Origin of the sequence: Janthinobacterium algoris (assembly GCF_051380935.1) — a bacterium.
Classification (GTDB): domain Bacteria; phylum Pseudomonadota; class Gammaproteobacteria; order Burkholderiales; family Burkholderiaceae_D; genus Janthinobacterium.
In genome coordinates, this window is the sequence record NZ_JBNYXZ010000003.1 from 225862 (window position 1) to 340016 (window position 114155).

Sequence of the window (114155 nt, forward strand, 5' to 3'; positions counted from 1 at the left end):
GGTGAGGGCGAACTGCACGCCGTTGCGCGCGCCCCACAGCAAGCCGGCCACCATGGCCACCAGGCCCGCCACACCCCACACCACGGCCCAGATGCGCTGCAGCGGAATGCCGACCGCCAGCGCCGCCTGGTGGTCGTCGGCGACGGCGCGCAGGGCGCGGCCCACCTTGGTTTTCGAAAACAGCAGGGCCAGGCAGATCACCAGCAGCGCGCAGATGCCGGCCGCCATCAGGTCGAACTGCGAGATGTTGATGTCGAAGCGGTCCATCAGGAACTGCATCGGCACGTCTTCGATGGGCAGGTCCAGCTTGTGCACTTGCGAGCCCCACATCAGCTGCGCCAGGCCCTCGATGAAAAAGGTCAGGCCGATGGTGGCCATGAACAGCGTGATTTCAGGTTGGTTGACGAGGGGGCGCAAGACCACCCTTTCAATCGCCATGCCCAGTACGATCATGGTGAGCATCGTCAGCGGGATGGCCAGCCATAGCGACAGGCCGAACTTGTCCATGATGCCGACGCAGGTGAGGGCGGCAAAGAATACCATCGCTCCCTGCGCAAAATTGAACACGCCCGAAGCCTTGTAGATCAGGACAAAACCGATCGCCACCAGCGCGTACATGACGCCCGACAGCAGGCCGCCGATCAGCACTTCAAAGAAAAAATTGATATTCATTGCTATTCCTTGTCTAGTGCGCCACGCCGAGATAGGCGTTGATGACATCCTGGTTGCTGCGCACCTCGTCGGGCGTGCCGTCGCCGATCTTCTTGCCGTAGTCGAGTACCACCACGCGGTCGGAGATATCCATCACCACGCCCATGTCGTGCTCGATCAGCACGATCGTCGTGCCCAGCTGGTCGTTGACGTCGAGGATGAAGCGGCACATGTCCTGCTTTTCTTCGACGTTCATGCCGGCCATCGGTTCATCCAGCAGCAAAATTTCCGGTTCGGCCACCAGCGCGCGACCCAGTTCCACGCGCTTTTGCAAGCCGTAGGGCAGGCGCCCCACAGGCGTCTTGCGAATGGCCTGGATTTCCAGGAAGTCGATGATCTCTTCGGCCTTCTTGCGGTGTTCGATTTCCTCGCGCCGCGCCGGTCCCCAGTACAGGGCTTGCAAGAGAAAATTCGACTTCATCTTCAGGTTGCGTCCTGTCATGATGTTATCTAACACCGTCATGCCTTTAAAAAGGGCGATGTTCTGGAAGGTGCGCGCGATGCCGGACTTGGCAGCCTGGTAGCAGTCCATGCCGCGTCGGTGCTCGCCCCGATAAATGATTTCGCCCTGCTGCGGACGGTACACGCCATTGATCACGTTCAACATCGAGCTTTTGCCGGCGCCGTTCGGGCCGATGATGGCGCGGATTTCATGCTGCTTGACGTCAAACGAGATGTCGGTCAGCGCTTTCACGCCGCCGAACGATAGCGAGATGTTTTTCAGGTCGAGGATCACGGGACCGGTCTTGCGGGCCGTGCCGAAATGGGCGTCGGGTTCGTTCATTTGCATCGTGCTGTGCTCCATCATGCGGCCAGGCCTTGGGGCCGATACGTTTTGCTGTCCCAGATCTGCAGGTCGGCGCTGGTCGAACCGGTGCGGCCATCCTCGAATTTCACCTGGGTCTCGATGTATTGCGTTGCCTTGCCTTCATACAGGGCGGAAATGAGCACCGCGTACTTTTCGGCGATGAATTTGCGGCGCACCTTGCGCGTGCGCGTCAGCTCGTCGTCGTCCGGGTCCAGCTCCTTGTGCAGCACCAGGAAGCGGTGGATCTGCGTGCGCTCCATCAGCGGATCGGTCGCCAGTTCCGCATTCACCTGCTCGATGCAGTCGCGGATCAAGCCGTAGGTTTCGGTGCGCGCCGCCAGGTCGGTGTAGCCGGCATACGCGATGCCGCGCCGCTCCGACCAGTTGCCCACCGCTTCAATATCGATATTGATGAAGGCGCATACCTGGTCGCGCGCATGGCCGAAGGCCACCACTTCCTTGATGAAAGGGAAGAACTTGAGCTTGTTTTCGATGTAGTTGGGCGCGAAGATGGCGCCGCACGAAAGCTTGCCGACATCGGCCGCGCGGTCGATGATTTTCAGGTGGCCTTCGCTATCGAACACGCCCGCGTCGCCGGTATGAAAGTAGCCGTCGGCGTCGATCACTTCGGCCGTGGCATCGGGACGCTTGAAGTAGCCGCTCATGGTGGCCGGCGACTTCACCAGCACTTCACCATTTTGCGCCAGCTTGACTTCCACGCCGGGCGCGGGCAAGCCCACGCTATCGAACTTGATATTGCCGTCCGGCTGCAGACACACATAGGCGCAGGTTTCAGTAGAGCCGTACAACTGCTTGAGGTTGACACCGATGGAACGGTAGAAGCGGAACAGGTCGGGGCCAATGGCGGCGCCGGCCGTATAGGCGACGCGCACGCGCGACAGCCCCAACACGTTTTTCAGGGGGCCGTAGACCAGCAGCTCGCCCAGCTTGTAGCTGAGGCGATCCGCCAGCGACACGGGCTTGCCGTCCAAAATCTGCGCGCCGCAGCGCTTGGCCACGTCCATGAAATGGCTGAACATGTGGCGCTTGATGCTGCTGGCGTCTTCCATGCGTATCATCACGCTGGTGAGCATGTTTTCGAACACGCGCGGCGGGGCGAAGTAGCAGGTGGGGCCGATTTCGCGCATGTCGATCATCACCGTGTCGCCCGATTCGGGGCAATTGACGGTGAAGCCGGCCACCATGGCCTGCGCCAGCGAAAACAGGCAGTCGCCTACCCACGCCATGGGCAGGTAGGACAGGATGTCTTCGTCGTCGGTGAGTTTGTCGAAGGCCACGCCGCCTTCGCCGGCCGCCAGTAGCGCCGTGTGGCTCTGGCACACGCCCTTCGGCTTGCCCGTGGTGCCCGAGGTGTACAGGATCACGGCGGAGTCACTGCCCCGTCCCGCTTCCACCGCAGCGTCGAAGAAGCCGGGATGTTCGCGGTCGTAGGCCCTGCCCAGCACCTGCAGGGCGGCAAAGGACATCAGTTCCGGCTGGCGGTAATGGCGCATGCCCCGTTCATCGTCATAGGCGATGTGGGCGATGTGCGGATACAGGGCCTTGAGTTCGAGCAGTTTGTCGACCTGCTCCTGGTCTTCGACGATGGCGTAGCGGATTTCCGCATCCTGCAGCACATAGGCCATGTCGGCGGCCGGCGCATCTTGGTAGAGTGGCACGGGCACACCGCCCAGGCTTTGCGCGGCCAGCATGGCCCAGTACAGGCGGGGACGGTTGTCGCCAATGATGGCCAAGTTCATGCCGCGCTGGAAGCCGATGGCAGCCAGGCCGCAGGCCAGCGCGCGCACCTCCTCGTTGACCTCAAACCAGGTCCAGGTTTGCCAGATGCCCAGGTGTTTTTCGCGGAATGCGGGCTTGTCGGATCGTACTGTCCCGTGTTGCAATAAGCGCCGCGGAAAAGTCGGCATCGTTGCTGTGGTAGTCGTTTGCACCAGTGTCTCCCTGTTGCTTGTCTCAGGCGCCACCTCGTTGGATGGCGCTCTGTGTTTTTATGTGTAAGGCGTTTGTGCAATGATAGTAGCTTGCGTTAGTTTGCCGAGTTGTCTTTTCGGGGACATTTACCCACTTTTCGATGGTGCATCGCACAATGACCTACCCTGATATCAGTCTGAAGGATGCCGTGCGCGCGGCCAACTGGGCGCAGCTGCTCGATCCCGTGCAAATGGCCCGGATCGAGGCGGATGTGTTTGAAACCTTTGTGCCGAAAGGCGGTTTTGTCTGCCGCAAGGGCGAGCCGGTGGATAACTGGATAGGCGTCATCAGCGGCATGGTCAAGATGAATAATTTTTCCGCTGCGGGCAAGGCCATGACCTTCATCGGCGTGCCGCCCGGCAGCTGGTTCGGCGAAGGTTCATTGCTGAAGAATGAAATCCGCAAATACGACACAATGGCGCTGCGCGACACGCGCGTGGCGCGCCTGCCCGGCGCCACCTTTCACTGGCTGCTGGAAACGAGCCTGCCATTTACGCGCTTTTTGCTGATGCAGCTCAATGAGCGCCTGGGACAGTTCATCGGCATGGTGGAAAACGAGCGCCTGCTGGATCTGAACACGCGCGTGGCGCGCTGCCTGGCCTCGATGTTCAATTCGCACCTGTACCCTGGCGTGGATACCTTGGTGCAGCTGTCGCAGGAGGAAATCGGCCTGCTGTCCGGCTCTTCGCGCCAGCGCGCCAACCAGGCCTTGCAAGTGCTGGAAAAGAAAGGCTTGCTGCGCCTCGATTATGGCGGCATTCGCGTGCTGGACCTGGAAGGCTTGCGCGGCTATGAGGCCGATGATGCCATCTGAGACCACTCGCGCCGCAGCCCTGCGCGTGCGCCTCGATGGCGGCTTTGTCGAGCATGCGCGTTTCACGGGGCCGCCGGTCGATTTCAAAGGCTGGACGCCCGAAGAACTGGGCGCCGTCTGGGGTGCGTTGCACCGCGCGGCGCGCTTCGACCATGACGATCCTGCGCGGCGCGAACTGGCGATGGCGCTATCGGCACAAGCGACCAGCATGAACCTGGCACCGGCGCTGGCAGGCGACATGTTTCTCGATGCGCTGGACGCGGCCGGCGTGCATGACTGGGACTATGCAATCGGCTGCCTGGCTTGCTTGCACGGCGAGGTGCCGGAAGGCAGCGCACGCCTGGCCCAGCGCATCCTTGACGAACCTGCGCGCTGGGGCGAGCAGCATTTTGCTGTCTGGCTGCTGGCGCGCCTTGCTGGCGGCGACGCCCCTGCGCAATTTGCGCAGGTAATGGAGGAGCGTCACGTCCATTATCTAATGCCATTGACCTTGCAGGAATTGGAACTACTTCCGCAACTGGCGCAAGCGTCCCTGCTGGCGCTGGCCGGTTCGCGCTACAGCGGCCACTGGAACCGCGACAGCATCGGCGAGGCGGACCCCGCCGAAGTGCTGGCCGACGATGCGGCGTATGTCGATTTTGCGCGCACGATACTGGAACAGGCGGCGCGCCATATCGCCGCCATCCATGACGGCAGCGTGCCGTATGCGGCCGATGCCGCCTTTGCCACGGCAGACTCTCCGGTGCTGGCGCGCGCCGCGCGGGTCGCCGCCTATCGCGATGATGAATGGTTCAGGCCCGTGATCACCGTCTTGCTGCCTTTGGTATGCGTCGCGCCCGGCGCGGCCAAGAGCGCGCCGTCGCAGTCGTTGGCGATGGCGCTGGGTCATGCGGTGGAAACCATCCCCACGCCGGAAGGCTTGCTGGCCCTGCGCACGGCGCTGGCGCAGGTACGCCATGCGGGCATCCGCAAGAAGCTGGAACGCAATCTGAAACCGGCCGAACGGATGCTGGCCGAACGGTCCGATATCGCCTGGAGGATCGGCATGCCGGGCCCTATGGGCAAGCGGCGCCAGGCCACGCTGGCGCGCCGCCTGGAAGCGGGCTACGCCAGCGAGGTGTGGTTTAGCCTGGACCAATGGCGTGTCCTGCGCGACGATGCCGATATTGACGCGGTGGCGCGCGCGCTGGTCTGGCGCACGGGCGATGGGTTGGCCTTTATGCTCGACGGGAAGGGCGCCATCGATGCGCAGGGGAAGCCAGTGGAATTGCCTGAGCAAGGCGAAATCGGCCTGTGGCACCCCTTGCACGGCAGCGGCGAGCAGCGCGCCGCCTGGCAGGCGCTGGTGACACAGCGGCGCGTGCGCCAGCCGCTGCGCCAGGTGTATCGTGAAATCTATGCACCGCCCGGCGACGGCAGTGCCCCATTTTCCGGTTACCAGTTGTCGCTGCGTACCTTGCTGGGACTGGCCCGCCGCGAAGGCTGGCGGCTGGACGACGCTGAAGGCTTGTCGCGCCAGTTCGGCGCCTGGCGCGTATTGCTGCGCATCGAGGGACGTGTGTATCCAGGTGCGGGCGGTGCTTGCACGTCAAACGGGCTGGCGCCCGCGCAGATGATGCCGATGGCGCCGGTGGCATATTCGGAAGCGTGCCGCGCGGTGGATCTGCTGGTCAGCGCCAGTGCGTTGGCGCTGGTGGAAGAAGAGCAAAGCGTGCAGCGCGAAGAGCGCTTGTTTTACCTGGCCAACTTGGCACCGGGACCGATGACGGGCATGCGACGCACCGTGCTGGAACAGGTATTCTCGGAGCAGATCGAGGACGGCCGAATGGCGCTCGAAGCGCGCCACCTGATGGTGGGCCGGCATGCGATCCACCTGACCACCGGCAGGGTCACGAAGGATGGCGCCGAGGTGGCGATCGAGGTGGTAGCGAAGGGGAACAAGCTGGGTGCCGTGCCGTGGTTGCCGCATGATGAGGCGCTGCTGGAAAAAATCGCTGCTACCGCCGGGGTGCTGCTGGCGTTGCACCGAGTGCAGCCCGGCTGCTAATCGCGGTATCATAGGTGCTTCCCAGCATCGCGCCATTTTCGCTCCCATGCAGACACCAGACCACGCCGCCACTCCTGTCCATTCCACCGCTGCCCCCGCTGAGCGCATGGCGCAACTGCGCAGCGCCATGCGCGCCCAGCACATCGATGCCTGCATCGTGCCCTCGGCCGACCCGCATTTGTCCGAGTACCTGCCGGCGCGCTGGCAGGGCCGGGAGTGGCTGTCCGGCTTTACGGGGTCGGTCGGCACCCTGGTCGTGACGCAGGATTTCGCCGGCGTGTGGACCGATGGCCGCTACTGGGAGCAGGCGGAAACGGAACTGGCCGGCAGCGGCATCGTCCTGAAAAAAATCCCTTCCGGTGCCAGCGTGTTGTATATCGACTGGCTGGGCGAGACCATGCAGTCGGGGCAGACGGTGGCCGTCGATGGCGCCGTGCTGGGCCTGGCCAATGCGCGCCTGCTGCAGCAGGCGCTGGGCGCGCAGGTAACCCTGCGCACCGATACTGACCTGCTGCAAGCCGTCTGGCCGCAGCGTCCTGCCATGCCCGCCGCGCCCGTGGTGGAACATGCGGCGGCGTATCCGGCCCTGTCGCGTATTGAAAAACTGGCGGCCCTGCGCGCCAGCATGGCGGTGCACGGCGCCAGCCACCATGTGATTTCCACCCTCGACGATATCGCCTGGCTGTTCAACCTGCGCGGCGCCGACGTGAGCTACAACCCCGTCTTCCTCGCGCATGCGCTGGTGGGTCCGGAGCGCGCCACCCTGTTTGTCGCCGATGGCAAGCTGCCCGCCGCCCTGCGCGCCACGCTGGAGAGCCAAGGCGTGGACGTGGCTGCGTATGACCGTGCCGGCGCCATGCTGGCGGCCCTGCCTGATAGCACCACCTTGCTGCTGGACCCGCGCCGCATGACCTTCGGCACGCGCCAGGCCGTGCCTGAATCGGTGCGGGTGGTGGAAGCGATCAATCCGACCACCCTGGCCAAATCGCGCAAGACGGATAGCGAAGCGGCGCACGTGCGCGCCGCCATGGAGCAGGATGGCGCCGCCCTGTGTGAATTTTTCAGCTGGCTCGACAGTACCCTGGCCGACCCGCAGCGCGCGCCCTTGACGGAAATCGGCGTCGACGAACACCTGACGGCATGCCGTGCGCGCCGTGCGCATTTTGTGAGTCCCAGTTTCGGCACCATCGCCGGCTTCAACGCGCACGGCGCGATCATGCATTACCATGCCCACGCGGGCAGCGAGGCGACCATCGAAGGCGACGGCTTGCTGCTGATCGACTCGGGCGGCCAGTACCTGGGCGGCACCACGGATATCACGCGCGTGGTCCCCGTCGGCGCGATCACGGCCGAGCACAGGCGCGATTTCACCCTGGTCTTGCGCAGCATGATCGCTCTGTCGCGCGCGCAGTTCCCGCGCGGCGTGAAGTCGCCCATGTTAGATGCCATCGCCCGCGCACCGCTGTGGGCCGAGGGCATCGACTTTGGCCACGGTACGGGCCACGGCGTGGGCTTTTTCCTGAACGTCCATGAAGGCCCGCAATCGATTTCGCAGTCCGCCATGCCGGAGCCGCAAACAGCCATGGAGATAGGCATGATCACCTCCATCGAACCGGGTATCTACCGTCCCGGCCAGTGGGGCATCCGCATCGAGAACCTGGTGCTGAATGTACCAGCGGTCCCTGCGGGGACGACGCAGTTTGGTGAATTCCTGCGCTTTGAGACCCTGACCCTGTGCCCGATCGACACCCGCTGCGTCGAGCGGTCGCTGTTGCGCGACGACGAGGCTGCCTGGCTCAACGACTATCACGCCACCGTGCGCGCGCGCCTGGCGCCGCACCTGGCCGCGCTGGCCGATGCGCCTGCGCTGGCGTGGCTGGAACAGCGCACGGGAGCCATCTGATGCGTTCGACCCGCGCCACCTCCGCCATCGAGCGGCTCAAGGAACGCACCGGCCATCGCCTCTACACGATGGCGCGCACGGGCGATGAACTGTTTTTCCTGACCGAAGGTCCCGGTTTGCCTCCCCTGTGCCCGCCGCTGGAACTGGATGCCTTTGTCGCCTTCGTGAATGGCCTGGGACCGCAAAAGGCGCGCCGCGTCAGCAAGCTCGATGTGGCGTTTGAAAAGCAGCTGATGAAAAAGCCCCAGAATTAAATGCCGACGATCGACTTCCTGCGCGCCTACTGGTCGCCGGCCGAGCTGGCGACGAATGGCGTGATCCTGCTGAATTTGCTAGGCGCGTTGCTGCTGGGCTTGCTGGTGGGCTATGAGCGCTCATATCACGGGCGCGCTGCCGGCATGCGCACGTATGGCCTGGTCTGCATGGCTTCGGCCGCGCTGACGGTGCTGGGCGGCTATCCGGAGTTCTGGTTTGGCGGCCATGGCACCGTCATCGGCAGCGACCCCACGCGTATCATCCAGGGTATCGTCACGGGCGTGGGTTTCCTCGGCGCCGGCGTCATCATGCGCGAAGGCTTCAATATCAGCGGCTTGACGACGGCTGCTTCTATCTGGGCCTCGTCCGTGATTGGCATCATGGTGGGCATCGGCTTTTATCTGTCGGCTATGGGCTTGGCGTTCATGTGCGCGATGGCGATGATTTTTCTGTCAAAATTGGAGAATTGGTTACCGTCGCGCCACGCAGTGGCCATCACCATGCGCTTCAAGCAAGGGTTTGTTCCGCGCGAAGATGCGCTGCGGCGCATGGCTGCCAAGCGCGGCTACGACATCGCCGGCGGCTCGCTGACCATCGGCAGCACCGACGGCATGCAGGAATGGCGCTTTGTCGCCATCGCGCATGGCAAGAACACGGGCATCAGCCTGTCGGCCATGTCGGCCGAACTGGCCGCCTTCGAAGGCATCGCCGGCTTCCAGCTGTCGCATGCCCGTAATTAATACGAAATACGAATGCTGAAAAGGATGGACATGGACGCACAGGCCCAAGATGTACTCGATTTCTGGTTCCTGCCGCCGGATAACCCTGACTATGGCCAATCGCGCGTGGCATGGTTCCGCAAGGATGACGGCTTCGACGCGCAGATACGCGCGCGTTTCGGCGCGCTGATCGATGCCGCCATCGAGGGCGGCTTGCGCGCGTGGGACGCGACGCCGCACGGCGCGCTGGCGCGCCTTATCGTGCTCGATCAATTGACGCGCAATGTGTACCGCGGCACGCCGCGCGCCTTTGCCGGCGACGCTCTGGCGCTGGCGCTGGCCGTGTCGATGACTGAACAGCGTCTTGACCAGCAGCTGGCGCCGATGCTGCGTGCCTTCGCGTACCTGCCGTTCGAACACGCGGAAGACCTGGCCATGCAGGCGCGCGCGGTCGAGCTGTTCCAACTGCTGTCGCAGGCGCAGCCCGGTTTTGACGGCATGCTCGATTATGCGCAGCGTCACCAGGAAGTGATCGCCCGCTTTGGCCGCTTTCCCCACCGTAACGCCATTCTCGCTCGGCCCTCTACGCCGGAAGAAGTGGAATTCCTGCGCCAGCCCGGTTCCAGCTTCTAGGCAGCCATGGACGTTACCCTGAATATCATCGGCGCCGGACATGTAGGCCGCGTGCTGGGCCGCCTGTTCGCCGGCGTGGATGGTACGCATGGCGGAAAAATCCTGGTGCAGGACGTGCTGACGCGCTCGATGGCGTCGGCGCAGGCGGCTGTGGATTTCATCGGCGCCGGCACCCCCGTCGCCAGCTATGCGGCCTTGCGCCGGGCCGACGTCACCATGCTGGCCGTGGCGGACGACCAGATCGGCCCGGCCTGCGCGGCGCTGGTGGCCGAAGGACGGCAGGCGGGCGCCATCGTGTTTCACTGCAGCGGCGCGCTGGCGTCCAACGTGCTGCTGACCGCTACGCAGGCCGGCGCATCGGTGGCCAGCGCACACCCGATTCGCAGCTTTGCCGATCCGCAGCAGGTGGCAGCCACCTTTGACGGCACGTTTTGCGGCGTCGAAGGCGATCCACTGGCGCTGGCCTTCCTCACGCCGGCCTTGCATGCCATTGGCGCGCATCCCGTGCCCATCGACCCGGCCGCCAAGACCCTGTATCACGCCGCTGCCGTGTTTGCCAGCAATTATCTGGTGACGGTGCTCGATGCCGCGCTGCGCGCCTACCAGGCGGCCGGCATTCCCGAGCCGGTGGCGCGCGAGCTGGCTCAGCCCCTGGTGACGGAAGCGGTGGCCAATGTGTTCCGTCTGGGGGCCGCGCCCGCGCTCTCCGGACCCATCGCACGCGGCGATGCGGCCACTGTGCAACGCCAGCAGCAGGCGGTGCAAAGCTGGGATGCCGCCACGGGCGAGTTGTACCGGGCGCTGGTGGCGCCCACGCAAGATCTGGCCAGGCGCAAGCGCGGGGGATGAGTCAGGCGGCGTGCACGCCGTTGCGTCCCTGCTGTTTCGCCTGATACAGGGCGCTGTCGGTGCGCGAAAAGAAGGCTGACTCGCTTTCGTCGGGCCGATATTCGGCCACGCCCAGGCTGATCGTCACGGGTTCCTGTGGCGCGGGCAGGCTGAAATCGTGCCGCTCGACGGCTGCGCGCAGGTTTTCCGCCACTTCCTCTGCTTGGGCCAGGCTGCAGTTATTCAGCAGCACCAGGTATTCCTCGCCGCCCCAGCGCGTGATGACATCGCTTTCGCGCACGGTGGCGCGCGCCACGTCGGCCACGCCACGGATGACCTTGTCGCCCCACAGGTGGCCATGGGTATCGTTGACGCGCTTGAAGAAATCGATGTCGAACAGGATGGCCGACATCGGTTGCGCCGTGCGCTTGGACAAAAGCATGGCGCGCTGGAACAGCAGTTCCAGCGATTGGCGGTTCAATAGCCCGGTCAGCGCATCCGTCGAGGCGATGCGTTCTATGCGGCGCTGGTAGCGGTTCACCGTCAGCAAGGTCAGCACCAGTACCAGCAGGGTCACGCCAAAGCTGATGGCCAGATTCAGGATGAACACGCGCTGCAGCGACTTGACTTCGTCGCTGACATTCTGCTCGACCACCAGGTACCAGCCCAGCTCGGGAATGAAACGCGAGTTGACGAGGATTTGCGCACGGCCCAGCTGGTACGACAGATGCGTCGGCGTACTCTGGTGGTTGATGATCTGGTCGGCAATAGCGCTCACGCCGGGCAGGCTGCGGATGTTGCCGTGCCCGTTGCGCATGGTCTTGCCCGCCAGTACCAGGGTGCCGGCGCCGTCGACAAAATAGATGTTGCGGTGGAAGCGCGCCTGGTAGCGGTCGAGGATGTTGCTCATGGTGGCCAGGGTCAGGCCGATGCCGGTGGCACCGATGAACTGGCCTTCATAGTCGTAGACGCGGTGGTTGATGAAGATGGTCATGCTGTCGCGGTTTGCCATGTCCACGTCGACATTGGTTTCATAATCGCTGCTGTTCATGGCGCGCACGCGGTAATACCAGATGTCGCGCTTCGCTTGCGGGCTGACGGATTTCAGGGTGCCTTCGGCAAAATAATATTTGCTGCTCTTGTCCGAAACGAGAAAGCTGGTGATGGCGCCGTATTTCTTCTTGACTTCGGCCAGGTAGCGCACGATCTGTTCCGGCTTGTTTTCGCCGGCGAGTATCCAGTCGCGCACGAAGGTGTCGTGCGCCATCAGCGACGAGATGAAGACGGGGCGCAGCATGTCTTTCTGGATTTCGGAATAAATATTGTCGCCTGTTAAAGGCAAGGTCTGGTCGGCGATGCCATGCTCGATGGCCTGGCGCGACGCCAGATAGCTGGCCAGGCTGGTGGCCATGAAGCCCGCCCCCAGGATCAGGGTCAGGAGGATAAGCAGGCGGTACTTGATCGACAGAAGGCGCATGGGTACGAGGGTAGGCAGGCCAGGGCACGCGGATATTGGCTCAGGCCGCGAGGCCGGGGGCAATCTTTACGCAAGCCAAAAGTATGCAGCAGGCCGAGTATTGACGCAATGATAACTGGCTTTATTGATAATTTACGCTGGTGTACGCGACAAGATAACCACGACTTACCAAATAAAAGTACCGATTTGTCGACAAAGATGCAAATTAGCAATAAGATTTGACGAGGGGGATCATTGCGCACCACCCCTGTCTTGCCGCACGTTTTCGGCGCAGGACACCACGCGTAGGGAGTGTTGTATGTTATTTTTAAAGAGTACGTCTGTCAGCAAGGCCCCCGGCATTTATGAAGTCGATATCGCCGCCAAACCACCGGGCAAGACCTTTGGCATTTTTCTTGCCACCGACCCCGATCATCCACCACATGCCTTGTTGGGGCAATTGAAGGCGCTCGGCTACGAGAATACCTATAGTTCGCCCTACCTGCACAAGGATCAGGGCAAGGTGCTGGACCTGCATTTCCAGAAGGATGGCACGGATATCTTCAAGGGCTGGAAAACCGAGGAGTGCACGCACAACTTGGCGGCCATCACGGCCCTGTTCGAGGAACACGGCATCACCATCGCGCCACGTGTCATGTCGATGGCCGAAGCTTACGCTTAAGCGCCTGTCAGAACCTACTGCGCGTCGTGTTTGCAGTTTGCGATGCTCACTGCCTCGGCGGCCCCGTACTTTGTACCGTTGCGCTTCTCGATCCAACGGGGGCGCCGAGCCTCGCTTCCGCTCGCTACGGTTTTGTTTGGCGTTGTAATCTGCTTCAAGCTGTCTCTACGCCGATGTGATACAGCGCCCACGGGCAGTTGGCGAAACGTTCGGCCAGGGGCAGTGCCGCCACGGCCGCGATGCGGTCGGCATCATGGATCGCCCACAGCGGCCCCAGGCCGCCCAGCGCCATCGCCTGTCCGTCCAGATGGGTGGCGACAATAAAACGCTGCGCGCGCGCCTGCGCCACGGTCAGCGCCGCCGCATAGCCGTCCACCGCGCGCAGTAGCAGGCGTACCTCATTTTCCTCTGGGGTGCCGGCCGCCTTCAAGACATCGACCAGCAGCGGTCCGCGCAGGGCGTGCGCCTTGCCATCGTATTCCAGGGTGGGGTAGATGGTGCGCGCAGGCAAGTTCGTCAGCGCCGCAAAGTCGAATGCCCGCGCCCGCTCAAAACTGATTTTCTGCTTGTGCATCATCTGGTCGCGCACCGCGTCGAACGGGCCCCGGTTAGGCTTGGCTATGCTGCCAGTGATGGTCAGCAGGGCCGGTCCGCGCAGACTGGCGGGCGCCGCCCGACCCAGGGTGGGCAGCGCAGTGGCCGCCATGGCGGCGGCGAGAAACTGGCGTTTTTGCATGGACCTCTCCTCTTGATTTGAAAATCGCTAATGCTCTTAAGTCTATCTTAAGTTCGCTTAACAGGGCGCATTTTGACGTTATTGTCAGTTTGCAATGTCAGCTTACATCTTGTCACAGTTCTTACGGAATGCAGAAAGACGTAGTTTTTTTCGGCTGTTATTGTGTAGTCATCGCACTTCGCTGAACTGCGAATCCAGGCATGAATCTAGGCACACTAACTAATTGAGAGAAAGAACATGATGAAGAAGAAAATCCTGTTTGCAATGATCGCTTCCGTTACCGCACTGACCGGCATGAGCGCCGCACACGCTGAAGGCGCCTATGTGGGTGCCGGCATCACAGGCAACCGCTACAATTTTGATATTCCTGGCGCCACCAGCGCCGATAATCACAGCGGCTACAAGGCAGGCGCCAAGGTCTTCGCCGGTTACGATTTCGACAAAACCTGGGCGGTCGAGGGCGGCTACGCCGATTTCGGCAGCAAGGATTACAGCTATGTCACGGGCGCCGGCAACGGTTCCGTGAAAAGCGATTCGCACGGCTACTACCTGGCCGGCAAGGCCAGCATGCCGGTGAGTGATAAAGTGGGCGTGTTCGGCAAGCTCGGTGTGGCCAAGGTCAAGAATAGTTTGAGCGGCACGGGCCTGTCGACCGGCATCAGCGGCAACGACAAGACGGGCGTATACGCTTCCGTCGGTGCCCAGTACGCGATCAACGAGAAAGTCTCGCTGACGGCGGAAGTGGAACATTTCGGCAAGAGTGCCGACCAGGGCCGCAAGGCTACCGGCCTGGCGTTAGGCGCACGCTACAACTTCTAATGGTTTAGAAGTGGTTTAGAAGTTTGCTGAAAAAAAGGCAGTCACCGTGAGGTAACTGCCTTTTTGCATGGCCAGACGTCAATTACGTTGTCAGAGGTTTGTAGCGAATACGTTTTGGTTTCGCACCTTCTTCGCCCAGGCGTTTTTTCTTGTCCGCTTCGTACTCTTGATAGTTGCCGTCAAAGAAACTCACTTGCGAGTTGCCTTCGAAGGCCAGGATGTGCGTGGCGATACGGTCGAGGAACCAGCGATCATGCGAAATGACCATCACGCTACCAGCAAATTCCAGCAGGGCGTCTTCCAGCGCGCGCAGGGTTTCCACGTCCAGATCGTTCGACGGCTCATCGAGCAGCAGGACGTTGCCGCCCGCCAGCAAGGTTTTTGCCAGGTGCAAACGTCCACGTTCACCGCCGGACAGGTTGCCGACGATTTTTTGCTGGTCGCCACCCTTGAAGTTGAAACGGCCCAGATAGGCGCGCGACGGCATTTCGAAGCGGCCCACGGTGAGCATGTCGGCACCGCCGCACACATCCTGGAAGACGGTCTTGCTGTCCGACAGCGAGTCGCCGCGATTCTGGTCGACGATGGAGACGCGCGCCGTCTGGCCGATGGCTACTTCGCCGCTGTCCGGTTGTTCCTGGCCCGTGATCATCTTGAACAGGGTCGACTTGCCGGCGCCGTTGGGGCCGATGATGCCGACGATGGCGCCGGCCGGGATCGTGAAGCTCAGGTCGTCGATCAGCAGGCGGTCGCCGAACGCTTTCGATACATTTTTGAACTCGATGACCTCATTGCCCAGGCGTTCGGCCACGGGAATGAAGATTTCCTGCGTTTCGTTGCGCTTCTGGTATTCGTGCTCGGACAGCTCGTTGAAGCGGGCCAGGCGGGCCTTCGACTTGGCCTGGCGCGCTTTCGGGTTCTGGCGCGACCATTCCAATTCCTTCTGCAGCGCCTTCTGGCGCGCCGATTCCGTCGATTCTTCCTGCTTCAGGCGGGCTTGCTTCTGCTCCAGCCAGGTCGAGTAATTGCCTTTCCATGGAATGCCGCTGCCGCGGTCCAGCTCCAGGATCCACTCGGCTGCATTGTCGAGGAAATAGCGGTCATGGGTGATGGCCACCACGGTGCCGGGGAAGCGCAGCAGGAATTGTTCCAGCCAGTCGACCGATTCTGCATCCAGATGGTTGGTTGGCTCGTCGAGCAGCAGCATGTCGGGCTTGGACAGCAGCAGCTTGCACAGCGCCACGCGGCGCTTTTCACCGCCGGACAGCACGCCGATGGTGGCATCCCATGGCGGCAGGCGCAGCGCGTCGGCGGCCATTTCCAGCTGCAAATTCAAATTGCCGCCATCGGAAGTCGAGATGATCGCTTCCAGGCGCGCCTGTTCCGTGGCCAGGGCGTCGAAATCGGCGTCTTCCTCGGCATATGCGGCGTACACGGCTTCCAGCTTGGCTTGTGCTTCAAATACTTCGCCCAGGCCCGACTCGACTTCCTGGCGCACGGTTTTTTCCGGGTCCAGCTGTGGTTCCTGCGGCAGATAGCCGATGTTCAGGCCCGGCATCGGCACGGCTTCGCCCTGGATGTCGGTGTCGATGCCGGCCATGATTTTCAGCAGGGTCGATTTGCCGGAGCCGTTCAGGCCCAGCACGCCGATCTTCGCGCCTGGGAAGAAGGAGAGGGAAATATCTTTCAGAATCTGGCGCTTGGGCGGGACGATTTTGCCCACGCGATTCATGGTGTAGACGTAATTTGCCATTAGAAATCTCGGGTGATATACAAAGACGGACAGGATACGGTAAACGCCCGCTTCCGGCCAGCGTTGCGCGCTGCGGAACGGGCGCCAGGGGGGTACTTAGGCGGCGCGCGCCTTGCGGGCCATCCACAGCCCCTCGGCCGCGTACAGGGCCAGCGCCGTCCAGATGACGAGGAATCCCAGCATGCGCTCGCGCGTGAACGATTCGTGGAAGACCCACACGCCGATGAGTAACTGGCCCGTGGGGGCAATATATTGCAGCAAACCCAGTACGGCCAGCGGCAGGCGGCGCGCGCCGGCAGCAAACAGCAGCAGGGGAATGGCCGTGATGGGGCCGGACGCCAGCAGCAGCGCGCGCGTGGCGGAAGAGTCAGTATTGACGAAGCCGCTCTGGCCATGCCAGCCCAGCCACAGCATGTAGGCCAGTGCCAGGGGGAATAAAATCAATGTTTCAAACGACAGGCCTTCCAGCGCACCCAGCGCGGCCGTCTTGCGCAGCAAGCCATAGCCGCCGAACGTGGCTGCCAGTAGCAGGGCGATCCAGGGCACCTGCCCGCCTTGCCATGTGAGCCAGGCCACGCCGCAGGCGGCCAGGCCGATGGCCAGCCACTGCAGGCGGCGCAGGCGCTCGTGCAGCAGCAAAAAACCCAGCATGACGTTGACCAGCGGCGTGATGAAGTAGCCGAGGCTGGCGTCGACCACATGGCCGTTGTTGACGGCCCAGATATAGATGAACCAGTTGGCGGAGAGTAAAAATGCACTGGCGACGAAGCTGGCCACGACCCTGGGCTGCGCTTTCAGGCTGCCCAGCCAGCTCCACTGGCGGCGCACGGTCAGTACGATGCCTAGAAACAACAGCGACCAGACCATGCGGTGCGCCAGGATTTCCTGCGGTGCGATCTCATCGATGGCATGGAAATACAGGGGGAACAGGCCCCAGCACAGGAAGGCGAGGGAAGCGTAGAGCATGCCTGGATTCATAATGAGGTACGCTGGAGAGTAGACAGTCTGTCATTATGGCTGAAAACACCGCGAGCTGCCCGGCGCCGCCGGTGAAGCGTAGAATGGCAACAAATCTATGACCGCGAGCCCGCGCAGCAAGGCGGAGCGGCACAAAACCACGACCTTGGGGCAGCTGCGGAACCATGCGAAAATACTCTTGCTATTTGCTAATACCTATCATATTGTGCGATGCAACAAAACAAAAACGGGTGCAATCTTGACGTCGGAACATAAAAAAAGCAGCCTGGTCGGCCTGACACTGGCTGCCGTCGGCATTGTCTATGGCGATATCGGCACCAGTCCGCTGTACACCCTGAAGACGGTGTTTGACCCTGCGCACGGCCTGGCGGTCACGCATAACAATCTGCTGGGCATCGTCTCGCTGATTTTCTGGGGCCTGACCCTGATCGTCTCGCTCAAGTACGTGACCCTGGTGTTGCGTGCCGACAACCGGGGCGAGGGCGGCATCATGGCCCTGATGGCGCTGGTGCTGTCATCTGTCAGTAAGTCGTCGCGCTGGCATGTGCCGCTGATGGTGATCGGCGTCTTTGGCGCCACCCTGTTCTATGGCGACAGCGTGATCACGCCGGCCATTTCGGTGCTATCGGCCATTGAAGGTCTGGAAGTGGCCACGCCTGCCTTCAGCCCGTATGTGGTGTGGCTGACGATCGCCGTGCTGGTGGCGTTGTATTCGGTGCAGTCGCACGGTACGGCCGGCATCGGCCGTTTCTTCGCTCCCATCATGGTGATATGGTTTGTCGCGCTGGCCTGCATGGGCGTGGTCAACATCATCAAGTCGCCAGCCATCCTGGCCGCCGTCAATCCCCTGCACGCGGTGGCTTTCCTCTTGGACAATGGCCGCATCGCCTTTCTGTCGCTGGGCGCCGTGGTGCTGGCACTGACGGGCGCCGAGGCCTTGTACGCCGACATGGGCCATTTCGGCAAGAAGCCGATCCGCATGGCCTGGTTCCTGATCGCCTTCCCCGCGCTGGCGCTGAATTACCTGGGCCAGGGCGGGCTGCTGCTGGCGCACCCGGAAGCCATTTCCAATCCGTTCTACCAGCAGCTGGGCGCCTGGAGCGTGTATCCGCTGGTGATTTTGTCGACCATGGCCACCGTGATCGCCTCGCAGGCGACCATTTCCGGCACCTTCTCGATGACCAAGCAAGCCATTGCGCTGGGCTTCCTGCCGCGCATGCGCGTGCGCCACACGTCGGAAAGCGAAATCGGCCAGATTTACATTCCTGCCGTGAACTGGCTGCAGCTGGCCGTCGTGCTGATGGCCGTGGTCGGTTTTGGCTCGTCGGAAAAGCTGGCCGCCGCCTACGGCATCGCCGTCACGGCCACCATGCTGGCGACCACCATCCTGACCTTCTTCGTCATCCGCTACCGCTGGAAGATGAATTTACTGCTGTGCTGGGCTGCCACCGGTTTCTTCCTGATCATCGATGTCAACCTGTTCGCGGCCAGTTCCCTGAAACTGTTCCACGGCGGCTGGTTCCCGCTGCTGCTGGGCGCCGTCCTGTTCATCATCATGCTGACCTGGAAACGGGGCCGCCAGCTGGTCTTCCTGAATCTGGAAAAACATGCGATCCCGCTCAACGAATTCCTCTCGTCGCTGTTCATCGCGCCGCCGCTGCGCGTGCCCGGCACGGCCGTCTTCCTGCGCGGCGAAACGGATGGCGTGCCGCATGCGCTGTTGCATAACTTGCTGCACAACAAGGTGCTGCATGAGCGGGTGATTTTCCTCACTGTCTTCATGCATGAAGAACCGTGGGTGACGCCATCCGAGCGCGTGCGCGTGGTGGAGCTGGGCCACCAGTGCTACCAGGTTAATGTGTATTACGGCTTCAAGGATGAACCGGATATTCCGGCTGCGCTGGCGCAATGCGCCGAGCAGGGAATGGATTTCGAGATGATGGAAACGTCGTTCTTCATTGCGCGCCAGACCATCATCTCGACGCCGGGGGCCGGCATGATGCCATGGCGCGAGCACCTGTTCGTCACCATGTCGCGCAATGCGCGCACGGCGGCCGACTACTATCAGATCCCGAGCAACCGGGTGATCGAACTGGGCACGCAGGTGGAAATCTAGATATTGTGGCAACGTTGTATCGTTGCACCACTTAGCGCCGTGCTTACGTCTGCTTACAAATGGGGCCGGCGACACCTGTTAAACTGCAGCCCGTACCGGTCCGCACCGTACGGGCCTCAGTCACACACCAATATTTGAAGGGAAACCATGAAATCGGTATTTCAATTGATCGCCACACTCGCTTGCGCCGTGGCCCTGACCGCTTGCGGCGCTGCTGCCAACACCGAGAAGCCGGTCGTGCTCGACCCGAATACGCAGGTGAAGGAATTCACCTTCCCCGACGTGGTGGTTGGCACCGGCACGACGGCGGCAGCGGGCGATACCCTGGACGTGCTTTACACGGGCTGGCTGTATGACGCAAGCAAGCCGGGCAACAAGGGTACGCAGTTCGATGCGAACCAGCCGGGCGCCGCCTTCCCTTTCCCTCTGGGTATCGGTCAGGTCATCCTGGGCTGGGACCGCGGCCTGGTCGGCATGAAGGTTGGCGGCACCCGCATCCTGTCCATTCCGTATGACCTGGGCTATGGCAAGGCGGGTAAGCCGCCGTCGATTCCCGGCTACGCGGGCTTGCTGTTTGAAGTCAAGCTGGTCGGCGTGACAAAAAAATAGGCACGCGCAGGGCACAGGGACAAAGGGCGATTCCACGGAATCGCCCTTTTTGCTTTGGCGGCCCCTTTATACCTCAGGCGGGGCTAGTTCCTGGAAGTAATAGGTGGCGCCGCCCAGATCGGCCGGCGCGTCATAGTGCAGCACCTGCTTGCGGCGCAGTGCCACCGGTGCGCTGAAGGCGGGACCATCGTAGACGAAGGTGTGGAATTCGCCGTTTTCGCCGCAGGCGTCGACGCCGGGCGGCAGGTCGGCCAAAAAGGCGGCGTCGAACTCGCGCCCGCAAAATTCGCGTGGCAGGTGCTGGCCATTGATGCACACGACGATGGCCTTGAAGCCGGCGGCGAGAAATTCATCGACCAGCGCGCGCCGCGCTTCGCCCCACAGGGGCAGGTGGGCCGTCAGGCCGGCCGCGGCGCAGACTTTTTCTTCCCAGTCGCGGTGCGGCTGCAAGTCGATGTCGCCAAACAGGGCGTGGGCTATGCCATCGTCTTTCGCCGCGCGCAGCATGGCGATGAATTGTTCCTCGTAGCTGGCCCAGCTGGCGTGATAGCGCTGCAGGCGCGCCCCCAGGCTGGCCGCCTGCGCTTCGAGCAGCTCGGGCGGCACGCCGTGCGAGCGCGATTTGCGGCCGTCTTCATCCATGGCCGTGATCAGCAGCGGCACGCGCATGCCGGCGTTGCGCGCGCGCCACAGGGCCAGGCAGGAATCCTTGCCGCCGCTCCAGGAAATGAGGGCCGTCGTCATCCTGCCGTCTGCGCCGCGCGCAGCATGTCGACGTGCTGTATGCCGTCTTCGTCGTAGGGCGCGCTGACGGTGACAAAGCCGAACGACTGGTAGAAGCGTTCCAGGTATTGCTGCGCGCCGATGCGGATGGCGTGACCAGGGTGAAGGCGTTCGGCGCGCGCGATGCCTTCCGCCAGCAGCCGCTTGCCGGCGCCCGTGGTGCGCGCTTCAGGCGCCGTCAGCACGCGGCCCAGCGACATTTCCACGTATTTGGCGCCGGGCGCCAGCACGCGCAGATACGCGCCCAGCAGACGCTGGCCATCGACCGTTTGCCAGCCCAGCAAATGCATGGCTTGCTGGTCATGGCCATCGAGGTCCGGGTAAATACACTGCTGTTCGATGACGAACACGCGCTGGCGCAAGGCCAGCACCTGGTACAAATCGTGGGGGCCGAGTTCGTCGAACGTGTTCCATTGCCAGGCGATCATGCGTACTCCGGAAAAATCAGGAAAAGAGCGCCATTCTAAAGGTACACGTGAAAAAAAACCGCACTGCCTTCATGGCAGTGCAGTTTTGATGGCAAAGCGCGACACGTAGCAACTTATGCCAGGTGTGCTCAGACGATCGTCAGGGTGACGTCGATGTTGCCACGCGTGGCGTTCGAGTACGGGCACACGATGTGGGCGGCGGCGACCAGCGCTTCGGCGGCGGCGCGCTCCATGCCTGGCAGCGAAATTGTCAGTTCCACTTCGATGCCAAAGCCCGTCTCGATGGCGCCGATGCCGACCTTACCTTCGATCGACAGGTCCGCAGGCAGGGCGATCTTGTCGCGGCCGCCGACGAATTTCATGGCGCCGATGAAGCAGGCCGAGTAGCCGGCAGCGAACAGTTGTTCCGGATTGGTGCCGACGGCGCCATTGCCGCCCAGTTCTTTTGGCGTGGTCAGCTTGACATCGAGCACATTGTCGGACGACACGGCACGGCCTTCGCGGCCTCCGGTGGCGGTAGCTACAGCACGGTACAGGACTTGTTTGATCGACATGATGGTTTCCTTGGTATAGATGAATAGGTAACTACTAAATAGTGTGCTACTTGTTTCGTGGACTGATGCCCAGGATGCCCGTCTGAAGAAGCGAGTGCGGCGTCCATGTGCTCAATATATATCGTGCGCTATTTAATTGCAAGCGATTTTATTTCGTGGCGGCGCACATTTGTGCTTTATTTTCTTGCCTTTGTCGCCAGTATTGCCCTTCCATCGCATAATGGCCACCGCCGCTGGCGCCGATTGCTATTCTTGGCCCACTTCTACGTTCCAGGGAAAAATCATGACTAGCCTCTTCTTTATCCTGCGCATCACTTTGGCCACGATGCTCACGTACATCATTGCCACCGTCCTCCTGGTCGAGAACTTCCTGCGTTTTATTTTCGGGCATACAGAAGGCTTCTTTGTCATCGTCGGTGCGCTGCTGGCCAGCGCCGTCATCACGAATGCGTTTTCGCACGTGCGGCGCGTGCGTCTGATCGCCGGCGTCGTCAATGCCAGCACCCTGTCGAGCCGCCAGCGGCGCCAGATCGAGATCCCGTTCGAGGCGGGCGAGGTGTTCGACATGATCGATGCGGCCATCCGCGAATTGCCGGGCAGCGAAGTGGTCGAAAGCGCGCGCGACAGCCTGCAGGTGCAGGCTAGAGTGCGCCGTGCGGCGCCCTACACGCACACGGGCTTGCCCCGTATGCGCCTGCTGGGTTTCCTCGAGCCGCGGCCGAACCAGATCCTCGCCACCGTCACGCCGAATGGCGAGGCGGGCAGCGTGACCCTGATCTGCGAGCCTGCACGCAATGCCTGGACCGACTGGTTCCTCGTCGACCATGGCAGCAACCTGGAAAACGCGGAAGCGGTGACGCGAGCGATGACGCGCCGGGTGGCGCAGCGCCGGCGCGGCGAGCAGGCCGAGGCGCGCCAGACGGTGACGGAAAAGGAACTCACGGTGGCCAAGCTGAGCCTGCTGCACGCGCAGGTGGAACCGCACTTTCTGTACAACACGCTGGCCAGCGCGCAGCTGCTCACGCGCAGCGACCCGGTACGCGCCGACGAGATGCTGGGCAACCTGATTTTGTATCTGCGCCATTCGCTGCCGCGCACGGAGCAAGCCATGTCGACCCTGGGCACGGAGTTGGAACGTGCGCGCGCCTATCTCGATATCCTGAGAATCCGCATGGGTAACCGCCTGAACTTGCAGATTGAGGTACCGCACTACCTGCGCCAGGTAGAGCTGCCGCCGATGATGCTGCAAACCTTGGTGGAAAACGCCATCAAGCACGGCCTGGAGCCGAAGAGCGGCGGCGGCACCATCTGGATCATGGCGCGCAGCGGCGATGGCACGGTGATCGTCACGGTGGCTGACGACGGCAAGGGCTTCAGTGACGACGGTGCAGGCACGGGCATCGGCCTGCGCAATGTGCGCGAACGCCTGCGCCTGACCTACGGCAATGCCGCCGCGTTTTCCATCCTGGCCAATTTCCCCGATGGCGTGACGGCCACCATCACGCTGCCAGACAGCACGGCGCAAGGAGCCTCGTATGCATCAGCCTGAAATGACCTGCGTCATCGCCGAAGACGAAACCTTGCTACGCGATGCGCTGGTGGCCTTGCTGGCCGAAGAATGGCCGGCGCTGCGCATCGTCGCCGCCTGTGACGACGGCGGCACGGCGCTCGACGCCATCGCCACACGCAAGCCCGATATCGCCTTCCTCGATATCCGCATGCCGGGCCTGACAGGGCTGGAAGTGGCGGCCGGCGCGCTGGAAGCCAGTCCCGGCACCCAGGTGGTGTTCGTCACGGCCTACGACCAGTACGCGATCGATGCCTTCGACAACGGCGCCGTCGATTACTTATTGAAACCCATCGCCCGCGAGCGCTTGCAAGCGACCTTGCAGCGCCTGCAGGCGCGCGCCGGCAAGGCCCGGGCCGGCGACGGCGCGCTGGCCGGCCTGCTGCAGCAATTGAGCAGCGCCTTGCCGGCGGCGGCCAAGTCGCCGCCGCTGGTGTGGCTGACGGCCAGCAGCGGCAAGGATACGCGTTTGATCATGGTGGAAGACATCGCCTATTTTCAGTCCGATACCAAGTACACGGCCGTCATGACGGCGGACGGCGAGGCGCTGCTGCGCAAGCCGATACGCGAATTGCTCGATGTGCTAGACCCGGCCATTTTCAAACAGATCCACCGCTCCACCATCGTCAACATGAAGATGGTGGCATCCGTCACGCGCGACGAGGTGGGACGCGGCGTCTTGCGTCTGAAAACGCGGCCGGAAACCCTGGCCGTAAGCCAGCCGTTCATGGCCTTGTTCCGTAATATGTAGCGTTGTAAGACGCTTAATCAGCCGTCTCGAAGCCTTCGAGCACATTCACCACATTGATGCCCAGCTCCTTCACCGCATAGCCGCCTTCGAGGATGAAGGCGGTGGGCAAATTCAGATGCGCCAGGCGCTCGCCCACGCGCAGGTAGTCGCCGCTTTGCAGGGCGAAGTGCGACAGCGGGTCGCCAACGAAGGTGTCGACGCCCAGCGACACCACCAGCGCGTCGGGCGCGTACATATTGATGCGCAGGCAGGCCGTTTCCAGCGCGGCGAACCAGCTGGCCGTGGAGCTGCCGGGGGGGAGTGGCAGGTTGACGTTGTAGCCCGTGCCGACGCCGCTGCCCGTTTCATCGGCGTGCCCCAGGTAAAACGGATATTCGCTGCGCGGGTCTGCGTGGATGGAGGCGAACAGCACGTCGTCGCGCGCATAGAAAATGCTTTGCGTGCCGTTGCCGTGGTGGTAATCGATATCGAGGATGGCGACCCTGCGCGCGCCGTCGTCGAGCAAATGCTGCGCGGCCAGGGCTGCGTTGTTGAGGAAGCAGTAGCCGCCAAAGAAATCGCTGCCCGCATGGTGGCCCGGTGGGCGCGTCAGGGCAAACGTGGCGCGTTCGCCCAGGCGCAGCGCATGGGCCGCGTTGACGGCGCAGTCGGCGCCCGTCTTGGCCGCCGTCCAGGTGCCGGCCGTCAGCGGCGTGCCGTTGTCCATCGAGTACAGTCCCAGCTTGGCCGTGAAGTCGTCCGGTTCGATATCGCTGCGCAAGGTGCGCACGGGCCACACGGACGGCAGCGCGTCCTTGCCCGCGTTGTCCGGGTCGAGCGCCAGCCATTCGTGCCAGGCGTGGCGCAAAAAATGCAGGTAGCGGGGCGTGTGGATGCGCTCCAGCGACGTCAGGGGAACGCCGTGCGGCGTGACGATGCGCCCCAGGTTGCGCCGGCCCAGTTCGGCCACCACCATGTCGGCCCGTTCGGGTGTCTCGAAGCAGGGCACCATGGTGCCGCGAAACATTTCGAAGCGGCCCCGGTGCTGGCTGTGCAATTCATTGAAGAAGGTCAGCATCGGGGTGTTTTGCGCAAGGTCAGGTGTGCGAACACAGGGTGCTGGCGCGGTAGGCGGCGACGAAATCGTCGAAGCTGCCGGCGGGCGCCGCTTCCATGGCGCGCTGCTCGGCCAGCGAGCTGGCGGCCAGCTGGTCGAAATATGCGCTTTGTTCCGGCGTTGGCGGTTGCGCGCGGAAGTAGGCGGCGTGGCGCTCGCTCTGGCGCAGGCCGAAGGCGGCAAACGAGCCGCCATGGTCGCGCAGCTCTGCCAATACCTTTGCCGATGGCGTCGCGTCCGGGTCGGCCAGCTTGGCCGCCTGCGCCGCCAGGCTGTCCGCATGCGACGTGCCGCCTTGGCGCGCATCGAGCAGGGTCGCCACGGGGGCGATGCGCGCCAGCAGTTCCTCGCCCCACGCCCGCAGGGTGATTTCTTCGCCGTCCCGGCGCAAGGTCAGGCCCGGTGTGCGGCCTTCCTTGACGGTGCGCGCGAAATTGTGCGTGTAGCAGGCGCTTTGCTCGGCCGAGATGGGCGCGCTGTCGTCGAGCGCGCAGAACAGCAAAAAGGCGTCGAGGAAGCGGCCCGTTTCCAGGCTGATGCCGACCGGTTCGAACGGATCGACATCCATGCAGCGCACTTCGATGTATTGCACGCCGCGCAGGCACAGGGCCTGGATCGGGCGCTCGCCAGTGCGGATCACGCGCTTCGGGCGGATGGTCGAATAGTATTCATTTTCGATCTGCAGCACGTTGGTGGACAATTGAATCCACTCGCCATCTTTTTTTGTACCCAGCGCCGCATACGGCGGATACGGGTCGTTGACGGCGTGCGTCAGGGCGTTGACGTAATCATCGAGGCTGTTTTCGTGCGGGCGCAGGCCGGACTGGGCATCGTTCTGGTAACCGAGGTCGCTCATGCGCAGGCTGGTGGCGTAGGGCAGGAACAGGGTGTCGTCGGATAAGGTGTCGAGCTTGTGCGCGCGGCCGCGCAAGAAGCCGGCGGACAGGGCCGGCGAGGCGCCGAACAGATACATCAGGAGCCAGCTGTAGCGGCGGAAATTACGGATCGTCGCCAGGTAGCTTTCCGACTGCACGTCTTTTGGCGTGGCCGCCGCGTGGTGCGCGCTGGCGCTGGTGTCCGGATGGCTGGCCAGCACTTGCCACAGCTGCTCGTCGAGCGAATAGTTGTAATGGATGCCGGCGATGCATTGCATGGCCTTGCCGTAGCGCAATGCCAAGCCGCGCCGGTAGACGTGCTTGAGCATGCCCATGTTCGAGGTGCCGTAGTTGGCGATCGCTATGTCCGCTTCGGGCGGCAGCTGGCAGGGCATCGACTGGCTCCACAGCAATTCGTCGCCAAGGCGGCTGTAGGCATGGCGGTGCACGGTGTCGAGCTTGCCGAGCGTGACGGCGATGTCTTGTTCCGCCGGAGTGATGAATTCGAGCAGCGCTTCGGCGTAGTCGGTGGTGATTTCAGGGTGCGTCAGCGCCGAGCCCAGGACGGCGGGGTGGGGCGTAGAAGCCAGATGGCCGGCATGGTCGACGCGCAGGGTTTCACGCTCGATGCCGCGCAAGCCGCCCAGCAGCGCGCGGTTGGCATCTTCGGTCAGCAATGCCAGGCGGCGAGTCAACAGGTTGGGCAATTTGAGCTTCCTTTCTTGTGCAGCAGATAAATAATTTGTGCTGAGATTAACCGAATTTTGGCAAATGCGTCGGCGCCGGCCCAAAAAACGCCGCGTCGCCAGCGTCCGCCCCGGTGAATGGGGGCGGCGCTTCGGTCAGGAATTCGCTTGATATTTTAACAAACTGCGGAGCATCTGGCGCGTTGCTGGATCAAGCCCTGCGCACGTGGACAGGGTCAGCCCAGGCGGGCGCCGCTGACGCGCTCGATGCCGGCCAGGTCGCGCCAGCTTTGCACTTTGCTGTAGCCGGCATCGGCCAGCAAGCCGCGCACGGACGGCGCCTGGTCATAGCCGTGTTCCATCAGCAGCCAGGCGCCTGACGCCAGGTGGCGCGCGGCGCCGGAGACGATGGTGCGCAGGGCCGACAGGCCATCGGCGTGGTCGGTCAACGCACCGGCCGGCTCGAAGCGCAAATCGCCTTCGGCCAGGTGGCGGTCGCCGCTGGCGATGTAGGGGGGATTCGAGACGATCAGGTCGAATTTTTCCGTGCCCAGCGCTTCGAACCAGTCGCTGGCCATGAAGGTGATGTTGACGCCGTTGGCGCTGGCGTTGCGGCGTGCCACGGCCAGGGCCGCGCTGCTCACATCCAGGGCCGTGACGACGGCGTCCGGCCGCGTGTACGCCAGCGCGACGGCGATGGCGCCGCTGCCCGTGCCCATGTCGAGCACGCGTCCGCCGGGCGGCAGGCGCTCAAGCGCCAGTTCCACCAGCACTTCCGTGTCGGGGCGGGGAATCAGCACGGCGTCATTCACTTCGAATGGCAGGCCGAAGAATTCGCGTTGGCCGACGAGATAGGCGATTGGCTCACCTTGCAGGCGGCGCGCCAGCAAGGCCGATAAGCGCTCGGATTCTTCGGTAGTGAGCACACGCTCCGATTGCGTGATCAGCGAGACGCGCGACAGGCCCAGCGCGTGGCCCAGCAGGATGCGGTTGTCGAGCGGGTCGAGCAACGGACGGATTTGCAGGGTGCCGACAGTGCTGCCGGCGGGGATCAGTGTTTCTGGCATGGTGCTTTCAATTATTTCTGACGGCGCAACAAGGTCCACAGCAGGCCGACGCTAAAAATGGCAAACCAGATGAACGCCCATTGCGGAATCGACAGGCCGAAAAACGGCTCGCCGGCGTTTTCGCAGGCGCCATACGATTCAAACATGAAGGGCATGACTTGCGCCGTGAAAATCTTGTTCAGCGCCGTTTCCACCGGATCGATGCCGCACGAGAAGCCGGGATGCGCCAGTACGTATAAATGCTTGGCGCCCACGCCCAGGCCGCCCAGGGCGGCCAACAAGCCGACGCTCGCGCCGATTTTCGGCCGGTTGGCCGCCGCGCCAGCCAGGCAGGCGATGCCGATGGCGAGGAACAGGTAGCGCTGGATCACGCACAGCGGGCACGGCGCCATGTTCATGGCATGCTGCAAATACATGGCCACGCCCAGCATCAGGAAACACAGGGCGGCGATCGACAGGAGGACGGTGCGTGAATTTTTCATGGGCGACACGGTGAGGTGGATGGAAGCGAGCTGGTCATTTTCGCACAAGGCCGGTTTTTTATTGCTTAGCCCCTACTTAAACCCTTGATCTGGCTGGATGCTTTCAAAAGTGTTCAGGGCAAGGCGCAGCGCCGCAGGCAGTACGAACGTACGGCCAGGCGATGCAACGCCGCCATGGACGCTTTTTAATCGCCCAGGGCAGCCAACAGCTCGGCTTGGTGTTCCGCCGCCAGCGCATTCGTCAAGTCCGTCAAATCCCCGTCCATGATGAAGTCCAGCTTATACAAGGTCAGGTTAATGCGATGGTCCGTCAGGCGGCCCTGCGGGAAATTATAAGTGCGGATGCGCTCGCTGCGGTCGCCCGAGCCGATCAGGCTCTTGCGCGTGGCCGCTTCTTTTGACTGCTGCTCGCGCAGCTGCACGTCCTTGATGCGCGCGGCCAGCACTTTCATCGCTTGCGCCTTGTTCTTGTGCTGGCTGCGGTCATCCTGGCATTCGACGACGATGCCGGTGGGCAAGTGGGTAATGCGCACGGCCGAATCCGTCTTGTTGATGTGCTGTCCGCCCGCGCCCGAGGCGCGGTAGGTGTCGATGCGCAGGTCGGCCGGGTTGATGTTGACGTCTTCCACTTCGTCCGCTTCCGGCATCACGGCCACCGTGCAGGCGGACGTGTGGATGCGGCCCTGGGTTTCCGTGGCCGGCACGCGCTGCACGCGGTGGCCGCCCGATTCGAATTTCAGTTTTGAATACGCTCCGTTTCCGACCACGCGCACGATCACTTCGCGGTAGCCGCCCAGGTCGGAGTCGGACGACGATACCAGCTCCACCTGCCAGCGGTTGCGCTCGGCAAAGCGCGAGTACATGCGCAGCAGGTCGCCGGCGAACAAGGCGGATTCATCGCCGCCCGTGCCGGCGCGAATTTCCAGGAAGATATTGCGCTCGTCATTGACATCCTTCGGCAGCAGCATGGTTTGCAATTCGCGTTCCAGGCGCGCCATGGTGGCTTTCGCCGCCTCGATCTCTTCCTGTGCGAATTCCTTCATGTCCGGGTCGCCCAGCATCTCTTGCGCCGTGGCGATATCGTTGCCCGCTTCCTGGTAGGAATGGTACAGCGCCACCAGCGGGCCCAGTTCGGCATGCTCGCGCGTCATCTTGCGGTAGCTGTCCATGTTCGACGTGGCGTCCGGGTGCATCAACAGTTCGTCAAGTTCGACCAGGCGGTTCGCCAGTTGATCGAGTTTGCCCAGCATGGATGGTTTCATAGCGATTCGCGGTAAAAGAGTGTAGGGATGCTGCGGGTCCGGCAAGCCCGGCAGGCGGGCAGGCGGGCAGGGGGCGGCCGCGCGGGCGGCCAGCGGGGCTGCGCTAACGGCGGGGGCGGAACAGTTTCGGCAGCAGGGTGACCAGCTGCTTGCGCTCGTCGCCCTGCGCATGGTGCAGCGCCTGCTGCGGACCGTGCAGGAACTTGGCCGTCAAGCCTTTCGACAGTGCTTCCAGCACGGCATCGATGTCGGCGCCCTTGGCCAGCATCTTGCGCGCCCGTTCCACTTCCATCAGGCGCAGCGCTTCGCTGTTTTCATGCAAATGCTGGATGACGGGCACCATGGCGCGGTCGTCGACCCAGCTCATGAACGACTGCACGCGCGTCTCGATGATGACCTCGGCTTGCGCCACGGCCGCTTGGCGGCTTTCCATGCCCGTCTGCACGACCTTGCCCAGGTCGTCGACCGTGTACAGGAAGACATCGTTCAGGCGGCCCACTTCCGATTCGATGTCGCGCGGCACAGCCAGGTCGACCATGAACATGGGCTTGTGGCGGCGTGCCTTGATGGCGCGCTCGACCAGACCCAGGCCCAGCAGCGGCAAGGACGACGCCGTGCACGAGATGACGATGTCGAACTGGTGCAGCATTTCTGGCAGGTCGGCCAGGCGGATGGCCTTGCCATTGAAGCGGTGCGCCAATTCCTCGCCCCGTTCCATGGTGCGGTTGGCAATGGTGATGCTTTTAGGATTTTGCGCGGCAAAGTGCGTGGCGCACAATTCAATCATTTCGCCGGCGCCGATGAACAGCACGTTCTGCTCGGCAATCTTGTCGAAGATGCGCTGCGACAGGCGTACGGCCGCAGCCGCCATGGAAACGCTGTGGGCGCCGATTTCCGTGCTGCTGCGCACTTCCTTGGCGACGGAAAAACTGCGCTGGAACAATTGGTGCAGATACGTGCCCAGGCCGCCGACCTCGTCTGCCGTGCGGATGGCATCCTTGATCTGCCCCAGGATCTGCGTTTCGCCCAGCACCATCGAGTCCAGCCCGGAGGCGACGCGGAAGGTGTGGCGCACGGCATCGTGCTGCGGCAGCATATATAAGTGCGGGCGCAGCTCGCTGTAGTTGAGCTTGTGATAATCGGCCAGGAAATGCGCACCCGCGTCGAGCGGATTGGGTACGTGGCTGGCCGCATACAGCTCGGTGCGGTTGCACGTCGAGAGGATGGCCGCTTCGTCGTTGTCGCGCAGGTCGATGCGCTGGAACCAGGTACGCGCCGCCATCACCGCCTGACCCAGATGCTCAGGCGCAAACGCCAGCTGTTCGCGGAGCGACACTGGGGCGGTGGTATGGTTGAGGCCGACGGCGAGCAGTTGCATTTCAGGGCTGTTGGGAATTCTTATGCCGACATTATAGCGCCTTGTGCCCGCTCTTTGAGCAGTTCGTCTGTTTTCGTCCGGATGCGTGGGCGTCACCCGCCCAGTTTTTCCAGGCGATAACCATAACTGTAGACGGGCACCAGGCGGTAGCCGTGTTCCGGTTTCAGTTGCAGCTTGTTGCGCACGCGCGAGACGTGGGTATCCATGGTGCGCGAGGGCAGGGCCGTATCGCGCTGCCACACGGCTTCATGGATGTAGGCGCGCGACAGGGGACGGCCCAGGTTGCGGAAAAACAGCAGCGCCAGGGCAAATTCCTTGTGCGTCACGTCCAGCACTTCGCCATCGCGCAGCAGGCGACCGGGGCGGGTTTCAAACGTATACTGACCGAATTGCAAGTACTCGGCGCCATTCTGCGCCGGGTAGGCCACGCGCAGCAGCGCCTGGGTGCGCAAGGTCAGTTCGCTGCGCCGCAAGGGCTTGATCATGTAGTCGTCGGCGCCCGCCGTCATGCCGGCCACCACGTCATCTTCGCCTGAGCTGTTGGTCATAAACAACACGGGCGCCTTCGGCGCCAGTTTTTCCCTGGCCCGGCGTAATACTTCCGCGCCATCCAGATCGCTCACATGCCAGTCGAGGATGAGCATGTCGCAACTGTCCTTGCGCAATTGCCCCAGCATTTCCTTGCCACTCTGAAACTCGTGGCAAGCGTGGCCGGCGGCGGTGAGCACCTGGCAGATCAGTTCTGCCTGACTATGATCGCTATCGAGTACGGCAATTCGCATAATGGGCTGGAATGTGTAGCAACAAACAGACGGTCCGCTCTGCTTATCGTAATGTTAAGGAATGCTCAAGTGAAATATAACAGAGATTGCCATTGTGTCCAGTGAAATCAACGGCCACATTCTTTACGTTACACTTGTTCATCTACCCCCTTATTAGTGGAGAAACGCGCATGGCAGACAAGAGCAGCACCGATTGGACCCTGATACCGGCCAGTCGTGCCGAAATCGAGCAAGTGCGCGAGCGTTGCCGGCGCCTGGTGCAGCGGCGTGCATTGATGTCGGCGGGCGCCTCGGCCATCCCCATTCCCGGCATCGACCTGATGTCGGATGTCGGGTTGTTTTCCATGCTGATCAACGATATCAATCACGAATTCGGCCTCACGCCCGAACAGATCGAGCGTCTCAACCCGCAGTTCAAGATGATGGCCTACCGCGCGGCGGTGGGCATGGGTGGCATGTTGGTGGGAAAACTGGTGTCGCGCGAACTGATCCTCCAGCTGCTCAAGCGCAGTGGCGTCAAGATTGCCACCAAGCAGGTGGCGCGCTTCGTGCCGTTTGCCGGCCAAGTGGTGGCGGCAGCCATCGGCTACGCCGTGTTCCGCCAGATCGGCAACCAGCACGTGAATGCCTGCGCCGCGGTGGCGCAGGAATTGCTCACGGTCAGGCCGGATTAGGCGCTACGCGTCCGGCAGCACCACGTTGACGTCGAGCACCTCCAGGTTGCCCTGGCGGTCCAGCGAAATCTTGATGTCGTCGGCATTCACCTTGGTGTACTTGGAAATGACGGCGATCAATTCCTTGTGCAGGGCGGGCAGGAAGTCCGGACCACCGCGTCCGCTGCGTTCGCGGGCGATGATGATCTGCAGGCGTTCCTTGGCTGCGGTCGCCGTCTTCGGCTTGGGGGGAAACAGGAAAGAAAGCAAGGCCATATCACTTCGCCCCAAAAATGCGCTGGAGTAATCCAGGCTTTTCATAGTTGGTAAAGCGCAGCTCGACATCTTCGCCGAGGAAACGCGAGACCACGTCTTCATAGGCTTGCGCCACGTCCGTCCCCTTGAAATGGATGGCGGGATTGCCCTGATTCGAGGCGGCCAGCACTTGTTCCGATTCTGGAATGATGCCCACCAGCGGGATGCGCAGGATTTCCTGCACGTCCTGGTAGGACAGCATTTCATCCGATTCCACGCGTTTCGGCGAGTAGCGGGTAATCAGCAAATGTTCCTTGACCGGCTCGCCGCCCGTCTGCGCGCGGCGCGACTTGGCTTGCAGGATGCCCAGGATGCGGTCCGAATCGCGCACCGATGACACTTCCGGGTTGGTGACGATGATGGCTTCATCGGCAAACGTCAGCGCCATCAGCGCGCCATGCTCGATACCGGCCGGCGAATCGCAGATGATGAATTCGAAGCCCATGTTGATCAGGTCGTTCAACACGCGTTCCACGCCTTCTTCCGACAGGGCGTCCTTGTCGCGCGTTTGCGAGGCGGGCAGGATGAACAGGTTGTCGCAGTGCTTATCCTTGATCAAGGCCTGGTTCAGGCTGGCCTCTTTATTGATCACATTGATCAAGTCATACACGACGCGGCGCTCGCAACCCATGATCAGGTCGAGGTTGCGCAGGCCCACATCGAAGTCGAGCACGGCTGTCTTGTGGCCGCGCATGGCCAGACCAGTGGCAAAACTGGCGCTAGAGGTCGTCTTGCCGACACCGCCCTTGCCGGACGTCACAACAATAATTCTTGCCACAAATAATCCTTTTCAGATATCTCTTGAATTGTGCAGCTTAAGAGCGGTTCACGGGAGTGACCGGATTGACAGAGTGTATATCGATTCTGTCTCCAGCCAAACGAATTTGCGCGGGTCCGCGCGCCATTTCTGCGGGGAAACCATCCTCGAACGTGCGGTATACGCCGGCGATCGAGACCAGTTCCGGTTCCATGGCCAGCGCGAAGATGCGCGCCTGGGCATTGCCCGAGGCGCCGGCCAGCGCGCGGCCATACAGCGAGGAATACACATGGATGCTGCCGTCGGCGATGATTTCGGCGCCATTGTTGACGACAGCCGTGATGATCAGGTCGCAGCCGCGCGCGTAAATGCGCTGGCCCGCCCGCACGGGCGTGTCGATCACCATCACCTGCGCCTCGGCACCCGCTTGGGCGGCCGCCGTGGCGCTATCCTTCGGGCCATCCTTGGGCGGCGCATCGTCGCGCGTCTTGCCGCTGTCCAGACTCAAGCCTTGCGCCAGGATGGCGTCATGCATGTCGGCCGGCGCATTGCGCACGGCCACGGCATTCAAGCGGTATTTTTTCAGCAGGGCCACGAGGGCGGCCCAGTCGATGGGCACGCTGCCGGGCGGTAAGGCAGCCACGTCCAGCACGGCCAGGTCGTCCTCGAAAAAGTCCGCCACGCCCCCCGTCATGTCGCGCAAGGCGGCATCGAGTGCCTGCGTATCGGCGCTATGCATAATGGCGGAGACAGCAACGACGGTGGAAATCTTGATTTCGATAGGCTTCTGCGACGGGCTTTTGGACATAAACATTTATCAAAGTGAAACTGCGGCAGGCCAACTGTTCCGTACGGCAACAATGGGAGCAGTAAATTTCTTGCATTCTACTGCAAAAAAATCAGCGTCAGGGACCTGGAGTGTGCTATTCCGCAGGGCAACAGTGACTTCTTGTCAAAAAACAAGGGCGGCGCCCCGGAAAACCGCTGCGCCGCCCCGCAAGCAGCTGAGAATGCGCCCTGACGGCGCTAGCCTGCGTCAAGCCGCGCGCATCTGCTGTGCCGCCGCGACCATATTGCGCAACGCCGCTTCCGTTTCCGCCCAGCCCCGCGTCTTCAAGCCGCAGTCCGGGTTCACCCATAAGTTGGCCGGCGCAATCGCGGCGCTGGCTTTTTGCAGCAACTTCACCATGTCGGGCGTCGAGGGGATGCGCGGCGAGTGGACGTCGTACACGCCGGGGCCGATGTCGTTCGGATACTGGAACTGGCCAAAGCCCGTCAGTAGTTCCATGTCCGAGCGGCTCGTTTCTATCGTGATCACGTCGGCGTCCATGGCGGCGATCTGCGGCAGGATGTCGTTGAACTCCGCATAGCACATGTGCGTGTGGATCTGCGTCGTGTCCTTGACCACGGAAGCGGCGATGCGGAAGGCGCGCGTGGCCCAGTCCAGGTAGGCGTCCCACTGGCCGCGGCGCAGTGGCAAGCCTTCGCGGATGGCCGGCTCGTCGATCTGGATGATGCCGATGCCGGCCGTTTCCAGGTCTTGCACCTCGTCGCGGATGGCCAGGGCCAGTTGCAGCGCCGTGCTGGCGCGCGGCTGGTCGTCGCGCACGAACGACCATTGCAAGATCGTGACGGGGCCCGTCAGCATGCCCTTCATGGGTTTTTGCGTCAGGCTTTGCGCGTGCATCGTCCAGGCTACTGTCATGGCGGCCGGGCGCTGCACGTCGCCGTAGATGATGGGCGGCTTGACGCAGCGCGAGCCGTACGATTGCACCCAGCCCAGGCGCGTGAAGATGAACCCGTCCAATTGTTCGCCGAAGTATTCGACCATGTCGTTGCGTTCCGCCTCGCCATGCACCAGCACGTCCAGACCCAGCGCTTCCTGGCGCCCTACGACGTGGGCGATTTCCGCGCGCAGCTGGTTGTCATACTCGGCGCTTGCCAGTTCGCCCCGCTTGAAACTCGCGCGGGCGGCGCGGATGGCCGTCGTCTGCGGGAAGGAGCCGATGGTCGTTGTCGGGAAGTCTGGCAAGCGCAGGCGTGCGCGTTGCACGCCCTGGCGCTGCGGGAAGCTGGAATCGCGGCGGTCGACGCTGGGCGTGAGCGTTTGCAGGCGTTGCGTGACCGATGCACGGTGGACGCGGGGGCTGGCGCGCCGCCCTGCAATGGCCAGACGAGACTTTGCCAGCGCGGCCAGCGCGTCGTCGTCGGGAGGGCCTTCCAGCGCCCCCTTGAGCAGGGACAGTTCCACTAACTTCTCCGTGGCAAACGCCAGCCACGTGCGGATTTCACCGTCGAGGTCCGTTTCGGCTTCCAGGCTGAACGGTACGTGCAGCAGCGAGCATGAGGGCGCCAGCCACAGGTGGCCGTTGCGCTTGGCTGCCAGCGGCTGCAGCATGGCCAGGGCCGCGTCGAGGTCGGTGCGCCAGATGTTGCGCCCGTCGACGATGCCGATGGACAAGACTTTATGCGCGGGCAGCCAGTCCGTGACGCTGATCAGCTCGTGCGGCGCGCGGATGCCGTCCACGTGCAGGCCGGCCACAGGCAGGCGGCAGGTCAGGCTGAGGTTTTCTTCCAGCGGCGAGAAATACGTGGCCAGCAGGATATTCACGCCCACCTGGTTCAGCTGCCAGTAGGCGCTCTCGAAGGCGCTGCGCCAGGCGTTGGGCAAGTCCAGTCCCAGGATCGGTTCATCGAGCTGCACCCACGTCACGCCTTGCTGCTTGAGGCGGTCGAGCAGGGCGCCGTAGACGGGCAGCAATTGTTCCAGCAGGGCCAGACGGTCGAAGCCGGACTCGCCGGGCGTCTTTTCCTTGCCCAGCCAGAGGAAGGTGAGGGGGCCGATCAGGGCCGCCTTGACCTGGTGACCGAGCACCTGCGCCTCGGCCACTTCCGCCAGCAGGCGCTCGCAGGCCAGCGAAAACCGGGTCTGCGGCGACAATTCGGGCACCAGGTAATGGTAATTGGTGTCAAACCACTTGCTCATTTCCAGCGCGTGATTGCCGGCGGCGTGCTCATGGTGCGCTTGACTGTGCGTGCAGCCGGCGTGGTCCGCCTGGTTGTCGTTGCCGCGCGCCATCGTGAAATAGCGCGACAGCGGCGATTGTGCTGCGTCAAAGCGGAAACGCGCCGGTTCGCAGCCCAGCAGCTGGATATGGCTGGCCACCTGGTCGTACAAGGCGAAGTCGCCCACGGTGACATAGTCCAGCCCGGCGTCGCGTTGCAGTGCCCAGTGGCGCGTGCGCAGTTGCTGGCCCGTGGCTTCCAGGGCGGCCTCGGACACCTCGCCACGCCAGTGGCTTTCCAGCGCCAATTTCAGTTCCCGCGCGGCGCCGATACGGGGAAAGCCAAGGATGTGGGTATGAATGGTCATGATGTCATCGAGATTTAATGTGAATGCGCTAGAGTGTGCGGCAACTTAATCTATAATCAAAACGAAACCTTTTTACGAATAACATGAAAATATTTCACGTACATCACCCATTTTCCCAATGCTAGAAATCCGTCACCTGCGCACCCTGAGTGCCTTGCGTTCCTCCGGCAGCCTGGTGCGCGCTGCGCAGTTGCTCAATTTGACGCAGTCGGCCCTGTCGCACCAGATCCGTTTGCTGGAAGAGCGCTACAAGGCGCCCTTGTTCGAGCGCAAGTCGATGCCGATCGCCTTTACGGCCACGGGCAGCCGGCTGCTGGAGCTGGCCGACAAGCTGTTGCCCGAGATCGAGCTGGCCGAGCGCGACGTGGTGCGCCTGTCGCAGGGCGACAAGGGGCAGCTGCGCGTGGCGCTCGAATGCCATACCTGCTTCGACTGGCTGATGCCGGTGATGGACGCGTTCCGCCAGCGCTGGCCTGAGGTGGAAATCGATCTGGTGTCGGGCTTTCACAGCGAACCGGCGGAGCTGCTGCGCTCGGGCGAGGCGGACCTCGTGATCGGCTCGCCGTATGGCCCCGATTTCACCGTGTTTCCCCTGTTTCGCTTTGAAATGCTGGTGGTGATGGCGCAGAAGCACCGGCTGCAGGCGCAGCGCCGGCTGGTGGCGGCCGACTTTACAGGCGAGACCCTGATCACCTATCCCGTGCCGGAAGAGCGTATTGATCTGATCCGCGAAGTGCTGCGGCCGGCCGGCATCCAGTTTGAACGCCGCACGGCCGAGCTGACGGTGGCCGTGCTGCAACTGGTGGCGAGTCGGCGCGGCATCGCCGCCTTGCCGAACTGGGCCATCAAAAATTACGTCGATTACGATTATGTGGTGGCGCGTCCGGTGGGGGAGCACGGCTTGTGGAGCGACCTGTATGTCTCCGTGCCGGAGCAGTTGCAGGACAAGGCGTATGTGCGCGATTTCGTCAGCGTGATACGCGAACAGTGCGCGGCTTCGCTCGATGGCATCAAGTTGTTGTCCTGATCAACGTTGAGTTGGAAACAAACCAACAGGAAAGCTTGATAAATATCAAGGTTTAGCAATGAACCACCGCTTACAGTTGAGCACTGTGCGGCGCAACATGGCGCCGCCTACTCTTTGGGGAGGAACGATATGTTTTCATTTTCGGAACAATGGGCACTCGCCGGCAAGGCCGTGGTGGAAGCACAGTTGAGCAGTGCGCAAGCGTATCTCCAGGCTGCGCTCGACAGCGGTGCCAGCGTGCTCGATTGGCAGATCGATGCGGGCCGCGCGGCGCTGGCGGCCGCTACGGTGGCGGGCAATCAGCTGCTGTCCGTGAAGGATACGCAAGCGCTGCTGCAACTGTCGCGCACGCAGTCGCAACTGGCCATCGAACGCATCGGTGCATATGGCCGCCAGGCAAAGGATGTTGCTCAAGAAACCCATGAGAAATTCGACACTGTGACAAAGGGTGAGTTTGCTGCATCGCGTCAAAAATTTGGTGAGCTGTTGCAGGTAGTAAAGCAAACGCCCGTACCCCTGATTATTCCCTTTAATAATTTTCTAAAAACCACTTTCGGCGGCGCCGATGAAGGGTATGATAAAAATAAAAACACGCGTCCCGCTCGTCAAACGTAGGCGCGTTGCGGCCCGGCAGCGGCTATCCGCCGCGCCAGGCCGCCCGCCGCCACCGCAGGGCGGGCTGCCATCGCTGTCGTCTGCCATGCGGTGCTGGAACTGTGGCGCATGCCACGCTAGAATGAAACACAGCTATGAAACACAGCTTGCTGTGTCTTCCAGAATTCGGATTCATTGGATTCTATTAACACCTTGACCTTGGCCTTCTTGGCCTGCATATCGGAGAAATAAATGGATGATGTCGTAATCGTGGCCGCCGGCCGTACCGCAGTCGGTAAATTCGGTGGCAGTCTGGCCAAGATTCCTGCGTCCGAACTGGGCGCGCATGTAATCAAGGGCTTGCTGGCACAAACCGGCATCGACCCGAACCTGATCGGCGAAGCGATCCTGGGCCAGGTGCTGACGGCTGCCGTCGGCCAGAACGCCGCGCGCCAGGCTGTCATCAAGGCAGGTTTGCCCAGCTCCATCCCGGCATTCACCATCAACAAGGTATGCGGCAGCGGCCTGAAGGCCACGCACCTGGCGGCGCAAGCGATCAAGTGCGGCGACGCCAACATCATCATCGCCGGCGGCCAGGAAAACATGAGCGCATCGCCGCACGCCATGAACGGCTCGCGCGACGGTTTCCGCATGGGCGACTTCAAGATGATCGACACCATGATCGTCGACGGCCTGTGGGACGTGTACAACCAGTACCACATGGGCATCACGGCGGAAAACGTCGCCAAGAAATATGAAGTGACGCGCGCCGAGCAAGATGAATTCGCGCTGCAATCGCAATTGAAGGCGGAAGCGGCGCAAAAAGCGGGCAAGTTCAAGGATGAAATCCTGCCGCTGGAAATCGCCAACAAAAAAGGCACCGTTGTCTTCGACAGCGACGAATACATCAAGCCCGGATCGACCCTGGAATCGCTGACCGGCCTGCGCCCCGCGTTCGCCAAGGACGGTACTGTCACGGCCGGCAACGCCTCGGGCCTGAACGATGGCGCCGCCGCCGTCATCATGATGTCCGCCTCGCAAGCGAAGGAACTGGGTCTCAAGCCGCTGGCGCGCATCAAGGCTTACGCCTCGTCGGGTCTGGACCCGGCCGTCATGGGCATGGGCCCTGTCTCCGCCTCGCGTTTGTGCCTGAAAAAAGCCGGCTGGACGCATGAAGAGCTGGACTTGATGGAAATCAACGAAGCGTTTGCCGCGCAAGCGATTGCCGTCAACAAGGAAATGGGCTGGGATACCAGCAAGATCAACGTGAACGGCGGCGCGATTGCCATCGGCCACCCGATCGGCGCCTCCGGCGCGCGCATCCTGGTCACCCTGATCCATGAAATGATACGCCGCGACGCCAAGAAAGGCTTGGCAGCCCTGTGCATCGGCGGCGGCATGGGTGTTGCTTTAGCCATCGAACGCGACTAATAGCTGCCAACCGAAGCCAAGCCGTTACGCGCAGTGCGTGGCGGCCTGGTACGGTGCGGTACGCCGCCGTCACGCGGCGGGTGTGGATGGTTTTAAGCAAATGATTAACTTTTTAGCAACAGAACGACACTGAGGGGATGAAAATGGCAAGAGTTGCATTGGTAACTGGTGGCATGGGTGGTCTGGGCGAAGCAGTCTGTTTCAAGCTGGCGGCGCTCGGCTATCGCGTGGTCACGACCTATTCTCCAGGCAATCCGAAGGTCGCGGAATGGCTGGCGACGACCAAGGACATGGGCTATGACTTCAAGGCGTATCCGTGCGACGTGGCTGACTACGATTCGGCGGCTGCCTGTGTGGCTGCCGTGGAAGCGGAAATCGGTCCTGTCGACGTGCTGGTGAATAACGCCGGCATTACGCGCGACATGACATTCAAAAAGATGGACAAGCCGAACTGGGATGCCGTGATGGGCACCAACCTGGACTCCGTCTTCAACATGACCAAGCCCGTCTGCGACGGTATGGTGGAACGCGGCTGGGGCCGCATCATCAATATCTCGTCCGTGAATGGTCAGAAGGGCGCTTTCGGCCAGACCAACTATTCGGCCGCGAAAGCCGGCATGCACGGTTTCACCAAGTCGCTGGCGCTGGAAGTGGCGCGCAAGAACGTCACCGTCAACACCATTTCGCCAGGCTACATCGGCACCAAGATGGTCATGGCGATTCCGCAGGAAGTGCTCGACAGTAAAATCATCCCGCAAATTCCGATGGCGCGCCTGGGCAAGCCGGAAGAAGTGGCCGGCCTCGTCGCCTACCTGGCTTCCGATGAGGCAGCGTTCGTCACGGGCGCGAATATCTCGATCAACGGCGGCCAGCACATGTCGTAATCGTTGTTGAGGTAAAACAGAAAGACAGCTGCGGCTGTCTTTTTTTATGCTGGCAAGCAAAACAGGCCGGGCGCGTGCTTTGCCTTAGAATCAGCATTTCCCCACCGCATCATCCCCATGACTCTTGTTCCTGCCTTGCGCCGCGCCAGCGTGCTTGCCTTCCTTCTCCTGGGCATTTCCGCTGTCCAGGCCAGCGTCGCGTTCCACGTCACGGTGACTACCGAGCGCGTCAACAAGCCCGGCGTGAACACCAGCCTGCCCGCGCGCGATACGCAGGACAGCGACGTCGTGCTGGGCGAACACTTCATCAGCGTCCGCGATGGCCACACCTTGTCCGTGCTCGATTTTGCCACGCGCCGCCGCTACATGATCGATACGGCGGCGTCCACTTACGACACGTATTCGCTGTTCGACGTGGCGGGTTCTCGCGCCGCTGAGCTGCGCCACCGGCAGGGGATCGCCGGCATGTTGAAGGCGAGTGGCCTTGGCCAGCAGGCAACGCCGCCCGTGTATGAGGAACAAGCGTTGTCGGTGCTGGACAACAAGCGGCGTGGACCCTTGCTGCCACAAGTGCTCGACGGTGCCGTGCTGTGGTCGCTCGACGAGCAGCCTCTGTTGCGCCTGGGGATAGCCGGCAGCCCCGTCACCGGCGACGATGCCACGGCGTTTGCCCAGTATTTGCGCTACACCTGGGGCGGCCACCCGGCGGTGCTGAAGATGCTGGCCGACGGCAAGCGCATTCCCGCGGAATTCACCTTGAGTCACCAGCAGATTGCTGGCAAAGTCACGCGCCATTTCCGCATCAGCGCCATGACAGTGGATGCGCCCGCCACGTACACGCTGGCCGCGTACCGGCCACGCCCGCTGGCGGCTGATGCGCCGGCGCTCGAACGCGTGCTGGCGCAGGCGGCCCTGCCGCCGCCGCTGGGACCCCAGGCGCATCCGGCGCTGCGTGCCGAAGCGGAGCGCCTGTTTGCGGCAGAGAAACCCTTTGACGCCTTCCTGAGCATGCTGGAAGACCATTTTTCCACGGGGGCGCTGGTCGACAAACTCTCGCCGCCGCAGCAGCAGGCCATGCAGCAATGTCAGCCCATCCATGACTTGACGCGCGCACTGCTGGCCAAGGACAAGGAAGGTATTCAGGCCGCGCTGACCACCGTGCAGGGCTTGCGCCAGCAGCACGGCCTGGAGCAGCCGGTACTGGCTTTGTTCGAGGGAAATCTGCGCGCCAAGCTGGGGCAACGGCAGGCAGCGATGGCCTTGTATCTGCAAGTACTGCAGGCGAAGCCGCACATGGCGGCCGCGTACCAGGACTTGGGCGACGCGCTATACGCGCAATTCGATGCGCCAAATGCTTGGCGCAGCTGGGATGCGGGCCGGGCCATGGCGCCGTCGCTGCAGCAATTTCGCAAGGTCAACGACCTTGAGCGTAGCCTGCTGAACGATTACCCCGCCTTCTTTGCCGGCGGGGCGCCGGTTCAGTTGCCGGTTCCGCCGAAAGTTCAGCCCAGCACCAGCCGTCCGGCCAGCAGCACGAAGACAGAAGGCAGCACGAACTTGCCGTAAGGCGAAGGCTTGCCGCGCAGGCTGCGCGCCAGGCGCGCAGCCAGTACGGCGTACACGGCGTCGAACAGCAGGCCCACCAGCACCAGGACGGCGCCCAGGCGCAGGTATTGCATGCCGACGCTGTCGCTGCCGGCGACGAACTGGGGCAGGAACATGCTGCAAAACAGCAGTGCCTTCGGATTGAGCAGATTCGTCAGGAAGCCGCGCACCAGGCTGGCGCGGGCGCTGTGCGCCGTAGCGGGGGCGGCTTCTTCCTGCGCCGTTTTTTTCGACAGGGCCGACTGCAGCAAGCGCAGCGCCAGGTACAACAGATACGCGGCACCCGCCCATTTGACCCACAGCAGGGCTTGCGGATGCGTCACCATCAGCGCCGCCAGGCCCGCGCCCGACAGCGCCACGTGCACCGCGCGCGCGCCGGCGATACCCAATGCCGTCACCAGCGCCGTGGCCACGCCGCGCGCGGCACCTGTCGCCAGCACCAGCGCCATGTCGGGGCCAGGTAATAAAAAGGCGCCGGCCAGTGCCAGCAGGTACATCAGGAAGGTAGAATCGGACATGCAGTCAGTCGAAAAGAAAACGGGAGCAAGCGCACGGTGCAGCCTGCTCGCCGGGCCCCATTATGTTCTTGCTGTGATGAAATGTGCTTGCTTTTCCTGCCCTGCATGCCCTAGTATTTGGGTAGATTCCACTCCTATAAAAACAAAAAATAGATGAAAATTTCAGAAGTTAGCCTCGATGCCACCGATTTGCAGATTCTCAGGCTGTTGCAGGATGAAGGACGACTGTCGAATGCGCGCCTGGCCGAGCGCTTGAAGCTCAGCGAAACCCCCGTCTGGCGCCGCTTGCGCCGCCTGGAAGAGGAAGGTTTTATCACCGGCTACCAAGCTTTGCTCAACCGCAAGAAGCTGGGCATCGGCCTGGTGGCGTTTGTACGGGTCGTGTTTGCCAACCATGGCGGCGAGCAGCCCTCACAGTTCGAGCAAGCCATCGCCACGATTCCCGAGATATTGTCGTGCCACAATGTGGCGGGCGAAGCCGACTATTTCCTGCAAGTAGTGGCGCGCGACCTGGAAGCGTATGGCGAATTCGTTTCGACCGTGCTGCGTCGCCTGCCCGGCGTGGCGGAAATCCAGTCCAGCCTGTCGATGCGCGAAATCAAGTCGTCGAACCGCCTGCCCTTGCCGCTGGCCTGAGGCGCCGGGAGCGCACTATCGCACTATAATTGGGTCTTTGCCAGGCATCCGCTGCCTGGCTTCCAGACTGTCTACGAGGACCGCCATGCCCGATTCCCTGTCGCCCCTGTTTCCCGTCCTGTCGCCGAACCGGCACGGCATGCTGGCGGTCGATGACATCCACACCATTTATTGGGAAGAGTGCGGCAATCCCGATGGCATTCCCGTGCTATTCCTGCATGGCGGCCCCGGCGCGGGCCTGTCGCCGCAACACCGTCGCTTCTTCGATCCGCAGCGCTACCGCGTGATCCTGTTCGACCAGCGCGGCGCGGGCAAGTCTACGCCGCTGGGCGAATGGCGCAACAACACGACGCAGCTGCTGATCGACGATATCGAAGTGCTGCGCGCCCAGTTCGGCATTGCCCAATGGCTGGTGTTTGGCGGTTCCTGGGGTTCGACCCTGGCGCTGGCGTATGGCCAGGCACATCCCGAAGCTTGCCTCGGTTTCGTGCTGCGTGGCATTTTCCTCTGCACGCAGGCGGAAATCGACTGGTTCATCGAAGGCGTGCGCTGGTTTTATCCGGAACTGTACGCGGAATTCGCTGCGCCCATCCCGCTGGAAGAACGCGGCGACTTGCTGGCCGCCTACGTAAAACGCATCCTCAGCAGCGACCCCGCCGTGTACTGGCCCGCCGCGCGCGCCTGGAGCCGCTTCGAGGGCCGCCGCGTGTACCTGATGCCGCAACCGGAAGATGCGCCGAACGATGCGCTGGACCTGGGCGTGGGCCGGCTCGAATCGCATTACATGGCGAATCTCGGTTTCTTCGAGGAAGACCAGCTGATCCGCAACATGGGGCGCATCGCGCATTTGCCGGCCGTCATCGTGCAGGGACGTTACGACGCCATCTGCCCGCCCCTGTCGGCTTACCGCTTGCAGCAAGCCTGGCCCGGCGCGCAGCTGAACATGATCCCGGACGCGGGCCATGGCGCGCTCGAGCATGGCATCGCTTCGGCGCTGGTGAACGCCACCGAGCGTTTCGTGCCGGGACGCGGCTTCGCATGACGTTCAACCATGCCGGTTGGCAAAGCGGCCAGCCGGCGTGCGCCACCTGCTACACTAGCGCCTGTGCCGCCGCCTTCCGCGGGCGGCAGTGCGACCTTACCTTTTTTTACCCATGAACATACAGATCGGCGATATCGGCCATATCATCCAGCTGGCGATTGCGCCGGTCTTCCTGCTGACAGGTATTGGCACCATGCTGGTCGTGCTGACCAACCGCCTGGGGCGCATCATCGACCGCACGCGCGTGCTGGAAGACCGGCTCGACATCGGCTACAACGATTTCTACATGGATGAGTTAGATACGCTCTATACGCGTACCCATCTGATCAATTATTCGATCTCCCTGAGCACGGCTTGCGGGTTCTTTGTCTGCATCATCATCGCCATGCTGTTTCTGGGCGATATTATGAACCTGACGCTGGATAAATACATCGCCGTATTCTTCGTGCTGGCCGTGATCTGCCTGATCGGTTGCTTCACCTATCTGCTGCGCGAGATTTACCTGGCCGCCACCGCCCAGCGCATCCGGCGCCATATCCGCCCGCCCCGCTAGGCGGGCCGCGCCGGTTTTACCTTCCATATTAAGAACGAGTCCAGCATGCACGATTACAAACGCCCCCCCACCCTGCACCGCTACGGCCAGCGCAGCGAGCTCGAATTGGCCCTGAGCCTGGGCCAGTTCCGCCTGGTGCCGGCGGGCAATTGCCTGACCCTCAGCTTTTCGCAAGTGTGGGACAAGCAACTGTTCGACCTGTTCGCCCCGGCTGACAGCTGCCTGATCATCCATAACACGGAAGAATTCGGCGAACGCCTGCACCGCGCCGTGCAGCGTACCTTGCCCAGCTGGGCCGGCATCGATGGCGTCGTCGAATACGGCCAGCGCGCCGCCCTGGGCGCTACTTTCACCAAGACGCGCACTGAAGCGGCCGAGCAGGAATGGCTGTTCGCCTGGCGCTCGATGCAGCCGCAGGCCAGCCTGAACCCCGTCACGGTGAAACTGGGCAGCCTGGAAAATTTCGCGGAGCTGCGCGACCGCGATACGTATTTAGCCTGATTTGTCAGGATTTATCGGCATGCTGGCTGTCGATGCGGGCCAGCACGGCCGCCATCATGCGCTCGATATCGCCGCGTATCATGGTCGTGCCCAGCATGCCGGGCACATAGAAGCCCGGCACCAGCCGACTGGAAAAGACGATGCGCGTGCCGCCCGTCTCGGGGATGGGATACAAATTCCAGCGCGCTTCATAATGCCGCATGTCGCCGGAGATCAGGGCGATGTCGATGGCCGTGAACGGCGTTTCCGTGGCCCGCACCACCAGGTGGATGGCGTGGTTCATGAACAGGAAGCGCGCCATGCCTTGCTGCTCGATGATGACTTCATTGCCATTGCGCGACAGCACGCGGCAGGAACTGAGGTCGGGCACGAATTCATGCATGCGCTCGTAGGTGGTCAGCGTCTTCCAGACGGACGCCGGCGGCGCCTGCACGCTGCCGCTGGCATCGACTTCATACATGCGCCGCCCGTCGACCTCGATGCGCTTGACGTCGACCTTCAGCTTGTCCAGGCGCAGCGCCTGCATCTGCGCTTGTGCCGCCGCCGGGGTGGCAACGGTGCACAGCATCAGCAGGCAGAGGAAGAGGCGCGTCATGCTACCTAGCCTACGGGAAACTTGCGCCCTGCACAAGCTGTACCCATCGCCGGCGAGTGCGCCGGGCGATTTAGAACTCCCGGTCTAGAGAAATACGCTGCGGCGGCCAGCAATGCTTGTTACCGTACGGCCTGCATACCATCTTCTATCGGACCGACCATGACTGCCTATCCCCATTTGCTGGCCCCGCTCGACCTGGGCTTCACCACCTTGCGCAACCGCGTCATCATGGGGTCCATGCACACGGGCCTGGAAGACCGGTTTTATCATTATGGCAAGCTGGCCGCGTTTTACCGCGAGCGGGCGCGGGGCGGCGTGGGGCTGATCGTCACGGGCGGCATCTCGCCGAACCGCCAGGGTTGGCTGCTGCCGTTCGGCGGTACCTTGAATTTCCTCGGCGACGTACCGAACCACCGCAAAGTGACGCGCGCCGTGCACGAGGAGGGCGGCAAGATCGTCATGCAGATCCTGCATGCGGGCCGCTACGGCTACCAGCCCTTCGTCGTCTCGGCGTCGGCAAAAAAGTCGCCGATTTCGCCATTCCGCCCCCGTCCTTTGAGCGAACGGGGCATCGAGCGCACCATCTGCGACTACGTGCGTTGCGCACGCCTGGCGCAAAAGGCGGGCTACGACGGCATCGAGGTGATGGGCAGCGAAGGCTACCTGTTGAACCAGTTCCTGTGCGCGCGCACCAACCTGCGCCAGGACCGCTGGGGCGGCACGATCGAGAACCGCATGCGCCTGCCCGTGGAAATCGTGCGCCGCATCCGCGCCGCCGTCGGTCCCAACTTCATCATCATGTACCGCCACTCGCTGCTTGACCTGGTCGAAGGCGGCAATACCTGGGACGACGTGGTGACGGTGGCCAGGGCGCTGGAACAGGCGGGGGTGACGATACTCAATACGGGCTTCGGCTGGCATGAAGCGCGCGTGCCGACCATCGTCACCTCGGTGCCGCGCGCCGCGTTTGCCAGCGTGGCGGGACGTTTGCGCCGCGAAGTGAGCATTCCCGTGGTGGCGTCGAACCGCATCAACATGCCGCATGAAGCCAACGCCATCCTGGAGCGGGGCGACTGCGACCTGGTGTCGATGGCGCGCCCCTTCCTGGCCGACCCGTTTTTTGTCGCCAAGGCGGCCTCGGGCCGTGCCGACGAGATCAATACCTGCATCGGCTGCAACCAGGCGTGCCTGGACCACACCTTTGCCAACAAGCGCGCCAGCTGCCTGGTCAACCCGCGCGCCTGCCATGAAACGGAACTTGTGTACGCGAAAAAAGCCGTGGCGCGCAAGGTAGCTGTCGTCGGCGCCGGGCCGGCCGGCCTGTCGGCCGCCACCGTGGCCGCCGAATGCGGGCACGAGGTAACCCTGTTCGACAGCAGCGACAGCGTCGGCGGCCAGTTCAAGGTGGCCATGCAGATACCCGGCAAGGAAGAATTTACGGAAACCATCCGCTATTTTGCGCGCCGTATCGCCTTGTCGAATATCCAGCTGCGCCTGGGCCAGCGCGTCACGCGTGAGCAATTGCTGGCCGGCGGCTATGACGACGTCATCATCGCTACCGGCATCAAGGTGCGCCTGCCGGCCATTCCCGGTATCGAGCATCCGAAAGTGCTGTCGTATCTGGACGTGCTGCAAGCCAAGAAGCCTGTCGGCGCGCGCGTGGCCATCATCGGCGCTGGCGGCATTGGCTTCGACGTGGGCGAGTATTTGCTGCACGACCCGGCGCACCCGCTGCCGCAACCCGTGGCGACCTGGGCGGGCGAGTGGGGCGTGGACTTGAACGCGGCCACGGGCGGCGGCCTGGTGTCGCCCGTGGCGCCTGTGCCCGTGCGGCAGATTTTCCTGTTGCAGCGCAAGACCTCGAAAGTGGGCGCGGGCCTGGGCAAGACTTCGGGCTGGGTGCATCGCGCGGCCTTGGCGCGCAATGGCGTGGCCATGCTGGCCGGCGTGACCTACGACAAGATCGACGGGCAGGGCTTGCATATCACCGTGGGCGGCGAGCAGCGCCTGCTGGCGGTGGACAACGTGGTCATCTGCGCGGGCCAGGACAGCTTGACGGAACTCATGCCGCCCGTCGACAAGGATGGCAAGCCCTTACAGGCGGGCGGCCCGCGTTTCCACAAAATCGGCGGCGCCGCGCTGGCGGCGGAACTCGATGCCAAGCGGGCCATACGGGAAGGCGCGGAGCTGGCCGCCAGCCTGTAAAAAGAAAGCCTGCCGGCTGGGTAGCGGGCAGGCTTGCTGGACGGAAAGGGCGTTGGCGCTCGCTTAATGCGCGCCGTGGCCCTTTTTCACCGTCTCAAAACTTTGCAGCACGTGCTCGGCCATGCCATTGGCCAGTTCGTGCTCGCCAATGAAGACTTTGCCCGCGTTTTCCGCGCGCAGCAATTCCGCCTCTTCCTCGCTGTGCGTGCGCACCACCGTCAGGATGGCGGGGTTCAGCGCGCGCGCCGTCGCTATCATGGCGCGCACGTGGAAGGTGTCCGGCGTGGCGATGACGAGCATGGTGGCGTGCGTGATGTGCGCCTGGATCAGCACGGCCGGTTCGCCCGCATTGCCGGCCACGGCCGGGATGCCCTGCTTGCGCAGCTGGTCGACGATTTCGCGGTTTTCCTCGGCCACGACAAAATGAATGCCCCGCTCCATCAGGGCGGCGGCGATGCGCCGGCCCACACGGCCATAGCCCACCAGCACGATTTGACCTGACAGCTTTTCCTGTGGCACCGTCATCGGCAGCTCGGCCAGCGGATCGGTGGTGCGTTCGAACTTGCGCGCGAAATCGCTGTTGCCGATCACGCGCAGCAGCGGCTTGGCCAGGCTGAACACCAGCGGGTTGAGGGCGATGGACAGGATGGCGCCGGCCAGGATCAGGCTTTGCCCTTCCTGCGGCATCAGGCCCAGCGACAGGCCCAGGGCGGCCAGGATGAATGAGAACTCACCGATCTGCGCCAGGCTGGCCGAAACGATGATGGCCGTTTTCGGCGGATAGCGCAGGGCCATCACCAGCAAGAAGGCGGCGATCGACTTGCCGAAGATAATGATGGCGCACACGGCCAGCACTTGCAGCGGCTTGTCGATGAGGATATTCGGCTCGAACAGCATGCCGACGGAAACAAAGAACAGCACGGCAAACGCGTCGCGCAGGGGCAGCGACTCTTCCGCGGCGCGGTGACTGAGTTCGGACTCGCGCAGCACCATGCCGGCGAAGAAGGCGCCCAGCGCAAACGACACGCCGAACAGCTTGGTCGAAGCGTAGGCGATGCCGACGGCGGCGGCGATCACGCACAAGGTAAATAGTTCACGCGAACCGGTGCGCGCCACTTGCCACAAAATCCACGGGAACAACTTGCGGCCCACCACCAGCATGAAGATGATGAAGCCGGCCACTTGCCCCAGGGTCACGGCCAGGGTTTGCCACAGGCTGACGGCCTCGGCATCCGGCGCAACTTTTCCACCCAGCACACCGGCAAACGCCGGCAGCAGCACGAGGACCAGCACGGTGACCAGGTCTTCCACCACCAGCCAGCCGACGGCGATGCGCCCGTTGAGAGAGTCGAGGATGCCCCGTTCTTCCAGCGCGCGCAGCAGCACCACGGTACTGGCCACGGACAGGGCCAGGCCAAAGATCAGTCCGCCACCGAGAGTCCAGCCCCACCAATGGGCCAGGCCCATGCCCATCGCCGTGGCGACGCCGATCTGCAGGATGGCGCCGGGCAGCGCGATCTTGCGCACGTCCCACAAATCTTCGATGGAAAAGTGCAGGCCGACACCAAACATCATCAGCATCACCCCGATTTCCGCCAATTGCCCGGCGATTTCCGCATCCGCCACAAAACCGGGCGTGGCCGGTCCGATGATGATACCGGCAGCCAGATAGCCGACCAATGCCGGCAGTTTCAGGCGCGCGGCGAGGAAGCCGAAGATGAGGCCGAACCCGAGGGCGGCGGCGATGGTGGTGATCAGACTGATGTCATGGGGCATGCGTGGTGGGTTCCTTATGGGGACGTGCGGATGGAAAAAGAGGGTGTGCAGCGATTGAGTATAAACGCAACAAAGCTGCGGCCGGAATGTTCCTGCCGCTTTTTTTACAAAAAATTTGCGCTATATCTTCGTCCAGGTGGCTACGAACGCATGCCATCCACCCGCATCTGCGCCTAATTCAAGCAATCAGGCGCATCTCCCCCAGGCGCTTACACCTTGCGCACAACCACGCAGCCGATGGAGTAGCCGGCGCCAAACGAGCAGATGACGCCCAGGCTGCCCGCCGCCATGTCATCCTGATAGGTATGGAAGGCGATGATGGAACCGGCCGACGAGGTGTTGGCGTAGGTGTCGAGGATCACGGGCGCCTCGTTGGCTTCCGCGTCGCGGCCGAGGATCAGGCGCGCGATCAGCAAGTTCATGTTCAAGTTGGCCTGGTGCAGCCAGTAGCGGCTCACTTGCGCCACTTCCACGCCGGCCTTGGCCAGGGTTGCCTTGATCATCTCGGCCGCCATCGGGCACACTTCCTTGAAGACCTTGCGGCCTTGCTGGCGGAACAGTTTATCGGCCTTGCCCACGCCGGATTCATCAAAACGGTTGAGGAAGCCGAAATTGTTGCGGATGGCGTTCGAGAAGCGCGTCTTGAGTTCCGTAGCGATGATCTCGAACTGGTGCGTAGAGACGGCCGTGTCTTTCGCTTCGACGATGATGGCGGTGCAGGCGTCGCCGAAAATAAAATGGCTGTCGCGGTCGCGCCAGTTCAGGTGGCCGCTGGTGATTTCAGGATTCAAGACCAGCACGGCGCGCGCCTGGCCGCTTTGCACGGCGGCGACGGCTTGCTGTATGCCAAAGGTGGCGGACGAACACGCCACGTTCATGTCAAAACCATAACCGTCGATGCCCAGCGCATCCTGCACTTCCACCGCCATGGCCGGGTAGGCACGCTGCATATTGCTGCAAGCGACCAGCACCATGTCGATGTCGGCCGGCGTGCGGCCGGCGCGGGCCAGCGCATCGCGCGCGGCTGCCACGGCCATTTCCGCCTGCAAGGACAGTTCGTCATCGCCCCGTTCCGCAATGCGCGAGACCATGCGGGCCGGATCGAGGATGCCTTCCTTTTCCATCACGAAGCGCGATTTGATGCCGGATGCCTTTTCGATGAAGGCCACGCTCGACAGGTCCAGCGCCGTCACCTCGCCCGTGGCGATCGCGTCGGGATGATCGGCATTGAATTTTTCTGCGTAGGCATTGAAGCAGGTGACCAGTTCTTCGTTGGAGATCGAAAATGGCGGCGTGTACAGTCCGGTGCCGCTGATGACGACTTGTTTCATGGTTAAACTTTCAAATTTGGCAATCGGCGCGCTGCCGATAAGTGAAGCAAATTTTACACAAACGGACTCGACTGTAGAGAGTTTCGTGTTGCGGAGGAGGGGGAAGTGTGGCGGAAGATTGATTTTTGTCGCGTGGACCGGTGATCGGGGGGCATTGCGCCCCCCCGCTGTGCTGTCGGCGCTGCTGCTTACTTCTTCTGTTCTTTCTTGACGTCGGCTTGCACCACCACCGGTTCGGCTTTGGCCAGTTGCACCGGTAAACCCTTCAGGTGGTTCAGCGCCTGGTGCAGCTGGAAATCATCCTTGCTGCCAAATTCCAGCGGCTTGCGGGTTTTTTCCAGGGCGATGATGCGCAATTGCTCTTCCATCTCGTCATTGACGGGGGCGGCCTTGGCACCGTTGTTGGCGCTGCCTTGGTCGCGGTCGTTGCTCAGGTGCTTGGAGAGGTCCGCTTCACGGATGCGCAAGCCGTTCAAGCCGTCGCCGTCCGCATTTTCATCGACCAGCAAGTCGGGCATGATCCCCTTGGCCTGGATCGAGCGGCCGTTCGGCGTGTAGTAGCGGGCCGTCGTCAGCTTGACGGCCGTGTCGGCGGTCAGCTGGCGGATGGTTTGCACGGAACCCTTGCCAAAGGTTTGCGTGCCGATGATGGTGGCGCGCTTGTAATCCTGCAGGGCGCCGGCGACGATTTCCGAGGCCGAGGCCGAGCCTGTGTTGACCAGCACCACCAGCGGCACTTTTTTGATGGCTGCCGGCAATTTTGCCAGCGCATCGCTTTCCGAGCGGAAGGTATAGTATTCGGCGCGGCCGTAGAACACCTGTTTTGAATCGGGCAGCTGGCCATTCGTCGAGACGATGGCCGCGTCCTTCGGCAGGAAGGCGGCCGAGACGCCGATGGCGCCCTGCAGCACACCGCCCGGATCGTTGCGCAGGTCGAGCACCATGCCCTTGAGGTCCGGGTCTTGCTGGTACAGGGCCGTGATCTGCGCGGCCATGTCGTCGACGGTCGGTTCCTGGAATTGCGACACGCGCAGCCAGGCGTAGCCCGGCTCGACCATCTTCGCCTTCACGCTCTTTTGATGGATTTCCTCGCGCGTGATGGTGAAGGCCAGCGGCTGCGGTTCATCCTTGCGGGCAATGGTCAGCGACACCTTGGTGCCCGGTTCGCCGCGCATGCGCTTGACGTTGTCGTCCAGGCTGACGCCTTTCACGGGCTGGCCATCGAGGCGGGTAATCAAATCGCCAGCCTTGATGCCGGCGCGGTAGGCGGGCGAATCCTCGATGGGTGAGACGATCTTGATGTAGCCGTCTTCGCTCAGGCCGATTTCAATGCCCAGGCCGACAAACTTGCCTTCGGAACCTTCGCGCAGCTCGGCGTAGGCTTTCTTGTCCAGGTAGGCGGAATGGGGGTCGAGCGAGGCGACCATGCCGGAAATGGCGTCTTCCAGCAGTTTCTTGTCTTCCACCGGCTCGACGTAATCGGACTTGATCAGGCCAAACACATCGGCCAGCTGGCGCAACTCTTCCAGCGGCAAGGGCGGCTCGACGGTTTTTTGCGCCATGGCTGAAAATTGCAGCGACACGGCGACGCCGGCCACCACGCCCAGGCCGATCAAGCCGGTATTTTTGAGTTTGCCCATCATTGCACCTTTGCAGCTAGCGTGTCTTGCACAAGCGCCAGTCCCCGTGGAGCGGCGCTTTCCTGAAAGTATAGACCTGAATCTCTGCCGGCGTGGGACGGCCATGGAAAAAGCGTGCCTGGGTCCAGTCTACGCGCGAAAACGGGGCTTTCAGCTTGCCAAATGTTGCGGCTTTGTATGCGATGTATAGTTCATCTTGAGGGGAGTAAGCATTTGTAAGAGTCGAAAAAAAGCGTGTGCGGCGGCCCTATAGTGGATTCGCATTCTCGACCCGAAGTGGTTTTGCCTGCGTCTGCGGACGCAGGCTTTTTTTTATCCGCGGGCTCAGGCTCATTTAGACTGGAGCTTCTTCTTTCCCCGCAGATAAAAAAATGTTAACTGATTTGCAGGCACGTGTCTCGCTCACAGCGCTGATTGAAAAGTATCTGAAGGGGCGGCATCCTGATGTCGACCTGCTGACCGACATCGTTCAGGATCCGTCACGGCAAGTGCCGATTAGGGGTGTGCTCGAAGATATCGGGCAGTGCAACAACATGCAGTTCACGCAACAGGAGCTGGTGCTGATCGACGACCTGCTCTATCTGTATGGATAAACGCGCCATGCGTTTTTCCAGGCCACGCCATGCTCGCCGGCCTGGACAATGAAAGCCCCTTGAGCCTGGTCGAACTGAGCGGCGATCCCGGGACAGTCCGGGGGCAAGGATGGCCAAACGGCATGGTCGCGTGCTACATTCCTGCAGCGCCTGGCGCGGCGGGCTATCCGCCCGCAGCTATCTGCCCGGTCTTTTTGACATGCCCCATAAGGACAATCCGTGAATCGCTATCTCTTGAGCAGTCTGACCCTGACCCTGTTGGCTGCGTTTGCCCATGCCGCCGAACCCGTATCCGCCGCATCCTCCGTGACCGCACCGAGCGTGGCGCCCGGCGTCGCACCTACCGCACCTGCCGCTGCTGGCGTCGTTTCCGGCATCGATGTGCAGTACATCGACCCTGCGGTCAGAGTGCAGGACGACTTTTTCACCCATTTGAACGGCAAGTGGCTGGCCACGGCCGAGATCCCTGCCGACAAGTCGAGCTGGGGTTCGTTCGCCAAGCTGCGCGATGACACCACGCCACAGTTGCGCGGCATCATCGAGTCCACGCAACAGGACAAGCACAAGAAGGCCGGTTCCGAAGCGCAGAAAATCAGCGACATGTACGCCAGTTACATGGATGAAGCCAAGCTCGATGCGCTGGGCACGAAGCCGCTGGCCGGCGAACTGAACCGCATCCGCTCGCTGCGCGACAAGAAGGGCCTGCCCGCCCTGATCGCCCACCTGAGCCAGACGGGTGTGTCGACCCCGTACACCGTCTATGTGGGCCAGGATGCGCGTGCCTCGACGAAATATGCCGCGTATCTGAGCCAGAGCGGCCTGGGCATGCCAGACCGCGACTACTACCTGGAAGCCAAGCAGGCGGGCGTCAAGGAAAAATACCAGGCGCACGTGGAAAAAATGCTGGCCATGGCCGGCGACAAGCACGCCGCCGCCCGCGCCAAGGCTGTCGTTGCCCTGGAAACGGCCTTGGCCGAAGTGCAATGGACCAAGGTCGAGAACCGCGACCCTGTCAAACGCTATAACAAGACCGAGCTTAACAAGCTGAACGACCTGACCCCCGGCTACGATTTGAAAGCGGGCCTGGCTGCCCAGGGCATCGCCAATAAGGTCGATTATGTCATCGTCAATCAGCCGAGCTACCTGGCCGGCTACAACAAGGTGCTGGCCGCCACCGACCTGGACACCCTGAAAGCCTACTTCGAATGGCAGTTGCTGCGTAGCTACGCCAGCTACCTGTCGAAAAACTTCGTCGATGAAAGCTTTGCCTTCTACGGCACGGTGCTCAGCGGCGTGACGGAAAACCAGCCGCGCTGGAAGCGTGGCGTGGGCGCCGTCGAAGTCGTGTTGGGCGAAGCCGTCGGTAAACTGTACGTCGCGCAATATTTCCCGGCAGAACGCAAGGCGCACATGCAGGAACTGGTGAAAAACGTGCTGGCCGCCTACAAGGACAGCATCGACACCTTGGACTGGATGAGCCTTGACACCAAGAAAGAAGCGCAAGCCAAGCTGGCCAAGTTCACGCCGAAGATCGCCTATCCGAACAAATGGCGTGATTATACGAAGCTGCAAATCGTCCAGGGCGACCTGGTTGGCAACATGATGCGCGCAGCGAACTTCGCTTCGGCGCGCCAGGTGGCCAAGCTGGGTAAACCGATCGACCGCGAAGAGTGGGGCATGACGCCGCAAACGGTGAACGCCTATTACAGCTCGACGATGAATGAAATCGTTTTCCCCGCGTCCATCTTGCAGCCGCCATTCTTTGACGCCAACGCGGATGACGCCGTCAACTATGGCGCCATCGGCGCCGTCATCGGCCATGAAATCAGCCACGGCTTCGACGACAAGGGCAGCCAGTCCGATGGCGACGGCAACTTGCGCGACTGGTGGACCCCGGCCGACCGCAAAAACTTTGCCGCCAAGGCCGATGCGCTGACCAAGCAGTACGATGGCTACAGCCCATTGCCTGGCTACAACGTCAATGGCGCGCTGACCCTGGGCGAGAACATCGCCGACAACTCGGGCGTGGCGATTGCGTACAAAGCCTACAAGATCTCGCTGGGCGGCAAGCCGGCCCCCGTGCTCGATGGCTTGACGGGTGACCAGCGTTTCTACATGGGCTTTGGCCAGGTGTGGCGCAGCAAGATGCGCGAAGCGCAGCAGATCGTGCAAATCAAGACCGATCCCCATTCGCCGGGCCAGTACCGCGCGAATGGCACCATGGTCAACCAGCCTGGCTTCTACGAAGCGTTTGGCGTGAAACCGGGCGACAAGATGTATGTCGCCCCGGAAAACCGCGTGATCATCTGGTAAGCCCTGTCTTGATGAAAACGTAATGCTGTAGCAACAAAAGAGACCAACTTGCGTGGTCTTTTTTGCATTTCGGACAAAGTTTTTTCTGTCGTTTCGGCCGGTATGCTACAGTCAAAAACCGGGCCAGAAGCCTTGGGCCTTCTGACCCTTATATTCCACACAATATAATATAGAGGACAACCGTGAATCGTTATTTGTTAAGTGCATTGACCCTGAGTTTGCTGGCTGGCGTGTCCGGCATGGCCGGCGCCGCTGATGCGTCGAAGAAAGCCGCTGCTGCGCCTGCCACTGCCACTGCCACCGCCACGGCCGTCGCGTCTGCGGCGCTGACATCCGGCATCGCCGTCGAATACGTCGATCCCGCCGTGCGCGCGCAGGACGACTTGTTCCAGCACCTGAATGGCAAATGGCTGGCGGAAACCGTCATTCCTGCCGACAAGTCGAGCTGGGGCAGCTTTGCCAAGCTGGCCGACGATACGCAAACGCAGCTGCGCGGCATCGTCGAAGGCGCTAGCGCCGACAAGGCCCGCGCGGCCGGTTCGAATGCGCAGAAAATCGGTGATTTCTACAATAGCTTCATGGATGAAGCCAAGCTGGAAAGCCTGGGCCTGACGCCCTTGAACGCGGAGTTGGCGAAGATCGCCGCACTGCAGGACAAGGCGGAGTTGCCTGCCGTCATCGCGCACTTCAGCAAGCTGGGTGTGACTTCGCCTTACGACTTCGCCATTCATCAGGACGCCAAGGATTCCACTAAATACGTGGCCGACATCGTGCAAAGCGGCTTGGGCTTGCCTGACCGCGATTACTACCTGGAAGCGGGCAAGGCCGATACGCGCGCCAAGTACCTGGCCCACGTGGAAAAAATGCTCAGCTTGGCCGGCGACGCGAACGCAGCCGCAAATGCAAAAGCCATTGTGGCGCTGGAAACGGACCTGGCCAAGGCGCAATGGAGCAATGTGCAGAACCGCGACCCCGTCAAGACCTACAACAAGGTGGAGTTGGCGAAACTGGCCACCGTGGCGCCAGGCTACGACTGGGCCCGCTACCTGAAGGAGACGGGCATCGCCGGCAAGGTCAATTACGTGATCGTCAGCCAGCCCAGCTACCTGAAAGGCTTTGCCGAGATCGCCAACAAGACGCCGCTGGCAACGTGGAAAGCGTATTTCCAATGGCACTTGCTGCACGCCAACGCCGGCTATCTGCCGAAAGCGTATGTCGATGAAAACTTCGCCTTCTATGGCACCACGCTGACGGGCGTGACGGAAATGCGTCCGCGCTGGAAACGCGGCGTGGGCGCCGTCGAAGGCGCGCTGGGCGAAGCCGTGGGCCAGCTGTACGTGGAGCAATATTTCCCGGCCGAGCGTAAGGTGCGCATGGAAGCGCTGGTAAAAAACCTGATGACGGCTTACCAGCAAAGCATCGACAAGCTCGACTGGATGAGCCCCGTCACCAAGAAACAGGCGCAGATCAAGCTGGCCAAGTTCACTACCAAGATCGGCTATCCAAACAAATGGCGCGATTACTCGGGCCTGACGGTGGCGCAGGACGATTTGATCGGCAATATCCAGCGTTCGCACCTGCTCAACTACAACCGCGAATTGAACAAGCTGGGCCAGCCTATCGACCGCGATGAGTGGGGCATGACGCCGCAGACCGTGAACGCCTATTACAACCCGGAACTGAACGAAATCGTCTTCCCGGCCGCCATCCTGCAAGCGCCGTTCTTCGACGCCAACGCGGACGACGCCGTCAACTATGGCGCCATCGGCGGCGTGATCGGCCATGAAATCAGCCACGGCTTCGACGACCAGGGCGCCCAGTACGACGGCGACGGCAATCTGCGCGACTGGTGGACCAAGGCCGACCATAAAAATTTCGCCAAGAAGACCAAGCAGTTGGTGGCGCAGTACAACGGCTTTAGCCCCGTCAAGGGCCACTTCGTCAACGGCGAACTGACCCTGGGCGAGAACATCGCCGACAATTCCGGCGTGGCGATCGCCTACAAAGCGTACAAATTGTCGCTGAATGGCAAGAAAGCGCCCGTCATCGACGGTTTCACGGGCGAACAGCGCTTCTACGCGGGCTTTGCCCAAGTATGGCGCATGAAGATGCGCGAAGCGCAGCAACTGGTCTTGCTGAAAACGGACCCGCATTCGCCAGGCCAGTTCCGCGCCAACGGCACCATGCGTAACCAGCCCGGCTTTTACCAGGCCTTCGACGTAAAACCGGGCGACAAGATGTATCTGCCACCGAAAGACCGCGTCATCATGTGGTAAGGCTGCTGTTCAAGGCCTAAGTTGCCAGCCGCCCCGCGCAAGCCGGGCGGCTTTTTTTGCGCCCGACATGGGCGTGCTATCGCGGAAGCAAGCTAAGCACAATGAGGGAAGTGTTGCGCGCGTCGGTGGCGATTTTCCTTGCTCGTTGACAACGAAGATTGAAGCGCCTATATCTGGATGAAAACAATCATAAACCTGTGTAGCGCCCCGTGTGTCATCAAAAAGGAAACATTGTGAGAGACATATTCCGTACCAGCCAAGCCCGTTTTATCACCATGTTCAGCCTTGTTTTTGTGGTGCTGCTGGTCATGACCTTGGCTGTCATCCATTTTTTCGTCACGCCGGATCTGAAACGTACCGAAGGCATGGTGGTCGGTTTTGATGTCAGCAAAATTTCCACCAGGATTACCGAGCAGTTGCGGCAGGTGGAGGCGCAGCAGCGCAGCATCACCCAGACGGTGGCGCTGATGGACAGTGCGGCAATCGACGTCCTGCTGCCGGGACTGGTCGACCAGTATTCCGACCCGAATGTGTTTGGCGGCGGCATCTGGCCGCTGCCGAAAAAGCGCGATCCCGAACGCGACAAGTTCAGCACCTTTTATGCCCGCGACGCTTCCAACAAACTGGTTGTCAACACCCACTGGAATTCGCCGGAGTCGTTGAAGTACTTCGAGCAGAGCTGGTATCTGGGCGGGCTCAAGTCGGCCAAGGGGCATTGCGATTGGGCCAAGGCCTACAAGGACGACGCCAGTGCGCAGCCGCGCACCAACTGCGCCATGCCGATCTACAAGGATAACGAGCTGTACGGCGTTTCCACCATCGATGTCACGCTGGGTTTCTTCAACCGCCTGGTGGCCGACATGGAGACAGCGATCCACGGCCAGATACTGATCGTCGAGCGTGACGGCAAGATCATCAGCAACAGTACTTATATCAAGGACGAAATCGTACTCAAGAAAGTCGAGGATCTGGCGTCCAGCTCGCCGATGGTGGCGGAAATCGGCCGCCTGCTGCCCAAGTTGGACGCGCAGGGCGTGGCGGAATCGGAATATCGCAGCGACGGCACGCCTCACACCTTGTTCCTGAAGGCGATACCGGGCAGTCCGTGGGTATTGGCGACCGGTTTGCCGACCAGCCAGCTGACCGAGCAAAGCGATCGCATCCTGGGCAAGCTGGGCATGGTGCAGATCCCCATCGCCTTGCTGCTGCTGGCCATGTTCATCGGCATCATCCGCCTGTTCATGGGGCGCCTGGGTGTTCTTAAGAGCAATATCGACGCCCTGTCGGCCGGCGACGCGGACCTGACGCGGCGCCTGCCGGGCGGCGGCGGCAGCGAGTTCAACGATGTGGCCGGCAGCTTCAACGCCTTCATCGAACGGCTGCAGCAGATGATGCGCGAAATCGGCCGCAGCACTGGCTCCATCGCGCTGGCCTCGCGTGAAATCGCCAGCGGCAACCAGGATCTGTCGGCCCGCACCGAAAGCCAGGCCAGCGCGCTCGAGCAGACCGCCGCGTCGATGGAGGAGTTGACCGGCACCGTCAGGCAGAACGTCAGCAGCGGCCAGGAGGCCAACCGGCTGGCGCTGGACGCCTCGAAGGTGGCGGCGCGGGGCGGCGTGGTGGTGACGCAGGTGGTTGAGACGATGGGCGCGATTGAACGTTCATCGAAGAAAATCGCCGACATTATCAGCGTCATCGACGGGATCGCGTTCCAGACCAATATCCTGGCGTTGAACGCGGCCGTCGAGGCGGCCCGGGCCGGCGAACAAGGCCGCGGCTTTGCCGTGGTGGCATCCGAGGTGCGCAACCTGGCGCACCGCTCGGCCACGGCGGCCAAGGAAATCGGCGCGCTGATCGTCGAATCGGTGCACAACGTTGACGCCGGCACCAAGCTGGTCGACCAGGCTGGCGCCACCATGCACGAGATCGTCGCCGGCACCGATAAGGTCGCCAACATCATCGGTGAGATCCTGCTGGCCAGCCAGGAGCAGGAAACGGGCATCGGCCAAGTCAACCAGGCCATCGTCCAGCTCGACGACAACACCCAGCAAAATGCCGCGCTGGTGGAGCAGGCAGCGGCGGCAGCCCATTCGATGCAGGAGCAGACCGGCAAGCTTGAACAGATCATCGGCGCATTCAAGCTGTAGCGCGCGGCGCGAACGCACATGAAAAAGCCGCCCAGTTCTATTCAACTGGGCGGCTTTTTTACATCCGAAGCAACTCTGGGGCCGCTTCAACGCGCCGCTAGACGCGGCCTCGCGCTTATTTCTTGGCTTCTTCCGCTGGCGCGCCAGCGCCGTCAGTGGCCGCGGCCGGTGCCGGCACTTCTGGTTCCTTGAACTTGCCGCCCGAAGCGTTGGCAATGTAGACGACGGCGCGCGCCACTTCTACATCGTCGAGGTCGGGATTGCCACCCTTGGCCGGCATTGCGCGCAAGCCTTCAATGGCGTGTTTCAGGACCGTATCGTAGCCCTGGGCCAGGCGGGCCGACCAGCCGCCCGCATCACCAAATTTCGGTGCACCGGCCACGCCGGCGCCATGGCAAGCCACGCAGGTCGCCGTGTAGACAGCTTCGCCGCTTTGCAGCACCTTCGGACCGCTGGCATCCTTGAAGGTAAAGCCGGCGTTGGCGACGGGGCTCAAGCGCTCGGCAATGGCTTCCGGCGACTGGCTGTCCGTACCGGCGCCCGTCAGTTTTTGCGCCGTGACGAACTGCACCAGCAAGATGATGCCGATGACGGTGACGAGGAAGAAGCCAGCTACGGCGGCAAGCAATTGTTTAGGCGTTTTGATCGCTGATTGTTGTTCGTTATGTGCGTCGCTCATGATGTCCTTAGTCCAGATTTGAAACTGATGGCCGTGTAAGGTAGCATTTTTTACATGCTTGGATGCAAACCTTTATGAAACCCACAATTATAGGCACAAAAATTGAGCAGTGACATGCAATTGCCAGTGATACGACAGTTTCCGTAGACGTAGGTAAAGAAAAACGGTATCCTTCGCATCACTTCAGAAATTCCCCCTACGCGGCTGTAGCTCAGTGGATAGAGTATTGGCCTCCGAAGCCAAGGGTCGTGGGTTCGATCCCCGCCAGCCGCACCATACAAATCAAGTCTCCAGTTTTATCCAGCCGGCATTGCCATGCGGCTGCATGCTGTATCCCACTATTACTTCAGCAAGCCTGGCATGGTCTGTATCGCTGCTTGCCGGCTTGTCAGGGATGCCACTTCTTGGTGCATTGCCCTCCCGAAAACGCCCCAGGCGCCCCTACCGTTGTCGCTTTGCAATCTCCAAAGTGTTCCAGCCGCCGATATCAAAATTGATATCGAAACTGTGGAAAAATTGATTGGAGAGATTATCGTCCAGCCTCTAAGATAAACGCCGAGCATGCGAACGACATGCAAGCGGCATAACAATATCAATACAATATCTGGAGATTCTTGATGCGCAACGCCACCGGTCCGCTCACGGCCACTTCCCCTCGTCCATTCACCTTGAAGGCAGCCGTTGCGGCATTGGCCGGTATTGGCCTGCTGAGCTCGGCTTCGGTATGGGCGCAGGATGCGGTGGCGGCGGACGCCAGTGCCGAGCCTGCCGCAGAAGTGTCGGTCGTGACCGTCAGCGGCGTGCGCCGCGCGGCGCAAAATTCGCAGCAGATCAAGATGCGCTCGGACCAGGTCATCGATTCCATCGTGGCCGACGACATCGGCAAATTCCCGGATAACAACGTGGCCGAGACCTTGGCGCGCATTTCCGGCATCCAGATCCGCCGCGATTCGGGCGAAGCCAGCGCCGTCATGATCCGTGGCTTGCGCGATGTCACGACCCTGCTCAACGGCCGCGAATTGTTTACCACCACGGGCCGCTACGTCAACCTGGCCGACATTCCCGCCACCATGCTGCAGCGCGTGGACGTGTACAAATCGCAGGGCGCGGACCAGGTCGAAGGCGGCGTGGCCGGTATCATCGACGTGCGCACCAACCGCCCGTTCGACTTCAAGCAATTTACGGCCAGCGTGAACACGCGCGCCGTCTACAGCGACAAATCCAAGGCCACCGACCCGAACATCAGCGGCATGGTGGCTAACCGCTGGAAGACGGGCATCGGCGAAGTGGGCGCGCTGCTGGGCTTGTCGCAGCAGCAGCACCGCTACCATGAAGAACGCGCGTTCAATACGGCGCCCGTGGATAAAGGTTTCCTGTCGCCGGGCTTGACGGGGCCGGACCAGGTGGGCTTGTTGCCGATCAAGGGCGACCGCCGCCGCAGCACCGCCAATGCCGCGCTGCAATGGCGTCCGAACGCCGACGTCGAACTGTACGCCGAAGGCATGGCCACGCGCTTTCTGCTCGACGCCGAATCCGATTACTTTGTCGGCTTGCCATGGTGGGGCACGCCCGTGTCGGCGACCAAGATTCCCGGCACCGACCAGCTGCAAACGCTCGCTTCCACCAACGTCAACACCATCATGTCGACGCAGGCGAACAAGAACCAGACCAAGACGCATCAGTTTGCCGTGGGCGGCTTGTGGGATATCAACCCGGAATGGCGTTTCACGTCTGAAGTGGCCAGCACCAAGAGCAGCTATACCTGGCGCAATCCGATTCTCGACGCCATCACTGTCGTGCCGAATGCCCGCATCAATACCAACCAGAACGGCACCTTGCACGTCGATTACACAGGTATCGACTTGCAAGACCCGTCGAATTACTATCTGAAGGGCTTTTTCGACCGCTACGGCCGGGATCAAGGCAGCTCGAACGATGTGCGCGCCGACCTGGCGTACACGCCGAGTGCCGGCGGCATCTTCAAGGAAATCAGCGTCGGCGTGCGCGGCGTGAAACGCGAAGCCGAATCGATCAAGAGTTTCGAGGGCAATGCGGAAGCACCGGACGTGTCCGGTGCCGCGTTTCCGTTCAGCCGCCAGAGCATGACCTCGATTCCAGGCCTCAATTGCCTGTCGGAACCGATGTCCAGCGGCGGCCCCGACTATGGCTTGAAACAGTGGTATACGCCATGCGCCAGCTTCCTGCTCAATAACACAGGCGCCTTGCGCCAAGCCGTCACGGGCAGCAGCGCGGCGCGCGCGATGGACCCGGGCTCCTTCTTCAAGGATACGGAAAAGACATATTCCATCTATACCAAGGCGAAGATCGCCTTCAAGCTGGGCGCCTACCCCGTCGACGGCACTGTGGGCGTGCGCGTGGTGCGTACCGAGCAAAGCTTGCAAGGCAACAGTTCGCAAGATGGCGTCTACACGCCCGTCATCAGCGACACGGCCAGCACCGATGTGCTGCCGAGCGTGGCCCTGAAAATCAAGCTGCGCGCCGACCTGGTCGGCCGCTTCGCGGCGGGCCGGACCATCAGCCGCCCCGGCTTTACCCAACTCAATCCTGGCGTGGCCCTGGTCAATTCGACGGAAACGGTGAAGGCGACGGGCGCGGGCGGCAATCCGAACTTGAAACCGGTGACGGGCGACAATGTCGACGCCGCACTGGAATGGTATTTCGCCCCGGCCGGTTCCGTGACGGCCACCGTGTTCCACCACAAGTTCGACGGTTATATCCAGCAGCGCATTGCCAGCGAAACCATCGCCGGCAAGACCTATGACGTGGACCGCCCGTACAACACGGCTGCCGGCAAGCTGCAGGGACTGGAAATTGGCTATCAGCAGTTTTATGACGGCTTGCCGGGTTTGTTGAGCGGCCTGGGCTTGCAAGCGAACGGCACCTACATGAGCGGCACGACCGACGATGAGACGGGCAGCCATGCCATCACGGGCGTGTCGCGCTATGCCTATAACCTGGTGTTGCTGTACGAAAAAGACGCGTGGTCGGGCCGCCTGGCCTACAACTGGCGCTCAAAATTTATCGACAGCTACAACCAGGGCGGCCCCGGCCTGGACTTGAAAGTGGCGGCCACGGCCCAGCTCGACGGTTCGCTGTCATACAAGATCAATGACCAGTTCACGGTGACCTTCGATGGGAATAACTTGCTCGACACCAAGTTCAAGGATTACTGGAACGAGCCGGGCGTGTATGCGCGCGATACGCGCCGCTATGACCGGACGGTAGGGTTATCACTGCGCTGGAAAATGTAAGTTGATCGCAGAGTAAAAAAATCAAGGGCGTTGTATGGTGTCGGCCGGCAGCGCCCCTGTCAGTTGGGCAGTCAGACACGATTCATCATCAAAAGAATGGACGGAAAGCATGGAGACGCAAAAATTATCCACCGTTGAAAAGGTCGGCTTCGGCGCCGGCGACATGGCGCTCAATGTCGTCATCTCGTCGATGATGTTGATCATCACCTTTTTCTATACCGATATCTATGGCTTGAAAACCACCGACCTGGCCCTGCTGTTCGTGGCCGTGAAAGTCATCGGTGCCATCGCCGACCTGGTCATGGGTCAGATTACCGATCGCTATAGCTTTGCCTCGGGCCGCTACCGCCCGTATCTGCTGTGGCTGGCCGTGCCGTATGGCGTCAGCGTCTTCTTTGTCTTCAGCACGCCCGAGTGGCAGTATGACGCCAAGCTGATCTGGGCATATTCGACGTATATTCTGATGACCATCATGACGGCCGGCGTGGGCATCCCGTATATTTCCCTGATCAGCGGCTTGACCAGCGACCCGCAGGACCGCCTGTCGGCCAACGGTTACCGCCTGTTCTTCGCCAAGATCGGTGCCTTCATGGTGACTATCGTCGTGCCGATTTTGTCGCAGCGCTGGGGCGGCGGCAACCCGGCCGTCGGCTACCAGGCGGCCATGGCCGTGATGGCCGTCATGGGCGTGGCCCTGTTCCTGTTCTGCTATTTCTCCACCACCGAAAGAGTCGTGCACGTGGTGGAAAAGCAGTCGTTGCTGGAACAATTGAAAGTGCTGCTGCAGAACGATCAGTGGCTGGTGCTATGCGGCGTATGCGTCACGGGCACTATCGGCTACGTGGTGCGCGGTTCCGTCGCCATTTATTACGCGAAATACTATCTGGGCGGCAGCACGGAAACGGTGGCCGCCTTCCTCACCACGGGCGTGGTGGCCGCCATCCTGGCCATGATCGCCTCGACCTGGATCACCAAGTTTTACTGCAAGGTAAAGCTGTTCCGCTACACGCAGATCGGCGTGGCGCTGATCAGCCTGGCGATCTATTTCTTTGTGAAGCCGAGCGACACCGTGCTGGCCTTCGCCCTGTATTTCCTGCTGTCCTTCGTGGTGGACTTACACGCACCCGTATTCTGGTCGGCCATCGCGGAAACCATTGATTATGGTCAAGTGAAGACGGGCAAGCGCGTCTCCGGCTTCGCCTTTGGCGGCATTTCTGTCTGCCAGAAGGCGGGCATGGCGGTGGCGGGCGGCCTGGTGGGTGTGCTGCTGTCATATTTCGACTACCAGCCCAACCATGAGCAAACGCAATTCGCCCTCAACGGCATCGCCCTGATGCTGTCGATCATCCCCGGTTTCTTCCACTTGCTGATGGGTTTGCTGATGTTCAAGTACCGCATCAGCGATGAGTACTACAGCGGCGTCAAGTCAGAAATGCACAAGCGTGGTTTTGTCGCTGCGTAAGAATAATTGAATGGAGTAAACAACATGGCTGAAGTCTTGAAACCGTTGATCGAACAACGTGCCGACCCGCATATCTACCGCCACAGCGACGGCTACTACTACTTTACGGCTTCCGTGCCGCAGTACGACCGCATCGAACTGCGCCGTGCCGACAGCATCGCCGAGCTGGCGGATGCGCCAACGGTCGATGTGTGGCACAAGCCGGAAACGGGGCCGTACAGCGAACTGGTGTGGGCGCCGGAGCTGCACTTCAACCAAGGCGCCTGGTATGTGTATTTCGCCGCCGCACCGAGCCGCGAAATCAAAGATAAATTGTTTCAGCACCGCATGTATGCAATCCGCAATACCAACGCCAACCCGCTCGAAGGCGAGTGGGAATTCATGGGGCAGATCGACACGGGCATCGACACCTTTTGCCTGGACGCCACCACGTTCGAGCACGACGGCGTGCTGTACTACCTGTGGGCGCAGAAAGATGTCGCCATCGAGGGCAATTCGAACCTGTACATCGCGCCAATGGTCACGCCGTGGCAGCTGGCCGGCCCGCCCGTGATGCTGAGCAAACCGGAATTCAACTGGGAAATTCGCGGCTTCTGGGTCAACGAAGGCCCGTCCGTGCTGAAACGCAATGGCAAGATATTCATCAGCTATTCGGCCAGCGCCACCGATGAAAACTATGCGATGGGCCTGCTGTGGGCCGATGACACGGCTGACTTGCTCGACCCGTTCTCGTGGACGAAGTCGCCCGAGCCCGTGTTTGCTACCTGCTACGAGCACGCCATCTACGGCCCCGGCCACAACAGCTTTACCACGGGCGACGATGGCGACGGCGTATTGCTGGTGTACCATGCCCGCACCTATACGGAAATCGTCGGCGACCCGCTGTGGAACCCGGATCGCCACACGTTTGTCAAACCGCTGCGCTGGGATGCGCAAGGCATGCCCGTGTTTGGCCGCTCATCGACCCTGTAACATTCCGGACCCGACGCCATGATCCCAGTTGATTCTGTTTCAGTGACGCAAGCGCCGTTCGGCATCTTGCCCGATGGCCAGCAAGTTAGCGTATTTACCCTGACGAACCGCCAGGGCATGCGAGTCAAGGTGCTCGACTTTGGCGCCATCATCAGCGAAATCCACGTGCCGGACCGCGACGGCATTTTTGCCGACGTGGTGCTGGGATTCGAGCACATCGAGCCGTATTTGCACAACAGCGCTTTCCTGGGCGCTGTCATCGGGCGCTTCGGCAACCGTATCGCGCAGGGGCGTTTCAGTCTGGATGGCAAGAATTACCAGCTGGCCGTCAATAATGCGCCCAATCACTTGCATGGTGGAAACCAGGGTTTTCACCAAGTCATGTGGCAGGCCGAGCCGTTCACCAGGAACGATGCCGTGGGCGTGACGTTGACGCGCAGCAGCCCGCACGGCGAAGATGGTTATCCGGGCCAGCTGGACGTCACCGTCGTGTACGAACTGGACAACGACAACGCCCTGAGCCTGCGCTACCACGCCGTGGCGGACCAGGCCACGCCTGTCAACCTGACCAACCACAGCTATTTCAATCTGGCGGGGCAGGGCACTATCCTCGGCCACGCGCTGTCGATCAACGCGGACCGCTACCTGCCCGTCGATGCCGGCTCCATCCCCACGGGCGAACTGGCGGACGTGTCCGGCACGCCATTCGACTTGCGCCAAAGCACTGTCATCGGCGATAGCATCGCCCTGCCGCATGAACAGATCCGCATCGGCTGCGGCTACGACCATAACTTTGTGCTGAATCAAAAGCCGGGGCACTTGCTGAACCTGGCCGCCACCGTGCGCGATCCCGCTTCGGGACGGGTGATGCAGGTGTACACGCAGGAACCGGGCATTCAGTTTTATTCGGGTAACTTCCTCGATGGCAGCCAGCACGGCAAGCATGGCCCCATCCACCATCGCGGCGCACTGTGCCTGGAAACCCAGCATTTCCCGGATGCGCCGAACCAGTCGCACTTCCCCAGTACCATTTTGCGCCCGGGTCAGGTGTATCAGACGCAAACCGTGTACCGCTTTTCCGCCGAGTAGGCACCCCAGCCAAAACAGCCCACGCCCTGCCGCCACGCGCCCGCAGGGCGTTTTCATTGGGGCATAGCAATATCGTTTTCGATATCGGAACGCATTAAAAATTGATTGGAAAGGCATGGCAGGATTCTTTAGTATTCCAACATCGCTGCCCGGGCCGACGACATTAGATCCGGCATGGCACAACCAGGAGAATGGCATGTCTGAGACAAAAAAGAAGGTTGCCCTGCGCTCGGCCGAGTGGTTCGGCTCGCAGGACAAGAACGGCTTCATGTACCGCAGCTGGATGAAAAACCAGGGCATACCTGACCACGAGTTTCACGGCAAGCCCATCATCGGCATCTGCAATACCTGGTCCGAACTGACCCCCTGCAACGCGCATTTCCGCCAGTTGGCCGAACACGTCAAGCGCGGCATCCTGGAAGCGGGCGGTTTCCCCGTGGAATTCCCCGTCTTCTCGAACGGCGAATCGAATCTGCGTCCTACCGCCATGCTGACGCGCAACTTGGCCTCGATGGATGTGGAAGAATCGATCCGCGGCAACCCGATGGACGCCGTCGTGCTGCTGGTCGGCTGCGACAAGACCACGCCGGCGCTGCTGATGGGCGCGGCCAGCGTCGACATTCCCACCATCGTCGTCAGCGGCGGCCCCATGCTGAACGGCAAGCTCAACGGCAAGGACATCGGTTCCGGCACGGCCGTATGGCAGTTGCACGAGCAGATGAAGGCCGGATCGATCACCTTGCACCAGTTCATGTCGGCCGAATCGGGCATGTCGCGCTCGGCCGGTACCTGCAACACCATGGGTACGGCCTCGACGATGGCCAGCATGGCTGAAGCGCTGGGCACCTCCCTGCCGCACAATGCCGCCATTCCCGCCGTCGATTCGCGCCGCTACGTGCTGGCGCACATGTCGGGCATCCGCATTGTTGAAATGGTGCACGAAGACCTGCGCCTGTCGAAAGTGCTGACGCGCGCAGCGTTTGAAAACGCCATCAAGGTCAATGCCGCCATCGGCGGCTCGACCAATGCCGTGATCCACTTGAAAGCGATTGCCGGGCGCATCGGCGTACCCCTGGAGTTGGAAGACTGGACCAAGGTCGGGCGTGGCACGCCGACCATCGTCGACTTGCTGCCCTCGGGCCGTTTCCTGATGGAAGAGTTTTACTATGCGGGCGGCTTGCCGGCCGTCATACGCCGCCTGGGCGAAGGCGACTTGCTGCCGCACAAGAATGCCTTGACCGTCAACGGCAAGTCGCTCTGGGACAACTGCGTTGAAGCGCCGATCTACAACGATGAAGTGGTGCGTAAGCTGGACAACCCGCTGCTGGCCGATGGCGGCATCTGCGTGCTGCGCGGCAACCTGGCACCGCGCGGCGCCGTGCTGAAACCGTCAGCCGCCTCGCCGCACCTGATGCAGCACCGCGGCAAGGCCGTCGTCTTCGAGGATTTCGAACACTATAAATCGCGCATCCTCGATCCCGACCTCGATGTCGACGCGAACTCCGTGCTGGTCATGAAAAATTGCGGCCCGAAAGGCTACCCGGGCATGGCTGAAGTGGGCAATATGGGCTTGCCGCCGAAACTGCTGGCGCAAGGCATCACCGACATGGTGCGCATCTCGGACGCGCGCATGAGCGGCACCGCCTACGGCACCGTCGTGCTGCATGTGGCGCCGGAAGCCATGGCGGGCGGCCCGCTGGGCATCGTGCGCGATGGCGACATGATCGCCCTTGATTGCCACAACGGCAGCCTGAACATCGACATCAGCGATGCGGAAATCGCCGAGCGCCTGGCGGTCCGCGAGCTGGGCAGTGCGCCCGGGCCGAAGAGCGGCTACCAGCAGTTGTATATCGAACACGTGTTGCAAGCCGACGAAGGCTGCGATTTCGACTTCCTGGTCGGCAATCGCGGTTCCGCCGTGCCGCGCCACTCACATTAAGCGGAGATTCTCATGCTGTTGCTGCAATTTACGAATGAACACGGCGGCCGTCTGGTCGGCCTGCTGCAAGACGACCAGATCCGCGTCATCGAAGGCTACAACACGACGTATGCGCTGGCGCAAGACGCCATCCGCAAAAAGGTCAGTCTGGCCGAACTGGTGGACGCCACCGTCGGCAACACCACGCATTGGTATGCGGACGTGGCCAGTAGCGGCCGCCTGCTGGCGCCGCTCGACCATGCGGACGAAGCGCATTGCTACGTGACGGGCACGGGCTTGACCCATCTGGGCAGCGCCGGCGCGCGCGACGCCATGCACAAGAAAATCGGCGGCGACGCGGAGTCCTTGAGCGACTCCATGAAAATGTTTCGCCTGGGCGTGGAAGGCGGCAAGCCGGCTGACGGCACGGCCGGTGCCCAGCCCGAGTGGTTTTACAAGGGCGACGGCTCCATCGTGCGCGCTGGCGGCCAGCCGCTGCGCATGCCGGACTTTGCCCTCGATGGCGGCGAAGAGCCGGAAATCGCCGGCCTGTACGTGATCGGCGACGACGCTCAGCCCTACCGCGTCGGCTATGCCATTGGCAATGAATTCTCGGACCACATCACGGAACGCCAGAACTATCTGTACCTAGCCCACTCGAAGCTGCGCATGTGCAGCGTCGGTCCGGCCCTGCTGGTGGGCGAATTGCCCGCGCACATCGCCGGTACCTCGCGCGTGCTCGACGGGTCCGGCAAGGTGCGCTGGGAAAAGGCCTTTGTCAGCGGCGAAGACAATATGTCGCACACGATTGCCAACCTGGAACACCATCACTTCAAGTATCCGCTGTTCAAGCGCCCTGGCGACGTGCACGTGCATTTCTTCGGCACGGCTACCTTGAGCTTTGCCGATGGCGTGAGCGTGGCGCCGGGCGAAACCTTTGAAATCGAAGCGCCGGCCTTTGGCCCTGCCTTGCGCAACCGCCTCGACGTCTTCCCAACCGCATTTGCGAAAGTGAGCACATTATGAGTTTCAATATCACCGGTGATGCATTGATCGGCGGCGTCGCCGTCAAGGGCAATGGCGGCTCCTTCGAAGCCTGGGACCCGGCCGCGCGCGCGCACATCGCGCCGGCCTTCCACATGGTGGACGTGGCGCAAATCGACGCGGCGTGCCGTCTGGCACAGGCCGCCTTCGACCCCTTCCGCGCCACCACGGATGCGCAACGCGCCGATTTTTTAGAGACCATCGCCGCGCAAATCCTCGAACTGGGCGACGAGCTGATCGTGCGCGCCATGACGGAAAGCGGCTTGCCGCGCGCGCGCCTGGAAGGCGAACGTGGCCGCACCGTGGGTCAATTGCATCTGTTCGCCGGCTTGCTGCGCGAAGGATCGTGGACCGATGCGCGCATCGATTCGGCGTTGCCGGAACGCACGCCGCCGCGTCCAGACTTGCGTTTGCGCATGATCGGCCTGGGCCCCGTCGCCGTGTTTGCGGCCAGTAACTTCCCGCTGGCCTTTTCCGTGGCTGGTGGCGATACGGCCTCGGCGCTGGCCGCCGGCTGCCCCGTCGTGCTGAAAGCTCATTCGGCCCACCCGGGCACGTCGGAGCTGGTGGCGCGCGCCATCGTCAAAGCCATCGAGATTTGCCAGCTGCCGACCGGCGTGTTCGCCTTGCTGACGGGCACGGGCAACGGCATCGGCCAGGCTTTGGTGGCGCATCCGGCCATCCAGGCCGTGGGTTTTACCGGTTCGCGTTCGGGCGGCATCGCCCTGATGAAGGTGGCGGCAGAACGTGCGCAACCGATACCTGTATATGCTGAAATGAGCAGCATCAACCCCGTGTTTGTGCTGCCGCAAGCCTTGGCTGCCCGTGGCGCGGTGATTGCCAGCGGTTTTGCCGCCTCGCTGACGATGGGCGTGGGCCAGTTCTGCACCAATCCCGGCCTCGTGCTGGGCCTGGAAGGGGCCGACTTCACGGCATTTGCCGCCGCTGCCGCCGAAGCGCTGGCGCCGGCGCCTGCCGCCACCATGTTGACGGCCGGCATCGCCAGCAGCTATGCCAAGGGTGTTGCCGCCCTGGCGCAGCACGCCGATGTGACGCCGCTGGTGCAAAACACGGGCGATGAAGGCAAGGGCGCCGCCGCCCTGTTCGTCACTTCGGGCGAGGCGTTTTTGGCCAGGCACGACCTGCGTGACGAAGTCTTCGGTCCCGCCTCCTTGCTGGTGGCTTGCCGCGACATGGAACAATTGCTGGCGATCACGGAAAGCCTGGAAGGCCAGCTGACGGCCACCCTGCAAATGGATGCGGGCGACCTGGAAGACGCGCGCCGTTTGCTGCCCGTGCTGGAACGCCGCGTGGGCCGCATCCTGGCCAACGGTTTCCCGACCGGTGTGGAAGTGTCGACGGCCATGGTGCACGGCGGTCCGTTCCCGGCTACGTCGGATGGCCGTAGCACGTCCGTGGGCACGGCGGCCATCAACCGCTTCCTGCGGCCCGTGTCGTACCAGAACCTGCTGCAGGACTTGCTGCCGGCATCGCTGCGCGACGATAATCCGCTGGGTATCTGGCGCCGCCACGACGGCGTGCTCGGTAAAGTTTAATCATAAGTTTAATCATAAAAAAATAAAAATACACAGGTGGAGACAAGCATGAAGCAATTGGCGACATATGGCAGCTTGCAGGGCAAGCGCGTGTTCATCACGGGCGGTGGCAGCGGCATCGGCGAATCGCTGGTGGCGGAATTTGTCGCCCAGGGCGCGCTGGTGGCGTTTGTCGATATCGCCGTGGAAGCGAGCGAGGCACTATGCCGCCGCCTGGCCGAAGCGGGCTGGACGGCGCCATTGTTCCGTCATTGCGACATCACGGATATTCCATCCTTGCAAGCCGTCATGGCCGAACTGGCCGATCAACTGGGCGACTTCGATATCCTCGTCAACAATGCGGCCAACGACCAGCGCCACCAGGCGCAGGACGTCACGCTGGAATACTGGAACGAGCGCATTGCGATCAATCAACGTCCCATGTTCTTCACGTGCCAGGCCGTCTTCGAAGGCATGAAGCGCAAGGGCGGCGGCTCCATCATCAATGTCAGCTCGATTTCCTGGCACATGAAGTCGGGCGGCTACCCCGTGTATGCCACCACCAAGGCGGCCGTCGTCGGCCTCACGCGGGGTCTGGCGCGCGATTATGGCGCGCACAATATCCGCGTCAACACGGTCACGCCCGGCTGGGTCATGACGCAGCGCCAGATTGAGCTGTGGGTCGATGAGGCGGCCGAAGTGGAAATCAAGAAAAGCCAGTGCTTGCCAAGCAAGCTGATGCCGCAGGACATCGCCGCCATGGTGCTGTTCCTTGCATCGGACGACGGCGCGATGTGTTCCAGTCAAGAGTTCATCGTCGACGCCGGCTGGGTGTAAGCGCCCCCGCGCCGTTTATTCGCGCCGGCACTGACCGGCAACTCCGATCTTGCAACACCCCTCTTGCCGCCCCAACCCCGCGGCAGGAGAGGCATCGCCATTCCAGATTGCCGGGAGTGATCCCGGCCCTTGCTTTTCACTAAAAAACAGGAGACAGCATGAAATTCATCCATACCAGCATCGTGGCCCTCAGCCTGGCCATGGCCGTTGGCAGCGCCTTTGCCGCGCCCGTCAACGTCATCATCGACGTGGCCAAGCCCGGCCCCGTGATCAATAAAAACATCTACGGCCAGTTCGCCGAGCACCTGGGCACGGGCATCTATGAAGGCATGTGGGTGGGCCCGGAGTCGCCGATCCCGAACACCAAGGGCTGGCGCAACGACGTGCTGGGCGCGCTGAAACAGTTGCACGTGCCCTTGCTTCGCTGGCCGGGAGGCTGCTTTGCCGATGAATACCACTGGAAGGACGGCATCGGCGCGCGCGCCCAGCGTCCTACCAAGGTCAACACCAACTGGGGTGGCGTGGAAGAATCGAACGCCGTCGGCACGCATGAATTCTTCGACCTGGCCGAGCTCTTGGGCGCGCAGACCTACATCAACGGCAATCTCGGTTCCGGCACGCCGCAGGAAATGTCCGAGTGGCTCGAATACATGACGTCGGACAGCAAGTCCACCCTGGCCGAGCTGCGCCGCAAGAATGGCCGTGCGCAGCCGTATAAAGTCGATTATTTTGGCATCGGCAACGAAGCCTGGGGTTGCGGCGGCAATATGCGCCCGCAATACTACGCCGACCTGTACAAGCACTATCACACCTTCATGAAGACGCCGGAAAGCGCGCGTCCAAAGTTCATCGCCAGCGGCGGCAATGACGATGACATCAGCTGGTCCGGCACCCTGAGCCGCGAAATCAAGCCGAACATGATGGACGCCATCAGTTTCCACTACTACACGGTGCCGACCGGCATCTGGGAAAAGAAGGGCGCCGCCACGGGCTTTGGCGAAAATGAATGGATTTCCACCCTGAGCCGTACCCTGCGGATCGATAGCTTGATCAAGAACAATATCGCCGCCATCGACAAGAACGATCCTTCGAAAAAGACGGGCCTGTACGTCGATGAATGGGGCACCTGGTACGACGTGGAGCCGGGCACCAACACGGGCTTTTTGTTTCAGCAAAACAGCTTGCGCGATGCCCTGGTGGCGGCCCTGAACTTCAATATCTTCCATGCCCACGCCGACCGCGTGCGCATGACGAATATCGCGCAAATGGTCAACGTGCTGCAGGCCATGATCATCACGGACAAGGAACGCTATTTCCTCACGCCCACTTACCACGCGTTCCAGATGTATGTGCCGTTCCAGGACGCCACGTCCCTGCCGGTCGCCATCCAGGGCAATGGCAAGTACAGCCTGGGCAAGGTCAGCATTCCGGAAGTGAGCGCCTCGGCCGCGCGCGCCAAGGATGGCAAGGTGTATTTGTCGCTGGTCAACACCAACCCGAACAAGGCCGTCGACGTCAATGTGGCCCTGGCGGGCAAGCAAGTGGCCAGCGTCACGGGCCGCGTGCTGACCGCTGGCACGATGGATGCCGTCAACAGCTTTGCGCAACCGCAAGCCGTGCAACCGATGGCGTTCAATGCCAAGGCGCAAGGCGGCAAGCTGACCGTGTCTATCCCGGCCAAGGCCGTATTGGTGGTGGCGGTCGAATAAACCTGCCGATTTTGATGTATCCAGCCGGCCCGCATGACGGGCCGGCTGGCCAAGTGGAGAACACGATGCAATTTTCGATAATGATGGCCTTGGCGGCCATGCTTGCCTTCAGCCCCGTCAAGGCGGCCCAGGTCAGCGTGCACGACCCAGTGATGGCCAAGGAAGGCGACACGTATTATCTGTACAGCACGGGCCCCGGCATCACCTTCTACAGCTCGAAAAACATGGTCGACTGGCAGCCGGAAGGGCGCGTCTTTGCGGACCAGCCCACGTGGGCCAAGACGGCCGCGCCATCGTTTGACGACCATATCTGGGCGCCTGACGTGCAGTTTCATGACGGAAAATATTACCTGTACTACTCGGTCTCCGGTTTCGGCAAGAACACCTCGGGCATCGGCGTGACCGTCAACACCACCCTCAACCCCCGCTCGCCCGACTATCGCTGGGTCGATCAGGGCATGTTGTTGCAATCGGTGCCCGAGCGCGACGAGTGGAACGCCATCGATTCGAACATCATCACCGATGCCGCCGGCACGCCGTGGATGTCGTTCGGTTCGTTCTGGAATGGCATCAAGCTGGTGAAATTGATGCCCGACTGGACGCGTATTGCGGAACCGCAAGAGTGGCATTCGCTGGCGCGCCGGGCGCCGCTGCCGCCACGCGCGGGGGAATTCAAGCCGGCGCCCGAGGAAATCGAAGCACCCTTCATCTTCCAGCGCGGCAAGGATTATTTTTTATTCGTCTCCTGGGGCCTGTGCTGTCAGAAGGAAAAAAGCACCTACCACCTGGCCGTGGGGCGGTCCAACAGCGTGACGGGGCCTTATCTGGACAAGGATGGCCGCGACATGGCGCAGGGCGGCGGCACGATGGTGCTGAAAGGCGACAAGGATTGGCAGGGCCTGGGCCACAACAGCGCCTACACATTTGAGGGCAAGGATTATCTGGTGCTGCACGCGTATGAAACGGCGGACAATTACTTGCAAAAACTCAAGATCCTGCCCATGACATGGGACAAGGATGGCTGGCCGCAGGTTGATGCGCGCGACTTGAACCGCTATCAAAGCCGCCAATTGCCGGCTGCCAAACGCTAAGGGGCCAGGAGATGTCTGCCAGCCGATACGCAAATCGGTATCGCAAGCGAAAAAGAATTGATTGGATGGCTATGTTGCTTTCTCCTACCATGGGTTCATAAAAAACCGCCCATCCGGCATCCGGCTGTGATGGTATTCCAATAAAAAACTGGAGACAAGAATGACATTGAGCCGCCGCAACCTCCTCGCCAGCGCCATGCTGCTGGCCTTTTCCGCCACCACCTTCGCCACCTCGTCCGCCTTCGCCGCCAAGCCCTTGGTGATGGGCTTTTCGCAGGTAGGCGCCGAGAGCGAATGGCGCACCGCCAATACGGTCTCCATCAAGGATGCCGCCAAGAAAGATGGCGTCACCCTGAAATTTGCCGACGCGCAGCAAAAGCAGGAAAACCAGGTTAAGGCCCTGCGCTCTTTCATCGCGCAAAAAGTCGACGTGATCGCTTTCTCGCCGGTCGTTGAGTCCGGCTGGGATACCGTCTTGCGCGAAGCCAAGGCTGCCAAGATCCCCGTCATCTTGACGGACCGCGCCGTCAACGTGGCCGATAAATCGCTTTATGTCACCTTCATCGGCTCCGACTTCGTGGAAGAGGGCCGTCGCGCCGGCCAGTGGCTGATCGAGCACGCCAAGAAAACCCCGGACGCCACCCTGAACATCGTCGAGCTGCAAGGCACGGTCGGTTCGGCCCCCGCCATTGACCGCAAGGAAGGCTTCCAGGAAGTCATCGGCAAGAATCCCAAGCTGAAGATCATCCGCTCGCAAACGGGCGACTTTACGCGCGCCAAGGGCAAGGAAGTGATGGAAGCGTTCCTGAAGGCCGAAGGCAAGAAGATCAACGTGCTGTACGCGCACAATGACGACATGGCCATCGGCGCCATCCAGGCCATCGAAGAGGCGGGCATGAAGCCGGGCAAGGACATCATCATCATCTCCATCGATGGTGTGAAAGGCGCGTTCGAGGCGATGATCGCCGGCAAGCTGAACGTTACCGTGGAATGCAGCCCGCTGCTGGGCCCGCAATTGATGTCCATCGCCCGCGATGTGGTCGCCGGTAAACCCGTGCCAGCGCGCATCACGACAGTGGAGGGCGTATTCCCTGCCGAGGTGGCCGCCAAGGAATTTCCGAACCGTAAGTACTAAGCTTGCCGCATGATGAAGACGCAAGCGCATCACAACGCCGCGCCAGCTCCCTTGCTGGAGTTGCGCGGCATCAGCAAGTCCTTTCCCGGCGTCAAAGCCCTCAGCGATGTTGCCCTGCGCCTGTATCCGGGCGAAGTGCACACCTTGATGGGACAGAACGGTGCCGGGAAATCGACACTGATCAAGGTGCTGACGGGCGTGTACACGCCCGACAGCGGCCAGATTCTGCTCGATGGCAAAGCTATCGCCCCCGCGTCCACCTCGGATGCGCAACTGCTCGGCATCAGCACCGTGTACCAGGAAGTCAATCTGTGCCCGAACCTGTCGGTGGCGGAAAACATCTTTATCGGGCGCTATCCGCGCCGCTTCGGCGCCCGTTTTGGCCCTATCGATTGGCGTTCCATGCAGCAGCAGGCGCGTGCCTTGCTGCAGCAATTGCAGATCGATATCGATGTCACGGCGCAACTGTCCAGTTTTCCGCTGGCGATCCAGCAAATGGTGGCCATCTCGCGCGCGCTGAACATTTCCGCCCGCGTGCTGATCCTCGATGAGCCCACGTCCAGCCTGGACGAAGCCGAAGTCAATTTGCTGTTTTCCGTGCTGCGCCGTTTGCGCGAGCAGGGCATGGCGATTTTGTTCGTCACCCACTTCCTCGACCAGACTTACGCCATTTCCGACCGCATCACCGTCATGCGCAATGGCGAGCGCGAGGGAGAATACGCGTGCAGCGAACTGTCGCGCCTGGCGTTGGTGAACAAGATGATCGGCGTGGCGTTTGACACGCCGGAACAAGCGCTGGATATGGCGCAAGACGCGGGCGCCGCCAGCTTTGGACCGAATGTGCTCGAAGCGCAGGGGCTGGGCCGCAAGGGCGCCTTGCTGCCCATGGATTTCCACATCCGCCAAGGTGAATTGCTGGGTCTGGCCGGCTTGCTCGGTTCGGGCCGCACGGAACTGGCGCGCTTGCTGTTTGGCGCCGACAAGGCCGACTCGGGCAATATCACCATGCAAGGCAAGCCGCGCCAGTTCCACGTGCCGCGCGACGCGATAGCCCAAGACATCGGTTTTTGCTCGGAAGACCGCAAGCACGAGGGCGCGATTTTGTCGCTGTCCGTGCGCGAAAACATCATCCTGGCCTTGCAGGCCCGCACGGGCTTGCTGCGCGCCATCCCGTTCAAACGCCAGCAGGCACTGGCTGACGAGTACGTGAAGGCGCTCGGTATCAAGACGGCCAGCATCGAAACGCCGATTGGCAGCCTTTCGGGCGGCAATCAACAGAAAGCCTTGCTGGCGCGCTGGCTGGTGACCTCGCCCGCCATGCTGATCCTCGACGAACCGACGCGCGGCATCGACGTGCGCGCCAAGCAGGAAATCATGAGTTATGTGAGCAAGCTGTGCCGCAAGGGCATGGCGATTTTGTTCATTTCGTCCGAACTGCCGGAAGTGCTGCGCTGCAGCGACCGCATCGTCGTCATGCGCGACCGCAAGGCTTGCGGCGTTTATGCGCGCGGCGAGCTCGATGACAGTTCCGTGCTGCAAGTGATCGCCGGAGACGCCACATGAGTTTATCCACACCCTCCAGCGCGCCATTGGCGCGTCCGGCTTCCACTATGGGTACGTCTGCCTTGCATACCATTCTGCATCACCCCCTGAGCCGCCCCCTGGCCGCGCTGTTGTTGCTGTTGCTGGTCGATTTCTTTGCCATCCCCGGCTTTTTCCATCTGGAAATCCGAGACGGTCATCTGTACGGCAGCGTGATCGACATCGTCAACCGCGCCGCACCGCTGATGCTGGCCGCGCTGGGCATGACCCTGGTGATCGCCACGCGCGGCATCGACATTTCTGTAGGCGCCGTCGTGGCCCTGTCCGGCACCGTGGCCGCCATGCTGATCGGCGGCAGCATGGTGATGGAGAATGGCGTGTCGACCTACGTGAGCAACATCCCCATGGGCTGGGCCCTGGCGGCGGCCTTAGGCGCGGCCCTGCTGTGCGGCGCCTGGAATGGCGTGCTGGTGGCGGGCCTGGGCTTGCAGCCCATCGTCGCCACCTTGATCTTGATGGTGGCGGGGCGCGGCCTGGCGCAATTGTTGACGGATGGCCAGATCGTCACCGTCTACTACCAGCCGTACTTCTTCATCGGCAGCGGCTACCTGTTCGGCTTGCCGTTTTCTCTGTTCCTCGTGGCGGCGGTCTTCATCATTACCGCCGTGCTGATGCGCAAAACGGCGCTGGGCCTGTTCATCCAGGCCGTCGGCATCAATCCTGTCGCCGCGCGCCTGGCCGGCATCAAAACGGCGACCCTGATCTTTTTTGTCTACGTGTTTTGCGCCGCCTGCGCGGGCTTGTCGGGACTGATGATCAGCTCGAACATCAAGAGTGCCGATGCGAACAATGCGGGCCTGATGCTGGAACTCGATGCCATCCTGGCAGTGACTTTGGGCGGTACGTCCCTGGCCGGCGGCAAGTTCACCCTCGTGGGCAGCATGATCGGCGCGCTCATCATCCAGACCCTGACCTACACCATCTATTCGCTGGGCGTGCCGCCGGAAGTAAACATGGTCGTCAAATCGGTCGTCGTGTTCCTCGTCTGCCTGTCGCAATCGTCGCAATTCAAGCAATTGCTGCACCGGAGAAAAGCATGAAGGGCTTGCTGCACACCCCGTATTTCACTTCACTCGTCACCGTGCTGCTGCTGGTGGTGATGCTGGGCCTGGGCGGCGCCGCCTATCCGGGCCTGTTGTCCACGCAAGTGATCTTTAACCTGTTGATCGATAATGCTTTTTTGCTGGTGATCGCCGTCGGCATGACCTTTGTGATTGTTTCCGGCGGCATCGATTTGTCGGTCGGGTCCGTGCTGGCCCTGTCGACCATGATCGCCGCCTGGCTGCTGAACGTGGCGCACTGGCCGCCAACGCTGGTGATCGCCACCGTGTTGGCGCTGGGCAGCGTATTTGGCGCCGGCATGGGCGCGTTGATCCACTATTTCAAGTTGCAGCCATTCATCGTTACCCTGGCCGGCATGTTTTTGGCGCGCGGGCTGTGCTATTTGATCAGCATCAACTCCATCACCATCGCCGACCCGCTATTCGTCGCCATGTCGCAGACGCAATTGCAATTTCTCGGTGGCTTTGTCTCGCCCGGCGTGGTCATTGCCGTGGCGACCTTGCTGCTGGCCATCTGGCTGGCGCACGCCACGCCGTTCGGCCGCGCCGTGTATGCCATCGGCGGCAACGAACAGTCGGCCCAGATGATGGGTTTACCCGTGGGGCGCACCAAGGTGCTGATCTACGCCTTCAGCGGCTTTTGCGCTTCGCTCGGTGGCGTGCTGTTTTCGTTTTACATGCTGTCCGGCTATGGCTTGCATGCGCAAGGCACGGAACTGGACGCGATAGCTGCCGTCGTCATCGGCGGCACCCTGCTCAGCGGCGGCTATGGCTATGTGGCGGGTGCTTTGTCGGGCGTGCTGGTGCTGGGCACCATCCAGACCCTGATCGCCTTCGACGGCACGCTCAGCTCGTGGTGGACCAAGATCGTCATCGGCGGCTTGCTGTTCGTCTTTTGCGTCGTGCAAAGATTGATGGCCATGGGCCAGAAACATACCAACGGGAGTTAACTTTTATGTTGAAGCAGAATACACGTGCCGCAGCCATCGGCATGGCGGTGGCGCTCGCCTGTGCGGCACCTGGCGCGCAGGCGGCCAATCCTATCGTGAAAAATATCTACACGGGCGATCCGGCCGCGCTGGTCGACAATGGCAGGGTGTACCTGTACGTCGGCCACGATGAAGCGAGCGCCACCGACACGGACTATCGGATGAACGAGTGGCGCGTGTATTCGTCGTGCGACATGGCGAACTGGACGGACCACGGCTCCCCCGTGCGCTTTTCCACCTTCGCCTGGGCCGGTAAGGATGCCTGGGCCGGCGACATCGTCAAGCGCGGCAGCAAATACTATTTCTATTCGACCGTCGACCACAAGACCATCCCCGGCAAGGCCATCGGCGTAGCCGTGTCCGACAGCCCGACCGGGCCGTTCGTCGATGCGCGCGGCAGCGCCCTGATCACGAACGAGATGACGAAGCAAACGGCGATCCCGTGGGACGACATCGACCCGGCCGTGTTTATCGATACGGATGGCCAGGCTTACATTTACTGGGGCAACACGGTCTTGAAATACGCCAAGCTGAAAGCCAACATGACAGAGCTCGATGGCCCCATTTTGACCTTTGGCATGGATGCGTTCACGGAAGCGGCCTACATGCACCAGCATGCGGGTACCTACTACCTGTCGTACTCGCGCAACTTCCCGGAAGAAACGGCGTATTCGACTGGGCCGACGCCGACGGGACCGTGGCATTTCCGTGGCCCCATCATGGACAAGAATGCCATGGTGAAAACCATTCACCAGGCCATCATCGAATTCAACGGCAAGTCCTACATCTTCTATCACAACGACAAATTGCCCGGCGGCGGCGAATACCGGCGTTCCGTGGCCGTGGAAGAGCTGAAATACAAGCCCGACGGCAGCATTGAATTCATCCATCAAACGGCTGGCCCGACAGCCAATCCCAGCCCCGCCTGCAAGGCGTCCTGAGCCATTTCACCCAGTACAAAAAGGAGACACACCGATATCTATAATATCGATATTGAGTTAAAACCGATATCGATCATGATATGATTTATTCATGGATACCCTCAACCCCAACTGGTTCTTGCGAGCCCGCCTGAAGACGCGGCAATTGCTGTTGCTGATCGCCCTGGATGAGCAGCGCAACATCCACCGCGCGGCGGAAGAATTGCACATGACGCAGCCGGCCGCGTCCAAGCAAATCAAGGACCTGGAAGAGATGCTCGACGTGCGCCTGTTCGACCGGTTGCCGCGTGGCATGGAGCCGACGATCTACGGCGAGACGATGATACGCCACGCGCGCATGGCCCTGACCAGCCTGTCGCTGGCGCATGACGACATTGTCGCTCTGAAGTCGGGCCTGACGGGCCAGGTGGAAGTGGGCGTCATCATGACGCCGGCCATGGCCTTGCTGCCGCGCGCGATTGCCCGCATCAAGCAGCAGGCGCCGTTGATGCGCATCGGCGTGCACCTGGAGCACAGCAACACTCTAATGGACATGCTGCAGCATGGCACGCTCGATTTCATGATCGGGCGCATCTTGGAAAAGGAAAGCAGCGCCGGCCTCATCTACGAGGAATTGACGGAAGAGCCGGCCAGCGCCGTGGCGCGCAATGGCCACCCGCTGCTGTCGCGCAAGAATCTGCAATTGAAAGACCTGGCGGGCCAGCCATGGATATTGCCGCCGCAAGGCAGCATCCTGCGCCACCGCTTCGACATGATGTTCCGCCGCGCCAGCCTGGAACCGCCCGTCGACGTGGTCGACACCACCGCCTTGCTGCTGATTACGTCCTTGCTGCAGCAAACGGATTCGCTGCACGTGATGCCGACGGAAGTGGCGCATTACTACGAATCGTTGAACGTGCTGAGCATTTTGCCCATCGAGTTGCCGTGCAAGATGGATGCGTTCGGCATCATCCGCCAGCAAGATCATTTGCTGTCACCGGGCGCGGATATGCTGCTCAAAGCCGTGCGGGCGACGGCGCAGGATATGTACTAGTCGGGCACTTCAAAAAAGAACAGCTGCACCAATCGTCCATTCTCCGGCGTGTCGCCAAACACATTGCTGATCGAGTGAAAGTAATGGCCCTTGTAGACGATCAATCGGTTGTGGCGCATGGGGATTTCCAGCAGCGCTTGCCAACTGTCGCGCTGTTCCTGCAAGTCGTTGAATTTCTGCACTTTACTGTTCGGCAGCCAGCGTTTCTGGAAATCCTTGAAGCTGGCGTAGCCGCCCGCCTTGACGTCCGCCTCGGGCAGGCGGCGGTACCAGCTGCTGGGCTGGTGGCGCCAGAAGGTGGTGCCGCCCTGGCATTGTTCAGGTGGGTTCAAGTACAGTACGCCCGCATAGAAATTGAAATTGTTGCCCGTTTCATTATCCACATGGATATCCGTGCGCGCCATGGCGTCGGCATAGCTGAGGCGGTAGGAACCGTTGTCGGGCGAGATAAAACGGATGGGGCGGCCCAGCGCCGTGGCGATGCGCTCCATGATGTCTTGACTGGGCTGGCCCGCCGTCTGGCTGCCCGGGTAGTTCTGCCCGGCATAGCGCTGCTGCTCGAACGGTAAAGCCAGCGCCTGCGCGCGCCAGGCGGCCGGGTCGGGCAGGAAATCGTCGAGGATGTGCAGGTCGGTTTCGCGCAGGAAATCGTGCAAGCTTGCCGCTACGTCGGGCGTGCTCAGCCGTTCCGTATTTTCAGTGCTGGGGCTGGCAAAGCCGATGCGGCACGTTTGCGCCAGGGCCGGGTGCAATGCCACGCCCTGCGCGTAGTGGGACAGCGCCAGTGCCTGCTGGCCCGTGCGGTAATACAGCTCGGCCAGGCCCTGCAGGGTTTGCCAACGCTGCGGGCGCAGGGCGTGGGCCCGTTCCAGCTCGGCGATGGTGTCGGCCAGACGTTGTTTTCCCAGCAGCAATTCCGCGTGGCTGATAGCGAAATCGTGCTCGTGCGGCGCCAATCGCGCCGCCGTGGCGTAGCTGGCCAGCGCCGCCTCGCTGTCCGTACCGCGCAGCACATTACCGAGGTTGTAGTGGAACAGGGCGTTGTCGGGCTGTTGCTTGAGCGACAGTTTCAGCAAGCCCAGGCCGATGGCGCCCTGGCCCAGTTCCAGCATCGCCAGTCCCTGGAAATGCTGCGCTTCGGCCAGGGTCGGATTCAGTTTATAGGCGGCCTGGTAGGCATTGATCGCTTCGATCAGCTTGCCTTGCTGCTGCAGTTGCTGGCCCTTCGCCAGATGTTGTTCCGCCTGTGTTGGTTCGCCCATGTCGCTATCCCGATGCAATGTGGCGAACAGTGTAACCGAGCCCGTTCTAGCGCGCCTGACTGACGGGAATTTCTTCCCCATTCAGCTTGATCGCCACTTTGACGATCTGTGCCTTGACCTGGTTGCTGGCCATGTCCGCTTCCTGGGCATAGGCATACACGACGATGGCGAAATCCTTGTAGCCGCTGCGCGCCGCCTCGATCTTGCGCGCCGCCTCCTGGTCTACCTTCAGTAGCGAGTAACCGTCGCCATTCGTGAACGCCAGCTTGTAGTCGCCGTTGTCGTACATGTAGTAATACGTGCCCGCTTCGGCGAACTTGGCGGGGAAGGCGGCCTTGTCCATGGCGTATGGCGACAGCGCGCCCTGGCCATTGATCTGGTAGCGCAGGTAGCGCTTGGTTTTCGCTTCGCTGACCTTGGCGTCGATCTGCGGTTTCAGGGCGTCGAGCACTTCCTGCTTGCGGAAGGCATCGTTGCTGCCCGCATAGTCGCGCGAGATGTGCTGCGCCACGGCCGCGTAATCGGGCGGCACGCCGGACAGGGCGATGTAACTGTACATCAACTGGTTGCCGCTGGTGATGTCGACATAGCTGGACGTTGGCGTGGCAGCGTCCGCTTGCGGCAGGCTGGCGGCGGCCGCCTTCACTTGCGCCTTGGCGGCCATGTCGGCCACGCTTGTGGCGGGCGCAGAGGCCGCCGGCGTTGCATTGTCGGAGGGCTTGCCGCAGGCGGACAGGAGGATGGCGATGGCGAGCAGGGCGGGGAGGGTGCGTTGCATGGTATTTCCTTTAAAGTAGATGTGTGGGGGAGTGCGGGGCTTAGCCAATGCTCTTGCGTTTGTATTCGCCAACGCCGTAAGCGGCCAGGACAATGCTGGCTGCCAGCACCAGGTAAAAACCGATACCGAACGACAAGCCTTGCCACACTTGCCCCAGCATTTCGCTGGCCATCTGCTCGGCCATGCGGGCCGCGCGGCTACCCATGATGCCGCCCATGGCGTTGCCCGCATCGCTGACGGCGCCTTTGATCTTGATGAACAGCAAGCTGCTGTGGATGACGACGAACAGCAGCGGCGCGCATTTGCCCAGCGCCGCTTTCGGGTGGCTGCTGGCCATGCTGGCGCAGCAGCCGGCAATGGCCAACAGGAAGAAAAATTGTGCGGAGGTAAAACCGCCGCCACCATCGCGGGCAAAGCTTTCCAGGCTGTCCGCAGACAGGCCCAGCAACTGCCAATAGGTGCGCGAAACGGAGGCGAACAAACGGATGCCGATGGTGTTGAAGACAAAGGCGCCGGCGATCAAGACGCCAAGGCTGGCCAGCACCTTGATGCCCAGCGCCGAGACGGCCTGGCCCCACAGTTGCTGGCCCTTGTCGCGCGCCAGTTTCGCCGCGCCGGCCATCTCTTCCTGCGCCAGTTGCTGCGTCGCCACGGCGCTGACGGTGGCGAGGCTGCCAGCGTGATCGAAGCGCACGTCGACGACGGCGTTGAGGGCGGGCGCCACGTCCGAGCGCCAGTGCGTAGCCACGTCGAAGGCATGTTGAATGCCGGCCACGCTGACGGAACCTTGTCCGCTAGGCTTGTAGGCGAGGATGCGGCCCCGTTGGCCGGTGGTAATGGTTGCTGCCGTGCTCGATGCTTGCATGGGATTTCCCTGGTCACTGTCATGCTGTATTGCATGTACCCCCGGATAACGGGGGCAGTTCAGGGAAATCCAAAATTATTTTGAATTATTTTTTTGCGGCTGCATCAAGTCCTTGGCGGTGCCCTGGTAATCCTTCATCAAGCCCATGAAGGCGTCCTGCAAGTGGCGGGCCGCGTCCTGCGGCGGCGCGCCCGTGCGCCGCGCCAGGTCGAATTTATAGGCGTGCGCGGCCGTGTAGCCCGCCTGCGAGGCGGCGTCCAGCAGCACGCCGGCCCGCTTCAGCGAGGTAGGGTCGCCCTTGACCATCAACAATTCGGCCAGATAGGTCTGGGCAATCGGAAAATCTTTCGCGGCGGCCTTTTCCAGCCACTGCATGCCCGCCTTCGGCTGTTTTACTCCCGCATCGCCGCCGCCGATGCCGTAGCCGAGGGCCGTCAGCGCCACCAGGTCGCCACTGCGCGCGCGCTTTTCCAGCTGCTGGCGGGGAAACGGCCGGGCCGCGATCTGCATGCGGATTTCATAGTTGATGTCTTGCAGCACGTTACCGGGCCACACTTTCGCGCCCGAGGCGGTGACGGCGGCAGGTGATGCCGGTGGCGGGACTGGCGCCGGGACCGGGGCACGCATGCCGTTGTTGCCCGATGCCAGTACGCCCGGCGTTGGCTGGCTGACGCCCTTGCCGCTGCCCATGTTCAGCACCAGCCGCGCCGACGTTTCACCGAACGAGACGCGCGGCTTTTGCACATCGTGCGTCATGGCGGCTACTCGCGCCGCCACCTGCGAAAAGACGTCGCCTATGGGCAAGCCCGGCGCATCGAGCGCGTCGAGCAGGGCGCTCGTGTAGGGGCTGTTGCGCGAATCGGGCGACCAGAAATCGCGCGCCAGGGCGCCCGGTCCCGCCGAATAGGCGATCACCACGCCGCGTGGCGCTTGCGTATCGGCAAAGCCGTGGCTGGCCGCGTTGCCGCCGCCGGGAACCACCACGGCGCCACCGCGCGTATATTCCTGGCGGCAAGCGTCGAGGATCAGCACGGCGCCGCGCGCGCCCGTGCGCTGCAAATCGCCCGCCAGGCTGGAAACGGACACGCCCTGCGCGGCAATCGCGGTAGCGCTCAGCGCATTCATGTTGGCGCCCAGCGGCAACACATAATTGGCTTCGCCCGCCTGGGCGCCGTGGCCCGCGTAAAACACGAGGGCGATATCGGCGCCGCGCGCCTGCGTGGAAAACTCGGCCGACGCCTTTTGCAACTGCGCCGCCGTGATATCCGTGCGTAACAGCACTTTAAAGCCCAGGCGGCGCAGGCGTTCGGCCATGGCGCGCGCATCGTTCACGGGATTCAATAGCGGCTGCGGATAGGCCGCGTTGCCGATCACCAGGGCGATGCGCTTGCCGGCAGCAGCTTGCACCGGTGCTGGCACGGCGGCGTGCGCTACGTTGCTGCCCAGTAAAAATAACAGGCTCAAGAACAGGGGAATCAGGCGATGCATCGGCGTCTCGGGAATTGTCGTGAAAATAACAAAAGTTAGCGATTTCCAGTGTGATATGAGAAAATTGCTTAAATGCATTTTACCTTACTGACAAGTTTTTCTTGTCTGGCCAGCGCATAGCTTGATTGCCGGTGCGCGTCGTCGCCGGCCAGTGGCGCGTGCCGCCCAACACACGATCGGACCGGCTGTGCAATCGGAACAATTTGAACGGATTCATGCTTTCTGGGCCCGCCGCCCGCAGCTGACGCAAGGCGAACTGGGCGAGTTTTACCAGCGCGTCATCGCCGCGCTGACGCCGTGCCGCCCGCGCGAGGCGGCGTCGCTGGGCGATTCCCTGGCGGATTTGCGCCACCAGTTTTTCATTGAAAAAGTCCTCCATAGCGACAGCGATGCCGCACCCCACCACGTCGGTGCTTTGTACTTGTACTTCAAGCGCTTCATCATCGACCAGCTGCGCAAGCAGCGCGATGATGAGGATGCCGATGCGCAAGAGGGCTGTGACTTGCGCGCGCCCGACGCCTATGCCGAACCGCTGCGCGACTATCAGCTCACGCCACAGCAGGTGCGCGTAGCGGCCGACAGTTTTATCACCACCTTGTCCCGTGATTTGATCTTGCTGCTGCGTCATTGCGGCTGCGGCGGCATGCCCGTCAAGGAACTGGCCGAGCAGATCGCTTCCGCGCATTACCACGGCGGCAAGCTGGGCCTGGTGCACAAGCAAAAGGGAGATAGCCTCAGCGCGGGACGCCAGATCGTCGAGCCGGCCCACCGCGCTACCCTGCTGGGCAGCTGGGTCTTGACCCTGCTCAAGCTGCGCGTGGGGGATACCCTGGCCGCGCGCGACATGCAGGCGGCGCAAATAGTTTTGGATATCTTGTGCGTGGCCGCGTTATCCCTGCACATGGACCCCGCGTCCACTTCTCCCAACATTGATGAAAGGCCACCGGCATGACTGCATTGACGCCCTCGCTGGCCATCGTTGCCGCGCGCCTGCCATCTCCCCCATCTTCCGCCGAACTGCTGGACGCGGAGGTGGCTGGCGATACCCCCGACTGGCGCGGCATCGCCGTGCCGGAACACTTATTGGAACGCTTTGCGCGCCGCAGCGATGCCGCGCCGCTGGCCGCGCGGCCCATCGCGGGTGGACAAATCCATGTGCTGGCGCGCCGCCCCGGCTTTGGCGCCGTGCTGCTCGATGCCTGGGACAGCACGCGGCAGCGCTGGCGCGGCTGGCTCGTCACGCCCGATACGGCGTATGCGGATGCCTGCGGCCTGGTGGTCGAAGAGCGCGACGCGCCCGCCGACCCGCGTGCCGGTCTGGTGCTGTGCGACTTGCCGGTGATTCTGGCCGTGACGGACCTGGGCGCCTGCCTGGGCGTGTTCAGCCAGGAACGCCTGCAGGCGGCGCGCTGGCTGGAAACGCATGGCCGAGCGAATCGGGCCGCCAGCGCACCGGGCGTGATCGCCCGCGTGGCCTTGCCCGGCGACGACTATGCGCTGACGGGCACGCCGCTGTCGAGCGAGCTGGGCAAGGATGGCCGCGTGGCGTACCGGCAATTGCTGTGCCAGGGGCTGCAGCAGTTGCAGATCGCTTCGGCTGATGCGCTTGCACCGGTGTCGAAACCTGTGCAGGCGGCCAATGCGAATCGCTGGCTGAAGATCGTCACGGCCGTGGCCGCCAGCGTGATGGTGGTGCAATCGGCGTGGTTGTTCCTGCCGAAAGAGGGCGCCGTCGTCGGCAATGCGGAGTTCCGCAATGGTGCTCCACAGCGCAGCGGAGTCGAGACGGGCGTGCGCACGCGCGTGCTGTTCCGCGCCGAGGCCACAGAAGTGGAAATCCGCACGTGGCTGCAGCGCGAGCAGCTGGAAATTGTCGCCGGGCCGGACACCCTGGGCGCCTTTACCCTGCTGTCGCGCGACCGCCAGAAAGTCTTGCCGCCACCTGGCCCGGGCAATCCGCTAGCCGTGATCAATCCCTGAATTCAAAAATAAGAGAAAGTTATCAAGCATGACAATGTATAAGAGTTTTGCATCTGCCCGCTGGCGCAAGCTGGTCCTGAGTTTGGCCGCCGGCGTCCTGTTGACGGGTTGCGCCATGACGCCGAATGGCCGTGGCGGCGTGATGGTGGGCCTGGATACGGCCGAGTTGTTCGGCACGCCGATGTCCACCTTCCGCTTGCGCGACGGCACGGAAGGCACTTTGCGCAAGGATCCGAAAGGCAAGTATTCGATCAAGCTGTCGCAGGCTTTTCGCGTCGTGCCGCTGGACAAGGCCATCACGGCCCGCGTGGCGCGCGTGGAAAACGTGGGCGAGCGCACCGTGGTGATCGTGGAAACCCAGGAGCGCGGCTGCGCCTATCGCTATGAAGTGCTGGCTTTCCAGGGCACGGACGTACTGCAGTGGACAGTCGGCAATTGCAAGGATCGCCCTCGCGTGGAACTGGCGGCGGATGCAAAATCGCTGAATATCGACTTTCCCAACTATAACCGTCTGTCGCGCATGATCTACACGGATAGCCGGCTGCTGAACGCCAGCGTGGCCGTGCCGCCCGGCGTCGATACGCGCGCGCAGCCGTTTGCCGACGATGCCTTGCGCGCCACCGGCCCCGTCATCGCCACCCTGCCTGGGAGCGGCAGCGACAGCGGGCGCGTGATCCCGGCACCGCCTGCCGCCGCCCCGGCACCTTCCGCCGCGCCGAAAGCGGGCAGCCGCGCCAGCGCCAAGCCGCGCCGCCAGGAGAGCCAGGCCAGAGTGGTGGCGCCCGCCGTCAGCAGCCTGCCCGCGCAGCGCAGCGCAGCTTCTGCGCCGGCGGCGCCGATGATCTTCCAGGCCGAAGAGATCAAGCCCGTCGTCATCGATTTGAGGAAATAGGATGGCCGCGAGTTTGCGCAGTCTGCAGATCCGGCAGACCTTGATCCTGATCGTCCTGACGATTATTTACCTGTGCTTCGAGCTGGGCTTCAATGCCCGCTTGCTCGACGTGGTGGGCGGCAACGTCAAGCCGGAAGACGTGGAAGGCGTGGAATTCTATGGCCGCAGCCTGTCCGGCATCGACGCCGCGTTGGTGGTGTTGCAGCTGATGTGGCGCCGCCGGCTGAAGAACAATGGCAGCGACCCTGGCTGGCTAAAAATCATCGTCTGCTGCGTGGTCACGGCCGGCGTTGTCTTCGGCGTGCTGAAAACCACGGTGAATGTGCTGGTCAACACGCGCGACGCGGAATTTCGGCGCCTGGCCTTCAACACCACTTTGCTGCAGCGTTCGCTGGTAGGCGGCAGCTTGCAACTGCAGGGCCTGGTCGACGATCCCACCCTGTTCGCCAAGCCGGAAGGCAAGTCTTTCCTGGCCCTGTTCCCCTTCCTGGCTGTGTCGGTGCGGCATCTTGACGAGCGCATGGGGCCGGCCAAGCAGCAGCTAGTGCGCGCCAACCTGCGCCAGGTGGCGGGCGGCCCGTCCGGCTATTATGATAAATATCAAGAAGCCATGCGCGAGCTGGCCGGCAAGTGGGAACTGTATGCGGGCATCATCCCCGATAGCGATGCCGGCTTGCGGGCCAAGCAGCAATCCTCGTGGCAGGAATACGTGAGCAGCCTGTCGCGGCGTGGCTGGCAGCCGCATTCGGTGCCGATGCGGCGCCAGGCGGCCGTCGTCAATAATGTGCGCAAGAAAGTGCCCGTGCCTGCCAACTGGCGTACTGATGACGAGCAGGGCTTCCGCGCCGCCGTCAAGCGCCGCTACACGGCCGAGGCGGCCAGCAAGGGCGTTACCGTGCGCGGTGAGCGCATTCCGCCGGGCTTGCCGTTTGCCGCCTTTGTCGCGCGCCCCGGCGTGCAGGCGGAATTGCGCGAAGCCTTGAAACTGCCGGCCAGCGCCACGGTGCAGGCATCGTATGCGAGTCCCGCCGAGTTCGGGCGCCTGTTCGAGCAGTTCCTGGATCGCCAGACGGCGGAAAAACTGGTGGAATACCGCGCCAGCCGCCCGGATTTTGAAGCGGGCGGCAGGTTCTTCCATGAAGGCAAGGAAGCGGCGCGCGCCGCCATCGTGCCACCCGTGGCCCTGTTTTTCTCGCTGCTGGGCGCAATCGGCCACTTTTCCAAATTGCTGTACTTGATCGCCACCGTCGTATTATTGCTGCTGGCCATGCGCCGTGGCGAGCAGGCGGGTGCCGATGGACAGCTGAGCCGTCGTTCAGCCTGGATCGCCACGGGCGTGCTGGCGACGGCCTTTGCGGGCACCTGGGGCATGCTGTCCATTCTCGACAACAACGTCACGCGCAGCGACTTGTTCCGGCAAATGCTGGACTGGACGCGCCAGGGCGAGCCCGACAGCACGCGCTGGAATCTCGCCGGCAAGGCCATCCTGGCCAATATCACGCACGTCGTGGCGGTGGGGCAGGGCTACAGCTACCCCGTCAACGAAGCGATCCGCATCCATGTTTTGCAGGGAATTCATTATGGCTATCATCCGGGACAACAATAAGGCGGCCGCACTGGCTTTGCTGCTCTGCATGACCACCACGTTTGTCCAGGCCGACTGCCTGGGCATGAAGGTGCATGCCCACCGCGGCGCCGGCAATGCGCCGGAAAACTCGCTGAGCGCGCTGCGCAACACGTATTTCGGCACCTGGGACGGCGTCGAGACGGATTTGCAGCTGCTGGGCGACGGCAGCTGGGTGGTGCACCACGATCTGTTGACGGGGAGAGTCGTCGACACGGGATCGCCCCGCACCGTGAAACAACTGACGGCCGACGACTGGCGCGCCGCCAGCATGAAGAACCGCGGCGCGCTGACGGCGGAAACGCCGCCGTTCGTGAGCGATATTGCCGACCTGGCGACGGCGTTCCCGAATAAAACCCTGAATGCGGAAATCAAGGATGTCGTTTCGTCGTGCGCGCCCATCGCAACTTTGGTGGGGCAGTTGCGTGCGAACATCAAGCATGGCAACTGGTTCTTGACCTCGGGCGTGCCGAATAACCTGGCTTGCGCGCGCCGCGCCGATCCGCAAGGCTACCTGGGCCTGCTCGTGTTTGACGCGCGCAATGCGCAGGCGGCCGGCGCGAACCGGGTCAGCCGCTATATCGCAAAAAATGCCCGTCCGCCCAAGCTCGACAAGCCGTGGCTGCGGCGCGTGCAGCAGCAGATCGGCTTGCCCGCCGGCGTGCACGTGGATGCGCGCAGCCTGGATGCCAATCCGAATTTGCTGGGCGACGCTGCCAGCCTGAACATGCCCGTTTTCGTGTACGCCGTCGATGGCGACTCGGCCCTGGCCGCGTCCTTGCTGCGCGCCCAGCAGCGTAGCCACCGCTGGCCCAGCGGCGTCATTCTTGACGGCAATCCCGAAACGTTTTGCGCGATGATGAAATAAGTTATCCCTGATCTGCGACACGGTGGTTTTGCCGTGCAGCAGAGCGCCTTGCCGCCCCAGAAATAGCAGCGTCCAACGGCCCGCGCCGGGCCAGTTTTTGCACATCTTTTGCGCACCGCAGCATCGATAATGTTTGCATCGTGCGCGCGACAGGCCTATAAATGTAATCGATTACATTTATGTGACCCCCCCATGCCGCCAGCCGTTCCATCCTCTTTGCCCGCAGCAACCGTCTCCATCAGCGCCGTCGCCGCGCATGCGGGGGTGTCGGTGGCCACCGTCTCGCGCGTGATGAACGAGCAGGCCGGGGTGCGGGCGCCCACGCGCGACAAAGTGCTGGCGTCCGTGGCGGCGCTCGGCTACCGCATGAACCATCTGGCGCGCAGCCTGCGCACGGCCGAGAGCCGCATGCTGCTGACCATGGTGCCTGACGTGGGCAACCCGTTTTATGCGCAGATCGTGCGGGGCATCGACACGGTGGCGCGCGAACACGGCTACTTTGTGCTGCTGTGCGACACGGGTGCCGATGCGGGCCGCGAACGTTCCTACTTCGACTTGCTGCGCATGCACCGCGCCGACGGTGCCATCTGCCTGGACCCGGACACGGTGCAGCATGCCCTGTCGCATGAATCCGTCAGCCTGCCGTGGGTGGCTTGCTGCGAATTCGATCCCGCCGTGGCCGTGCCCTATGTCGGCATCGACAACCACCGCGCCGCGTCCGACGCCGTCGCGCATCTGCTGTCGCGCGGCCACACGCGTATCGGCCTGATCAATTCGGATGAACGTTACCTGTATGCGCGGCAACGCCAGCAAGGCTATCTGGACACCCTCGCGGCCGCCGGCTTGCCAGTGCGGCCGCAGTGGGTGCACACGGTGCAAAGCCTAGCTTACGAAGCGGGCACCGCCGCCACCCTGCAGATGATGGCCCAGCCCGATGCGCCCACGGCCATCTTTGCCGTCTCCGACACCCTGGCTATCGGCGTGCTGAGCGCGCTGCGCCAATTGAAAAAACGCGTGCCGGAAGACGTGGCCGTCATCGGCTTCGACGATATCGCCATCGCCGCGCAGATAGCTCCCGGTCTCACCACCATCGCGCAGCCGATGCGCGAGCTGGGCGAGACAGCGGCGCGCTTGCTGCTGCAGCGGCTGGCCAACCCGGCGGCCAGCGTGCCTGGCGTGCTGCTGCAACACCGGTTAATTTTGCGAGGGAGTGCATAGTGAGCGTTGCCGTCGGTTTCGAGGGGGTTTGCAAGGATTTCGGCCCCGTGCGCGTCTTGCATGGCGTCAGTTTCAGCCTGGCACCCGGGCGCGTGTATGGCTTGCTTGGCGAAAACGGCGCCGGCAAGTCGACCCTGATGAAAATCCTCGCCGGCTACGAGAGCGTGAGCGAAGGGCAATTGCTGATCGATGGCCAGCCCCGGCATTTCACCAGTTCGCGCGCGGCGGAGCTTGCTGGCATCGTGTTGATCCACCAGGAATTCAACCTGGCCGAGCACTTGACGGTGGCGCAGAACATGTTCCTGGGCCACGAAAAGACGCGCGGCTGGCTGCTCGACGAAGCCGCCATGCGTGAAGAAGCGTCGCGCTATTTGAAACAAGTGGGCCTGGATGTGTCGCCCGACACGAAAATCCGCGACCTGATTGTGGCGGAAAAGCAATTGGTGGAAATCGCCAAGGCCTTGTCGCGCCGCGCCCGCTTCCTGATCATGGACGAACCGACCGCCACCCTGACGTCGTCGGAAACCCAGCGCCTGTTCGCCGTGATGGCGCAGTTGAAGGCGGACGGCGTCACCATTCTGTATATCTCGCACAAGCTTGACGAAGTCGAGCGCAACACGGACGAAGTCATCGTCATGCGCGACGGGCGTTTTGTCACGCGTGAGCCGACGGCCAGCCTCACGCGCCAGCAAATGGCGAATCTGATGGTGGGACGTGAACTGTCCGACATGTTCCCCTCGAAAGTGCCACTGGCGCCGGATGCCCCGATCCTGCTGAAGGTCGATGACTTGAGCGTGCCAGGCTGGTCGAAAGACCTGTCCTTTGAAGTGCGGGCCGGCGAAGTGCTGGGCTTTGCGGGACTGGTGGGCGCGGGGCGCACGGAATCATTCGAAGCGCTGTTGGGCTTGCGTCCGCGCTGCGCTGGCACGATCGAGCTCAATGGCCAGCCGGTGGACATCCGTACCCCCAAGCAGGCGATGCAGCACGGCATGGCCTACCTGAGCGAAGACCGCAAGGGCAAGGGCTTGCACGTGAACCTGGGTTTACGGGAAAACCTCACCATGATGACGATGGAGCGCTATGCGCGGCCGTGGCTTGATGTTGCCGGGGAAAAAGTGGCGCTGGCCAAGGCGGTTGAGGATTTCAATATCCGCACGGGCGACCTTGACAGCCGCGCGCGCATGCTGTCCGGCGGCAACCAGCAAAAGCTGGCGCTGGCGAAATACCTGCATTCGGACCCGCGTGTCGTCGTGCTCGATGAACCGAGCCGTGGCGTGGACGTGGGCGCCAAGCGTGACATTTACTTTTTGATCCACCGCCTGGCCGCCGAAGGGCGCGCCGTGATCGTGATCTCATCCGAATTGATCGAATTGATTGGCCTGTGCCACCGCGTGGCGGTGATGCGCGCCGGCACCTTGCAAGCCACCCTGGCTGCTGACCACCTGACTGAAGAGGAGTTGATTGCTCATGCAACCGGCACGCACTGACACCACCGTATCCCCGATTGGCGCCGCCGTTGCCAGCTTCGGCGCGCGCATCAAGGGCTTTGGCCCCGTGCTGGGCCTGCTGGCCCTGTGCATCGCGGGCACCTTGCTGAATGGCGATTTCGCCACCCTGGATAACCTGATGAACGTGCTCACGCGCACGGCCTTCATCGGCATCATCGCCGTGGGCATGACCTTCGTGATTATCTCGGGCGGCATCGACCTGTCCGTCGGCTCCATGGCGGCCCTGATCGCCGGCTGCATGATTTACTTCATGAATGCGCTGGCGCTAGGCGCGGGGGGGAGCTTGGCACCGATCACCATGCTGGTGCTGGGCATCGCCATGGCGCTGGTTCTGGGCGCCGGTTTTGGCCTGATGCACGGCCTGTTGATCAGCAAGGGCAATATCGAGCCGTTCATCGTGACGCTGGGCACCCTCGGCATCTTCCGCGCCGTGCTGACCTACCTGGCCGATGGCGGCGCGCTGACCTTGGACGCCACCCTGTCCGAGCTGTACAGCCCCGTCTACTATACGAGCGTGCTGGGCGCGCCGATCCCGATCTGGATTTTCCTGTTCGTCGCGGCGGCCGGCGCCATTATCCTGAACCGCACCACCTTTGGCCGCCATGTGCAGGCGATTGGTTCCAACGAGCAAGTGGCGCGCTATGCGGCCATCAACGTCGATAGGGTCAAAATCGCCACCTACATGCTGTTGGGTGTCTGTGTGGGCATCGCCACCGTGCTGTACGTGCCGCGCCTGGGCTCGGCCACGCCGACCACGGGCTTGCTGTGGGAACTGGAAGCGATTGCCGCTGTCGTCGTGGGCGGCACGGCCCTGAAAGGCGGGGAGGGGCGCATCGTCGGTACTGTCATTGGCGCCATCCTGTTGTCCGTGATCAGCAATATCCTGAATTTGACCAGCATCATCAGTGTCTACCTGAATGCCGCAGTGCAAGGCGTGGTGATCATCGCCGTCGCCTTCCTGCAGCGAGGCCGCAAATAAAAACACAGCGGCGTTCTGAAAGGGCAGCCAACGGGCGCCCACAACCTTGGAGGAGAGCAGCATGAAGAGCTTTATACGGGTAGCAGGGATGGCAGTACTGGTGATGCAGGCGTGGGCGCTGCCGAGTGCGCAGGCCGCCGCGAATGTGGAAAATAAGCTGGTCGTCGGCGTGGCGATTCCCACGGCCACGCACAGCTTTACCTCGGGCATCGTGTGGTGGGCGAACCAAGCCAAGGCGGAGCTGGAAAAGGCCCATCCGGGCCTGAAGATCATCGTCAAGACGGCCGCCACGGCGCCCGAGCAGGCGAACCAGTTGCAGGATATGTTAACGGTGAACAAGATCAACACCCTGGTCATCTTCCCCATCGAGTCGGCGTCCCTGACGCAGCCCGTGGCGCAAGTCAAAAACAAGGGCGTGTATGTGACGGTGGTCGACCGTGGCTTGACGAACACGCAGTCGCAAGATGCGTATATCGCGGGCGACAACACGGCCTTCGGCAAGCTGCCGGCCGAATACTTGGCGAAAAGCTTGAATGGCAAGGGTAATATCGTCGTCCTGCGCGGCATGCCGACCACCCTCGACAACGAGCGCTACGATGCGTTTTCTGCCGTGATGAAGGGCCATCCCGAGATCAAGGTGCTCGATGCCAAGTATGGCAACTGGAACCGCGACGATGCCTTCAAGGTCATGCAGGATTACCTGACCCGCTTCAAGCATATCGACGCCGTCTGGGCCGCCGATGACGACATGGCCATCGGTGTGCAAAAAGCCATCGTGCAAGCCAAGCGCACGGACATCAAGCAAGTGTTCGGCGGCGCGGGTGCGAAGGGCGCCGTGAAGAAGATCATGGACGGCTCCGACCCGCTGATCGTGGCCGACGTGTCGTACTCGCCCAAGTTCATGTACGACGCCATCAAGCTGACGACGGAAGCGCGCCTGAAAGGTGATAAATTGCCGGCCAATATCATCATTCCGTCGGTGCTGATCACGCGCGAGAATGCCAAGCAGTTCTACTTTCCGAACTCGCCTTTTTAACTGACACTCCCCCAGGGCCAGCGTCCCGGGGGCTAAAGGATTCCGCATGAAAACCATCCAGGGCCCGGCCATTTTCCTGGCCCAGTTTCTCGGCGATGCGCCGCCGTTCGACTCGCTCGAACACTTGGCGCAATGGGCGGCCGGCCTGGGCTACAAGGGCTTGCAGTTGCCCACGGCGCCGCGCTTGTTTGATCTGGAACAAGCGGCCAACAGCCAGCAGTACTGCGACGACGTCAAGGTGCTCCTGGCGCGCCATGGCTTGCAGGTGACGGAATTGTCCACGCATTTGCAGGGCCAGCTGATCGCTGTGCATCCTGCCTATGATGCGCTGTTCGACGGTTTTGCGCCTGAGCACGTGCGTGGCAATTCTACCGCCCGCACGGCCTGGGCCACGCAGCAATTGCTGTGGGCGGCCACCGCCTCGCAGCGCCTGGGTTTGCAGGCGCACGTGACATTTTCCGGCGCGCTGGCCTGGCCCTACTTGTATCCGTGGCCGCAGCGCCCCGCCGGCCTGGTGGAAACCGCATTTGCCGAGCTGGCCAAGCGCTGGCTGCCCATCCTCGATGCATTCGATGCGGCCGGCGTGGACCTCTGTTATGAACTGCATCCGGGCGAGGATTTGCACGATGGCGTGACCTTCGAGCGCTTCCTGGCCGCCGTCAATGATCACCCACGCGCATCGATTTTGTACGACCCCAGCCACTTCGTGCTGCAGCAGCTCGATTACTTGGCTTTCATCGACATCTATCATGCGCGCATCAAGGCTTTCCATGTGAAGGATGCGGAATTCCGTCCCAACGGGCGCCAGGGCGTGTATGGCGGCTATGGCGATTGGCAAGACCGGGCCGGGCGCTTCCGTTCGCTGGGTGATGGGCAAATCGATTTCAAGGCGATTTTCTCGAAAATGGCGCAATACGATTTCCCGGGCTGGGCCGTGCTGGAGTGGGAGTGCTGTTTGAAACATCCCGAGGATGGGGCGGCCGAAGGGGCGCGTTTCATCCGCGAGCACATCATCCATGTGGCCGAACATGCGTTCGATGATTTCGCGGGCAGTGCGGTTGACCAGGATCAAATTCATCACTTGCTTGGCTTGACATAAGGAGACGACATGCAGCGACGCTTACGGTTGGGCATGGTAGGGGGCGGGCAGGGTGCGTTCATCGGCGCCGTGCACCGCATCGCGGCGCGCATCGATGACCAGTACGAGCTGGTGGCGGGCGCCCTGTCTTCCGACCCGGAGCGTGCGCGAGAGAGCGGCGCCGCGCTGCACCTGGCGCCCGAACGCAGCTATTGCGATTACCGTGCCATGGCACAAGCGGAGGCTGCGCGCCCGGACGGCATCGAAGCGGTGGCCATCGTCACGCCCAACCATTTACACGCGCCCGTCGCCACGGCCTTTCTGGAAGCGGGCATCCACGTAATTTGCGACAAGCCGCTGGGCATTTCGCTGGCGGAAGGCCAAGCCTTGGCGGCGCTGGCGCAACGTCAGAACCTGCTGTTTGCGCTTACGCATACCTACAGCGGCTATCCGCTGCTGCGCCATGCGAAAGCCATGGTCGAGGCGGGCGAGATCGGCGAGCTGCGCCTCGTGCAAGTCGAGTATTCGCAAGATTGGCTGGCCGAGGCGATTGCGGTAGGCGGGTTGAAGCAGGGTAACTGGCATAACGACCCGCACAAGGCCGGTCCCGGCGGCACCCTGCTCGACGTGGGCTTGCACGCCTATCACCTGGCGCAATTCGTCAGCGGCTTCACGCCGCAATCCGTGCTGGCGGAATTGTCGACCTTTGTTCCGAACCGCACGCTGGACGACCACGTGCAGGTAATGTTGCGCTATGCGAATGGCGCCAAGGGCACGCTGTGGGCCAGTCAGGTGGCGACCGGTTGCGAAAACACGGTGCGCCTGCGCTTGTTTGGCAGCAAGGCACAGCTGGACTTTGACCAGGAACAGCCGAACGAACTATGGGTTACGCCGCAGGGCGGCAACCGCCAGCTGCTGCGCCCGGGCCGTGTCGACAGTGCGGCCGCGCGCCATGCCACGCGCGTGCCGGCCGGCCACCCGGAAGGCTACCTGGAAGCGTTCGCCCAGCTGTACCTGGATGCAGCCCTGGCCATCCGCGCTCTGCAAGCGGGCTTGCCCGTGCCCGAGGCGGCGCGCTGGCTGCCGACGGTGGCCGATGGCGTGGCGGGCCTGGCCTTTGCGGAAGCCGTGCTGCGCAGCCAAGCTGCGGGTGCCAGCTGGAGCACGCTGGCGGACTGTTAAACTGGGCGCATGAGCGCGCCCTTTACCACCACCTTTACCATCGCCACCTTTACTATCACTATCCTCCCGCAAGGCTGGCAATTCACGGCCGAGGCCGGCACTACTGTGCTGGCCGCCGCCGAGCTGGCCGGCATTCGCCTGCTCAGTTCCTGCCGCAACGGCACCTGTCGTACCTGCCTGTGCCACATGCCCGAAGGAAAGATACGCTACACGGTGGACTGGCCCGGCATCAGCCCCGATGAACGGCTCGACGGCTACATCCTGCCCTGCGTGGCTGTGGCCGAAAGCGATCTTACCGTGCAGGCGCGCGCCGTGCGTACGGGTACCTACTGACGTACCTACTGACTCACGACGGCTTGCCGCCCTTAAGCCGCTGCAGCAGCGCGTCCACGCTGTCGCTCACGGGCAAGCCGTGGCGGCGCAGCAGTTGCACGTGCAGCACCAGGTTTTCCAGCACCAGCTTGGCGGCCACGGCCAGCAGCGCCAGGTTGCGGTCTTCCGGGCTGAAATTTTCCATCGCATCGGCCATCTCGCACAGGTGATTGGCGATCAGCCCGCGCAATTCCTGCTCGTCGAAGGGCAGGTCGGCAAAATCGATGGGATCGGCCACTTCCACTTCCTGCATCAGCACCGCTAGTTCTTCCGGGGTAATCGTCATGCCTGGCCTCCTTGTGTGCTTGCCGCTATTTTAGCGGTAACGCCATTGTATCGTCGGCAAAGCGGACTAGAATGAGTCCAGGCCGACGACGTCAAAGGCAGCATGGCGCACTTGCATTTTACCCAACAACTGGCACGTTTCATGGACGTCCCCACCATGGACGTGGCTGCGCCGCGCCTGCGCGCCGCCCTCGATGCCGCGTTTGCGCAACAGCCGCGCCTGCGCGGTTACGTGCTCGACGAGCAGGGGGCCTTGCGTCCGAATGTGGTGATCTTCATCGATGGGGCGCGCTGCCGCGAACGGCGCGTGCTCGACGACGCCTTGCGGCCCGACAGTCAGGTGTATATCTTGCAGGCACTTTCCGGAGGTTAATCATGGGGCAAGGCATGGAACGAGGCATGGAACAACGCGCGTATCTCGGCACCCGCAAGGGCTTGTTCCAGTTCGATGTCGACGCGGCTGGCGTCTGGCAGCTGGCGCTGGTGCAGTTTGCCGGCGATCCCGTCTCCATGCTGCTGCACGATAGCCGCGACGGCACCCTGTACGCGGCCCTGAACCTGGGCCACTTCGGCGCCAAGCTGCATCGCCTGGACAGGGGCAGATCCACATGGCAAGAAGTCGCCGTGCCCGCCTATCCCGCCAAGCCGGAGGACAGCGCCGATACCGTGAACTGGACCTTGCAGCAGGTCTGGTCGCTGGCGGCTGGCGGCGCGGACCAGCCCGGCGTCTTGTGGGCGGGGACCCTGCCTGGTGGCCTGTTCCGCTCCAGCGACCGCGGCGACAGCTGGCAACTGGTGGAGTCTTTGTGGAACGTGCCGCAGCGGGCGCAGTGGTTTGGCGGCGGCTACGACGTGCCCGGCATCCACAGCATTTGCGTCGATCCGCGCGACAGCCGCAAGGTGCTGGTCGGCATTTCCTGCGGCGGCGTCTGGCAAACCCTGGACGGTGGCACCAGTTGGGCCTTGAGCGCGACGGGCATGCGGGCCGATTACATGCCGCCCGAGCTCGATGAAAACGAAGCCGTGCAAGATCCGCACCGCATCGTGCGCAGCGCCGGCACGCCCGAGGCGCTGTGGTGCCAGCACCATAACGGCATCTGGCGCTCGCACGATGCGGGTTGGCATTGGCAGGAAGTGAGCACGGCGCCGCTGTCGCATTTCGGCTTTGCCGTGGCCGTGCATCCGCGTGATGGCGACACGGCCTGGTTCGTGCCGGCGCAGGCGGACGTGCTGCGCATTCCGCATGACGGCGCGCTGGCCGTCACGCGCACGCGCGACGGCGGCAAAACTTTCGACGTCTTGCGCGCGGGATTGCCGCAGCAGTATTGCTACGACCTGGTGTACCGCCACGGGCTGGCGCTGGCCGACGACGGGCGCAGCCTGCTGATGGCCTCGACCACGGGCGGCGCCTGGTATTCCGGCGATGAGGGCGAGCATTGGCAGACGCTGTCTGCCCATTTGCCGCCCGTTTATGCGGTCTGTTTTGCCACGCCGTAGTAGCACAGGAAGATATCGACGGCCAGTTCCGTCACTTCGCGTTTGCGTGCCGGGCCCAGCAGAGGCTCACCCAGGGTGATCTGCGGCCAGAAGGCAAAGGTCTTCAGTGGCGACATCAGCAGGTGCGCCACTTCCAGTGTCTCGCCCGCCTTGATGCGCCCGTCTTGCTGCGCCGCACGGATCCAGATATTCAAGCCCGTTTCCTTTTCATTCAAGCGCGCCACCATGGCTTGCGCCCGCTCGGGCGAGTGGATGGTTTCGCCAAAGATCACGCGCGCCAAGTCGATGAATGCTGCGTCGCATAGCAAGGCCATTTTCTGCTCGACCAAGGCTAGCACCTGCGGGCGCAGCGGCTGGTCGGCAACATAAGGCACGGCAGGCTGGGCCATGCTGCTTTCCCACATGCGCTGCAGGATTTCCGCGAACAACTCGTCCTTGCTGGGGAAGTGGTTGTACACGGTGCGCTTGGAAACGGCGGCCGTGGCGGCGATCTTGTCCATGCTTGTCGCGTCAAAACCGTGCTCGCGAAACTCGGCGATGGCGGCATCGACGATGGCGACGCGCTTGCGGTCGGTGAGGCGTTGCGGTGCGGCCATGGCGGGAAATCTCCTTTGAAAACAATATTTTACACCTCTTGGTTTACTTTGCTAGAAATAGGAACTACACTGTGTAGTGTAATTTAATCCTTGTTAATTCTTTACCGGGCCGCATATGCACTTGCACCGCATCTTATTCTTGGGAGTCCTGATCATCATGAGTTCTTGCACCTTGCGCGCCGCACCTGCCGCGCCCGCTTCTTCCTCAACCTTGTCACCACAACGCCATGAAGGCAAGTTTCGCAATCCCGTGCAGATGCATAAACTGGGCACGGCTGCAACGCTCAAGCTGATGTGGAAATTTTTCTTTGATAAGCCCGACAGCACGGTGCCCGCTGCAGCCGTACCCGTGCAAGCCTTGAGCCAGGCGCAGTTGCTGGCCGCACCCGACAACAGCCTGTTTCGCCTCGGCCACTCGACCCTGCTATTCAAACTCAACAACGAGTTCTTCCTCACCGACCCCGTGTTTTCCGAGCGCGCCTCGCCGGTGCAGTGGGCGGGACCGAAGCGTTTCCACCAGCCGCCCATCAGCATCGCCGATCTGCCGCCGATCAAGGCCGTGATCCTGTCGCACGACCATTACGATCACCTCGACCATGCTGCCGTGCTGCAACTGGCCGCCAAGACCGAGCACTTCGTCACGCCGCTGGGCGTGGGCGATACCCTGATTCAATGGGGCGTGCCAGCGGCCAAGGTGCAGCAGTTCGACTGGTGGCAGGGCACGACAATTTCCGGCGTGAAACTGGTGGCGACACCATCACAACATTTCTCGGGACGCGGCTTATTTGATGGCAATCAAACCCTGTGGGCGTCGTGGGTCATCGACGCGCCGGACGTGCGCGTGTTTTTTAGCGGCGACTCCGGCTATTTCGGCGGTTTCAAGCAGATCGGCGACAAGTACGGGCCGTTTGACGTGACCATGATCGAAACGGGCGCGTATGACAAGCTCTGGCCGGACGTGCACATGCAGCCGGAGGAAACCCTGCAAGCCCACCTGGACTTGCGCGGCAAGTGGCTGATGCCCGTGCATAACGGCACCTTTGACCTGGGCTTACATGCCTGGCATGAACCGTTCGACCGCATCACGGGGCTGGCAGCGAAGCAGGGCGTGAACCTGGCCACGCCGCAGATGGGCGAGGCGGTCGACCTGACGCAGCCGCAGAAGGGTGACAAGTGGTGGCTGGCGATGCTGGAAGAGGAAATGGCGAAGTAAGCTTGCTTTACGCCGTCACGTCGATCAGGCGGCCCAGGGTCTGGCCATAGCTGTTCAGCTGGGGCGTGCTTTTCGCCGTCGCGGGGGCTGCTTGCTGTGGCACGGCCACCTTGATCGCCTGGTCCAGCCGCGGCGCCTTGATGGCGGCCGGGGCTTGCTGGCTGCTGCGCTGCGTCTGGCTCAGCGATTCCTGTTCCCGCGCCAGCGACTGGCGGCTTTGCGCCAGCTGTTCACTGTCGCGTCGTACCTGGTTCTGGCCTTGTTCGACGCGCTGTTGCGCCGTGGCCAGCGAGGCTTGCAGATTGTTGACGGACGTTAGCGTGACCACATTGTTCACCTTTGAAAGTATGCCCAGGCGTGCGCAGGAGAGGAAAAGTCAGGCCGGGGGGGGGGCGCAACATGTCTGCAGGTAATCTTTACCTGAATCAAGAGTAGGACAAATTCTCGCATAGTTCCAGCTAATTATGCTTTCTTGATAATTTTGTTCTGCGCGCCTGATGTTGCAAACCCGGCACGCCGAAGCTGGCACCCTACTTGGTAAAGTGAGTACCCGCTGTCGCTTGCAGCCATTCTTAGTCAGCCATAGCCGCTGCCATGCTGTGGACGAAGCAGACATGGCCGTCTTTAAAAAGTACTTTCTAGAGTGTCAATATGTTGTTGTTTTTTTACCATTGCGGCGCACGGTAATGCGCGGCCTGCTTGGCGCTCTGGGCTATAATTGACGGTCAGAGTTGGTTTCTTTTGCCATACAGACAGGTAGTTAACAGATGAATCTCAAGAGCCTCGCAATTGCCCTCGGCATGTCGAAAACGACAGTCAGCAGGGCGTTGAACGGCTATCCGGAAGTCAATTCCCGCACCCGTGAAATCGTCCTGGCCGCCGCCAAGAAAGTCGGCTACCGGCCCAACCCACTGGCGCGCAGCCTGGCCGTCGGCCGCACCAATGTGCTGGGCATGATCTATCCCCTGCTGCCCAGTGACCTGGGCGACAGTGTCTTTCTTTCCGTGGTGAATGGCATGTCCGACGCCGTCGAAGCGTCGAAGATGAGCCTCATCATCGCCCCCGTGTCGCCGCAGAACGAACAGCCCTCGTATGAAACCATGGTGCGCGGGCGCCAGGTCGATGGCCTGGTGGTAGGCCGTACCAAGGTGGTCGATGAGCGCATCGCCTACCTGACGAAGGTGGGCTTTCCTTTTGTTGCAAATGGCCGTACGCGCATCGATGCGCCCTACGCGTATTTTGACTACGACAACGACACGGGCATCGACCTGGCCGTGTCTTTCCTGGCAGCACACGGCCACCAGCGCATCGCGCTGTTGAGCGCGCCGCTGGATTTGCATTTCGCCTTTGAGCGTAAGGAAAGCTTTATCCGCTGCATGGCGCAGGCGGGCTTGCCGCTGGATTCCCGCTATCTGCTCGACAATACCTTCGACCGCCGCAGCGGCTACCAGGCCATGCAGCAATTGCTGGCCTGCTCGCCCCGTCCCACGGCCGTCATCGTCGATAATCACCTGTCCGGCGTGGGCGTGGTGCGCGCCCTGATGGATGCGGGCATCGAGATCGGCAAGGAGGTCTCCGTCATTGTCTGGGGCAATGTGGAAGACACCTTGATTGGCATCAACGTCACCACCATAGCCCAGCCCGACCTGCGCCGCGCTGGCGCCAAGATGGTCGAAATGCTGCAATCCCTGCTGGCCGGTACGCCGCCGGAACGGCTGCAGGAAATCTGGCAGCCCGTGCTGTTGCCGGGAGCGACGGTGGGGCGCTGCGCGGACGCATAAAAAAAACGCAGAGCCGAGGCTCTGCGTTTTTCATTGCCCTACCGGTTTGCTAGGCCGCGTGCTTGCTTCCATCCGCTAGCACCGCCAGCAATCTCGCCTTGTCCTTGCGGTAGGTGGCCACAGCGGCTTCCTTGACGTGGCCGAAGCCGCGGATTTTCTCGGGCAGCGATGCCAGTTCCACGCAGGTAGCCAGATTCTCTGCCGTCAGGTTGACCAGCAGGCCGGCCAGCAGTTCGCGGTAGTCGACGATCAGGGCGCGTTCCATCTTGCGCTCGGTCGTATAACCGAAGACGTCGAAGGTGCCGCCGCGCAAGCCCTTGGCTTTCGCCAATAGTTTGAAGGCGCGCCACATCCAGGAACCGAACTCCGCTTTCACGAGGTGCCCCTTCGCATCTTTCTTGGCGAACAGCGGCGGCGCCAGGTTGAATTTGACGGAGAAATTGCCTTCGAACTGCTGTTGCAACTGTTCCACAAAACGGCCATCCGTGTACAGGCGCGCCACTTCGTACTCGTCCTTGTAGGCCAGCAATTTGAAATAGCTCTTGGCCACGGCGGTCGACAGCTTCTGGCCCAGTCCCAGGGTATTCTCACGGTCGCGCACCTGGTTGACCAGGGTCAAATAACCGTGCGCATACGCGGCGTTCTGGTAGGCGGTGAGGAATTCCACGCGCTTCTTGATGACGCTATCGAGGCTTTGCGGCATTTGCACGATGATCGCTTGCGACGGCGTGGCGATTTGCGTGACTTTGCGCACATCGACGGCGGCGCGGCGGCCCCACAGGAAACTCTTCTTGTTCGACGCTATGCCCACGCCATTCAATTCGATGGCGCGCAGCAGCGCCGCTTCCGTCAACGGGATGCGGCCCTTTTGCCAGGCGTAACCGAGCATGAACAGGTTGGCGGCAATCGAGTCGCCCATCAGCGCGGTCGCCAGCTTGGTCGCGTCGATGAAGTCGGCCGCGTCGGCGCCGCCCACGGATTCTTCGATCAGCTGGCGCACTTCCGCCGTTGGATATTGCCAGTCGGCATTTTGCGCGAACGTGCCCGGCGGCTGCTCGTGCAGGTTGACGACGGCCAGGCTGCGGCCCGGACGCATTTTCGACACGGCATCCTGCGCGCCGGCCGTCAGCATGTCGCACCCTAGAATCAGGTCCGCTTCGCCCGTGGCGATGCGCTGCGCGCGGATATGCGCCGGCGACTTGGCGATTTTCACGTGCGACGTGACGGAACCGTTCTTTTGCGACATGCCTGTCATGTCCAGCACAGACGCGCCCTTGCCTTCCAGGTGGGCTGCCATGCCCATCAGCGCGCCGACGGTGATGACGCCCGTGCCGCCGATGCCATTAATCAGGATGTTGTAGGGCGCGTCGCAGGCGGGCAACTGGGGTTCCGGCAACGGGCCGAAGTTGTCCGTCTCGCCCGGCTTGCCGGCGCCCGTCTTGGTTTTCTTCAGGCTGCCGCCTTCGATGGTGACGAAGCTGGGGCAAAAGCCTTTGGCGCACGAGTAATCCTTGTTGCACGAGGATTGGTCGATGGTGCGCTTGCGGCCAAATTCCGTTTCCTTCGGCAAGATCGAGACGCAGTTCGACTGCACGCCGCAATCACCGCAGCCTTCGCAGACGGCGTCGTTGATGACCATGCGCTTGGCGATGTCCGGATACTCGCCTTTCTTGCGGCGCCGGCGTTTCTCGGCCGCGCAGGTCTGGTCGTAGATCAGCACGGACACGCCTTGCACTTCGCGCAATTCGCGCTGCACGGCATCCATGTCCTTGCGGTCGTGCAAGGTCAGGTGGGCGGGCAGGTTGCTGCGGTCGCTGTAGCGCGATAAATCTTCCGTGACCAGCGCGATGCGGGCGATGCCTTCGGCCGCCACCTGCTGCGCCATCATGGGCACGGTGATCAAGCCGTCCACGGGCTGGCCGCCCGTCATGGCGACGGCGTCGTTGTAGAGAATCTTGTAGGTAATGTTCACCTTGGCGGCCTGCGCGGCGCGGATGGCCAGGTAGCCGGAGTGGAAATACGTGCCGTCGCCCAGGTTCTGGAACACGTGCGGCAGTGTGGAAAACGCGGCTTGCCCGATCCACGGCGCGCCTTCGCCGCCCATGTGCGTGGTCAGCTTGTTCATTTCCGGGTAGATCGACGTGGCCATCACATGGCAGCCGATGCCGGCCAGCGCCAGGCTGCCGTCCGGCACCTTGGTCGAGGTATTGTGCGGGCAGCCGGAGCAGTAAAACGCGGGGCGGAACGGCGTGTTGACGGCTTTCTTCAATACCGCATCCTTGGCGTCGAGAAAACTCAGTCTCGCCTTGATCAGGTCGCAGGTGACGGGATCGGAAATCAGGCGGGCGATGCGGCTGGCGATGACGCGCGCCACTTGCGAGACGGAAAAATCCGCCTTGGAAGTGAGCAGCCATTCGCCGCGCGGCGCCACCCATTCGCCTTTTTCGTCGAACTTGCCGATGACTCTAGGGCGCACGTCGTCGCGCCAGTTGTACAACTGCTCCTTGAGCTGGTATTCAACGATTTGGCGCTTCTCTTCTACCACGAGAATTTCATCGAGACCTTGCGCAAACTCACGCACGCTGTCCGGTTCCAGCGGCCACGGCATGGCGACCTTGAACAGCCGCATGCCGACGTCGGCCGCCATCTGCTCGTCGATGCCCAGTTCTTCCAGCGCTTCGAGCACGTCCAGGTAGGATTTGCCGGACGCGATGATGCCCAGCTTGGCGTTCGGGCTGTCGATGGTGGTGTGGTTGAGCTTGTTTTCGCGCGCGTAGGCCAGAGCCGCATAGATCTTGTAGTCCTGCATCAGCGCTTCCTGGTTGCGCGCCTGCTGGCCCAGCGGAATGCTCGACAGGCGCGCGTTCAGGCCGCCTTCGGGCATGATGAAGTCTTGCGGAATCTTCACTTCCACGCGGAACGGGTCGGCATCGATGGAGGCCGACGATTCGACCGTGTCGGCCAGCGCCTTGAAAGCCACCGTGCAGCCGGAAAAGCGCGACATGGCCCAGCCGTGGATACCCAGGTCCAGGTATTCCTGCACATTGCAGGGGTACAAGACGGGGATCATCGAGGCGGAGAACAGATGGTCGGACTGGTGCGGCAGGGTCGAGGAATACGCGCCATGGTCATCGCCGGCCACCAGCAGCACGCCGCCCAATTTGGATGTGCCCGCATGGTTCATGTGCTTGAAGACATCGCCGCAGCGGTCCACGCCCGGGCCCTTGCCGTACCACATGGCGAACACGCCGTCGTACTTGGCCGGGCCGATCAAGTCCACCTGCTGCGAACCCCAGACGGCCGTGGCCGCCAAGTCTTCGTTGACGCCGGGCACGAATTGCACGTGGTGCGCTTCCAGCTGTTTCTTGGCTTTCCACAGGTTTTCATCGAGGCCGCCCAGGGGCGAACCGCGATAGCCGGAAATGAAGCCGGCCGTGTTGAGGCCAGCGGCCTGGTCACGCAGGCGCTGCATCATGGGCAGGCGTACGAGGGCCTGGATGCCGGACAGGAAGATGGCGCCGGAAGTGGCCGTATATTTGTCGTCGAGGCTGACGGTGGTCAAACGGGAAGGTTCAAGAGGTGTAGATGGCGCGGCACCGGCGTTTCTAGCGAACGCTGCGGAGCCGTTTTCCGTGGTCACGGACATGGCTGTCTCCAAAAGGGTGTTTCAGATAGCGGCTGTACAAGGTCGCGCCCGGTAAGGCGTGCGCTGTGCAGACGGGATGGCCGCATGTGGGCGGCACATAACTATTTTAAATTTAAAATAGTTAATGTGGTCAGTGTAGAACGACCGAGGGGAAGGGGCAAATACGCTTTGGCGATGGGGGTATAAGAAATACTTATGCCATGGGCGAGAGTACGTGTGCCCCCACCCAGCGCCCGCTGCCGCACAGCTCGGCGGCCACTTGCAGCACGAGGTTTTTCACGGCGTTGCCCGCATTCGTCAGGGGAATGTTCTTTGACGCGCACAGGGCCACCGTGCGCGACAGCACGGGGCTGTGGATGGCATAGCTGCGCATGGCGCCGCTGTCCAGTTCGGCCAGCAGGGGGGCGGCCGGCAAGATGGTGGCGCCCATGCCGGCCAGGATGGCCGATTTCAGGATGGCGATCGAGTTGATCTCGATCACGTTTGCCGTCTCCAGGCCCAGTTCGCGGGCGCGGCTGTCGATGCGCGGACGCACGCCATGTTGCAAGCCCGGCAGGATCAGGGTGGCGTTCAATGCCTGCGGGAATGACAGTGCCTGGCCCGGGGGGGCGAACGGCGAATCGCTGCGGCAGATGAAACGCATCTCTTCTTCCACCAGGGGGATACAGGCAAACGGCGTCAGCTGGCCATCGTCGAACAGCACGGCCAGGTTGATGCGGCCCGATTTGAGCTGTTCATTGAGGTTGCCCGTGATTTCTTCCGTCAGCTGCAGCGTGATTTCAGGATAGCGTTCGCGCACGGCCAGCAGCAAGGGCAGGGCCAGGGCGCCGGAGATGCTGTGCGGCAAACCCAGGGTGACATTGCCGGACGGCCGCGTGGCGCTTTGCGTGACGGCCGAGCGGGCGTCGGCCACCTGTTTCAGGATCGCTTGCGCGTGTTCGTAAAATACCTTGCCCGCGTCCGTGCTGAGCACGCCCTGGGCCGAGCGGTGCAGCAGCTGGACGCCCAGTTCTTCTTCCAGCTGGCGCAGCTGCTGCGTCAGGGCAGGCTGCGCCACATGCAGGGTCAGGGCCGCGCGCGACAGCGAGCCGTGGTCGACGATGGCAACAAAGTAGCGTAATTGGCGCAGTTCCATGGGTCCCAAAGCGGTGCATGCGCCATTGCCCGGCAAGGGTGCCGATAGCAGCGCGGTGAGCGGAAAAACAGGGTGTTGCGCCGCAGCGCCGAACGCGGCCAGCAGAATAACAATTTTGTTATACTCATTCTAGCGCCTTCGGTGCTCCAGACGCGTATTTGTGGGATGACAGCATGCTCAAGAAAGTTGATTCGTCTCAATTAAAAGTGGGCATGTACATTCATGACCTCAGCTGCGACTGGATGACGCACCCGTTCGTGCGCAACCGTTTCCTGTTGCGCAGCGACGATGAAATCCGCAAGATCGTGCAGGCCGGCATCCACGACGTGGTGATCGATAGCGGCAAGGGACTCGACGTGCAGGATGCGCCCACGGTGGCGCAGGCACGGGCTGCCACTGAACGCGAGCTGGTGCAGATCGCCACGCCGCCGCAGGTGGTCACGCGCGTCTCGCTGGGCATGGAACTGGCGCGCGCCACGCAGGTGCGGCGGCAGGCATCGAGCCTGGTGCGCACGGTGATGGCCGATGTACGCCTGGGCAAGGCCGTCGAGATCGACCGCGTGCAGCACACGGTGCAAGATATCACCGAATCGATCTTGCGCAACCCCGGTGCCCTGGTCGGCTTGTTGCGCATCAAGAACAAGGACGATTACACCTTCTTGCATTCTGTCAGCGTGTGCGCGCTGCTGGTGGCGTTTTGCCGTTCGCGGGGCATCGATGGGGCCACCACGCACCAGGCCGGCCTGGGCGGCTTGCTGCACGACACGGGCAAGGCGCTGGTGCCCGACAGCGTGCTGAACAAACCCGGTCCCCTGACGCCGGAAGAATTTGCCCTGATCAAGCGCCATCCGCGCGATGGCTACGACATTCTGTGCCAGTCGCCTGAGGTCGGCGCCATTCCCCTCGACATTGCCCTGCACCACCACGAACGGCGCGACGGCAGCGGCTACCCGGACCAGTTGGCCGGTGACGCCATCAGCGAGCTGGCGCAGATGGCTGCCATCGTCGACGTGTATGACGCGCTGACGTCCGACCGCAGCTATCACAAGGGCATTCCCGCCGCCGAAGCCTTGCGCAAGATTTATGAGTGGAGCAAATTCCATTTCAATCCCGTGTTTGCGCAAGATTTCATGCGCTGCGTGGGGATCTATCCGGTCGGCACCATGGTGATGCTGGAATCGGGCCGCCTGGCTGTCGTCATCGAGGCGCACGAGAGCAATCTGCTGGCGCCGAAGGTGAATGTATTTTTCAGTACAAAGAGCAATGCCTACATCAAGCCCGAGACAGTCGACCTGTCGCGCGGCTTTGGCTTCGGCGGTGCCGACAAGATCGTCGGCCATGAGTCGGCCGCCAAGTGGCAGGTTGATCCCATGCGCTTTCTTTCCCTTGCGGATGCCTAGAAGAACTCCGCCGTATCGTTCGAGGCGATGGTAGTTAACAGGCCCTTGGCGACCAGCTCGTCATAGTGGCAAGCCAGGTTGCGGCCATGGCTTTTCGCGTAGTACAGGGCCTGGTCGGCGCGACCGAGGATGATCACGGGCGCCTCGTAGGCGTTGATACTGACGAAGCCCACGCTGACGGTGACTCTGCCCACTTGCGGGAAGTTGTGCGCCTCGACATTGGTGCGGAAGCGGTCGATGATTTTCTGCGCATTTTCCAGGGTGATCGAGCGCAGCAGTACGACGAATTCCTCGCCGCCGAAGCGGAAGATGCGGTCTTGCGAGCGGAACGACGATTGCAGCTGGTTGGCGATCAGGATCAGTACTTCATCGCCGTACAGGTGGCCGAATTTATCGTTGACCAGCTTGAAATGATCGACGTCGATCACGGCCAGCCATTGCCGTTCCGTGTCCGTATGGTGGCGCCGCTCTTCATCGACGGAACGCGGCTTCTCCGCTTCCGATTCGCCGCGGCTTTGCAGGATTTTCGCCAACTGGTCGTCGAAGGTCTTGCGATTCAACAAGCCGGTGAGCGAATCACGTTCGCTGTAGTCGAGCAGATTCTGGAAATTGCGGTACACGCTGACGATGCCGCCGATCACCTGGATGGTGGCGCCCGTGTACGGCGTGGGGTTGGTGATTTCCAGGCAGGTGGTGACTTGGTCGCCGATCCAGATGGGCAGCCACAGCAGGTGGCGGCCGTCGGCGCACAAGGTATCGGCGCTCGCTTCATGGCGCGCGATGCAGGCGGCCAGCGCCGGATAGTCCGACAGCGGTTCGCCCGGCAGGGTAGGGTCGTTATGCTCTTCCATGCGGGCCACGCTGCCCGCCACGATGATGGCCCGCGACCGCACGAACACCTGGCCACGTACGGTGGTCAGTGCCAGCACACGGGTCTGCGACGCGGAAGCGAGTTCTTGCACTGCCGAGATCACGGAGATGTCGAGCATCGTGTGGTCGCGGTGCCCGGTCATGTCCACCATGTGTTTCAGTAGGGAATCCATTGTCGATCTCTGGAAAGTAGTCACACAAGATTCTTCATACCAACATTGCGTCAAGCAATTCGCGTCCGTCTACAAGAAGCCAAGATTTATTTGGTGGCATGACGCTCTTTACCGCAGGGCGAGAGGCCTTTCCAAAGAAGAGCTAAGCAGGATAATGTCTTTTTGCCTAATAGGCAATTAACGTATGCAATATTTCATGTAAATACATGAGATTCATGCACTGCATTGCAAAAAACTTGCCTTGACGAAGGCTTTCAATCTTGATCGCAACATTTGTTTGCGTCAGCCGTCATATCAATAAGGTTTGATAATTTCCATGCGGAAACTTGTGGCGCGTCAATTTGCCAAAATGCGGACGCTTTATAGTCAATGCAATGGCGCAGAAATTTACGGAAGGAAACATATTAGCAGGTATGGGCAATGTTTCACACCCGATTGCGCCAGGGACTTGTGATTCACTTTTGGGAGCTTGTCATGCATACCTTCCTGTCGGCAGTACAGCAGTTTGTTAAGGATGAGGATGGCATTACGGCAATCGAATACGGCTTGATTGCGGCCTTGATGGCTACCGCCATCACGGCCGGTTTCTTGCTGATCAAGACCAACTTGGTGGCCGTCCTCACCGACATTTCGTCGAACCTGGTGTTGACGCCCTAAGCGGGTGCCCGCCATCGGCCGGCCGGTGGCGGGTTTTTCTTCGGGAGGTATGCCATGCCTGCAACTGCCTTGTGCGACCTGCTGTTATTGTGCTTTGTGACGGGGGCCGCCGTCAGTGATTTGATACGCCGCAAGATACCGAATGGCTTGGTGCTGTCCGGCATCCTCGCCGCGCTGGCCTTGCACCTGTGGCTGTGGCCGCAAAGCGTGCCGTCGTTGTGGCTGGGCGGCATGGCGACGGGCTTCTTCCTGTTTTTGCCTTTATATGTGCTGCGCGGCATGGCCGCCGGCGACGTCAAGCTGATCGCCATGGTGGGCGCCTTTGCCGGTCCCTGGCCCGTGTTGCAGATCTGTTTCGCCACCTTTGTGCTGGGCGGTCTGATGGCCGTGCTGATGATCACCTGGCAGGGCAAGTGGCGCGCCTGCCTGGGTAATCTGCGCCAGTTGCTGTGGCCCGTGATCGCGCGCATGGCCGGCATTCCCCTGGCACCCGCCGCATGGGGCAGCGGCGCCAGTGTGGGCAACATGCCGTACGGACTGGCCATTGCCCTGGGCTGCCTGGTTGTGCAAGCGCGGCATTATTTCTGATTGGTATTCATTGCTCTGAATCAATGGGCGCCAGTCCCCGCTGGCTAGAATGAAATCTGTTCAATGCAGTCTTAACCGGCTTGGAGACACAGCATGACCGAGGTCGTTTATTCCATGAGCACCGAGAGCGCGCCGCGTCCCGCCGACGCGAACCTGATGCCGCCCTTGCCGCCGCAGCCGAAGAGCTTGCGCGAAACGGGCCTGGAGCGGCCGCTGGTGGTCGAACTGATCGCCAAGCTGATGTTTGTGAGCGGCAAGACGCACTTGTCCGCGCTGACGACGCGCTTGCGCCTGTCGATCAATGTCTTGCGGGAAGTGCTCGATTTCATGGTGGCCGAGCAGATGGCCGAAGTGGCTTGGCGCGGCGAATCCGATATCGACGTGCAATACCAGCTGACGGGTGCCGGCAAGCAGCGCGCCAGCGCCTTCCTCGAGCGCTGCGCGTATGTCGGCGCCGCCCCCGTCACCCTGGAAGCGTAC

Annotated in this window: 101 protein-coding genes and 1 tRNA gene (2 of these 102 only partly in view); 65 read left to right on the top strand and 37 right to left on the bottom strand. The window is 62.1% G+C overall.

From position 1 onward, the window contains the following. The 3 genes in view from ACQ4W7_RS05985 to ACQ4W7_RS05995 are tightly spaced (at most 19 nt apart) and all read right to left on the bottom strand, a layout consistent with a single transcriptional unit that may run on beyond the window. Window positions 1-666: the 5' portion of a branched-chain amino acid ABC transporter permease gene (locus ACQ4W7_RS05985; RefSeq protein ID WP_198521486.1), read on the bottom strand. It extends 231 nt beyond the left edge of the window; 666 of the gene's 897 nt are visible here — the first part of the coding sequence; the start codon lies at window positions 664-666; its stop codon lies off the left edge, out of view. Between the two features lie 19 nt (window positions 667-685). Continuing rightward, window positions 686-1501, bottom strand: coding sequence for an ABC transporter ATP-binding protein (locus tag ACQ4W7_RS05990; RefSeq protein WP_251349535.1), 816 nt, complete (start codon window positions 1499-1501; stop codon window positions 686-688). 14 nt (window positions 1502-1515) lie between these two features. Then, the gene (locus ACQ4W7_RS05995; RefSeq protein WP_426073627.1) at window positions 1516-3447 is read right to left on the bottom strand and encodes an AMP-binding protein; all 1932 of its coding nucleotides are present in this window, start codon (window positions 3445-3447) and stop codon (window positions 1516-1518) included. Between the two features lie 179 nt (window positions 3448-3626). Between ACQ4W7_RS05995 and ACQ4W7_RS06000 the strand changes: the two genes are divergently transcribed. The 7 genes from ACQ4W7_RS06000 to ACQ4W7_RS06030 are packed head-to-tail and all read left to right on the top strand — an operon-like array spanning window position 3627 to window position 10731. Then, the gene (locus ACQ4W7_RS06000) at window positions 3627-4325 is read left to right on the top strand and encodes a Crp/Fnr family transcriptional regulator (RefSeq protein ID WP_436529150.1); all 699 of its coding nucleotides are present in this window, start codon (window positions 3627-3629) and stop codon (window positions 4323-4325) included. Further along, window positions 4312-6372 (top strand): DUF4132 domain-containing protein, encoded by a 2061-nt coding sequence (locus ACQ4W7_RS06005; protein ID WP_436529152.1) that lies wholly within the window; start codon window positions 4312-4314, stop codon window positions 6370-6372. Before ACQ4W7_RS06000 ends, ACQ4W7_RS06005 begins: the two co-directional genes overlap by 14 nt. A gap of 46 nt (window positions 6373-6418) precedes the next feature. Next, window positions 6419-8275 carry an aminopeptidase P family protein gene (locus ACQ4W7_RS06010; RefSeq protein ID WP_436529154.1) on the top strand — a complete coding sequence of 619 codons (1857 nt, stop codon included), beginning with the start codon at window positions 6419-6421 and terminating at the stop codon, window positions 8273-8275. Continuing rightward, window positions 8275-8529 (top strand): hypothetical protein, encoded by a 255-nt coding sequence (locus tag ACQ4W7_RS06015; protein ID WP_426073560.1) that lies wholly within the window; start codon window positions 8275-8277, stop codon window positions 8527-8529. The genes ACQ4W7_RS06010 and ACQ4W7_RS06015 overlap by 1 nt, the downstream gene beginning before the upstream one ends. Further along, window positions 8530-9270 carry an MgtC/SapB family protein gene (locus ACQ4W7_RS06020; protein ID WP_426073559.1) on the top strand — a complete coding sequence of 247 codons (741 nt, stop codon included), beginning with the start codon at window positions 8530-8532 and terminating at the stop codon, window positions 9268-9270. 24 nt (window positions 9271-9294) lie between these two features. Then, the gene (locus ACQ4W7_RS06025; protein WP_436529389.1) at window positions 9295-9882 is read left to right on the top strand and encodes a DUF924 family protein; all 588 of its coding nucleotides are present in this window, start codon (window positions 9295-9297) and stop codon (window positions 9880-9882) included. Between the two features lie 6 nt (window positions 9883-9888). Beyond that, the gene (locus tag ACQ4W7_RS06030; protein WP_436529156.1) at window positions 9889-10731 is read left to right on the top strand and encodes a Rossmann-like and DUF2520 domain-containing protein; all 843 of its coding nucleotides are present in this window, start codon (window positions 9889-9891) and stop codon (window positions 10729-10731) included. A gap of 1 nt (window position 10732) precedes the next feature. On the opposite strand, the gene ACQ4W7_RS06035 is transcribed toward ACQ4W7_RS06030, so the two are convergent. Then, entirely contained in the window at window positions 10733-12187 is a 1455-nt protein-coding gene (locus tag ACQ4W7_RS06035; RefSeq protein WP_436529158.1) for a sensor domain-containing diguanylate cyclase, read from the bottom strand. Window positions 12188-12485: 298 nt separating this feature from the next. Here ACQ4W7_RS06035 and ACQ4W7_RS06040 point away from each other — a divergent pair, with 298 nt between their 5' ends. Beyond that, on the top strand, window positions 12486-12848 hold the full coding sequence (locus tag ACQ4W7_RS06040) for a hypothetical protein (protein WP_426073556.1): 363 nt from the start codon (window positions 12486-12488) through the stop codon (window positions 12846-12848). A gap of 154 nt (window positions 12849-13002) precedes the next feature. Here the strand turns inward: ACQ4W7_RS06040 and ACQ4W7_RS06045 are convergent, their stop codons facing one another. Then, the gene (locus tag ACQ4W7_RS06045; RefSeq protein ID WP_436529161.1) at window positions 13003-13584 is read right to left on the bottom strand and encodes a putative pterin-binding protein; all 582 of its coding nucleotides are present in this window, start codon (window positions 13582-13584) and stop codon (window positions 13003-13005) included. Window positions 13585-13821: 237 nt separating this feature from the next. Between ACQ4W7_RS06045 and ACQ4W7_RS06050 the strand changes: the two genes are divergently transcribed. Continuing rightward, on the top strand, window positions 13822-14403 hold the full coding sequence (locus ACQ4W7_RS06050) for a porin family protein (RefSeq protein ID WP_426073554.1): 582 nt from the start codon (window positions 13822-13824) through the stop codon (window positions 14401-14403). A gap of 82 nt (window positions 14404-14485) precedes the next feature. Here ACQ4W7_RS06050 and ettA read toward each other — a convergent pair whose 3' ends face one another. After that, window positions 14486-16156 (bottom strand): energy-dependent translational throttle protein EttA, encoded by a 1671-nt coding sequence (gene ettA / locus ACQ4W7_RS06055; protein WP_436518257.1) that lies wholly within the window; start codon window positions 16154-16156, stop codon window positions 14486-14488. A 96-nt stretch (window positions 16157-16252) separates the two neighbouring features. After that, on the bottom strand, window positions 16253-17134 hold the full coding sequence (rarD, locus tag ACQ4W7_RS06060) for an EamA family transporter RarD (RefSeq protein WP_426073552.1): 882 nt from the start codon (window positions 17132-17134) through the stop codon (window positions 16253-16255). A 238-nt stretch (window positions 17135-17372) separates the two neighbouring features. Between rarD and ACQ4W7_RS06065 the strand changes: the two genes are divergently transcribed. Together ACQ4W7_RS06065 and ACQ4W7_RS06070 are read left to right on the top strand one after the other, a co-directional pair. Beyond that, entirely contained in the window at window positions 17373-19250 is a 1878-nt protein-coding gene (locus tag ACQ4W7_RS06065) for a potassium transporter Kup (RefSeq protein WP_426073551.1), read from the top strand. A gap of 147 nt (window positions 19251-19397) precedes the next feature. Beyond that, entirely contained in the window at window positions 19398-19859 is a 462-nt protein-coding gene (locus ACQ4W7_RS06070) for an FKBP-type peptidyl-prolyl cis-trans isomerase (RefSeq protein WP_426073550.1), read from the top strand. A gap of 66 nt (window positions 19860-19925) precedes the next feature. On the opposite strand, the gene ACQ4W7_RS06075 is transcribed toward ACQ4W7_RS06070, so the two are convergent. From ACQ4W7_RS06075 to ACQ4W7_RS06085, 3 genes are all read right to left on the bottom strand, one after another. Next, complete coding sequence (locus tag ACQ4W7_RS06075; RefSeq protein WP_436529164.1) at window positions 19926-20603, bottom strand: Dph6-related ATP pyrophosphatase; 678 nt, start codon at window positions 20601-20603, stop codon at window positions 19926-19928. Further along, entirely contained in the window at window positions 20600-21070 is a 471-nt protein-coding gene (locus ACQ4W7_RS06080) for a GNAT family N-acetyltransferase (RefSeq protein WP_426073548.1), read from the bottom strand. The genes ACQ4W7_RS06075 and ACQ4W7_RS06080 overlap by 4 nt, the downstream gene beginning before the upstream one ends. Before the next feature lie 128 nt (window positions 21071-21198). Continuing rightward, window positions 21199-21624: an organic hydroperoxide resistance protein gene (locus ACQ4W7_RS06085; protein WP_426073547.1), complete on the bottom strand. Its 426-nt coding sequence runs from the start codon at window positions 21622-21624 to the stop codon at window positions 21199-21201. Window positions 21625-21907: 283 nt separating this feature from the next. On the opposite strand from ACQ4W7_RS06085, the gene ACQ4W7_RS06090 reads away from it, so the two are divergent. Both ACQ4W7_RS06090 and ACQ4W7_RS06095 read left to right on the top strand, forming a co-directional pair. Continuing rightward, window positions 21908-23173, top strand: a complete 1266-nt coding sequence (locus ACQ4W7_RS06090) for a histidine kinase (RefSeq protein ID WP_436529167.1) — start codon at window positions 21908-21910, stop codon at window positions 23171-23173. Then, on the top strand, window positions 23160-23942 hold the full coding sequence (locus tag ACQ4W7_RS06095; RefSeq protein ID WP_426073545.1) for a LytR/AlgR family response regulator transcription factor: 783 nt from the start codon (window positions 23160-23162) through the stop codon (window positions 23940-23942). The genes ACQ4W7_RS06090 and ACQ4W7_RS06095 overlap by 14 nt, the downstream gene beginning before the upstream one ends. Before the next feature lie 13 nt (window positions 23943-23955). Here ACQ4W7_RS06095 and ACQ4W7_RS06100 read toward each other — a convergent pair whose 3' ends face one another. From ACQ4W7_RS06100 to ACQ4W7_RS06130, 7 genes are all read right to left on the bottom strand, one after another. Then, window positions 23956-24999: a histone deacetylase family protein gene (locus tag ACQ4W7_RS06100; protein WP_426073544.1), complete on the bottom strand. Its 1044-nt coding sequence runs from the start codon at window positions 24997-24999 to the stop codon at window positions 23956-23958. Between the two features lie 19 nt (window positions 25000-25018). Next, window positions 25019-26620 (bottom strand): glutamate--cysteine ligase, encoded by a 1602-nt coding sequence (gshA, locus tag ACQ4W7_RS06105; RefSeq protein WP_436529170.1) that lies wholly within the window; start codon window positions 26618-26620, stop codon window positions 25019-25021. 215 nt (window positions 26621-26835) lie between these two features. Further along, complete coding sequence (gene prmC / locus ACQ4W7_RS06110) at window positions 26836-27666, bottom strand: peptide chain release factor N(5)-glutamine methyltransferase (RefSeq protein WP_426073542.1); 831 nt, start codon at window positions 27664-27666, stop codon at window positions 26836-26838. Between the two features lie 11 nt (window positions 27667-27677). Beyond that, window positions 27678-28148: a disulfide bond formation protein B gene (locus ACQ4W7_RS06115; RefSeq protein WP_426073541.1), complete on the bottom strand. Its 471-nt coding sequence runs from the start codon at window positions 28146-28148 to the stop codon at window positions 27678-27680. Between the two features lie 185 nt (window positions 28149-28333). Continuing rightward, window positions 28334-29410: a peptide chain release factor 1 gene (prfA, locus tag ACQ4W7_RS06120; protein ID WP_071079939.1), complete on the bottom strand. Its 1077-nt coding sequence runs from the start codon at window positions 29408-29410 to the stop codon at window positions 28334-28336. Between the two features lie 103 nt (window positions 29411-29513). Further along, window positions 29514-30788 carry a glutamyl-tRNA reductase gene (hemA, locus tag ACQ4W7_RS06125; protein ID WP_426073540.1) on the bottom strand — a complete coding sequence of 425 codons (1275 nt, stop codon included), beginning with the start codon at window positions 30786-30788 and terminating at the stop codon, window positions 29514-29516. 92 nt (window positions 30789-30880) lie between these two features. Then, complete coding sequence (locus tag ACQ4W7_RS06130; protein WP_426073539.1) at window positions 30881-31570, bottom strand: response regulator transcription factor; 690 nt, start codon at window positions 31568-31570, stop codon at window positions 30881-30883. A 170-nt stretch (window positions 31571-31740) separates the two neighbouring features. Between ACQ4W7_RS06130 and ACQ4W7_RS06135 the strand changes: the two genes are divergently transcribed. Next, the gene (locus tag ACQ4W7_RS06135; RefSeq protein WP_426073538.1) at window positions 31741-32244 is read left to right on the top strand and encodes a hypothetical protein; all 504 of its coding nucleotides are present in this window, start codon (window positions 31741-31743) and stop codon (window positions 32242-32244) included. A 3-nt stretch (window positions 32245-32247) separates the two neighbouring features. On the opposite strand, the gene minE is transcribed toward ACQ4W7_RS06135, so the two are convergent. The 4 genes from minE to metE form a co-directional block, all read right to left on the bottom strand. Continuing rightward, entirely contained in the window at window positions 32248-32499 is a 252-nt protein-coding gene (gene minE, locus ACQ4W7_RS06140; RefSeq protein ID WP_071079935.1) for a cell division topological specificity factor MinE, read from the bottom strand. Window position 32500: 1 nt separating this feature from the next. After that, window positions 32501-33316 (bottom strand): septum site-determining protein MinD, encoded by an 816-nt coding sequence (gene minD, locus ACQ4W7_RS06145; RefSeq protein WP_131689577.1) that lies wholly within the window; start codon window positions 33314-33316, stop codon window positions 32501-32503. 37 nt (window positions 33317-33353) lie between these two features. Further along, window positions 33354-34103 carry a septum site-determining protein MinC gene (minC, locus tag ACQ4W7_RS06150; RefSeq protein WP_426073537.1) on the bottom strand — a complete coding sequence of 250 codons (750 nt, stop codon included), beginning with the start codon at window positions 34101-34103 and terminating at the stop codon, window positions 33354-33356. Window positions 34104-34331: 228 nt separating this feature from the next. Next, a complete protein-coding gene (gene metE / locus ACQ4W7_RS06155; RefSeq protein WP_436529174.1) occupies window positions 34332-36668 on the bottom strand; it encodes a 5-methyltetrahydropteroyltriglutamate--homocysteine S-methyltransferase in 2337 nt (778 codons plus the stop codon). Window positions 36669-36786: 118 nt separating this feature from the next. On the opposite strand from metE, the gene ACQ4W7_RS06160 reads away from it, so the two are divergent. From ACQ4W7_RS06160 to ACQ4W7_RS06180, 5 genes are all read left to right on the top strand, one after another. After that, entirely contained in the window at window positions 36787-37695 is a 909-nt protein-coding gene (locus tag ACQ4W7_RS06160) for a LysR family transcriptional regulator (RefSeq protein ID WP_436529176.1), read from the top strand. A gap of 129 nt (window positions 37696-37824) precedes the next feature. Continuing rightward, window positions 37825-38310, top strand: a complete 486-nt coding sequence (locus ACQ4W7_RS06165; RefSeq protein ID WP_436529178.1) for a phasin family protein — start codon at window positions 37825-37827, stop codon at window positions 38308-38310. 231 nt (window positions 38311-38541) lie between these two features. Next, a complete protein-coding gene (locus ACQ4W7_RS06170) occupies window positions 38542-39720 on the top strand; it encodes an acetyl-CoA C-acetyltransferase (RefSeq protein ID WP_426073533.1) in 1179 nt (392 codons plus the stop codon). 143 nt (window positions 39721-39863) lie between these two features. After that, window positions 39864-40604, top strand: coding sequence for an acetoacetyl-CoA reductase (gene phbB / locus ACQ4W7_RS06175; RefSeq protein WP_035823615.1), 741 nt, complete (start codon window positions 39864-39866; stop codon window positions 40602-40604). 117 nt (window positions 40605-40721) lie between these two features. Beyond that, window positions 40722-42170 carry a tetratricopeptide repeat protein gene (locus ACQ4W7_RS06180; protein WP_436529180.1) on the top strand — a complete coding sequence of 483 codons (1449 nt, stop codon included), beginning with the start codon at window positions 40722-40724 and terminating at the stop codon, window positions 42168-42170. Here ACQ4W7_RS06180 and ACQ4W7_RS06185 read toward each other — a convergent pair. Next, window positions 42107-42727 carry a LysE family translocator gene (locus ACQ4W7_RS06185; RefSeq protein WP_436529182.1) on the bottom strand — a complete coding sequence of 207 codons (621 nt, stop codon included), beginning with the start codon at window positions 42725-42727 and terminating at the stop codon, window positions 42107-42109. The two genes, ACQ4W7_RS06180 and ACQ4W7_RS06185, sit on opposite strands and share 64 nt — an antisense overlap. Window positions 42728-42880: 153 nt before the next feature. Between ACQ4W7_RS06185 and ACQ4W7_RS06190 the strand changes: the two genes are divergently transcribed. The 4 genes from ACQ4W7_RS06190 (at window position 42881) to ACQ4W7_RS06205 (ending at window position 45459) form a co-directional block, all read left to right on the top strand. After that, window positions 42881-43363 carry an Lrp/AsnC family transcriptional regulator gene (locus tag ACQ4W7_RS06190; protein WP_010393611.1) on the top strand — a complete coding sequence of 161 codons (483 nt, stop codon included), beginning with the start codon at window positions 42881-42883 and terminating at the stop codon, window positions 43361-43363. Window positions 43364-43448: 85 nt separating this feature from the next. Continuing rightward, the gene (gene pip, locus ACQ4W7_RS06195; RefSeq protein ID WP_436529184.1) at window positions 43449-44405 is read left to right on the top strand and encodes a prolyl aminopeptidase; all 957 of its coding nucleotides are present in this window, start codon (window positions 43449-43451) and stop codon (window positions 44403-44405) included. Between the two features lie 112 nt (window positions 44406-44517). After that, complete coding sequence (locus ACQ4W7_RS06200; protein WP_071079926.1) at window positions 44518-44958, top strand: DUF2721 domain-containing protein; 441 nt, start codon at window positions 44518-44520, stop codon at window positions 44956-44958. 45 nt (window positions 44959-45003) lie between these two features. Then, window positions 45004-45459 (top strand): hypothetical protein, encoded by a 456-nt coding sequence (locus tag ACQ4W7_RS06205; protein WP_426073529.1) that lies wholly within the window; start codon window positions 45004-45006, stop codon window positions 45457-45459. Window positions 45460-45463: 4 nt separating this feature from the next. Here the strand turns inward: ACQ4W7_RS06205 and ACQ4W7_RS06210 are convergent, their stop codons facing one another. Beyond that, window positions 45464-46054: an SRPBCC family protein gene (locus ACQ4W7_RS06210; RefSeq protein ID WP_436529186.1), complete on the bottom strand. Its 591-nt coding sequence runs from the start codon at window positions 46052-46054 to the stop codon at window positions 45464-45466. 159 nt (window positions 46055-46213) lie between these two features. On the opposite strand from ACQ4W7_RS06210, the gene ACQ4W7_RS06215 reads away from it, so the two are divergent. Continuing rightward, window positions 46214-48259, top strand: coding sequence for a 2,4-dienoyl-CoA reductase FMN-binding domain-containing protein (locus ACQ4W7_RS06215; RefSeq protein WP_436529188.1), 2046 nt, complete (start codon window positions 46214-46216; stop codon window positions 48257-48259). Window positions 48260-48322: 63 nt separating this feature from the next. Here the strand turns inward: ACQ4W7_RS06215 and ACQ4W7_RS06220 are convergent, their stop codons facing one another. The 3 genes from ACQ4W7_RS06220 to ACQ4W7_RS06230 all read right to left on the bottom strand — a co-directional run bounded on the left by ACQ4W7_RS06220 (window position 48323) and on the right by ACQ4W7_RS06230 (window position 53009). Then, window positions 48323-50035, bottom strand: coding sequence for a cation:proton antiporter domain-containing protein (locus ACQ4W7_RS06220; protein ID WP_426073526.1), 1713 nt, complete (start codon window positions 50033-50035; stop codon window positions 48323-48325). 209 nt (window positions 50036-50244) lie between these two features. After that, entirely contained in the window at window positions 50245-51366 is a 1122-nt protein-coding gene (locus tag ACQ4W7_RS06225) for a beta-ketoacyl-ACP synthase III (protein ID WP_436529190.1), read from the bottom strand. Between the two features lie 188 nt (window positions 51367-51554). Continuing rightward, on the bottom strand, window positions 51555-53009 hold the full coding sequence (locus ACQ4W7_RS06230) for a S41 family peptidase (RefSeq protein WP_436529192.1): 1455 nt from the start codon (window positions 53007-53009) through the stop codon (window positions 51555-51557). Window positions 53010-53377: 368 nt separating this feature from the next. Here ACQ4W7_RS06230 and ACQ4W7_RS06235 point away from each other — a divergent pair, with 368 nt between their 5' ends. The 4 genes from ACQ4W7_RS06235 to ACQ4W7_RS06250 all read left to right on the top strand — a co-directional run bounded on the left by ACQ4W7_RS06235 (window position 53378) and on the right by ACQ4W7_RS06250 (window position 60335). Continuing rightward, complete coding sequence (locus ACQ4W7_RS06235; RefSeq protein WP_436529194.1) at window positions 53378-53599, top strand: hypothetical protein; 222 nt, start codon at window positions 53378-53380, stop codon at window positions 53597-53599. 219 nt (window positions 53600-53818) lie between these two features. Further along, entirely contained in the window at window positions 53819-55912 is a 2094-nt protein-coding gene (locus tag ACQ4W7_RS06240) for a M13 family metallopeptidase (RefSeq protein ID WP_426073522.1), read from the top strand. A gap of 182 nt (window positions 55913-56094) precedes the next feature. Beyond that, window positions 56095-58188, top strand: coding sequence for a M13 family metallopeptidase (locus tag ACQ4W7_RS06245; protein WP_436529197.1), 2094 nt, complete (start codon window positions 56095-56097; stop codon window positions 58186-58188). Between the two features lie 233 nt (window positions 58189-58421). Next, window positions 58422-60335: a methyl-accepting chemotaxis protein gene (locus ACQ4W7_RS06250; protein ID WP_426073520.1), complete on the top strand. Its 1914-nt coding sequence runs from the start codon at window positions 58422-58424 to the stop codon at window positions 60333-60335. Between the two features lie 115 nt (window positions 60336-60450). On the opposite strand, the gene ACQ4W7_RS06255 is transcribed toward ACQ4W7_RS06250, so the two are convergent. Continuing rightward, window positions 60451-61014: a c-type cytochrome gene (locus ACQ4W7_RS06255; protein WP_436529199.1), complete on the bottom strand. Its 564-nt coding sequence runs from the start codon at window positions 61012-61014 to the stop codon at window positions 60451-60453. A gap of 200 nt (window positions 61015-61214) precedes the next feature. Here ACQ4W7_RS06255 and ACQ4W7_RS06260 point away from each other — a divergent pair. The 17 genes from ACQ4W7_RS06260 (at window position 61215) to ACQ4W7_RS06340 (ending at window position 82704) form a co-directional block, all read left to right on the top strand. Continuing rightward, window positions 61215-61290 (top strand) — tRNA-Arg (locus ACQ4W7_RS06260). Between the two features lie 341 nt (window positions 61291-61631). Then, entirely contained in the window at window positions 61632-64286 is a 2655-nt protein-coding gene (locus ACQ4W7_RS06265; protein WP_436529201.1) for a TonB-dependent receptor, read from the top strand. A gap of 109 nt (window positions 64287-64395) precedes the next feature. After that, the gene (locus ACQ4W7_RS06270; protein WP_426073517.1) at window positions 64396-65748 is read left to right on the top strand and encodes an MFS transporter; all 1353 of its coding nucleotides are present in this window, start codon (window positions 64396-64398) and stop codon (window positions 65746-65748) included. Between the two features lie 24 nt (window positions 65749-65772). Continuing rightward, window positions 65773-66720, top strand: coding sequence for a glycoside hydrolase family 43 protein (locus tag ACQ4W7_RS06275; protein WP_436529204.1), 948 nt, complete (start codon window positions 65773-65775; stop codon window positions 66718-66720). A gap of 18 nt (window positions 66721-66738) precedes the next feature. Next, window positions 66739-67809: an aldose epimerase family protein gene (locus tag ACQ4W7_RS06280; protein ID WP_436529206.1), complete on the top strand. Its 1071-nt coding sequence runs from the start codon at window positions 66739-66741 to the stop codon at window positions 67807-67809. Between the two features lie 196 nt (window positions 67810-68005). Further along, entirely contained in the window at window positions 68006-69748 is a 1743-nt protein-coding gene (locus ACQ4W7_RS06285; protein ID WP_436529208.1) for an IlvD/Edd family dehydratase, read from the top strand. Window positions 69749-69760: 12 nt separating this feature from the next. After that, a complete protein-coding gene (araD1, locus tag ACQ4W7_RS06290; RefSeq protein WP_436529210.1) occupies window positions 69761-70753 on the top strand; it encodes an AraD1 family protein in 993 nt (330 codons plus the stop codon). Then, entirely contained in the window at window positions 70750-72327 is a 1578-nt protein-coding gene (locus tag ACQ4W7_RS06295; RefSeq protein WP_436529212.1) for an aldehyde dehydrogenase (NADP(+)), read from the top strand. Before araD1 ends, ACQ4W7_RS06295 begins: the two co-directional genes overlap by 4 nt. Before the next feature lie 48 nt (window positions 72328-72375). Beyond that, entirely contained in the window at window positions 72376-73143 is a 768-nt protein-coding gene (locus tag ACQ4W7_RS06300; RefSeq protein ID WP_436529214.1) for an SDR family NAD(P)-dependent oxidoreductase, read from the top strand. Between the two features lie 158 nt (window positions 73144-73301). Continuing rightward, the gene (locus ACQ4W7_RS06305; RefSeq protein ID WP_436529216.1) at window positions 73302-74852 is read left to right on the top strand and encodes an alpha-N-arabinofuranosidase; all 1551 of its coding nucleotides are present in this window, start codon (window positions 73302-73304) and stop codon (window positions 74850-74852) included. A gap of 65 nt (window positions 74853-74917) precedes the next feature. Next, window positions 74918-75943: an arabinan endo-1,5-alpha-L-arabinosidase gene (locus ACQ4W7_RS06310; protein ID WP_436529218.1), complete on the top strand. Its 1026-nt coding sequence runs from the start codon at window positions 74918-74920 to the stop codon at window positions 75941-75943. Window positions 75944-76103: 160 nt separating this feature from the next. After that, a complete protein-coding gene (locus ACQ4W7_RS06315) occupies window positions 76104-77078 on the top strand; it encodes an ABC transporter substrate-binding protein (protein ID WP_436529220.1) in 975 nt (324 codons plus the stop codon). A 9-nt stretch (window positions 77079-77087) separates the two neighbouring features. Beyond that, window positions 77088-78641 (top strand): sugar ABC transporter ATP-binding protein, encoded by a 1554-nt coding sequence (locus tag ACQ4W7_RS06320; RefSeq protein ID WP_426073507.1) that lies wholly within the window; start codon window positions 77088-77090, stop codon window positions 78639-78641. Window positions 78642-78688: 47 nt separating this feature from the next. Then, the gene (locus ACQ4W7_RS06325) at window positions 78689-79720 is read left to right on the top strand and encodes an ABC transporter permease (protein WP_436529391.1); all 1032 of its coding nucleotides are present in this window, start codon (window positions 78689-78691) and stop codon (window positions 79718-79720) included. Continuing rightward, window positions 79717-80691, top strand: a complete 975-nt coding sequence (yjfF, locus tag ACQ4W7_RS06330) for a galactofuranose ABC transporter, permease protein YjfF (protein WP_436529222.1) — start codon at window positions 79717-79719, stop codon at window positions 80689-80691. Before ACQ4W7_RS06325 ends, yjfF begins: the two co-directional genes overlap by 4 nt. Window positions 80692-80696: 5 nt before the next feature. Next, entirely contained in the window at window positions 80697-81671 is a 975-nt protein-coding gene (locus ACQ4W7_RS06335; protein WP_436529224.1) for a glycoside hydrolase family 43 protein, read from the top strand. 91 nt (window positions 81672-81762) lie between these two features. Next, window positions 81763-82704, top strand: a complete 942-nt coding sequence (locus ACQ4W7_RS06340; RefSeq protein WP_131689644.1) for a LysR family transcriptional regulator — start codon at window positions 81763-81765, stop codon at window positions 82702-82704. Here ACQ4W7_RS06340 and ACQ4W7_RS06345 read toward each other — a convergent pair. From ACQ4W7_RS06345 to ACQ4W7_RS06360, 4 genes are all read right to left on the bottom strand, one after another. Beyond that, on the bottom strand, window positions 82701-83966 hold the full coding sequence (locus tag ACQ4W7_RS06345) for a DUF6445 family protein (protein WP_436529227.1): 1266 nt from the start codon (window positions 83964-83966) through the stop codon (window positions 82701-82703). The two genes, ACQ4W7_RS06340 and ACQ4W7_RS06345, sit on opposite strands and share 4 nt — an antisense overlap. A 46-nt stretch (window positions 83967-84012) precedes the next feature. After that, window positions 84013-84744 (bottom strand): hypothetical protein, encoded by a 732-nt coding sequence (locus tag ACQ4W7_RS06350; RefSeq protein ID WP_436529229.1) that lies wholly within the window; start codon window positions 84742-84744, stop codon window positions 84013-84015. Window positions 84745-84784: 40 nt separating this feature from the next. After that, entirely contained in the window at window positions 84785-85609 is an 825-nt protein-coding gene (locus ACQ4W7_RS06355; protein ID WP_436529231.1) for a hypothetical protein, read from the bottom strand. Window positions 85610-85684: 75 nt separating this feature from the next. Next, a complete protein-coding gene (locus ACQ4W7_RS06360; RefSeq protein WP_436529233.1) occupies window positions 85685-87097 on the bottom strand; it encodes a caspase family protein in 1413 nt (470 codons plus the stop codon). Window positions 87098-87284: 187 nt separating this feature from the next. Here ACQ4W7_RS06360 and ACQ4W7_RS06365 point away from each other — a divergent pair, with 187 nt between their 5' ends. From ACQ4W7_RS06365 to ACQ4W7_RS06420, 12 genes are all read left to right on the top strand, one after another. Then, on the top strand, window positions 87285-88049 hold the full coding sequence (locus tag ACQ4W7_RS06365; protein ID WP_436529235.1) for a hypothetical protein: 765 nt from the start codon (window positions 87285-87287) through the stop codon (window positions 88047-88049). Continuing rightward, window positions 88046-89077 (top strand): hypothetical protein, encoded by a 1032-nt coding sequence (locus tag ACQ4W7_RS06370; RefSeq protein ID WP_436529237.1) that lies wholly within the window; start codon window positions 88046-88048, stop codon window positions 89075-89077. The genes ACQ4W7_RS06365 and ACQ4W7_RS06370 overlap by 4 nt, the downstream gene beginning before the upstream one ends. A 34-nt stretch (window positions 89078-89111) precedes the next feature. Next, window positions 89112-89969, top strand: coding sequence for a hypothetical protein (locus ACQ4W7_RS06375; RefSeq protein WP_436529239.1), 858 nt, complete (start codon window positions 89112-89114; stop codon window positions 89967-89969). A 1-nt stretch (window position 89970) separates the two neighbouring features. Next, window positions 89971-91575 (top strand): hypothetical protein, encoded by a 1605-nt coding sequence (locus ACQ4W7_RS06380; protein ID WP_436529241.1) that lies wholly within the window; start codon window positions 89971-89973, stop codon window positions 91573-91575. Then, window positions 91550-92461, top strand: coding sequence for a glycerophosphodiester phosphodiesterase (locus ACQ4W7_RS06385; RefSeq protein ID WP_436529243.1), 912 nt, complete (start codon window positions 91550-91552; stop codon window positions 92459-92461). Before ACQ4W7_RS06380 ends, ACQ4W7_RS06385 begins: the two co-directional genes overlap by 26 nt. 192 nt (window positions 92462-92653) lie before the next feature. After that, window positions 92654-93679, top strand: coding sequence for a LacI family DNA-binding transcriptional regulator (locus ACQ4W7_RS06390; RefSeq protein ID WP_436529245.1), 1026 nt, complete (start codon window positions 92654-92656; stop codon window positions 93677-93679). After that, on the top strand, window positions 93679-95166 hold the full coding sequence (locus ACQ4W7_RS06395; protein ID WP_436529247.1) for a sugar ABC transporter ATP-binding protein: 1488 nt from the start codon (window positions 93679-93681) through the stop codon (window positions 95164-95166). Before ACQ4W7_RS06390 ends, ACQ4W7_RS06395 begins: the two co-directional genes overlap by 1 nt. Beyond that, on the top strand, window positions 95147-96166 hold the full coding sequence (locus tag ACQ4W7_RS06400) for an ABC transporter permease (protein ID WP_436529249.1): 1020 nt from the start codon (window positions 95147-95149) through the stop codon (window positions 96164-96166). Before ACQ4W7_RS06395 ends, ACQ4W7_RS06400 begins: the two co-directional genes overlap by 20 nt. Window positions 96167-96269: 103 nt before the next feature. Continuing rightward, window positions 96270-97202 carry a substrate-binding domain-containing protein gene (locus ACQ4W7_RS06405; protein ID WP_436529393.1) on the top strand — a complete coding sequence of 311 codons (933 nt, stop codon included), beginning with the start codon at window positions 96270-96272 and terminating at the stop codon, window positions 97200-97202. A 46-nt stretch (window positions 97203-97248) separates the two neighbouring features. Continuing rightward, complete coding sequence (locus ACQ4W7_RS06410) at window positions 97249-98301, top strand: sugar phosphate isomerase/epimerase family protein (RefSeq protein ID WP_436529251.1); 1053 nt, start codon at window positions 97249-97251, stop codon at window positions 98299-98301. Window positions 98302-98310: 9 nt separating this feature from the next. After that, window positions 98311-99462: a Gfo/Idh/MocA family protein gene (locus ACQ4W7_RS06415; RefSeq protein ID WP_436529253.1), complete on the top strand. Its 1152-nt coding sequence runs from the start codon at window positions 98311-98313 to the stop codon at window positions 99460-99462. A 9-nt stretch (window positions 99463-99471) separates the two neighbouring features. Further along, complete coding sequence (locus ACQ4W7_RS06420) at window positions 99472-99795, top strand: 2Fe-2S iron-sulfur cluster-binding protein (RefSeq protein ID WP_436529255.1); 324 nt, start codon at window positions 99472-99474, stop codon at window positions 99793-99795. A gap of 13 nt (window positions 99796-99808) precedes the next feature. Here the strand turns inward: ACQ4W7_RS06420 and ACQ4W7_RS06425 are convergent, their stop codons facing one another. Then, a complete protein-coding gene (locus ACQ4W7_RS06425; RefSeq protein ID WP_436529257.1) occupies window positions 99809-100120 on the bottom strand; it encodes a hypothetical protein in 312 nt (103 codons plus the stop codon). 102 nt (window positions 100121-100222) lie between these two features. Here ACQ4W7_RS06425 and ACQ4W7_RS06430 point away from each other — a divergent pair, with 102 nt between their 5' ends. Both ACQ4W7_RS06430 and ACQ4W7_RS06435 read left to right on the top strand, forming a co-directional pair. Beyond that, window positions 100223-100492 carry a MoaD/ThiS family protein gene (locus ACQ4W7_RS06430; protein ID WP_436529259.1) on the top strand — a complete coding sequence of 90 codons (270 nt, stop codon included), beginning with the start codon at window positions 100223-100225 and terminating at the stop codon, window positions 100490-100492. 26 nt (window positions 100493-100518) lie between these two features. Then, a complete protein-coding gene (locus ACQ4W7_RS06435; RefSeq protein WP_436529261.1) occupies window positions 100519-101616 on the top strand; it encodes a beta propeller repeat protein in 1098 nt (365 codons plus the stop codon). Here ACQ4W7_RS06435 and ACQ4W7_RS06440 read toward each other — a convergent pair. Beyond that, the gene (locus tag ACQ4W7_RS06440; RefSeq protein WP_436529263.1) at window positions 101589-102212 is read right to left on the bottom strand and encodes a TetR/AcrR family transcriptional regulator; all 624 of its coding nucleotides are present in this window, start codon (window positions 102210-102212) and stop codon (window positions 101589-101591) included. The genes ACQ4W7_RS06435 and ACQ4W7_RS06440 overlap by 28 nt on opposite strands. Window positions 102213-102369: 157 nt before the next feature. Between ACQ4W7_RS06440 and ACQ4W7_RS06445 the strand changes: the two genes are divergently transcribed. Beyond that, the gene (locus tag ACQ4W7_RS06445; protein WP_436529265.1) at window positions 102370-103425 is read left to right on the top strand and encodes an MBL fold metallo-hydrolase; all 1056 of its coding nucleotides are present in this window, start codon (window positions 102370-102372) and stop codon (window positions 103423-103425) included. A gap of 7 nt (window positions 103426-103432) precedes the next feature. On the opposite strand, the gene ACQ4W7_RS06450 is transcribed toward ACQ4W7_RS06445, so the two are convergent. Then, the gene (locus tag ACQ4W7_RS06450; RefSeq protein ID WP_426073484.1) at window positions 103433-103753 is read right to left on the bottom strand and encodes a hypothetical protein; all 321 of its coding nucleotides are present in this window, start codon (window positions 103751-103753) and stop codon (window positions 103433-103435) included. 439 nt (window positions 103754-104192) lie between these two features. On the opposite strand from ACQ4W7_RS06450, the gene ACQ4W7_RS06455 reads away from it, so the two are divergent. Then, window positions 104193-105206: a substrate-binding domain-containing protein gene (locus ACQ4W7_RS06455; protein ID WP_426073483.1), complete on the top strand. Its 1014-nt coding sequence runs from the start codon at window positions 104193-104195 to the stop codon at window positions 105204-105206. Window positions 105207-105255: 49 nt separating this feature from the next. On the opposite strand, the gene ACQ4W7_RS06460 is transcribed toward ACQ4W7_RS06455, so the two are convergent. Further along, on the bottom strand, window positions 105256-108852 hold the full coding sequence (locus tag ACQ4W7_RS06460; RefSeq protein ID WP_436529268.1) for an indolepyruvate ferredoxin oxidoreductase family protein: 3597 nt from the start codon (window positions 108850-108852) through the stop codon (window positions 105256-105258). Between the two features lie 193 nt (window positions 108853-109045). Continuing rightward, entirely contained in the window at window positions 109046-109987 is a 942-nt protein-coding gene (locus tag ACQ4W7_RS06465) for a LysR substrate-binding domain-containing protein (RefSeq protein WP_436529270.1), read from the bottom strand. Between the two features lie 173 nt (window positions 109988-110160). Between ACQ4W7_RS06465 and ACQ4W7_RS06470 the strand changes: the two genes are divergently transcribed. Next, on the top strand, window positions 110161-111387 hold the full coding sequence (locus ACQ4W7_RS06470) for an HD-GYP domain-containing protein (RefSeq protein WP_436529272.1): 1227 nt from the start codon (window positions 110161-110163) through the stop codon (window positions 111385-111387). Here ACQ4W7_RS06470 and ACQ4W7_RS06475 read toward each other — a convergent pair. Further along, window positions 111384-112430: a GGDEF domain-containing protein gene (locus tag ACQ4W7_RS06475; RefSeq protein WP_426073479.1), complete on the bottom strand. Its 1047-nt coding sequence runs from the start codon at window positions 112428-112430 to the stop codon at window positions 111384-111386. The two genes, ACQ4W7_RS06470 and ACQ4W7_RS06475, sit on opposite strands and share 4 nt — an antisense overlap. A gap of 474 nt (window positions 112431-112904) precedes the next feature. On the opposite strand from ACQ4W7_RS06475, the gene ACQ4W7_RS06480 reads away from it, so the two are divergent. From ACQ4W7_RS06480 to ACQ4W7_RS06490, 3 genes are all read left to right on the top strand, one after another. Continuing rightward, complete coding sequence (locus tag ACQ4W7_RS06480) at window positions 112905-113087, top strand: Flp family type IVb pilin (RefSeq protein WP_426073478.1); 183 nt, start codon at window positions 112905-112907, stop codon at window positions 113085-113087. A gap of 54 nt (window positions 113088-113141) precedes the next feature. Beyond that, window positions 113142-113675, top strand: coding sequence for an A24 family peptidase (locus ACQ4W7_RS06485; protein WP_426073477.1), 534 nt, complete (start codon window positions 113142-113144; stop codon window positions 113673-113675). A 93-nt stretch (window positions 113676-113768) separates the two neighbouring features. Next, window positions 113769-114155, top strand: partial view of an ATP-binding protein gene (locus tag ACQ4W7_RS06490; protein WP_426073476.1) — the 5' end (the start) only. It continues 987 nt past the right edge of the window; the window shows 387 of its 1374 coding nt (coding positions 1-387); its start codon is at window positions 113769-113771; the stop codon falls past the right edge of the window.

Excerpts from the sequence above, each read along its gene's own strand:
- ACQ4W7_RS06190 (WP_010393611.1), top strand. The coding sequence starts at position 42,881 with ATGAAAATTTCAGAAGTTAGCCTCGATGCCACCGATTTGCAGATTCTC.
- minC (WP_426073537.1), bottom strand. The coding sequence starts at position 34,103 with ATGTCCAAAAGCCCGTCGCAGAAGCCTATCGAAATCAAGATTTCCACC.
- ACQ4W7_RS06425 (WP_436529257.1), bottom strand. The coding sequence starts at position 100,120 with ATGACGATTACCCCGGAAGAACTAGCGGTGCTGATGCAGGAAGTGGAA.
- ACQ4W7_RS06410 (WP_436529251.1), top strand. The coding sequence starts at position 97,249 with ATGAAAACCATCCAGGGCCCGGCCATTTTCCTGGCCCAGTTTCTCGGC.
- ACQ4W7_RS06305 (WP_436529216.1), top strand. The coding sequence starts at position 73,302 with ATGAAATTCATCCATACCAGCATCGTGGCCCTCAGCCTGGCCATGGCC.
- pip (WP_436529184.1), top strand. The coding sequence starts at position 43,449 with ATGCCCGATTCCCTGTCGCCCCTGTTTCCCGTCCTGTCGCCGAACCGG.
- ACQ4W7_RS06100 (WP_426073544.1), bottom strand. The coding sequence starts at position 24,999 with ATGCTGACCTTCTTCAATGAATTGCACAGCCAGCACCGGGGCCGCTTC.
- ACQ4W7_RS06280 (WP_436529206.1), top strand. The coding sequence starts at position 66,739 with ATGATCCCAGTTGATTCTGTTTCAGTGACGCAAGCGCCGTTCGGCATC.
- ACQ4W7_RS06285 (WP_436529208.1), top strand. The coding sequence starts at position 68,006 with ATGTCTGAGACAAAAAAGAAGGTTGCCCTGCGCTCGGCCGAGTGGTTC.
- ACQ4W7_RS06160 (WP_436529176.1), top strand. The coding sequence starts at position 36,787 with ATGCTAGAAATCCGTCACCTGCGCACCCTGAGTGCCTTGCGTTCCTCC.
- ACQ4W7_RS06470 (WP_436529272.1), top strand. The coding sequence starts at position 110,161 with ATGCTCAAGAAAGTTGATTCGTCTCAATTAAAAGTGGGCATGTACATT.
- ACQ4W7_RS06045 (WP_436529161.1), bottom strand. The coding sequence starts at position 13,584 with ATGCAAAAACGCCAGTTTCTCGCCGCCGCCATGGCGGCCACTGCGCTG.
- ACQ4W7_RS06275 (WP_436529204.1), top strand. The coding sequence starts at position 65,773 with ATGGCTGAAGTCTTGAAACCGTTGATCGAACAACGTGCCGACCCGCAT.
- hemA (WP_426073540.1), bottom strand. The coding sequence starts at position 30,788 with ATGCAACTGCTCGCCGTCGGCCTCAACCATACCACCGCCCCAGTGTCG.
- ACQ4W7_RS06005 (WP_436529152.1), top strand. The coding sequence starts at position 4,312 with ATGATGCCATCTGAGACCACTCGCGCCGCAGCCCTGCGCGTGCGCCTC.
- ACQ4W7_RS06115 (WP_426073541.1), bottom strand. The coding sequence starts at position 28,148 with ATGAAAAATTCACGCACCGTCCTCCTGTCGATCGCCGCCCTGTGTTTC.
- rarD (WP_426073552.1), bottom strand. The coding sequence starts at position 17,134 with ATGAATCCAGGCATGCTCTACGCTTCCCTCGCCTTCCTGTGCTGGGGC.
- ACQ4W7_RS06300 (WP_436529214.1), top strand. The coding sequence starts at position 72,376 with ATGAAGCAATTGGCGACATATGGCAGCTTGCAGGGCAAGCGCGTGTTC.
- ACQ4W7_RS06320 (WP_426073507.1), top strand. The coding sequence starts at position 77,088 with ATGATGAAGACGCAAGCGCATCACAACGCCGCGCCAGCTCCCTTGCTG.
- ACQ4W7_RS06030 (WP_436529156.1), top strand. The coding sequence starts at position 9,889 with ATGGACGTTACCCTGAATATCATCGGCGCCGGACATGTAGGCCGCGTG.
- metE (WP_436529174.1), bottom strand. The coding sequence starts at position 36,668 with ATGACCATTCATACCCACATCCTTGGCTTTCCCCGTATCGGCGCCGCG.
- araD1 (WP_436529210.1), top strand. The coding sequence starts at position 69,761 with ATGCTGTTGCTGCAATTTACGAATGAACACGGCGGCCGTCTGGTCGGC.
- ACQ4W7_RS06235 (WP_436529194.1), top strand. The coding sequence starts at position 53,378 with ATGTTAACTGATTTGCAGGCACGTGTCTCGCTCACAGCGCTGATTGAA.
- ACQ4W7_RS06010 (WP_436529154.1), top strand. The coding sequence starts at position 6,419 with ATGCAGACACCAGACCACGCCGCCACTCCTGTCCATTCCACCGCTGCC.
- ACQ4W7_RS06445 (WP_436529265.1), top strand. The coding sequence starts at position 102,370 with ATGAGTTCTTGCACCTTGCGCGCCGCACCTGCCGCGCCCGCTTCTTCC.
- ACQ4W7_RS06185 (WP_436529182.1), bottom strand. The coding sequence starts at position 42,727 with ATGTCCGATTCTACCTTCCTGATGTACCTGCTGGCACTGGCCGGCGCC.
- phbB (WP_035823615.1), top strand. The coding sequence starts at position 39,864 with ATGGCAAGAGTTGCATTGGTAACTGGTGGCATGGGTGGTCTGGGCGAA.
- ACQ4W7_RS06355 (WP_436529231.1), bottom strand. The coding sequence starts at position 85,609 with ATGCAAGCATCGAGCACGGCAGCAACCATTACCACCGGCCAACGGGGC.
- ACQ4W7_RS06265 (WP_436529201.1), top strand. The coding sequence starts at position 61,632 with ATGCGCAACGCCACCGGTCCGCTCACGGCCACTTCCCCTCGTCCATTC.
- ACQ4W7_RS06400 (WP_436529249.1), top strand. The coding sequence starts at position 95,147 with ATGCAACCGGCACGCACTGACACCACCGTATCCCCGATTGGCGCCGCC.
- ettA (WP_436518257.1), bottom strand. The coding sequence starts at position 16,156 with ATGGCAAATTACGTCTACACCATGAATCGCGTGGGCAAAATCGTCCCG.
- ACQ4W7_RS06460 (WP_436529268.1), bottom strand. The coding sequence starts at position 108,852 with ATGTCCGTGACCACGGAAAACGGCTCCGCAGCGTTCGCTAGAAACGCC.
- ACQ4W7_RS06025 (WP_436529389.1), top strand. The coding sequence starts at position 9,295 with ATGGACATGGACGCACAGGCCCAAGATGTACTCGATTTCTGGTTCCTG.
- ACQ4W7_RS06360 (WP_436529233.1), bottom strand. The coding sequence starts at position 87,097 with ATGCATCGCCTGATTCCCCTGTTCTTGAGCCTGTTATTTTTACTGGGC.
- ACQ4W7_RS06475 (WP_426073479.1), bottom strand. The coding sequence starts at position 112,430 with ATGGATTCCCTACTGAAACACATGGTGGACATGACCGGGCACCGCGAC.
- ACQ4W7_RS06040 (WP_426073556.1), top strand. The coding sequence starts at position 12,486 with ATGTTATTTTTAAAGAGTACGTCTGTCAGCAAGGCCCCCGGCATTTAT.
- ACQ4W7_RS06390 (WP_436529245.1), top strand. The coding sequence starts at position 92,654 with ATGCCGCCAGCCGTTCCATCCTCTTTGCCCGCAGCAACCGTCTCCATC.
- ACQ4W7_RS06415 (WP_436529253.1), top strand. The coding sequence starts at position 98,311 with ATGCAGCGACGCTTACGGTTGGGCATGGTAGGGGGCGGGCAGGGTGCG.
- ACQ4W7_RS06215 (WP_436529188.1), top strand. The coding sequence starts at position 46,214 with ATGACTGCCTATCCCCATTTGCTGGCCCCGCTCGACCTGGGCTTCACC.
- ACQ4W7_RS06340 (WP_131689644.1), top strand. The coding sequence starts at position 81,763 with ATGGATACCCTCAACCCCAACTGGTTCTTGCGAGCCCGCCTGAAGACG.
- ACQ4W7_RS06225 (WP_436529190.1), bottom strand. The coding sequence starts at position 51,366 with ATGAAACAAGTCGTCATCAGCGGCACCGGACTGTACACGCCGCCATTT.
- ACQ4W7_RS06270 (WP_426073517.1), top strand. The coding sequence starts at position 64,396 with ATGGAGACGCAAAAATTATCCACCGTTGAAAAGGTCGGCTTCGGCGCC.
- ACQ4W7_RS06095 (WP_426073545.1), top strand. The coding sequence starts at position 23,160 with ATGCATCAGCCTGAAATGACCTGCGTCATCGCCGAAGACGAAACCTTG.
- prfA (WP_071079939.1), bottom strand. The coding sequence starts at position 29,410 with ATGAAACCATCCATGCTGGGCAAACTCGATCAACTGGCGAACCGCCTG.
- ACQ4W7_RS06315 (WP_436529220.1), top strand. The coding sequence starts at position 76,104 with ATGACATTGAGCCGCCGCAACCTCCTCGCCAGCGCCATGCTGCTGGCC.
- ACQ4W7_RS06440 (WP_436529263.1), bottom strand. The coding sequence starts at position 102,212 with ATGGCCGCACCGCAACGCCTCACCGACCGCAAGCGCGTCGCCATCGTC.
- ACQ4W7_RS06020 (WP_426073559.1), top strand. The coding sequence starts at position 8,530 with ATGCCGACGATCGACTTCCTGCGCGCCTACTGGTCGCCGGCCGAGCTG.
- ACQ4W7_RS06350 (WP_436529229.1), bottom strand. The coding sequence starts at position 84,744 with ATGCAACGCACCCTCCCCGCCCTGCTCGCCATCGCCATCCTCCTGTCC.
- ACQ4W7_RS06180 (WP_436529180.1), top strand. The coding sequence starts at position 40,722 with ATGACTCTTGTTCCTGCCTTGCGCCGCGCCAGCGTGCTTGCCTTCCTT.
- ACQ4W7_RS06170 (WP_426073533.1), top strand. The coding sequence starts at position 38,542 with ATGGATGATGTCGTAATCGTGGCCGCCGGCCGTACCGCAGTCGGTAAA.
- ACQ4W7_RS06015 (WP_426073560.1), top strand. The coding sequence starts at position 8,275 with ATGCGTTCGACCCGCGCCACCTCCGCCATCGAGCGGCTCAAGGAACGC.
- ACQ4W7_RS06405 (WP_436529393.1), top strand. The coding sequence starts at position 96,270 with ATGCAGGCGTGGGCGCTGCCGAGTGCGCAGGCCGCCGCGAATGTGGAA.
- ACQ4W7_RS05990 (WP_251349535.1), bottom strand. The coding sequence starts at position 1,501 with ATGCAAATGAACGAACCCGACGCCCATTTCGGCACGGCCCGCAAGACC.
- ACQ4W7_RS06200 (WP_071079926.1), top strand. The coding sequence starts at position 44,518 with ATGAACATACAGATCGGCGATATCGGCCATATCATCCAGCTGGCGATT.
- ACQ4W7_RS06085 (WP_426073547.1), bottom strand. The coding sequence starts at position 21,624 with ATGTCGATCAAACAAGTCCTGTACCGTGCTGTAGCTACCGCCACCGGA.
- ACQ4W7_RS06435 (WP_436529261.1), top strand. The coding sequence starts at position 100,519 with ATGGAACAACGCGCGTATCTCGGCACCCGCAAGGGCTTGTTCCAGTTC.
- ACQ4W7_RS06455 (WP_426073483.1), top strand. The coding sequence starts at position 104,193 with ATGAATCTCAAGAGCCTCGCAATTGCCCTCGGCATGTCGAAAACGACA.
- ACQ4W7_RS06070 (WP_426073550.1), top strand. The coding sequence starts at position 19,398 with ATGAAATCGGTATTTCAATTGATCGCCACACTCGCTTGCGCCGTGGCC.
- ACQ4W7_RS06000 (WP_436529150.1), top strand. The coding sequence starts at position 3,627 with ATGACCTACCCTGATATCAGTCTGAAGGATGCCGTGCGCGCGGCCAAC.
- ACQ4W7_RS06080 (WP_426073548.1), bottom strand. The coding sequence starts at position 21,070 with ATGATCGCCTGGCAATGGAACACGTTCGACGAACTCGGCCCCCACGAT.
- ACQ4W7_RS06480 (WP_426073478.1), top strand. The coding sequence starts at position 112,905 with ATGCATACCTTCCTGTCGGCAGTACAGCAGTTTGTTAAGGATGAGGAT.
- yjfF (WP_436529222.1), top strand. The coding sequence starts at position 79,717 with ATGAAGGGCTTGCTGCACACCCCGTATTTCACTTCACTCGTCACCGTG.
- ACQ4W7_RS06420 (WP_436529255.1), top strand. The coding sequence starts at position 99,472 with ATGAGCGCGCCCTTTACCACCACCTTTACCATCGCCACCTTTACTATC.
- ACQ4W7_RS06205 (WP_426073529.1), top strand. The coding sequence starts at position 45,004 with ATGCACGATTACAAACGCCCCCCCACCCTGCACCGCTACGGCCAGCGC.
- ACQ4W7_RS06345 (WP_436529227.1), bottom strand. The coding sequence starts at position 83,966 with ATGGGCGAACCAACACAGGCGGAACAACATCTGGCGAAGGGCCAGCAA.
- ACQ4W7_RS06325 (WP_436529391.1), top strand. The coding sequence starts at position 78,689 with ATGGGTACGTCTGCCTTGCATACCATTCTGCATCACCCCCTGAGCCGC.
- ACQ4W7_RS06430 (WP_436529259.1), top strand. The coding sequence starts at position 100,223 with ATGGCGCACTTGCATTTTACCCAACAACTGGCACGTTTCATGGACGTC.
- ACQ4W7_RS06130 (WP_426073539.1), bottom strand. The coding sequence starts at position 31,570 with ATGCGAATTGCCGTACTCGATAGCGATCATAGTCAGGCAGAACTGATC.
- ACQ4W7_RS06370 (WP_436529237.1), top strand. The coding sequence starts at position 88,046 with ATGACTGCATTGACGCCCTCGCTGGCCATCGTTGCCGCGCGCCTGCCA.
- ACQ4W7_RS06035 (WP_436529158.1), bottom strand. The coding sequence starts at position 12,187 with ATGCGCCTTCTGTCGATCAAGTACCGCCTGCTTATCCTCCTGACCCTG.
- ACQ4W7_RS06465 (WP_436529270.1), bottom strand. The coding sequence starts at position 109,987 with ATGGAACTGCGCCAATTACGCTACTTTGTTGCCATCGTCGACCACGGC.
- ACQ4W7_RS06090 (WP_436529167.1), top strand. The coding sequence starts at position 21,908 with ATGACTAGCCTCTTCTTTATCCTGCGCATCACTTTGGCCACGATGCTC.
- ACQ4W7_RS06220 (WP_426073526.1), bottom strand. The coding sequence starts at position 50,035 with ATGCCCCATGACATCAGTCTGATCACCACCATCGCCGCCGCCCTCGGG.
- minE (WP_071079935.1), bottom strand. The coding sequence starts at position 32,499 with ATGGCCTTGCTTTCTTTCCTGTTTCCCCCCAAGCCGAAGACGGCGACC.
- ACQ4W7_RS06385 (WP_436529243.1), top strand. The coding sequence starts at position 91,550 with ATGGCTATCATCCGGGACAACAATAAGGCGGCCGCACTGGCTTTGCTG.
- ACQ4W7_RS06075 (WP_436529164.1), bottom strand. The coding sequence starts at position 20,603 with ATGACGACGGCCCTCATTTCCTGGAGCGGCGGCAAGGATTCCTGCCTG.
- ACQ4W7_RS06255 (WP_436529199.1), bottom strand. The coding sequence starts at position 61,014 with ATGAGCGACGCACATAACGAACAACAATCAGCGATCAAAACGCCTAAA.
- ACQ4W7_RS06135 (WP_426073538.1), top strand. The coding sequence starts at position 31,741 with ATGGCAGACAAGAGCAGCACCGATTGGACCCTGATACCGGCCAGTCGT.
- ACQ4W7_RS06485 (WP_426073477.1), top strand. The coding sequence starts at position 113,142 with ATGCCTGCAACTGCCTTGTGCGACCTGCTGTTATTGTGCTTTGTGACG.
- ACQ4W7_RS06375 (WP_436529239.1), top strand. The coding sequence starts at position 89,112 with ATGTATAAGAGTTTTGCATCTGCCCGCTGGCGCAAGCTGGTCCTGAGT.
- ACQ4W7_RS06380 (WP_436529241.1), top strand. The coding sequence starts at position 89,971 with ATGGCCGCGAGTTTGCGCAGTCTGCAGATCCGGCAGACCTTGATCCTG.
- ACQ4W7_RS06295 (WP_436529212.1), top strand. The coding sequence starts at position 70,750 with ATGAGTTTCAATATCACCGGTGATGCATTGATCGGCGGCGTCGCCGTC.
- ACQ4W7_RS06050 (WP_426073554.1), top strand. The coding sequence starts at position 13,822 with ATGATGAAGAAGAAAATCCTGTTTGCAATGATCGCTTCCGTTACCGCA.
- ACQ4W7_RS05995 (WP_426073627.1), bottom strand. The coding sequence starts at position 3,447 with ATGCCGACTTTTCCGCGGCGCTTATTGCAACACGGGACAGTACGATCC.
- ACQ4W7_RS06165 (WP_436529178.1), top strand. The coding sequence starts at position 37,825 with ATGTTTTCATTTTCGGAACAATGGGCACTCGCCGGCAAGGCCGTGGTG.
- prmC (WP_426073542.1), bottom strand. The coding sequence starts at position 27,666 with ATGCCAGAAACACTGATCCCCGCCGGCAGCACTGTCGGCACCCTGCAA.
- ACQ4W7_RS06230 (WP_436529192.1), bottom strand. The coding sequence starts at position 53,009 with ATGATGGGCAAACTCAAAAATACCGGCTTGATCGGCCTGGGCGTGGTG.
- ACQ4W7_RS06335 (WP_436529224.1), top strand. The coding sequence starts at position 80,697 with ATGTTGAAGCAGAATACACGTGCCGCAGCCATCGGCATGGCGGTGGCG.
- ACQ4W7_RS06310 (WP_436529218.1), top strand. The coding sequence starts at position 74,918 with ATGCAATTTTCGATAATGATGGCCTTGGCGGCCATGCTTGCCTTCAGC.
- ACQ4W7_RS06210 (WP_436529186.1), bottom strand. The coding sequence starts at position 46,054 with ATGACGCGCCTCTTCCTCTGCCTGCTGATGCTGTGCACCGTTGCCACC.